109 protein-coding genes, 3 tRNA genes and 2 pseudogenes (1 of these 114 cut by a window edge) are annotated in these 104473 nt (G+C 52.7%); 44 read left to right on the forward strand and 70 right to left on the reverse strand.

Features of this window, described 5'->3' with window-relative positions:
• On the forward strand, positions 1-170 hold the 3' end of the coding sequence (locus DK872_RS21375) for a helix-turn-helix transcriptional regulator (protein ID WP_007371582.1). The gene continues 649 nt to the left of window position 1, outside the view; 170 of the gene's 819 nt are visible here — the last part of the coding sequence; its start codon lies beyond the left edge, outside the window; it ends in the stop codon at positions 168-170.
• A gap of 25 nt (positions 171-195) precedes the next feature.
• On the opposite strand, the gene ruvC is transcribed toward DK872_RS21375, so the two are convergent.
• From ruvC to aspS, 4 genes are all read right to left on the reverse strand, one after another.
• Complete coding sequence (gene ruvC / locus DK872_RS21380; RefSeq protein ID WP_007371581.1) at positions 196-717, reverse strand: crossover junction endodeoxyribonuclease RuvC; 522 nt, start codon at positions 715-717, stop codon at positions 196-198.
• 37 nt (positions 718-754) lie between these two features.
• A complete protein-coding gene (locus DK872_RS21385; protein ID WP_007371580.1) occupies positions 755-1495 on the reverse strand; it encodes a YebC/PmpR family DNA-binding transcriptional regulator in 741 nt (246 codons plus the stop codon).
• Positions 1496-1640: 145 nt separating this feature from the next.
• Complete coding sequence (nudB, locus tag DK872_RS21390) at positions 1641-2084, reverse strand: dihydroneopterin triphosphate diphosphatase (protein ID WP_007371579.1); 444 nt, start codon at positions 2082-2084, stop codon at positions 1641-1643.
• 1 nt (position 2085) lies between these two features.
• Complete coding sequence (gene aspS, locus DK872_RS21395; RefSeq protein WP_035942233.1) at positions 2086-3864, reverse strand: aspartate--tRNA ligase; 1779 nt, start codon at positions 3862-3864, stop codon at positions 2086-2088.
• A 267-nt stretch (positions 3865-4131) separates the two neighbouring features.
• Here aspS and DK872_RS21400 point away from each other — a divergent pair, with 267 nt between their 5' ends.
• Genes DK872_RS21400 through cmoB form a run of 5 tightly spaced genes read left to right on the forward strand, consistent with a single transcriptional unit; the run spans position 4132 to position 7709 of the window.
• Positions 4132-4698, forward strand: coding sequence for a hydrolase (locus DK872_RS21400; protein ID WP_007371576.1), 567 nt, complete (start codon positions 4132-4134; stop codon positions 4696-4698).
• Positions 4695-5513: a DUF72 domain-containing protein gene (locus tag DK872_RS21405; RefSeq protein WP_007371575.1), complete on the forward strand. Its 819-nt coding sequence runs from the start codon at positions 4695-4697 to the stop codon at positions 5511-5513. Before DK872_RS21400 ends, DK872_RS21405 begins: the two co-directional genes overlap by 4 nt.
• 52 nt (positions 5514-5565) lie before the next feature.
• Positions 5566-5961 carry an MAPEG family protein gene (locus DK872_RS21410; protein WP_161518802.1) on the forward strand — a complete coding sequence of 132 codons (396 nt, stop codon included), beginning with the start codon at positions 5566-5568 and terminating at the stop codon, positions 5959-5961.
• Positions 5962-6000: 39 nt separating this feature from the next.
• Positions 6001-6741, forward strand: a complete 741-nt coding sequence (gene cmoA / locus DK872_RS21415) for a carboxy-S-adenosyl-L-methionine synthase CmoA (RefSeq protein WP_007371573.1) — start codon at positions 6001-6003, stop codon at positions 6739-6741.
• On the forward strand, positions 6738-7709 hold the full coding sequence (gene cmoB, locus DK872_RS21420) for a tRNA 5-methoxyuridine(34)/uridine 5-oxyacetic acid(34) synthase CmoB (RefSeq protein ID WP_007371572.1): 972 nt from the start codon (positions 6738-6740) through the stop codon (positions 7707-7709). Before cmoA ends, cmoB begins: the two co-directional genes overlap by 4 nt.
• Before the next feature lie 82 nt (positions 7710-7791).
• On the opposite strand, the gene cutC is transcribed toward cmoB, so the two are convergent.
• A complete protein-coding gene (cutC, locus tag DK872_RS21425) occupies positions 7792-8535 on the reverse strand; it encodes a copper homeostasis protein CutC (protein ID WP_007371571.1) in 744 nt (247 codons plus the stop codon).
• A gap of 70 nt (positions 8536-8605) precedes the next feature.
• Positions 8606-9166: a VOC family protein gene (locus DK872_RS21430; protein WP_079517760.1), complete on the reverse strand. Its 561-nt coding sequence runs from the start codon at positions 9164-9166 to the stop codon at positions 8606-8608.
• 213 nt (positions 9167-9379) lie between these two features.
• On the opposite strand from DK872_RS21430, the gene argS reads away from it, so the two are divergent.
• Complete coding sequence (argS, locus tag DK872_RS21435; protein WP_007371569.1) at positions 9380-11113, forward strand: arginine--tRNA ligase; 1734 nt, start codon at positions 9380-9382, stop codon at positions 11111-11113.
• Positions 11114-11257: 144 nt separating this feature from the next.
• On the opposite strand, the gene DK872_RS21440 is transcribed toward argS, so the two are convergent.
• The 6 genes from DK872_RS21440 to flhB all read right to left on the reverse strand — a co-directional run bounded on the left by DK872_RS21440 (position 11258) and on the right by flhB (position 18470).
• On the reverse strand, positions 11258-11548 hold the full coding sequence (locus tag DK872_RS21440) for a hypothetical protein (RefSeq protein ID WP_051644015.1): 291 nt from the start codon (positions 11546-11548) through the stop codon (positions 11258-11260).
• A 253-nt stretch (positions 11549-11801) separates the two neighbouring features.
• Entirely contained in the window at positions 11802-12941 is a 1140-nt protein-coding gene (locus DK872_RS21445) for a glycoside hydrolase family 105 protein (RefSeq protein ID WP_079517759.1), read from the reverse strand.
• A gap of 10 nt (positions 12942-12951) precedes the next feature.
• Positions 12952-14526, reverse strand: coding sequence for an MFS transporter (locus DK872_RS21450; protein ID WP_007371566.1), 1575 nt, complete (start codon positions 14524-14526; stop codon positions 12952-12954).
• Between the two features lie 302 nt (positions 14527-14828).
• Complete coding sequence (locus tag DK872_RS21455) at positions 14829-15239, reverse strand: flagellar protein FlhE (protein ID WP_035887522.1); 411 nt, start codon at positions 15237-15239, stop codon at positions 14829-14831.
• Positions 15239-17317 carry a flagellar biosynthesis protein FlhA gene (gene flhA, locus DK872_RS21460; RefSeq protein WP_007371563.1) on the reverse strand — a complete coding sequence of 693 codons (2079 nt, stop codon included), beginning with the start codon at positions 17315-17317 and terminating at the stop codon, positions 15239-15241. The genes DK872_RS21455 and flhA overlap by 1 nt, the downstream gene beginning before the upstream one ends.
• Complete coding sequence (gene flhB / locus DK872_RS21465) at positions 17310-18470, reverse strand: flagellar biosynthesis protein FlhB (RefSeq protein ID WP_202626125.1); 1161 nt, start codon at positions 18468-18470, stop codon at positions 17310-17312. Before flhB ends, flhA begins: the two co-directional genes overlap by 8 nt.
• A 276-nt stretch (positions 18471-18746) precedes the next feature.
• Between flhB and DK872_RS21470 the strand changes: the two genes are divergently transcribed.
• Positions 18747-19397: a CPBP family intramembrane glutamic endopeptidase gene (locus DK872_RS21470; RefSeq protein WP_035887525.1), complete on the forward strand. Its 651-nt coding sequence runs from the start codon at positions 18747-18749 to the stop codon at positions 19395-19397.
• Between the two features lie 80 nt (positions 19398-19477).
• Here DK872_RS21470 and cheZ read toward each other — a convergent pair whose 3' ends face one another.
• The 12 genes from cheZ to flhD all read right to left on the reverse strand — a co-directional run bounded on the left by cheZ (position 19478) and on the right by flhD (position 31638).
• The gene (gene cheZ, locus DK872_RS21475) at positions 19478-20122 is read right to left on the reverse strand and encodes a protein phosphatase CheZ (protein ID WP_007371560.1); all 645 of its coding nucleotides are present in this window, start codon (positions 20120-20122) and stop codon (positions 19478-19480) included.
• 10 nt (positions 20123-20132) lie between these two features.
• Positions 20133-20522 (reverse strand): chemotaxis response regulator CheY, encoded by a 390-nt coding sequence (gene cheY, locus DK872_RS21480; RefSeq protein ID WP_007371559.1) that lies wholly within the window; start codon positions 20520-20522, stop codon positions 20133-20135.
• A gap of 17 nt (positions 20523-20539) precedes the next feature.
• Entirely contained in the window at positions 20540-21589 is a 1050-nt protein-coding gene (locus DK872_RS21485) for a chemotaxis response regulator protein-glutamate methylesterase (RefSeq protein WP_007371558.1), read from the reverse strand.
• Complete coding sequence (gene cheR, locus DK872_RS21490; RefSeq protein WP_007371557.1) at positions 21586-22455, reverse strand: protein-glutamate O-methyltransferase CheR; 870 nt, start codon at positions 22453-22455, stop codon at positions 21586-21588. The genes DK872_RS21485 and cheR overlap by 4 nt, the downstream gene beginning before the upstream one ends.
• A gap of 24 nt (positions 22456-22479) precedes the next feature.
• Positions 22480-24078: a methyl-accepting chemotaxis protein IV gene (tap, locus tag DK872_RS21495; RefSeq protein WP_161518803.1), complete on the reverse strand. Its 1599-nt coding sequence runs from the start codon at positions 24076-24078 to the stop codon at positions 22480-22482.
• Between the two features lie 42 nt (positions 24079-24120).
• Positions 24121-25785: a methyl-accepting chemotaxis protein II gene (gene tar / locus DK872_RS21500; RefSeq protein ID WP_161518804.1), complete on the reverse strand. Its 1665-nt coding sequence runs from the start codon at positions 25783-25785 to the stop codon at positions 24121-24123.
• A gap of 375 nt (positions 25786-26160) precedes the next feature.
• Positions 26161-26664 (reverse strand): chemotaxis protein CheW, encoded by a 504-nt coding sequence (gene cheW, locus DK872_RS21505; RefSeq protein ID WP_007371553.1) that lies wholly within the window; start codon positions 26662-26664, stop codon positions 26161-26163.
• Between the two features lie 20 nt (positions 26665-26684).
• Positions 26685-28733, reverse strand: coding sequence for a chemotaxis protein CheA (cheA, locus tag DK872_RS21510; protein ID WP_035887530.1), 2049 nt, complete (start codon positions 28731-28733; stop codon positions 26685-26687).
• Positions 28734-28737: 4 nt separating this feature from the next.
• Positions 28738-29697, reverse strand: coding sequence for a flagellar motor protein MotB (motB, locus tag DK872_RS21515; RefSeq protein ID WP_007371551.1), 960 nt, complete (start codon positions 29695-29697; stop codon positions 28738-28740).
• Positions 29694-30581 carry a flagellar motor stator protein MotA gene (gene motA / locus DK872_RS21520; protein WP_007371550.1) on the reverse strand — a complete coding sequence of 296 codons (888 nt, stop codon included), beginning with the start codon at positions 30579-30581 and terminating at the stop codon, positions 29694-29696. The genes motB and motA overlap by 4 nt, the downstream gene beginning before the upstream one ends.
• A 125-nt stretch (positions 30582-30706) precedes the next feature.
• On the reverse strand, positions 30707-31285 hold the full coding sequence (gene flhC, locus DK872_RS21525) for a flagellar transcriptional regulator FlhC (protein ID WP_007371549.1): 579 nt from the start codon (positions 31283-31285) through the stop codon (positions 30707-30709).
• Between the two features lie 2 nt (positions 31286-31287).
• A complete protein-coding gene (gene flhD, locus DK872_RS21530) occupies positions 31288-31638 on the reverse strand; it encodes a flagellar transcriptional regulator FlhD (protein ID WP_007371548.1) in 351 nt (116 codons plus the stop codon).
• A 778-nt stretch (positions 31639-32416) separates the two neighbouring features.
• Here flhD and uspC point away from each other — a divergent pair.
• Positions 32417-32842 carry a universal stress protein UspC gene (uspC, locus tag DK872_RS21535; protein ID WP_007371547.1) on the forward strand — a complete coding sequence of 142 codons (426 nt, stop codon included), beginning with the start codon at positions 32417-32419 and terminating at the stop codon, positions 32840-32842.
• 33 nt (positions 32843-32875) lie between these two features.
• On the opposite strand, the gene otsA is transcribed toward uspC, so the two are convergent.
• The 8 genes from otsA to azuC form a co-directional block, all read right to left on the reverse strand.
• Positions 32876-34300, reverse strand: a complete 1425-nt coding sequence (otsA, locus tag DK872_RS21540) for an alpha,alpha-trehalose-phosphate synthase (protein ID WP_107146622.1) — start codon at positions 34298-34300, stop codon at positions 32876-32878.
• Positions 34275-35081: a trehalose-phosphatase gene (gene otsB, locus DK872_RS21545; protein WP_035887531.1), complete on the reverse strand. Its 807-nt coding sequence runs from the start codon at positions 35079-35081 to the stop codon at positions 34275-34277. The genes otsA and otsB overlap by 26 nt, the downstream gene beginning before the upstream one ends.
• Positions 35082-35267: 186 nt before the next feature.
• The gene (gene araH, locus DK872_RS21550) at positions 35268-36248 is read right to left on the reverse strand and encodes an L-arabinose ABC transporter permease AraH (protein WP_007371544.1); all 981 of its coding nucleotides are present in this window, start codon (positions 36246-36248) and stop codon (positions 35268-35270) included.
• A 14-nt stretch (positions 36249-36262) separates the two neighbouring features.
• Positions 36263-37777 carry an L-arabinose ABC transporter ATP-binding protein AraG gene (gene araG / locus DK872_RS21555; RefSeq protein ID WP_107146621.1) on the reverse strand — a complete coding sequence of 505 codons (1515 nt, stop codon included), beginning with the start codon at positions 37775-37777 and terminating at the stop codon, positions 36263-36265.
• 71 nt (positions 37778-37848) lie between these two features.
• Positions 37849-38829: an arabinose ABC transporter substrate-binding protein gene (locus tag DK872_RS21560; protein WP_007371542.1), complete on the reverse strand. Its 981-nt coding sequence runs from the start codon at positions 38827-38829 to the stop codon at positions 37849-37851.
• A 316-nt stretch (positions 38830-39145) separates the two neighbouring features.
• Positions 39146-39703, reverse strand: a complete 558-nt coding sequence (locus DK872_RS21565) for a DJ-1 family glyoxalase III (RefSeq protein WP_090396612.1) — start codon at positions 39701-39703, stop codon at positions 39146-39148.
• A 105-nt stretch (positions 39704-39808) separates the two neighbouring features.
• Positions 39809-40060: a DUF2766 family protein gene (locus tag DK872_RS21570; RefSeq protein ID WP_007371540.1), complete on the reverse strand. Its 252-nt coding sequence runs from the start codon at positions 40058-40060 to the stop codon at positions 39809-39811.
• A gap of 111 nt (positions 40061-40171) precedes the next feature.
• The gene (gene azuC / locus DK872_RS21575; RefSeq protein ID WP_017458329.1) at positions 40172-40255 is read right to left on the reverse strand and encodes a stress response protein AzuC; all 84 of its coding nucleotides are present in this window, start codon (positions 40253-40255) and stop codon (positions 40172-40174) included.
• A gap of 212 nt (positions 40256-40467) precedes the next feature.
• Here azuC and DK872_RS21580 point away from each other — a divergent pair, with 212 nt between their 5' ends.
• Positions 40468-41892, forward strand: a complete 1425-nt coding sequence (locus DK872_RS21580; RefSeq protein ID WP_090396610.1) for an MFS transporter — start codon at positions 40468-40470, stop codon at positions 41890-41892.
• A 42-nt stretch (positions 41893-41934) separates the two neighbouring features.
• On the opposite strand, the gene DK872_RS21585 is transcribed toward DK872_RS21580, so the two are convergent.
• A complete protein-coding gene (locus tag DK872_RS21585; protein WP_035887538.1) occupies positions 41935-42573 on the reverse strand; it encodes an RpiB/LacA/LacB family sugar-phosphate isomerase in 639 nt (212 codons plus the stop codon).
• Between the two features lie 244 nt (positions 42574-42817).
• Between DK872_RS21585 and yecR the strand changes: the two genes are divergently transcribed.
• Both yecR and ftnA read left to right on the forward strand, forming a co-directional pair.
• The gene (gene yecR / locus DK872_RS21590) at positions 42818-43150 is read left to right on the forward strand and encodes a YecR family lipoprotein (protein WP_035887566.1); all 333 of its coding nucleotides are present in this window, start codon (positions 42818-42820) and stop codon (positions 43148-43150) included.
• Positions 43151-43353: 203 nt separating this feature from the next.
• Positions 43354-43851 (forward strand): non-heme ferritin, encoded by a 498-nt coding sequence (gene ftnA, locus DK872_RS21595; RefSeq protein ID WP_007371536.1) that lies wholly within the window; start codon positions 43354-43356, stop codon positions 43849-43851.
• Positions 43852-43891: 40 nt separating this feature from the next.
• On the opposite strand, the gene DK872_RS21600 is transcribed toward ftnA, so the two are convergent.
• Positions 43892-44131 carry a YecH family metal-binding protein gene (locus DK872_RS21600; RefSeq protein WP_035887543.1) on the reverse strand — a complete coding sequence of 80 codons (240 nt, stop codon included), beginning with the start codon at positions 44129-44131 and terminating at the stop codon, positions 43892-43894.
• Positions 44132-44509: 378 nt separating this feature from the next.
• Between DK872_RS21600 and tyrP the strand changes: the two are divergent.
• Positions 44510-45720 (forward strand): annotated as a pseudogene (tyrP, locus tag DK872_RS21605) (tyrosine transporter TyrP).
• A 371-nt stretch (positions 45721-46091) separates the two neighbouring features.
• Here tyrP and DK872_RS21610 read toward each other — a convergent pair.
• The 4 genes from DK872_RS21610 to DK872_RS21625 are packed head-to-tail and all read right to left on the reverse strand — an operon-like array spanning position 46092 to position 49063.
• Positions 46092-47129, reverse strand: coding sequence for a tyrosine-type recombinase/integrase (locus DK872_RS21610; RefSeq protein WP_161518805.1), 1038 nt, complete (start codon positions 47127-47129; stop codon positions 46092-46094).
• The gene (locus tag DK872_RS21615) at positions 47130-48005 is read right to left on the reverse strand and encodes a BRCT domain-containing protein (protein WP_090137588.1); all 876 of its coding nucleotides are present in this window, start codon (positions 48003-48005) and stop codon (positions 47130-47132) included.
• A gap of 38 nt (positions 48006-48043) precedes the next feature.
• Positions 48044-48667: a hypothetical protein gene (locus DK872_RS21620; RefSeq protein ID WP_161518806.1), complete on the reverse strand. Its 624-nt coding sequence runs from the start codon at positions 48665-48667 to the stop codon at positions 48044-48046.
• A gap of 9 nt (positions 48668-48676) precedes the next feature.
• The gene (locus tag DK872_RS21625) at positions 48677-49063 is read right to left on the reverse strand and encodes a helix-turn-helix domain-containing protein (protein WP_161518807.1); all 387 of its coding nucleotides are present in this window, start codon (positions 49061-49063) and stop codon (positions 48677-48679) included.
• Between the two features lie 311 nt (positions 49064-49374).
• Here DK872_RS21625 and DK872_RS21630 point away from each other — a divergent pair, with 311 nt between their 5' ends.
• The 9 genes from DK872_RS21630 to DK872_RS21670 all read left to right on the forward strand — a co-directional run bounded on the left by DK872_RS21630 (position 49375) and on the right by DK872_RS21670 (position 54665).
• Positions 49375-49578, forward strand: a complete 204-nt coding sequence (locus DK872_RS21630; RefSeq protein ID WP_161518808.1) for a DNA-binding protein — start codon at positions 49375-49377, stop codon at positions 49576-49578.
• Positions 49579-49588: 10 nt separating this feature from the next.
• Positions 49589-49819 carry a hypothetical protein gene (locus DK872_RS21635; protein ID WP_161518809.1) on the forward strand — a complete coding sequence of 77 codons (231 nt, stop codon included), beginning with the start codon at positions 49589-49591 and terminating at the stop codon, positions 49817-49819.
• Complete coding sequence (locus tag DK872_RS21640) at positions 49809-50039, forward strand: phage filamentation protein Fil family protein (protein WP_161518810.1); 231 nt, start codon at positions 49809-49811, stop codon at positions 50037-50039. The genes DK872_RS21635 and DK872_RS21640 overlap by 11 nt, the downstream gene beginning before the upstream one ends.
• A gap of 82 nt (positions 50040-50121) precedes the next feature.
• Positions 50122-50328 carry a hypothetical protein gene (locus DK872_RS21645; protein WP_086874021.1) on the forward strand — a complete coding sequence of 69 codons (207 nt, stop codon included), beginning with the start codon at positions 50122-50124 and terminating at the stop codon, positions 50326-50328.
• 3 nt (positions 50329-50331) lie between these two features.
• Positions 50332-50571 (forward strand): DUF2732 family protein, encoded by a 240-nt coding sequence (locus DK872_RS21650; protein WP_161518811.1) that lies wholly within the window; start codon positions 50332-50334, stop codon positions 50569-50571.
• The gene (locus DK872_RS21655; RefSeq protein WP_161518812.1) at positions 50571-50789 is read left to right on the forward strand and encodes a TraR/DksA family transcriptional regulator; all 219 of its coding nucleotides are present in this window, start codon (positions 50571-50573) and stop codon (positions 50787-50789) included. Before DK872_RS21650 ends, DK872_RS21655 begins: the two co-directional genes overlap by 1 nt.
• A gap of 6 nt (positions 50790-50795) precedes the next feature.
• Complete coding sequence (locus DK872_RS21660; RefSeq protein WP_161518843.1) at positions 50796-51659, forward strand: DNA adenine methylase; 864 nt, start codon at positions 50796-50798, stop codon at positions 51657-51659.
• 31 nt (positions 51660-51690) lie between these two features.
• Positions 51691-54141, forward strand: coding sequence for a replication endonuclease (locus tag DK872_RS21665; RefSeq protein WP_161518813.1), 2451 nt, complete (start codon positions 51691-51693; stop codon positions 54139-54141).
• 191 nt (positions 54142-54332) lie between these two features.
• A complete protein-coding gene (locus DK872_RS21670) occupies positions 54333-54665 on the forward strand; it encodes a hypothetical protein (RefSeq protein ID WP_161518814.1) in 333 nt (110 codons plus the stop codon).
• A gap of 255 nt (positions 54666-54920) precedes the next feature.
• On the opposite strand, the gene DK872_RS21675 is transcribed toward DK872_RS21670, so the two are convergent.
• The 6 genes from DK872_RS21675 to DK872_RS21695 form a co-directional block, all read right to left on the reverse strand.
• Complete coding sequence (locus DK872_RS21675; RefSeq protein WP_161518815.1) at positions 54921-55961, reverse strand: DUF5677 domain-containing protein; 1041 nt, start codon at positions 55959-55961, stop codon at positions 54921-54923.
• A 259-nt stretch (positions 55962-56220) separates the two neighbouring features.
• Positions 56221-57039, reverse strand: coding sequence for a hypothetical protein (locus DK872_RS21680; protein WP_161518816.1), 819 nt, complete (start codon positions 57037-57039; stop codon positions 56221-56223).
• A complete protein-coding gene (locus DK872_RS27375; RefSeq protein WP_202626141.1) occupies positions 57023-57367 on the reverse strand; it encodes a hypothetical protein in 345 nt (114 codons plus the stop codon). Before DK872_RS27375 ends, DK872_RS21680 begins: the two co-directional genes overlap by 17 nt.
• A gap of 11 nt (positions 57368-57378) precedes the next feature.
• Positions 57379-58755 carry a hypothetical protein gene (locus DK872_RS21685; protein WP_161518817.1) on the reverse strand — a complete coding sequence of 459 codons (1377 nt, stop codon included), beginning with the start codon at positions 58753-58755 and terminating at the stop codon, positions 57379-57381.
• Between the two features lie 484 nt (positions 58756-59239).
• On the reverse strand, positions 59240-60292 hold the full coding sequence (locus DK872_RS21690; RefSeq protein WP_161518818.1) for a phage portal protein: 1053 nt from the start codon (positions 60290-60292) through the stop codon (positions 59240-59242).
• Positions 60293-60294: 2 nt separating this feature from the next.
• Complete coding sequence (locus tag DK872_RS21695; RefSeq protein WP_161518819.1) at positions 60295-62016, reverse strand: terminase large subunit domain-containing protein; 1722 nt, start codon at positions 62014-62016, stop codon at positions 60295-60297.
• 159 nt (positions 62017-62175) lie between these two features.
• Here DK872_RS21695 and DK872_RS21700 point away from each other — a divergent pair, with 159 nt between their 5' ends.
• From DK872_RS21700 to DK872_RS21775, 16 genes are all read left to right on the forward strand, one after another.
• Entirely contained in the window at positions 62176-63009 is an 834-nt protein-coding gene (locus tag DK872_RS21700) for a GPO family capsid scaffolding protein (RefSeq protein WP_161518820.1), read from the forward strand.
• 23 nt (positions 63010-63032) lie between these two features.
• A complete protein-coding gene (locus DK872_RS21705; protein ID WP_086874012.1) occupies positions 63033-64082 on the forward strand; it encodes a phage major capsid protein, P2 family in 1050 nt (349 codons plus the stop codon).
• Positions 64083-64130: 48 nt separating this feature from the next.
• Positions 64131-65039, forward strand: coding sequence for a phage terminase small subunit (gene gpM / locus DK872_RS21710; protein ID WP_161518821.1), 909 nt, complete (start codon positions 64131-64133; stop codon positions 65037-65039).
• A gap of 102 nt (positions 65040-65141) precedes the next feature.
• Positions 65142-65639 (forward strand): head completion/stabilization protein, encoded by a 498-nt coding sequence (locus DK872_RS21715; RefSeq protein ID WP_161518822.1) that lies wholly within the window; start codon positions 65142-65144, stop codon positions 65637-65639.
• Positions 65639-65839 carry a tail protein X gene (locus DK872_RS21720; protein ID WP_161518823.1) on the forward strand — a complete coding sequence of 67 codons (201 nt, stop codon included), beginning with the start codon at positions 65639-65641 and terminating at the stop codon, positions 65837-65839. Before DK872_RS21715 ends, DK872_RS21720 begins: the two co-directional genes overlap by 1 nt.
• A 51-nt stretch (positions 65840-65890) precedes the next feature.
• A complete protein-coding gene (locus tag DK872_RS21725) occupies positions 65891-66193 on the forward strand; it encodes a hypothetical protein (protein ID WP_079518316.1) in 303 nt (100 codons plus the stop codon).
• Complete coding sequence (locus DK872_RS21730; RefSeq protein ID WP_161518824.1) at positions 66193-66678, forward strand: lysozyme; 486 nt, start codon at positions 66193-66195, stop codon at positions 66676-66678. The genes DK872_RS21725 and DK872_RS21730 overlap by 1 nt, the downstream gene beginning before the upstream one ends.
• Positions 66675-67238: a hypothetical protein gene (locus DK872_RS21735; RefSeq protein ID WP_161518825.1), complete on the forward strand. Its 564-nt coding sequence runs from the start codon at positions 66675-66677 to the stop codon at positions 67236-67238. Before DK872_RS21730 ends, DK872_RS21735 begins: the two co-directional genes overlap by 4 nt.
• Entirely contained in the window at positions 67235-67696 is a 462-nt protein-coding gene (locus tag DK872_RS21740) for a phage tail protein (RefSeq protein WP_161518826.1), read from the forward strand. Before DK872_RS21735 ends, DK872_RS21740 begins: the two co-directional genes overlap by 4 nt.
• The gene (locus tag DK872_RS21745; protein WP_161518827.1) at positions 67693-68334 is read left to right on the forward strand and encodes a phage virion morphogenesis protein; all 642 of its coding nucleotides are present in this window, start codon (positions 67693-67695) and stop codon (positions 68332-68334) included. Before DK872_RS21740 ends, DK872_RS21745 begins: the two co-directional genes overlap by 4 nt.
• Positions 68334-68918, forward strand: a complete 585-nt coding sequence (locus DK872_RS21750) for a phage baseplate assembly protein V (protein WP_161518828.1) — start codon at positions 68334-68336, stop codon at positions 68916-68918. Before DK872_RS21745 ends, DK872_RS21750 begins: the two co-directional genes overlap by 1 nt.
• Entirely contained in the window at positions 68915-69283 is a 369-nt protein-coding gene (locus tag DK872_RS21755; protein ID WP_161518829.1) for a GPW/gp25 family protein, read from the forward strand. The genes DK872_RS21750 and DK872_RS21755 overlap by 4 nt, the downstream gene beginning before the upstream one ends.
• Positions 69270-70166, forward strand: coding sequence for a baseplate J/gp47 family protein (locus DK872_RS21760; protein WP_161518830.1), 897 nt, complete (start codon positions 69270-69272; stop codon positions 70164-70166). Before DK872_RS21755 ends, DK872_RS21760 begins: the two co-directional genes overlap by 14 nt.
• Positions 70159-70767 carry a phage tail protein I gene (locus tag DK872_RS21765; RefSeq protein WP_161518831.1) on the forward strand — a complete coding sequence of 203 codons (609 nt, stop codon included), beginning with the start codon at positions 70159-70161 and terminating at the stop codon, positions 70765-70767. Before DK872_RS21760 ends, DK872_RS21765 begins: the two co-directional genes overlap by 8 nt.
• Complete coding sequence (locus DK872_RS21770) at positions 70764-72029, forward strand: phage tail protein (protein ID WP_161518832.1); 1266 nt, start codon at positions 70764-70766, stop codon at positions 72027-72029. Before DK872_RS21765 ends, DK872_RS21770 begins: the two co-directional genes overlap by 4 nt.
• A 2-nt stretch (positions 72030-72031) precedes the next feature.
• Positions 72032-72448 (forward strand): tail fiber assembly protein, encoded by a 417-nt coding sequence (locus DK872_RS21775; protein WP_370520921.1) that lies wholly within the window; start codon positions 72032-72034, stop codon positions 72446-72448.
• A gap of 62 nt (positions 72449-72510) precedes the next feature.
• Here DK872_RS21775 and DK872_RS21780 read toward each other — a convergent pair whose 3' ends face one another.
• From DK872_RS21780 to DK872_RS21805, 6 genes and pseudogenes are all read right to left on the reverse strand, one after another.
• Complete coding sequence (locus DK872_RS21780) at positions 72511-72999, reverse strand: phage tail protein (protein ID WP_161518833.1); 489 nt, start codon at positions 72997-72999, stop codon at positions 72511-72513.
• 11 nt (positions 73000-73010) lie between these two features.
• Positions 73011-75965, reverse strand: a complete 2955-nt coding sequence (locus DK872_RS21785) for a phage tail tape measure protein (RefSeq protein WP_370520922.1) — start codon at positions 75963-75965, stop codon at positions 73011-73013.
• Entirely contained in the window at positions 75955-76158 is a 204-nt protein-coding gene (locus DK872_RS21790; protein WP_341844410.1) for a GpE family phage tail protein, read from the reverse strand. The genes DK872_RS21785 and DK872_RS21790 overlap by 11 nt, the downstream gene beginning before the upstream one ends.
• Positions 76122-76421: a phage tail assembly protein gene (locus tag DK872_RS21795; protein ID WP_090137615.1), complete on the reverse strand. Its 300-nt coding sequence runs from the start codon at positions 76419-76421 to the stop codon at positions 76122-76124. The genes DK872_RS21790 and DK872_RS21795 overlap by 37 nt, the downstream gene beginning before the upstream one ends.
• Positions 76422-76477: 56 nt before the next feature.
• Positions 76478-76992: pseudogene (locus DK872_RS21800) on the reverse strand (phage major tail tube protein).
• The gene (locus tag DK872_RS21805; protein WP_161518835.1) at positions 76993-78174 is read right to left on the reverse strand and encodes a phage tail sheath subtilisin-like domain-containing protein; all 1182 of its coding nucleotides are present in this window, start codon (positions 78172-78174) and stop codon (positions 76993-76995) included. It lies immediately after the preceding pseudogene.
• A 150-nt stretch (positions 78175-78324) separates the two neighbouring features.
• Here DK872_RS21805 and DK872_RS21810 point away from each other — a divergent pair, with 150 nt between their 5' ends.
• From DK872_RS21810 to DK872_RS21825, 4 genes are all read left to right on the forward strand, one after another.
• Positions 78325-79476: a phage late control D family protein gene (locus DK872_RS21810; RefSeq protein ID WP_161518836.1), complete on the forward strand. Its 1152-nt coding sequence runs from the start codon at positions 78325-78327 to the stop codon at positions 79474-79476.
• A 48-nt stretch (positions 79477-79524) separates the two neighbouring features.
• Entirely contained in the window at positions 79525-79773 is a 249-nt protein-coding gene (locus DK872_RS21815; protein ID WP_161518837.1) for an ogr/Delta-like zinc finger family protein, read from the forward strand.
• 150 nt (positions 79774-79923) lie between these two features.
• Entirely contained in the window at positions 79924-80256 is a 333-nt protein-coding gene (locus tag DK872_RS21820) for a hypothetical protein (protein WP_161518838.1), read from the forward strand.
• Positions 80257-80261: 5 nt separating this feature from the next.
• Complete coding sequence (locus DK872_RS21825) at positions 80262-80900, forward strand: type VI secretion system-associated protein TagO (RefSeq protein ID WP_237656234.1); 639 nt, start codon at positions 80262-80264, stop codon at positions 80898-80900.
• A gap of 263 nt (positions 80901-81163) precedes the next feature.
• Here the strand turns inward: DK872_RS21825 and DK872_RS21830 are convergent.
• From DK872_RS21830 to uvrY, 6 genes are all read right to left on the reverse strand, one after another.
• Positions 81164-81250: transfer RNA gene (locus DK872_RS21830), tRNA-Leu, on the reverse strand.
• Between the two features lie 12 nt (positions 81251-81262).
• Positions 81263-81336 (reverse strand) — tRNA-Cys (locus DK872_RS21835).
• A gap of 54 nt (positions 81337-81390) precedes the next feature.
• Positions 81391-81466, reverse strand: a tRNA-Gly gene (locus tag DK872_RS21840).
• Between the two features lie 149 nt (positions 81467-81615).
• Complete coding sequence (pgsA, locus tag DK872_RS21845; protein WP_007371533.1) at positions 81616-82164, reverse strand: CDP-diacylglycerol--glycerol-3-phosphate 3-phosphatidyltransferase; 549 nt, start codon at positions 82162-82164, stop codon at positions 81616-81618.
• Positions 82165-82220: 56 nt separating this feature from the next.
• The gene (gene uvrC, locus DK872_RS21850) at positions 82221-84053 is read right to left on the reverse strand and encodes an excinuclease ABC subunit UvrC (RefSeq protein WP_007371532.1); all 1833 of its coding nucleotides are present in this window, start codon (positions 84051-84053) and stop codon (positions 82221-82223) included.
• On the reverse strand, positions 84050-84706 hold the full coding sequence (uvrY, locus tag DK872_RS21855) for a UvrY/SirA/GacA family response regulator transcription factor (protein WP_007371531.1): 657 nt from the start codon (positions 84704-84706) through the stop codon (positions 84050-84052). Before uvrY ends, uvrC begins: the two co-directional genes overlap by 4 nt.
• 464 nt (positions 84707-85170) lie before the next feature.
• Here uvrY and DK872_RS21860 point away from each other — a divergent pair, with 464 nt between their 5' ends.
• Positions 85171-85395, forward strand: a complete 225-nt coding sequence (locus DK872_RS21860) for a DUF2594 family protein (RefSeq protein ID WP_007371530.1) — start codon at positions 85171-85173, stop codon at positions 85393-85395.
• A gap of 62 nt (positions 85396-85457) precedes the next feature.
• Here DK872_RS21860 and sdiA read toward each other — a convergent pair whose 3' ends face one another.
• From sdiA to DK872_RS21915, 11 genes are all read right to left on the reverse strand, one after another.
• Positions 85458-86180, reverse strand: coding sequence for a transcriptional regulator SdiA (gene sdiA, locus DK872_RS21865; RefSeq protein WP_007371529.1), 723 nt, complete (start codon positions 86178-86180; stop codon positions 85458-85460).
• A gap of 291 nt (positions 86181-86471) precedes the next feature.
• On the reverse strand, positions 86472-87224 hold the full coding sequence (gene tcyN / locus DK872_RS21870) for an L-cystine ABC transporter ATP-binding protein TcyN (protein WP_007371528.1): 753 nt from the start codon (positions 87222-87224) through the stop codon (positions 86472-86474).
• Entirely contained in the window at positions 87221-87889 is a 669-nt protein-coding gene (gene tcyL / locus DK872_RS21875; RefSeq protein ID WP_007371527.1) for a cystine ABC transporter permease, read from the reverse strand. Before tcyL ends, tcyN begins: the two co-directional genes overlap by 4 nt.
• Before the next feature lie 18 nt (positions 87890-87907).
• Positions 87908-88894 carry a D-cysteine desulfhydrase gene (gene dcyD / locus DK872_RS21880; RefSeq protein WP_079517749.1) on the reverse strand — a complete coding sequence of 329 codons (987 nt, stop codon included), beginning with the start codon at positions 88892-88894 and terminating at the stop codon, positions 87908-87910.
• A gap of 107 nt (positions 88895-89001) precedes the next feature.
• Positions 89002-89802, reverse strand: a complete 801-nt coding sequence (gene tcyJ, locus DK872_RS21885; protein ID WP_035887547.1) for a cystine ABC transporter substrate-binding protein — start codon at positions 89800-89802, stop codon at positions 89002-89004.
• An 88-nt stretch (positions 89803-89890) separates the two neighbouring features.
• On the reverse strand, positions 89891-90442 hold the full coding sequence (gene fliZ, locus DK872_RS21890) for a flagella biosynthesis regulatory protein FliZ (RefSeq protein ID WP_007371524.1): 552 nt from the start codon (positions 90440-90442) through the stop codon (positions 89891-89893).
• A gap of 62 nt (positions 90443-90504) precedes the next feature.
• Positions 90505-91224 (reverse strand): RNA polymerase sigma factor FliA, encoded by a 720-nt coding sequence (locus DK872_RS21895; protein WP_007371523.1) that lies wholly within the window; start codon positions 91222-91224, stop codon positions 90505-90507.
• Positions 91225-91324: 100 nt separating this feature from the next.
• Complete coding sequence (locus DK872_RS21900) at positions 91325-91549, reverse strand: hypothetical protein (RefSeq protein ID WP_007371522.1); 225 nt, start codon at positions 91547-91549, stop codon at positions 91325-91327.
• 651 nt (positions 91550-92200) lie between these two features.
• Positions 92201-93310 carry a Gfo/Idh/MocA family protein gene (locus DK872_RS21905; protein ID WP_161518839.1) on the reverse strand — a complete coding sequence of 370 codons (1110 nt, stop codon included), beginning with the start codon at positions 93308-93310 and terminating at the stop codon, positions 92201-92203.
• Positions 93311-93320: 10 nt separating this feature from the next.
• Complete coding sequence (locus DK872_RS21910; RefSeq protein WP_144135955.1) at positions 93321-94487, reverse strand: acetyl-CoA carboxylase biotin carboxylase subunit family protein; 1167 nt, start codon at positions 94485-94487, stop codon at positions 93321-93323.
• Entirely contained in the window at positions 94484-95638 is a 1155-nt protein-coding gene (locus tag DK872_RS21915; RefSeq protein WP_071920989.1) for a DegT/DnrJ/EryC1/StrS aminotransferase family protein, read from the reverse strand. Before DK872_RS21915 ends, DK872_RS21910 begins: the two co-directional genes overlap by 4 nt.
• Before the next feature lie 243 nt (positions 95639-95881).
• On the opposite strand from DK872_RS21915, the gene DK872_RS21920 reads away from it, so the two are divergent.
• Entirely contained in the window at positions 95882-99442 is a 3561-nt protein-coding gene (locus DK872_RS21920) for a glycosyltransferase (protein WP_071920990.1), read from the forward strand.
• Positions 99443-99502: 60 nt separating this feature from the next.
• Here the strand turns inward: DK872_RS21920 and DK872_RS21925 are convergent, their stop codons facing one another.
• The 3 genes from DK872_RS21925 to DK872_RS27645 all read right to left on the reverse strand — a co-directional run.
• Positions 99503-103153, reverse strand: coding sequence for a glycosyltransferase (locus DK872_RS21925; RefSeq protein WP_161518840.1), 3651 nt, complete (start codon positions 103151-103153; stop codon positions 99503-99505).
• Between the two features lie 183 nt (positions 103154-103336).
• Complete coding sequence (locus DK872_RS21930) at positions 103337-104239, reverse strand: flagellin (RefSeq protein ID WP_007371515.1); 903 nt, start codon at positions 104237-104239, stop codon at positions 103337-103339.
• The coding region (locus DK872_RS27645) for a hypothetical protein (protein WP_237656235.1) at positions 104226-104473 on the reverse strand (248 nt) is incomplete at its 5' end. The genes DK872_RS27645 and DK872_RS21930, both read right to left, overlap by 14 nt.

Raw genomic sequence — 104473 nt, forward strand, 5'->3', positions numbered from 1 at the left:
ATGATATTGGAGGAATGGGAGAAGGCACCAAAATTCTGCTGCACGGGAATGTCGGCAAGTTGTCGCTGGAATATTCGAGTTTTTCTGTTGAAGGACAACCCGATTTGACGATGGTGGTTTATAACCCATCGGAGGAAGAGGATGCGCAGAAAATCCGCTCGTTATTATAAAAAAAGCGCCATTAACTGGCGCTTGTTAGCGTAATCTCCCGCGAGCAAGATTAAGCCGCGTACTACTCACCTGTAAGGCGTTCTGACTGACATGGCAATGCGTAATGGCAATCGCCAGCGCATCCGCGGCATCCGCCTGCGGATTGGCCGGAAGCTTCAGCAAGGTTCGCACCATGTGCTGCACCTGGCTTTTTTCCGCGCTGCCAATACCGACAACCGTCTGTTTAACCTGACGGGCAGCATACTCAAAAACGGGGAGATCCTGATTGACGGCGGCAACGATCGCCACGCCGCGAGCCTGTCCAAGTTTTAGCGCTGAATCGGCATTTTTCGCCATAAACACCTGTTCGATGGCGAAAAAATCCGGCTGAAACTGGGTGATGATTTCCGTCACGCCTGCGTAAATGAGCTTGAGGCGCGACGGTAAATCCTCGACCTTCGTGCGGATGCAGCCGCTACCGAGGTAGGTCAGTTGCCTTCCTGTCTGGCGGATCACACCGTAACCGGTGACGCGCGAACCCGGGTCAATACCGAGAATAATCGCCATTATGCGCCTCCGGCCAGGGGTGATTTAGTCAGCGACATTACAGCGTCGCCGCAACCTCATCGGAGATCTCACCGTTATGGTAGACTTCCTGCACGTCGTCGCAATCTTCCAGCATATCGATCAGACGCAGCAGTTTCGGCGCAGTTTCTGCATCCATATCAGCTTTGGTAGACGGGATCATCGACACTTCAGCGTTGTCCGCTTTCAGGCCAGCCGCTTCCAGCGCATCGCGCACGGCACCCATCTCTTCCCACGCGGTATAGACGTCGATAGCGCCGTCATCAAAGGTCACCACGTCTTCAGCACCGGCTTCCAGCGCCGCTTCCATGATGGTGTCTTCGTCGCCAGCTTCAAAGGAGATCACCCCTTTTTTGCTGAACAGATAAGCTACGGAACCGTCAGTCCCCAGGTTACCACCGCATTTGCTGAAAGCATGACGCACTTCGGCAACGGTACGGTTGCGGTTGTCACTCAGACATTCAACCATTACCGCGGTACCGCCAGGGCCGTAACCTTCATAAATGATGGTTTCCATATTCGCGTCGTCATCGCCGCCCACGCCGCGCGCGATAGCACGGTTTAAGGTGTCGCGGGTCATGTTGTTGGACAACGCTTTATCCACCGCCGCGCGCAGACGCGGGTTGGAACCGATATCGCCGCCGCCCAGACGGGCAGCCGTAACCAGCTCGCGAATGATTTTGGTAAAGATCTTACCGCGCTTGGCATCCTGTGCTGCTTTGCGGTGTTTGGTGTTGGCCCATTTACTGTGACCTGCCATAAAAAACTCTCCAATAAAGCCATTTCCCTTCGCCTTTCAGCCCTCAGGTGCGTTGGCAGCCCATCCGCACCAGTCACTCACCGAAGTAAGCTTCTGGCGACGTCCGGGTTTGCCGCCTTCCTGAGAACCAAAATTCCGGGGAAATTTAGTCGGCGTTAATAACAAATTCTTCAATCGCCTGCCGGTTGCTCCATGATTTGGTTAATGCCGCCGCTGCGGGGGCATCAAGCCAGCGGTACGTCAGATGTTCGGTAAAAACAATCGGACGTTCATGGGGCAGCGCAAGACAAAACCAGGATTCGGTATTGTGCGTTACGCCCGGCGCATAGCGATGACGTAAATGACTAAAGATTTCATACTCCACCGTGCGCTGACAGTCGACTAAGGTCAGTTGCTCACAGACAACATCGATTTCGACCTCTTCCTTTACTTCACGCAGAGCGGCTTGCGTTGCGCTCTCCCCCGCTTCCAGGCTGCCGGTTACCGACTGCCAGAAATCGGGATCGTCGCGTCGCTGTAACATCAGCACCCGTTTCGTGTCCTGTGCGTAAATCACCACCAGCACGGAAACGGGATGCTTGAATGGCATCTTATTTATTCTCCGGGGTCTCTTTTTTGACCACCGCAATGCCCAACTCCGCCAGCGCGGCCGGGTTAGCGAAACTCGGCGCTTCGGTCAGCAGACAGGCTGCCGCCGTGGTTTTCGGGAAGGCAATAACGTCACGGATGTTATCAGTGCCGGTCAGCAGCATGGTCAGACGATCCAGGCCGAATGCCAGGCCCGCATGCGGCGGCGTACCATATTTCAACGCATCCAGCAGGAAGCCGAACTTCTCGCGCTGTTCCTGCTCGTTAATCCCCAGAATGCTGAACACGGTCTGCTGCATTTCACCGCTGTGGATACGGACAGAACCACCGCCCACTTCGTAACCGTTGATCACCATGTCATAGGCGTTAGCCACCGCATCTTCCGGTGCCGCTTTCAGCTCAGCAGCGGTCATGTCCTTCGGCGAGGTGAACGGATGGTGCATCGCTGTCAGACCACCTTCGCCGTCATCTTCAAACATCGGGAAGTCGATAACCCACAGCGGCGCCCACTTCGCTTCGTCGGTCAGATTCAGATCTTTGCCGAGCTTCAGACGCAGCGCGCCCAGTGCATCGGCAACTACTTTCTTGTGGTCCGCGCCGAAGAAGATCATGTCGCCGTCCTGCGCGCCCGTGCGCTCAAGGATCGCGCTGACAATATCAGCATTCAGGAACTTGGCCACCGGGCTGGTGATGCCTTCCAGGCCTTTCGCCGCTTCATTGACCTTGATGTACGCCAGGCCTTTCGCGCCGTAGATTTCAATAAATTTGCCGTAGTCGTCAATTTGTTTACGGCTAAGTTGTGCGCCACCTGGCACACGTAGCGCGGCAACACGACCTTTTGCATCATTTGCCGGGCCGGAGAAGACTTTAAATTCGACTGCTTTCAGCAGGTCTGCCACGTCCACCAGTTCCATCGGGTTACGCAGATCCGGTTTATCAGAACCATAGCGGCGCTCTGCTTCAGCAAAGGTCATGATCGGGAAATCACCCAGATCAACACCTTTGATTTCCAGCCACAGCTGACGCACTAACGCTTCCATCACTTCACGCACCTGCGGCGCAGTCATGAAAGAGGTTTCGACATCAATCTGGGTAAATTCCGGCTGACGGTCAGCGCGCAGGTCTTCGTCACGGAAGCATTTGACGATTTGATAATAACGGTCAAAACCGGACATCATCAGCAGTTGTTTGAACAACTGAGGAGACTGCGGCAACGCGTAGAATTTGCCTTTATGCACGCGCGAAGGTACGAGGTAGTCGCGTGCGCCTTCCGGCGTGGCTTTCGTCAGCATCGGCGTTTCGATATCGAGGAAACCATGATCGTCCATAAAGCGACGCACGAAGCTGGTGATTTTCGCACGGGTTTTCAGGCGCTGCGCCATTTCCGGACGACGCAGATCGAGATAGCGATATTTCAGACGCGCTTCTTCGGTGTTGACGTGGTTGGAATCCAGCGGCAGCACGTCGGAACGGTTGATGATGTTCAGCTTAGTGGCGAACACTTCAACTTCGCCGGTAGCCATATCTTTGTTGACGTTTTTCGCGTCACGGGCACGAACGGTACCGGTAATCTGAATACAGAACTCATTACGCAGTTCAGAGGCGAGCTGGAACGCATCCTGACGGTCCGGGTCGAAAAACACCTGCACGATGCCTTCACGATCGCGCATATCAATAAAGATAAGGCTACCGAGGTCACGACGACGATTGACCCACCCACAAAGCGTTACTTGCTGTCCCACATGGGACTGATTGAGCTGCCCGCAATATACTGTACGCATGAGATATCCCTTAAATTAGCTGCGCGCGACCTGGCACCTGCGCGGCAGGCATTCTGGTGGCAGCTATTTTCGTATGTCACTACTGGATGAAAAAAGGGGGCTATTATACTGGAAATTCTGACCAACGATAAGCCCGCTACTGACTGTACGCACGTTTGCTGCGCGCTTATTGCGCATTCTCACAAAATTTAACAAAATTTCCACACCGCGCTGGCGTACATAACGCGTAAGGTATCCACCGACGTCATCCATTTTTCAGGAGTTATGATGCTGAAGCTCAATGCTGAGAAAACCGCTCTGGTAGTGATCGATTTACAGGAAGGGATCCTGCCTTTCGCCGGTGGTCCTCACACGGCACAGGACGTGGTAAAACGCGCTGCTGCCCTGGCGGAAAAATTTCGTGCCAACGGTGCGCCTGTTGTACTGGTGCGCGTAGGCTGGTCAGCTGATTTCGCCGAAGCGCTGAAACAACCGGTTGATGCCGCGACAGGCGGGCATGCGTTGCCGGATAACTGGTGGACTTACCCGCAGGCGTTAGGGAAAAAAGAGAGCGACATCGAAGTAACCAAACGTCAATGGGGTGCCTTTTACGGCACCGATCTGGAACTGCAACTGCGCCGTCGCGGGATTGACACCATTGTGCTGTGCGGCATTTCCACCAATATCGGGGTGGAATCCACCGCCCGTAATGCCTGGGAACTGGGCTTCTCGCTGGTGCTTGCTGAAGATGCGTGCAGCGCGGCGAATGCCGAACAGCATCAGGGCAGCATGAAAAATATCTTCCCGCGGATCAGCCGCGTGCGCAGCACGGACGAGATCCTCAGCGCGTTATGATGTATGTCGGCCTGCCGCAATGGGCGCACCCGAAATGGGTGCGCCTTGGCATTGACAGTCTTGAGGCGTATGCCCGCCACTTCAACTGTGTCGAAGGCAACACCACGCTGTATGCCCTTCCCAAAGCGGAGGTCGTCGCGCGCTGGTACGCGCAGACCAACGATGATTTTCGCTTCTGTTTTAAATTTCCGGCCACCATTTCGCACCAGGCGGCGCTGCGAAATTGCGACGATCTGACAGCAGAGTTTTTCAGCCGCATGTCGCCGTTAGCAGGGAGAATAGGCCAGTACTGGTTACAGCTTCCGGCCGTTTTCTCACCGCGCGATTTGCCTGCGCTGTGGGCATTTCTTGATGCGCTTCCCGGGGAATTTACCTACGGTGTTGAAGTGCGCCACCCGCTCTTTTTCGCCAAAGGCGAAGAAGAAAAAGCCCTTAATCAGGGTTTGCATGCCCGCGGCGTCAACCGCGTGATCCTTGACAGCCGTCCGGTGCACAGCGCAATTGCGCACAGTGAAGCTGTGATTGAAGCCCAGCGCAAAAAACCGAAAGTGCCGGTACATGCGCTGGTCACCGCCCGTCATCCCATGGTGCGCTTCATTGGTAGCGACAATATGGCGCAGAATCGGCAGCTTTTCGCCGCCTGGCTGGAAAAGCTGCCGCTATGGGAGCAAACCACCACACCGTATCTTTTCCTGCATACCCCGGATATCGCCCAGGCGCCCGAACTGGTTGAAACGCTGTGGCAGGATCTTTACGCCGCCATCCCCGCTATTGGCGCGGCACCTTCCCTGCCGCTGCAATCTTCTCTTTTTTGAGTGAAGCACCTATCATTGAGAAGCCATCGCCATCATCGTAAAGGGAGTTAGTATGGTTAGCGCGCTCTACGCCGTGCTGGGTGCATTATTACTGCTGAAGTTTTCCCTTGATGTTATCCGCCTGCGTTCACAGTATCGCGTCAGTTATGGCGACGGCGGGTTCAGTGAACTGCAAAGCGCGATACGCATCCATGGTAATGCCGTGGAATATATTCCTGTCGCGCTGCTGCTATTGCTGTTCATGGAGATGGACGGCGCAGAAACCTGGATGGTGCATATCTGCGGGCTGATGTTGATTGTCGGCCGCCTGATGCATTATTACGGATACCACCACCGGCTGGTTCGCTGGCGTCGTTCTGGTATGGGCGCAACGTTTTGTTCGCTGTTGCTGATGGTGCTGGCCAATCTGTGGTATATGCCCTGGGAGTTGGTTTTCTCCCTGCATTAGCGCACAATACGCCCCTTTGTTTTCCCGGATATTTACACTATGTCTCACCGCGACACGCTTTTTTCTGCGCCTATCGCCAGCCTGGGCGACTGGACTTTCGATGAACGGGTAGCCGAAGTCTTCCCGGATATGATCCAGCGTTCCGTACCGGGTTACTCCAATATTATTTCGATGATCGGCATGCTGGCGGAGCGCTTTGTGCAGCCCGCCACGCAGGTTTACGATCTCGGTTGTTCACTCGGTGCCGCCACGCTGTCGGTACGCCGCAACATTCATCAGGATGGCTGCAAAATTATCGCCGTGGATAACTCGCCGGCGATGGTCGAACGCTGCCGTCGCCATATCGATGCCTACAAAGCGCCGACGCCCGTTGAGGTGATCGAAGGCGATATTCGCGATATTCAGATCGAAAATGCCTCGATGGTGGTGCTCAACTTTACGCTGCAATTTCTCGAGCCGGACGATCGCCTGAAGCTGCTGCAAAAGGTCTATCAGGGGCTGAATCCGGGCGGTGCGCTGGTGTTGTCGGAAAAATTCAGTTTTGAAGACAGCACTGTCGGCGAACTGCTGTTCAATATGCATCACGACTTTAAACGCGCCAACGGTTACAGCGAGCTGGAGATCAGCCAGAAACGCAGCATGCTGGAAAACGTCATGCTGACAGACTCCGTCGAGGCGCATAAAGCGCGCCTGCATACCGCCGGGTTTGAACACAGTGAATTGTGGTTCCAGTGCTTTAACTTCGGTTCGCTGGTCGCACTGAAAGCGGAGAAGGCATGATCGAGTTTGGCCGTTTTTATCAGCAAATTGCCGTTGGCCCATTAGCTCACTGGCTCGACACGCTGCCGCCGCAGATTTCCGCCTGGCAGCGCGAGGCTCTGCACGGGCAGTTTAAACAGTGGAACAATGCGGTCGAATTTCTGCCGCAGCTTACGCCAGCAAAGCTGGACCTGCTCAATGGCGTGACGGCGCAAAGTGATGAGCCGCTGAGCGCCGGTCAGCTCAAGGGCATGGAAACGCTGCTGCGTAACCTGATGCCGTGGCGCAAAGGGCCGTTTTCTCTGTATGGCATTGATATTGATACTGAATGGCGCTCCGACTGGAAGTGGGATCGCGTGCTGCCGCACCTGTCGGACTTACGCGGACGTACCATCCTCGATGTCGGTTGCGGCAGCGGTTATCACCTGTGGCGCATGATTGGCGCCGGAGCGTCGCTGGCAGTCGGGATCGATCCGACGCAACTCTTTTTGTGCCAGTTCGAAGCGGTACGTAAGCTGCTGGGCGACGATCGCCGCGCACACCTGTTGCCGCTGGGGATTGAGCAACTTCCGGCGCTGAACGCGTTCGACACGGTATTCTCGATGGGCGTACTTTATCACCGCCGTTCGCCGCTGGAGCATCTGTGGCAACTGAAAGATCAACTGGTGAAAGAGGGTGAGCTGGTTCTGGAAACACTGGTGGTTGAAGGTGATGAACACACGGTTCTGGTTCCGGGCGATCGCTATGCGCAAATGCGCAACGTCTACTTTATTCCTTCAGCGCTGGCGCTGAAAAACTGGCTTGAGAAGTGTGGTTTTGTCGATGTGCGTATCGCCGATATGTGCGTTACCAGCACCGAGGAGCAGCGTCGGACACCGTGGATGGTGACCGAATCGCTGGCAGATTTCCTCGATCCACATGACAGCACGAAAACCGTCGAAGGCTATCCGGCGCCGCTGCGCGCCGTACTGATTGCCCGTAAACCATAAGATAAAAAAAGGCCCCTGTTAATGGCAGGGGCCTGGTACGAGCAAGCATCATATTGGGCGACATGATGCGCGGTAAAAACTGTTACGGGCGGTGAAGCGCAATAATCTGCTTCATCTCCGCCACTGCCGGGCCGTCAACACCGTAGCGGGCATATTCATCCGCCTGGGCATCCGACGACATCGATAATCCACTATTGCGATAACGCATCGGCGACGCGAACCAGCGTCCTGCTGAGCTGTGCACCTCTTTGACTCCCGCCGCCAGGAATATTTCCAGGTTTTGCGGACGCACACCAGCACCGGCCATAATGATTGGAGCGCCAGAGCGGGCATTAAGTTCCCTAATTAATGAAAGTCCTTTTTCCGCTGACGCCTGCTGGCCGGAAGTGAGAATACGAACAACGCCTAATTCTGCCAGCGCATCGCAGGCCTGCTGCGGGTTGGCGCACATATCGAAGGCGCGATGAAAGGTCACCGCCATCCCCTGCGCCGCCGACATAATTTCCCGCATGCGCGGCATATCGACCTGACCGTCTTCGTTTAGTACACCCGTTACCAGACCGGGGAAACCGAGTTCGCGCAGCAGCCGGATATCTTCCAGCATGGCGGCAAATTCATCGGCGCGGTAGCAAAAATCGCCGCCGCGTGGGCGAACAATCGGATGCACCGGAATCGTCACTCGCTGACGGACGCTTTTCAGCGCACCGGTGGAAGGCGTTAACCCGCCCTCTTTCGGTGCCGCACAAAACTCGATGCGATCTGCCCCCTGCTGCTGAGCGATCACCGCGTCATCAACGCCGTAACAACAGATTTCCAGTAAGGCCATAGCTCCTCCCTTTGTTCATCATGGCACGCTTATATAATTGCGAATCTGCGCGCCCTCACACCTGCAAGCGTCACTGCTCGCTGGCAACAATCTCTTCAATGGTCCACGGGTGAAATTTCACCGTCACTTTGCCGTCGGTTACCGCAAGCGTTGGATTTGGCAAACGCTCGCGTTCTCCTTTTGGCGAACTGGTTTTCACGGCGATGCCCGGCTGGCTTAACCCTTCATCAGCCAGTAGCGCCAGCGCGCGGGCATTCAGGGTTTCCGGCGCGCCTGGCAGGACAATTTCGATATGCTCCCAGCCTTCGTGCGGATAGCGTTTCTCGCCCGGCCACGGCAGTTCAATCACCGTAAATGCCCAGTGCTCCACATGCAGTGGCTGATGCAATTTAAACAAACAGATCGGGCGCCCGTTAATGATATTTTCCGACAGCAATTCACCGCACTGTTCAAATCCGCGTCGCCAGCGATCCGCCGTGGCGTTCTGGTGGCAGCGCAGGGAAATATGGTCGGCATGAAGTGGCGCAATCGCCAGCCCTAATCGCGTGGTTAGCGCCTGCAAATCGTCGCGAAAACGCGGCAGATCCGTGACAATATCCTGCAACTCTTCAATTTCTTGCCAGTTGTTCATAAGCCGTACCCGTATGTCGTCGCAAAGCGCATAATCTACCTTGTTATGCGCCGCTCACCAACTCCCAGGCTTTCTGCGCGCCGGTGGATGATTTTCTGCACAGACCACGCGCGACGCGGTGCTGACGCCAACGGGCAATTGCAGTATACTCCCGCCTTTAATGAACACCCGGACGCGCCCGCATGTGTCGCGTCCTAAACGTAAGGTATCCCGGTGAATATTCAGGCTCTTCTCTCAGAAAAAGTCAGTCAGGCTATGATCGCGGCAGGCGCGCCCGCCGATTGCGAACCACAGGTTCGTCAGTCAGCAAAAGTCCAGTTTGGCGACTATCAGGCTAACGGTGTAATGGCAGTGGCTAAAAAACTGGGCATGGCGCCGCGACAACTGGCTGAGCAGGTTCTGTCTCATCTCTCACTCGACGGGATTGCCAACAAAGTTGAAATCGCCGGGCCGGGTTTTATCAATATCTTCCTCGCGCCGGAATTTCTCGCCGCGGAAGTTAACCAGGCACTGAAATCTGAACGCCTGGGCGTAACGCAGCCGCAGCCGCAGACCATTGTGATTGACTACTCTGCGCCAAACGTGGCGAAAGAGATGCACGTTGGCCATCTGCGCTCAACCATTATTGGCGATGCCTCCGTACGAACGCTGGAATTCCTCGGCCACAACGTTATTCGCGCGAACCACGTTGGTGACTGGGGCACGCAGTTCGGCATGCTGATTGCGTATCTTGAGCTGAAGCAGCAGGAAAACGCCGGAGAAATGGCGCTGGCTGATCTGGAAGGTTTCTACCGCGAAGCGAAAAAACATTACGACGAAGATGCCGCCTTCGCTGAACGTGCGCGCGGCTATGTCGTAAAACTGCAGGGCGGCGATGAATACTGCCGTGAAATGTGGCGCAAGCTGGTTGACATCACCATGAGTCAGAACCAGCAAACCTATGAGCGCTTAAACGTTACCTTGACGCGCAAAGATGTGATGGGTGAAAGCCTCTACAACCCGATGCTGCCTGGCATCGTAGCCGACCTGAAGGCTAAAGGCCTGGCGGTAGAAAGTGAAGGCGCTACCGTGGTGTTCCTTGATGAGTACAAAAACAAGGAAGGCGAACCGATGGGGGTTATCATCCAGAAGAAGGATGGCGGTTATCTCTACACCACCACCGATATTGCCTGCGCCAAATACCGTTATGAAACACTGCATGCCGATCGCGTGCTCTACTACATTGATTCCCGTCAGCACCAGCATCTGATGCAGGCGTGGACTATCGTGCGCAAAGCCGGTTATGTGCCGGATTCCGTGCCGCTGGAACACCATATGTTCGGCATGATGCTGGGCAAAGATGGCAAACCATTTAAAACACGTGCCGGCGGTACGGTGAAACTCGCCGATCTGCTGGACGAAGCGCTGGAGCGCGCCCGTCGCCTGGTTGCCGAGAAAAACCCGGAAATGCCGGCAGATGAGCTGGAAAAACTGGCCAACGCGGTAGGCATCGGCGCGGTGAAATACGCGGATCTGTCAAAGAACCGTACCACCGATTACGTTTTCGACTGGGATAACATGCTGGCGTTTGAAGGCAATACCGCACCGTATATGCAGTATGCCTACACGCGCGTACTCTCCGTGTTCCGCAAAGCGGGTCTTGAAGAGAGCGTGCTGGAGAATGCACCGGTTACCATCGGCGAAGAGCGCGAATCACAACTGGCAGCCCGCCTGCTGCAATTTGAAGAGACGCTGAATGTTGTGGCTCGTGAAGGGACACCGCACGTGATGTGCGCCTACCTGTACGATCTGGCCGGTCTGTTTTCCGGTTTCTATGAGCACTGCCCGATTCTCTCCGCCGGGGATGAAGAGGTGCGCAACAGCCGTCTGAAACTGGCGCTGCTGACGGCGAAAACGCTGAAGCTGGGGCTGGATACGCTGGGTATTGAAACCGTCGACAGAATGTAAAAAAATCGTCCGCCTCAGCGGAGGCGGACTGTTTGTTACAATCTGGCTAAGATTGAACAGACGCGCATATACAATAAATGACAGAGTTAACAATAACAGGATGTTTATTTCAAAGAGCAATCACTATCATGACGATAATATGGTTCAGATCTCACTAATCGAGTGGATAGCTAATTCATTGTCAAATGACTCATATATAACGACCTTGACCAGGGTAACCTCTACTGACTGGGAGTGAATAAAAGTGCGTTGAGCAATATAAGCGTACAAATGGCCAGCAACCAGTTGACTGCCAATATACATTAGCGGCAAATATTTCGCTCCGACGATCCCTTCAAACGCCGTTATAAACCGGGATACCTGATCTTTCGTCATTCCCTTTTCATTGATGTTCACCGCAGGGTCAATAATATAGCCACCCACTATTTCACCCATTTCCACCTCCTTGTTTTACGTATTAGATAAATCTCAAACACAAATTAAAAGTAGACGATACAGAATCCATACAGTGTGTGCTTAATCACATTTTTATTAATAACGAATAAATAATGTCATTATTCACACAGTGAATGTTTTTATTAATTGCATTCAGATTAATTATTCGCAATATGAAAAAATGATCGGATTATTCCAGATAGAAAACCGCTCACCATAAGCAGGAGCGGTTTTTATTTTACGCATAACGAACTCAGAAATATTTACGCAAATATTCCGTCAGGCAGAGCATGGCCATCGCCTGACCATAGGGCATAGAGGTGAGTGGGATCTGGCGGTAGAACTCCAGATTACTGCCCATGCCGGTACCGAACGAAACCTGCAACAGCTCCCCTTCCGGCGAAATATTGCCAACGATCGCTTTGACCGCGTTTTCTGCCACCTCAGAATAATCAGCACTGATATAGCGTTTACGCAGCGCTTTCAGAATACCGTAGGCAAACCCCGCGGTAGCCGACGCCTCCAGATAGGAATCAGCATCGTCCAGCAGTGTATGCCACAGCCCGCTCTCATGCTGACACTGCGCCAGTGCGGCGATTTGCGCATTCAGCACCTGCACCAGATAGCGGCGCACCGCGTTATTTTCCGGCAGATCCACCAGCTCAAGAAAATCCGGGATCACGATGGTCAGCCAGCTATTGCCGCGCGCCCAGCGCGCTTTGGCAAAGTTATGTAGCCCCGCGTAGTTCCAGCCGTGGAACCACAACCCGGTTTCCCGATCCATCAAATTTTGCACATGCAGCAGAAATTGATAGACCGCCTCTTCCACATAGTCCGGACGATTGAGCAGTTTACCGATCTTCGCCAATGGCAGTACCGTCATCATCAGGGTGTCATCCCACATCTGCTGGTGATTCTCTTCCGCCAGCGTAATATGCTGCATACCGCCGTGATCGGTGCGTGGCATCTCGTTCATCGCCCACTCCGCCCAACTCTCCAGCCATGGCAAGTACGTTGGATTGCGCGTCTCTTCATAGCGGTACGCCAGTGTCAGGAACGGCGCCATGGTGTTGACGTTTTTGGTGGTTGCGCCTTCTGCAAAACGGTCGGCGAACCAGCTATCAATCACCTCGCGAACGCTCTCATCTCCGGTCTGGCGGTAATACTGATACATTCCGTACAGCCCGACGCCGTGCGTCCACTCCCAGCCAGCCCAGCCTTTGGTGTCAATCACGCGGCCATCATCCAGCCGGAGTAAAAATTCGCCACTGGTATCGTGAATGTTGACCAGATTGTGGGTAACCTTGCGAATCAACGCCTTCAGTTCATCACGGGCGATAAAACGCTCCGGCTGCCGCAGTAACGGGCTGTGTTTGACAGGCCAAACCTTCATATTCTTAACCTCAGTTGTAAGTCGATTTCAGTGACGCGTCTTTCAGGGAGGGCGCGGCAGGTTTATTACGATTCAGATAGCCGATATTGTTATTGCCCCACAGGGATTCGTATGGCATTCCCGCCAGCATCTCGACCGTTTCCCGCGCCTGCGGGGTAATGCATTCCGGCATCGCACGGCCGCTCTGGCGCATTTTTGCCGTCTCTTCACGCAGCACGCTGTGCGTTTTCAGATTCAGCCTGAAGTGCAAGGAAACGAGGAAACCGCAGCACAGCACGGCGATAGTGCCAAAGCACATGATCAGCAGAATGGTATGGCTCACTTCCGCCGCCTGGGTTTTCTGCCCGGAGACAAAGCCGGATGCCTGCATCACGATCCCCACCAGCATCACCGCACCGGCCTGCGAGGCTTTGCGCGTCAGCGTCATGATGCCAGCGAAAATCCCTTCACGACGCTGGCCGGTGACCACTTCGTCAATGTCAGCGATATAGGTGTAGGTATTCCACGGCACATAGTTGATACCGCCGCGCCCCAGTCCTGCAACGGCAGAAACCAGCAGCAACAGCGAATACACATCGCTCAAACCGGTGTAATAAAGCACGGCGTAAGACGCGGCACTCAGACCGAACAGCACCACCACCATGCGGTAAGACGGTGCAGGCCCAAAACGAATACACAGCGGGATCATGGCGATAACCGCAATGAACTGGAATATCGCCATGGTGCCCATCAGGCTGGATGCCACCGAGGCTTCCTGCATCAACACGAACACCACGTAGTAAGTGAATACGGCGTTGAACACATCCTGAGCGATATAGCCGCCGAGATACATGCCCAGGTGCTGGCGGAAGATTTTGATACGCAGCGTTGAGCTCAGTTCGACAAACAGGCGGCTCAGACTCTGGCCGAGAGTAAGATGTTTCTTCTCCGCTTCCGCGCGCAGCGCCGCTTCTGTCCACTCTTCACGCGGGCGCTCCCAGGTGAAGCACCAGACAAACGTCAGCATCATCGCGCACATTACCGAGAACACCAGGCTGGCATAGAAGAAAGAGATCGGGTTGTCCTTGCCGAAATGCGTCAACAGGATCCCCGGCAGGAATGACGCCAGAATCGCTGACATTTGCGCCATTGAGATGCGCGCGCCGGAGAATTTGGTTTTCTGTTTGAAGTCATCGGTCATTTCTGGCACCAGCGTTTCATAGGGCACCAGAATCATGGTGTAGACCACATCAAACAGCAGATAGGTCAGCAGGTAATACCAAAAACTCATGTCCCCTACCCACATGATTGAGTAGCTGAACACACAAGGAATACCCAGCAGGATAAAGAATTTGCGGCGACCAAAGCGCTTACCCAGCCAGGTCGTACCGAAGTTATCGGTCAAAAAGCCCATCAGCGGACTCACAACTGCATCCAGCACCCTTGCGGCTGCAAAGATAAATGTCGCTTCGATCGGTGTCAGACCACAAAAGGTTGTGTAGAAATAGAGTAACCATGCTGCGGTCAACGCGGTCGTGCCCGCTCCCAGAAAATCGCCAGAACCGTAGGCGAGGTAATTAACCAGTCCAATTTTACGTGTTTTCATTGCCGTCAACCCTGTTCATTATTGGGGACCTTTGACAATCCGGCTTAGCCAAAGGAATTTCTTACACGGCTAAAGTAAGAGGATGTGCAACAGGAAACCTTTCTGTTTCTGCCAGCAAAAAGGCGTAACTGGCAAAAATGCAAAGAGTGTCGATACGCGCATCACTGATTTATAAAACAGCGTTTCTAATGCTTCAAAAGGCGTGGTCAAAAATGAGTGGCAGATAGCAAAATCCCGCTCTGATGGCGGGATCGAAGGCTAAAAAAACAGCTAAGCGATTGAGTTTATTGCCAGCGAAGCGGCTAGCTTTTGGCAGGCTGACGGTAATTCACAATGACCTGGTTACTGCGGACGTTCAGCGGCGGCCACAAACGCCCGCCGCCCGGTACTTCCCAGACAAAACGCAATTGTTCAGCAGCGGGTACATCCGCCAAACCACGCGTTGAACCGCTCTGGCCATCGAGCGCCACGCAGCGCGTCTGCGAACAGAGACGCACCAGCAATCCCGCTGGCGTCGGGCCGTTCAGCTCATAGCGCCAGGAGACTTCCGTTATCAGACCATCGACCGGCTGCGTTGGCCCTAATGGCCGTGACGACGCCGCTACGCCCCGGTTATCCAGCCGGATGCCAATGCTGCTGGCTTGCCAGGCACCTTCACCCGCCGCGCTGGCGAACAACGGCAGCGCGACGATCAGCAGGATGAGATAACGCATTATTTACCCCCGATGGTTGCGGTCATGCGGATATGGCGATTGTCGGACATCTCCATATTCGACATCACCACCAGCTGCGGCAGGCTACGACGCAGGAAACGCGCCAGCAACGGACGCAGGGCATGGTTGACCAGTAGCACCGGAGGCGCGCCGAGCATCTCCTGACGCGCCAGCGCTTCCTGAGTCTGCTCCAGTAAACGGTCGGCCAGCCCCGGCTCCAGGCCACCACCGCCCTGCAGTGCTTGCAGCAGCAGACGTTCCAGCGGCGTATCAAGGCCAATCACCTGCACTTCATCATTACCCGGGAACCACTGCTGCGTAATCGCACGGCCGAGCGCTACGCGCACCACCGCGGTGAGTTCGTGCGGGTCGGTTTGCAGCGGCGCGTGCTCCGCCAGCGTTTCGAGAATGGTGCGCATATCGCGAATCGGCACTCTCTCCGCCAACAGGTTTTGCAACACTTTGTGCAGCGTGGTCAGCGTCACCACGCCCGGCACTAAATCTTCGGTCAGCTTCGGCATCTCCTGGCTTACGCGATCAAGCAGTTGCTGCGCTTCCTGTCGGCCAAACAGTTCCGCCGAGAACTGACCAATCAGGTGGTTGAGGTGCGTGGCTACCACGGTACTCGCTTCCACCACGGTAAAGCCCTGGATTTGCGCCTGCTCTTTCAACGCACTTTCGATCCAGATTGCTGCCAGACCAAAAGCCGGATCGACAGTCTGCTCGCCCGGCAGCGAACCGGCTGCCGTACCTGGGTTAATCGCCAGCCAGCGGCCCGGATAGGCTTCGCCGCTGCCAATTTCCACCCCTTTCATCAGAATACGGTAACGCGCGGGCGGCAGATCCATGTTGTCGCGAATATGTACCACCGGCGGCAGGAAGCCCATGTCCTGAGCAAATTTCTTACGAATACTGCGGATACGTCCCAGCAACTCGCCGTCCTGCTGGAAATCCACCATCGGGATCAAGCGGTAACCCACTTCCATACCGAGGGAATCTTCCAGTTGCACATCATTCCATGTCGCTTCTACGGCCTGCGTGTTTTCCGGGGCTTTCACTGGTACCGCGTCGACAGGTGCCTCCTGTTGACGTCCGCGCAACCACCAGGCAAGCCCGAGCAGCGCGGCGGTAAACAGCAGGAAGACAAAGTTCGGCATGCCAGGCACCATCCCCAACAGACCGAGGACACCGGCGCTCAGCAACATGACGCGCGGGTTAGAGAAGAGTTGCCCAACCATCTGCTGGCCGACATCTTCGTCGGTGCTGACACGCGTAACGATAACGCCCGCGGCGGTTGAAATAACCAACGCCGGGATCTGCGCGACAAGGCCATCACCGATAGTCAACAGCGTATAGCTCTCCGCTGCATCGCCCATCGACAGGCCATGTTGCAGCACCCCCACCAGCAGACCACCGATGACGTTGATCACCATGATCAGAATACCGGCGATGGCATCACCACGAACGAACTTACTCGCACCGTCCATGGAACCGTAGAAATCGGCTTCCTGCGTCACTTCCGAACGACGGCGTTTCGCCTCATCTTCACCGATGATCCCGGCGTTAAGGTCGGCATCGATCGCCATCTGCTTACCGGGCATCCCGTCGAGCACGAAGCGCGCGCCCACTTCCGCGATACGTCCTGCACCTTTGGTGATAACCATAAAGTTGATGATCACGAGGATGACGAACACCACGATACCAATGGCAAAGTTACCGCCGACCAGGAAGTGGCCGAAGGCTTCAACCACGCGCCCTGCGGCGGCGGCACCGGTGTGCCCGTCCATCAAAATGATACGCGTGGAGGCGACGTTGAGTGCCAGGCGCAGCAAAGTGGTAAACAGCAGAATGGTCGGGAAAGCAGCGAATTCGAGCGTACGCTGGGTGAACATCGCCACCAGCAGCACCATGATCGACAGCGCGATATTAAAGGTAAACAGCAGGTCGAGGACAAACGCCGGCAGCGGCAGCACCATCATCGACAAAATAAGCAAAATGAGCACAGGCCCGGCAAGCACTTGCCATTGGGTCGATTTCAGATTGCTGGGCAGACGCAGCATTGCTACCAGATTAGCCATCAGTGTCCTTCTCGTTCATAAAATCCAGCGCTTCAGGCACCGGAAGATTCTCAGGTTTAACAGGTCGTTGTCCGCCTGACAGTCGCCAGCGTTTCAACTGCCATACCCACGCCAGCACTTCGGCTACCGCCGCATAAAGCTGACCTGGGATCTGCTGTCCAATTTCCGCATGACGGAAAAGCGCACGCGCCAGTGGCGGTGCTTCCAGAATCGGTACGCGATTTTCCGTACCCAACTCGCGAATACGCAGCGCCACCAGACCGGAGCCTTTTGCCACCACTTTCGGCGCGCTCATTTTATTTTCGTCATATTGCAGCGCGACGGCATAGTGCGTCGGGTTGGTGACAATCACATCGGCTTTCGGTACATCGGCCATCATGCGGCGGCGAGCGGCGGCTCGCTGCATCTGGCGGATGCGACTTTTGATATGCGGGTCGCCTTCGCTCTGTTTAAATTCGTCACGAATGTCCTGGCGTGACATGCGCAATTTTTTCATATGGCTGTAGATCTGCCAGAAAACGTCAAAACCGACCATCGGGATGATGCTCAGCGACACCAGCAGCGCACACAACCCGGCCAGATTAAGGGCGCTGGCCATGGCGGTTAACGGCGATTCGCTCATCAGGCGCATCATATCCGGCCAGTGATGCCAGACGAATATCCCGGCGACGCTGCCCATCAGCAGGGCTTTCATTAACGCTTTAAACAGTTCAGCGCCAACCTGGGAGGAAAACAGACGTCCAAGACCGCTCAGCGGATTGAGCTTGGAAAAATTAAACGCCAGCGACTTGGTGCTGAAAACCAGCCCACCCAACATTACCGGCGCAATCAGCGCGATAATCACCACGCCAGTCAACAGCGGCAGCATCCCCATCAGCGCCGTTTTCAGCATCATGATCACCTGCCCGACAAACAGCCCCGGATCGTTGATGATTTTATGATCGAAGCGCAGCCCGGAAGAGAGCGCCATCGATAACCGTCGGCCAAACATCTCGCCGCCAAACCACAGAATGCAGACACCCACCAGCATCACCAGCAGTGATGTCAGCTCTTTTGATCGGGGGATTTGCCCTTCTTCACGCGCCTTTTCTAGTCGGTGCGCTGTGGGGGCTTCTGTTTTGTCTTCGTTGTCTTCAGAGGCCACGGCCTGCATCCACGGATTACGGGTTTGACAACATATTGCCAGAGTCAAGGGTATCTAATGGGCAGAGTAAGGCATAAAAACAAGGGGTTTTCACCATTTGAATTGCCCTTCAGGGGTCATCCACGCGCCCGAAACGAGGACAAAACAGCAATACCCTGTGAAAAATCCTGCCTAAACACCGTTTTTTGTCGGCCTGTCCTGATTGTTAACGACTGAACAGAATTGCAGGTAATCTCCTTTATAATGGTCGGCTTCGCGTATAACCCTGCACGGACGTGACTTTTTATGTCAGCACAATCGGACCGAACATCGCATACTGCGGTGTGCATCGCGGCGTTTGTTATCTATTACAGCCTGTTCTATTTCGCTATTTTCATTCCGGGTTTTATGCGTCTTTACCAAAATGGCCTTGACGGCCCGTTTCTGCATGGCGCCCTGTTGCTCCCCTGCTCGTTGCTGCTGTGGCGTTATTACGGAAGGCACTATGACGGGCTGCTGCCTTTCGGCACGCTGGCGTGGCAAAACCTTGCCGCGCCGCTGCTGGCGCTGCTGGCGATGCTGGTAATGGAAAAGCTGTTCCAGCAGCCTGAGCCGTGGCTGGACTCCCTGGAAGGGTATACGGGGTTAACCCGTTGGGCGTGGGTATTCACCGCCTGTCTGATAGCCCCGGTGAGTGAAGAGATTATTTTTCGCGGCTTTTTGCTCAATGCCAGCCTGGGATGGGGAAAAGTGCCGCAACAAGTCGGTATTGTGCTGACATCTTTATTGTTTGCCGCCATTCATATGCAATATCAGGCGCCGCTCACTTTTATTCAGTTGTTTATTTTTTCTGCGCTATTGTGTGTTGTCCGGCTCGGGACAGGCGGGCTGCTAATACCAATAGTGCTGCATGCGCTGTCGAATCTCTTCGCAGTGGGCGATATCTTCCTGCAATAAAAAAGGAAGGTTTCCCTTCCCTTTTTCGTGGGTTCGCTGACTTCACCTTCAGGACGTCTGAAGGTGAATGTGCCGACAAATCAGAAGCCGAGGCTGTCCAGCAGGTCGTCCACCTGGTCCTGGCTTGCCACCACGCCTGCTTTGGTGGCGTCGAGCTGAGGGCCATTGAGCAGGCTGTCGTTTTCGCGTTTCGGGCGCGCAGACTGCTCTGGGATATTTTCCAGCAGCACCATTAGCAACTGGCGTTCGATCTCCTGGATTACGTCCATCATGCGCTTGATCACCTGACCGGTAAGATCCTGGAAATCCTGCGCCATCATGATGTCCAGCAACTGGGCGTTGGTGAAGCTGGTATGACCCGGAATTTCACCGAGGAACTTGCGGGTATCAGTCACCAGTTCACGGGCGTCTGCCAGTTCAATTGGGTTCTCGAACCACTCGTCCCAGCGCTTGCTCAGCGCTTTTGAATTTTTTTCCATCTCATCCTGGTGAGGCTGAGAGGCTTCCACGCTGTTCAGCGCGCGCTCGGCGGCCTGCGCCGTCATCTGGACCACATAATCCAGGCGATCGCGCGCATCCGGAATCGCTTCCGCTGCTTCGGCAATCGCTTGATCCAGGCCCAACTCGCGCAGACTATCGCGCAGCATGCGCGTCAGGCTACCGATGCGGGCAATAATGTCGCTGGGAGAATGCTCTTCAGAAGGTTTTATTGAAGGTTGCAACATAGTCCGGTCCTCACATGCCAAGTTTCTCGAAGATCTTACCGAGCTTCTCTTCCAGGGTGGCTGCGGTGAACGGTTTCACCACGTAGCCACTTGCACCAGCCTGCGCCGCCGCAATGATGTTCTCTTTTTTCGCTTCAGCCGTCACCATCAGCACCGGCATGGAAGCCATGTTGCTATCGGCACGGATGGTCTTCAGCAGTTCCAGACCATCCATATTTGGCATGTTCCAGTCGGAGATGACAAAACCAAAACCACCGGTCTGCAATTTGTTCAGCGCATCAACACCGTCTTCCGCCTCTTCGACGTTGTTGAATCCCAGCTCTTTCAGCAGGTTGCGCACAATGCGACGCATGGTGGAAAAGTCATCCACAACCAAAAACTTAAGCTCTTTATCCGCCATAAAAAATTACTCCTGGTTCAAATACGTATTGCCTGTCCGGCACTGATTTTCGCCAGCATCTGCTGGCTTACCTGGCTAAGATCGACCACTTCGCTGACGCCACCCATATTGATGGCCTCACGCGGCATGCCGAACACCACACAACTTGCTTCGTTTTGCGCGATGGTCCAGGCTCCCGCCTGGTACATTGCTAACATTCCCGCCGCGCCATCGTTGCCCATCCCCGTAAGGATCACGCCTACGGCGTTGCGCCCCGCATGTTTCGCGACCGAATGAAACAGCACGTCCACCGACGGACGGTGCCGGTTAACTGGCGGTCCATCGTGGATCTTAATCTGATAGTTTGCCCCGCTACGCGCGAGCTCCATATGCTTATCGCCCGGAGCAATATACGCGTGTCCCGGCAGAACGCGCTCACCATCTTCCGCTTCCTTGACGCTGATCTGGCAGAGCTTGTTCAAACGCTCAGCAAATGAGCGGGTAAAGCCCGGCGGCATATGCTGAGTGATTAGAATACCCGGACTTGAGAGCGGCAATGGCTGGAGTACATGACGAATTGCCTCTGTTCCTCCGGTTGACGCCCCAATGACCAGCAATTTTTCCGAGCTGAGCAACGGGCCAGCCTTCAGCAGCGCCGGCGCTTCCATCGTTTTATGCGCAGCAATACGCGCACGCGAAGCGGTGCGCACTTTCTCAGCAATCATTTCGCTGTAGGCCAGCATGCCTTCACGAATGCCGATTTGCGGTTTGGTGACGAAATCAATCGCCCCCAGCTCCAGCGCACGCAGCGTCACTTCCGAGCCTTTACCGGTCAGCGAGGAAACCATCACCACCGGCATTGGCCGCAGACGCATTAATTTCTCAAGAAAATCCAACCCATCCATGCGCGGCATTTCTACATCCAGCGTTAAGACATCCGGGTTGAATTTTTTGATTAGATCCCGGGCGACCAACGGGTCTGGCGCCGTCGCCACCATCTCCATATCGCTGTGGCTATTGATAATTTCTGTCATGATCTGGCGCATCAATGCGGAATCATCGACGGACAACACCCTGATTTTACTCATGCTTTATCCTTACTCAGCGCATAAACAGTCTGCCCACGGAGGCTGAACTCGCGCACGAGGTTGCTGAAGTTCTCCGAATGCCCGGCAAACAATAATCCGTCCGGCTTAAGCAGCGGAGCAAAACGATGCAGAATGTCCTGTTGCGTCGTTTTATCAAAATAAATCATTACGTTACGGCAAAAAATTGCGTCAAAAGGCCCCGGCACGTTGTACTGCTTATCCAGCAGGTTCACCGTGGTGAATTCGACGTAATTCGCCAGTTCTTGCCGTACACGTACCAGCCCGGCATGCGGGCCGGTTCCACGCATAAAATAGCGTTGCATCTGCTGTGGCGAGAGGGTCTTCAATTCGTCCTGGCGATAAATACCGCTGCGTGCTTTTTCCAGCACTTCGGTGTCGATATCGCTGGCAAAGACTTTCCAGCGACCCGGCGCCATGCCCAGCGCATCGGCAAGAGTAATCGCCAGCGAGTAAGGTTCTTCGCCGGTAGAGGCCGCGGCACTCCATACGCGGTATTCACCCGTGCGCTTACGCGCATGCTCAGCCAGTACCGGAAAGTGATGCGCTTCCCGGAAAAATGCGGTGAGATTGGTGGTCAGCGAGTTGATAAACGCTTGCCACTCGGCGCTGTTCTGGTTCGCTTCGAGCATGCTCAGATAGCGACCAAAATCATCCAACCCCAGCGTGCGTAAACGACGAACAAGGCGGTTGTACACCATGTCGCGTTTATGGTCCGCAAGAACGATCCCCGCACGCTGGTAGATCAATTGACATATCCGACGGAAATGCGCATCGGACAGCGCCAGGCGCTGTGTCATCTGTTGCAGTATTGATGACGTTTGCCCTGTGGGCAGTGATGATGTCATAGCGCCTTCTCAACCAGGTTAATTTCAGGATGCAGCAGGCACGGCTTTGGGCGGTGCCACTACGGGTAATGCAACGTGCTCTTCAATCTTAAATACAGCCACTAACGAGGTCAGATTATCCGCCTGGTTTGCCAGTTGATCGGTCGCGGAAGCGGCCTCTTCTACCAGCGCCGCGTTCTGCTGCGTGACCTGATCCATCTGGCTGACCGCCAGCGCAACCTGCTCAATGCCACGACGCTGTTCATCCGACGCAGAGGCAATTTCGCCCATAATGTCGTTGACCTGCGTCACCGAGCGGACGATTTCCGTCATCGTCTGCGCGGCGGTATCCACCAGCGCTGAACCCTGCTGAACGCGGGATACTGACTCTTCAATCAGACCTTTAATCTCTTTTGCCGCCTGGGCGCTGCGGCTGGCCAGGTTACGCACTTCCCCTGCCACCACGGCAAATCCCCGGCCCTGCTCGCCCGCACGCGCCGCTTCCACTGCGGCGTTCAGCGCGAGGATATTGGTCTGAAACGCGATGCCATCAATCACGCTGATGATATCGCCGATTTTTTGCGAGCTGCCGGCAATCTCCTGCATGGTACTCGCCACGCTGGTGGTTTGCTGCCCGCCTTTTCTCGCGGTTTCCGCCGCGCTCTGCGCCAGACCGGAAGCCTGACGCGCGTTGTCGGCGTTCTGCCCGACCGTCGCGGTCAACTGCTCCATGCTGGCTGCGGTTTGCGCCAGCGAAGCGGCCTGCTGTTCAGTGCGCGCCGATAAATCATTGTTGCCTGAAGCAATCTCCGAAATACCGGTATGCATAGCATAACTGCCCTGCCGAACATCGCTGACCGTAGTACGCAGCGCTGCCTGCATTTTTTTCAGGCTGGCGAAGATCGCCGAAATTTCATTACGCCCATAAACGGCAATCGGCTGCGCCAAATTGCCTGCTGCGATGCTGTCAAAGTGGCTGCTGATAATCGCCAGCGGCTGAACAATCATCTTGCGCGACCAGAACAGCGCGATGCTGGTAATCAGCGCCGCAAGGATCACCACCGCAATAAAAATGGCCGCCGAACGGTGATAATTACTTTCGCTGTCCTGCCGTGCCTGCTCGGCAAACTCGTTAATGTGCTTTTCCCACGCGTTAAAATTCGCGTCAAACTGGTCCTGCGACTCCTTAACCGGCGCGGTCATAAAATCTGATAGCTGGTTATTTTCAAGCCAGGTGGCCTGATGCTCCAGATCGCTGCGCCATGTGGCATACGTCGCTTTCGTCCCGTCCTGCAATTTCTGCCCCACAGGCGTTATTGCGGCAATGCCCAGAAACTCTTTCTCTTTCTCATCTGCCAGCTTCAGGCTGGCTTTTGCCCGTGTCATCAGAGCTTTAATATCATCCGGCGGATAACTTAATGCCGTGAGCGTACCCGCTTTATTCAGCAATGTGCTCGCTTCAAGCAGCGTGGCCCGAATTTGCATCAGCGCGCTGCGTTGATGGTTGCTGTTCGCTACTTCCTGTAAATGCGATGTGCTTTGTTTAAAAGCCCAGAAGGACAATCCGTTACTGCCGACCTGCAAAATGCCACACACAATCAAAATCAAAAAAAGTGTTGTCGAGATACGAATACGATTAAACATTAACGCCCCATCTGGCGGAAAAATGTCCGCGGTTAAGAACTGCTAAAATGTTTCCCAGTTATCTTCTTGTCCGGTTGCAAGTTGGCGACTCCGCGCCGGGGTCTTAGCGCTGCCTGCTGCCGGAGTTAAGGCACGCTGCGCCGATTTGCCGGATACAGAAGAAAGGCGGAAAGCAGATACCGCCATCGTCAATCGACTGGCTTGTTCTTCTAAGGCAGCGGCTGCGGCTGCCGATTGTTGTACCAGTGACGCATTCTGTTGCGTGACGCGATCCATCTCGGATACCGCCAGCGCAACCTGATCGATGCCACGGCTCTGTTCGTCCGATGCCGAGGCGATCTCACCCATGATGTCGTTAACACGCGTGACGGCGTTAACAATGTCCGACATGGTTTCACCGGCACTCTCTACAAGCACTGAGCCGGTATCCACGCGGGAAACAGAATCTTCAATTAAGGTTTTAATCTCTTTCGCCGCCTGGGCACTGCGGCTGGCCAGATTACGAACTTCACCGGCAACAACGGCAAAGCCGCGCCCCTGCTCGCCCGCGCGCGCCGCTTCTACTGCCGCGTTCAGCGCCAGGATATTGGTCTGGAAGGCAATACCGTCAATCACACCAATAATGTCAGCGATCTTCTGCGAACTGGTGGCGATATCGTGCATGGTTTTCACCACGCCATCGACGACTTTACCGCCGCGCTCGGCGGTCTCCGACGCACTTTGCGCCAGCAGCGAAGCCTGACGGGCGTTGTCAGCGTTCTGCTTAACCGTCGCCGTCAACTCTTCCATGCTGGCAGCGGTCTGCTCCAGCGCCGAGGCTTGTTCTTCAGTACGCGAGGAGAGATCGTTATTTCCGGCAGCAATTTCGCTGGTGCCGGAGTAAATGGCATCCGAACCCTGGCGCACATTGGTAACGGTATCGATTAACGCGTTCTGCATATGATCGACGCTTTGCGCCAGTTCGGTCATTTCGCTGCGACCGGCAATCGTCAGTGTATGCGTCAGGTTACCGCCCGCAATTTCGCGGATATGAGCGATGACCGATGACAATGGCGACAGCAGAATACGGCGGATCCCATACCAGACGCCGGTCAGTACAATCAGCAAGGCCAGCGCCAGAACCGCCATCTGCCATTTCGCAAAGGTGTAATCGCTGACGCTCTGCTCCCAGGCATTACGGTAGAGGCTGTCGCTCAGTGCAGCATATTTTGCCATCGCGTCACCGAGGGCGTTTTGCATCCCTTGAGTCGGCTGCGCCATAAAGGCGTTGATATTGCCGCTCTCCAGAAACTGAACCAGCTCCGTCAACGCAGCATTATAGGTACGATATTTCTCATCCAGCGCCTGCCGCGCCGCATCCATTTCCGGCAGCGATGGCATGTTGTGAAAGGCGTCGTAATGTTTTGCTGCTTCCGCCAGCGAGGCTTTCGCGCTGTTCAACAGGTCGGTTTTGGCGCTGCTCTGCTGGTTGCCTGGGTCGAGCAACATACGCGCCGACGAGCGGCTCAGGTTGATGCGCGTTTGCAGCATTAATTCCCAGGCTTTTCCCAGTTCAGTTTGTTGCATACGCAGGTCATTAGAAGCAGCAAAACTCTGCTGGTTTTGCTTAAGGGAAGAGAAAAAAAGTCCCCCGGATACGAGCTGCAACAGGGCAAACACTGCCAGCACACTCATCAGCAGAGTAACGACGCGGATACGGTTCAACATGCAACACCTTTTCGATATGTTCTTAATGGTGTTATCGGCATGCGGCCAGGGAACTTTACATTTGCGAAAGGGAATTAAATAGTAACTTGAAATGCAATGTTCGCGGTCAGGGTATCACTCGATCTTTCCTGCAGCGGCGTGGTCTGCGTTGTAAGGTGCAGTCAGTTAACGTTAATGTCGCACCGATAGCGGTTTAATGACTGAGAAATCGCAAAACAAACGACTATGTAAAAGAGGTATTTTTTGTCAGTAAAAATAACGAATTAGAAGAATTGGACGCGTTGTCCAGTGGTAATGAAGGATAAACAAAATAACCGACAAAAAAGTGTATAAAAAAAGCGGATGACCGGTGAGTCATCCGCTCTTGTATGGCGGTTACGCGACGTGCGTTGCCGCGATGTCCAGCAGCGCCATCTCTTCGCTGTTGAGCAGTTTTTCAATGTTCACCAGAATCAGCATCCGGTCGCCAAGCGCACCGAGGCCGGTCAGGTATTCGGTGGACAGGGTGACGGCGAATTCCGGTGCCGGGCGGATCTGGTCCGATGCCAGGGAAAGCACATCAGAGACACCATCCACTACGATGCCAACCACACGCTGTCCCAGATTCAGGACGATAACCACGGTGTTGTCATCATACTCGACGTCGCCCTGGCTGAACTTCACGCGCAGGTCAACAATCGGCACGATCACGCCACGCAGGTTGGTCACGCCTTTGATAAAGTCCGGGGTATTGGCGATACGGGTCACCTGATCGTAGCCACGAATTTCCTGCACTTTGAGAATATCGATGCCGTACTCTTCATCGCCCAGAGTGAATACCAGGAATTCCTGTCCTGACGGCTCGCCAGCCAGTTTTGCTACATTACTCATACCGGTCATGTTTTATACCTTCTACTTAATCAGGCGGCTGTGTGCGCCATACGATGTTCACGATTCAACCCCTGCAACGCTGACACATCCACGATCAGCGCAACACTACCATCGCCCAGGATGGTGGCGGCAGAAATACCCGGCACTTTGCGATAGTTGCTTTCCAGGTTTTTCACCACAACCTGGTGCTGACCGATCAACTGATCAACCAGCAGCGCATAGCGACGACCTGCGCTCTGCAGAATAACGACAATCCCCTGCGTGGCCTCAGTTTTCGCCCCCATCACGTCAAACACTTTCCACAACTCAACCAGCGGCAGGTATTCACCACGTACTTCCAGTACGCGCTCACCACCAGCCAGCGGATGCAGATCTTCTTCACGCGGTTGCAGCGACTCCATCACCGCGTTCAGCGGCAGAATGAAGACTTCGTTGTTCACTTTTACTGACATCCCGTCGAGGATTGCCAGCGTCAGCGGCAGCAGGATACGAATCGTCGTGCCAGAGCCTTGTTTGGATTTTATTTCAACGTGGCCACCCATTTCCTGGATGTTACGTTTTACCACGTCCATGCCCACGCCGCGGCCGGAAACGTCGGTAACCTGCTCTGCGGTTGAGAAACCCGGGGCAAAAATCAGCATGCCGACTTCTTCATCGGTCATGTTTTCGTTGACCGCCATTCCCTGCGAAATCGCTTTCGCCAGGATACGCTCGCGGTTAAGACCAGCACCGTCGTCAGTCACTTCGATGCAGATATTTCCGCCCTGGTGTTCCGCCGAAAGAATCAGGTTACCGATAGGCGATTTACCGGCTTCGACACGTTTTTGTGGGGTTTCAATACCGTGGTCGAGGCTGTTACGCACCAGGTGCGTTAACGGGTCAATGATGCGCTCGATCAGGCTCTTATCCAGTTCCGTCGAGCTACCTTGCAGAGTCAGTTCAACCTGTTTATCCAGCTTGCTCGCCAGATCGCGCACCAGACGCGGGAAGCGGCTAAAGACATATTCCATCGGCATCATACGGATGGACATCACCGATTCCTGCAGGTCACGAGCGTTGCGCTGCAACTGGCTCATGCTGGTGATCAGATCGCCGTGTGTGACCGGATCCAGCTCATTGGAGCGCTGAGCCAGCATCGACTGGGTGATCACCAGTTCTCCGACCAGGTTAATTAGCTGGTCAACTTTTTCAACCGCCACACGGATACTGGTTGATTCGCTGGCACGCGCCGGTTTTTCACGAGCTGCCGGTTGTTCTTTCGCGACCGCTTTCAGCGCCGGAGCCGCTGGTTTCTCCGCCGGAACCGCAACAGGCGCTGGCGTTTCAACCACTTGTGCAACCGCTTCAACTGCTGCAGGCGCGGGGGCTGTCTCTGCGGTGGGTTTTTCGAACGCAATTTGATCGGCTTCGATGACGAAGCACAATACCGCGATAATATCGTCTTCGCTGACGCCGCCATCAAGCGTCACGCTCAGGGTATCAGCCCCCTTCACTACGTCGCTCAACGTTCCGAGGTTACCCAACTCTTCTTCCAGCAGTGCAACTTCGCTCTCTTTCAGGCGAGACAGGACGATGCGCAGTTTGCCGTCGCTTTCGGCAGCTGGCGCAGCAGCGGTTTCGGACTCCAGCGCAGTATCCACAACGGAGAGTTTTGCACCATTTGCAGGGGCAGCGACGACCTCTCCTTTTGCTTCCAGCGCCAGTTGGCGCAGGGCATTGCAGATATATTCAAAGCTGGCGGCGTCTGGCTCTTGCGAGCTTTTATAAGCGTCGAGCTGTTCCTGCATAATATCTTTGGTTTCCAAAAACAGGTTGATAATGTCGGTGTTAAGCTGCATTTCGCCACGCCGGGCCTCATCAAGCAGGTTCTCCATCAGGTGTGTGGTTTCCTGCAGGATGGTAAAACCAAATGTACCTGCGCCTCCTTTAATAGAGTGCGCCGCACGAAAGATGGCGTTGAGCTGTTCCGAATCCGGCGCTTCAGGCACCAGATCCAGCAAATGTTGTTCCATATCAGCCAACAACTCGTCGGCCTCATCGAAGAATGTCTGATAAAAATCACTAATATCCATGCTCACGCTATCACCTCGGATTGGCTTGTGGCGATGTGGGAACTGTTGCCGGAGCCGCCGGTGTGGATGCAGGTGCTGCTCCGACCGCAGGTTCTGGCTGTGTAATCGCGCTTATTGGCGCACTCTCGCTTTCGGCATTCTCATGCAGAATGGCTTCTTCAGTCTGTTTGTTGAGTACCAAAAGACTGATTCGGCGGTTGATTGCTTCATTCGGACCTCTGTCCGCAAGGCGCATTGTTGCCGCCATACCTACAACCCGAAGAATTTTGCCATTATCCAGCCCACCGGCAACCAGCTCACGGCGCGATGCATTTGCACGATCGGCGGAAAGTTCCCAGTTGCTGTACCCTCTTTCGCCATTGGCGTAAGGGAAATCATCGGTGTGGCCCGAAAGGCTCACTTTGTTAGGGATGCCATTCAGTACTGGCGCAATAGCACGCAAAATATCGCGCATATAAGGTTCGACTTCCGCGCTGCCGGTTTTAAACATCGGCCGGTTCTGGCTGTCGATAATCTGAATACGCAACCCTTCCTGCACCAGATCGATTTTCAGGTGCGGACGTAGCGCGCGCAGTTTGGGATCGGCTTCGATTAACTGATCCAGATCGCCACGCAACTTACTCAGCCGCGACTGCTCCATGCGTTTTTTCAAATCGTCAATATTGGGCTGTTTTTGCACTTCGCCCTGTTGCTGTGTGTAGTCATCGCCACCGCCCGGAATCGGGCTTTCGCTGTTTGAAATTCGCTGCCCACCCGTAATTGCGGTTGCTAACGGCGTACGGAAATACTCCGCAATCTGAATAAGTTCTTTCGGGCTGGAGATGGAGATCAACCACATCACCAGGAAGAACGCCATCATCGCCGTCATAAAGTCGGCGTAGGCAATCTTCCAGGAGCCGTGCGCTCCACCGCCATGACCTTTATGTTTTTTTCGTCTGACTACGACGATCGGATGGGACTGGTTTTTCATGCGTCCTCGGTCGTGGTCTGTTGGTTAGGATTTCTGACCGCACGGACGTGTTCATCCAGTTCGATAAACGACGGACGTTCGCTGGAGTACAGCGTTTTACGACCAAACTCGACCGCAATTGGCGGTGCATAACCGTTAAGATTCGACAGCAAGGTGATCTTGACGCACTGCATCATTTTGGCGGTTTCCGCACTCTTCTGGCGTAAAACGCTGGCCAGCGGGGAGATAAAACCGTACGCCAACAGGATGCCGAGGAAGGTTCCCACCATCGCATGTGCAATCAGCGCACCGAGTTCAGCCGCCGGACGATCGGCGGAGGCCAGCGCGTGCACCACCCCCATCACCGCCGCAACGATACCGAACGCGGGCAGCGAATCGCCCACCATCGCCAGCGCATTTGCCGGCACTTCGGCTTCGCTTTCGTGCGTTTCGATCTCTTCGTCCATCAGCGCTTCAATTTCAAAGGTGTTCATGTTGCCGCTGATGATCAGGCGCAGATAATCGACAATAAATTCAAGCATCGTCGCATCCGCAAGAATACGTGGATAGCTGGCGAAAATTTCGCTCTCTTTCGGATTCTCAATATCTCTTTCGAGCGAGAACATCCCTTGCTGACGCGATTTCGCCATCAGGCGGTAAAGCAGAGCCAGCAAATCCATATACATGCTTTTGGTGTATTTCGAACGACGAAACAGCAAAGGCATGGCTTTCATCGTACCTTTGATCGCTTTGCCATTGTTACCAACGATGAATGCACCTACCCCCGCGCCACCGATGATGATCAGTTCAGACGGTTGATAAAGTGCCCCAAGTTCCCCGCCGGTCATCATATAACCGCCAAAGACTGCACCAAGAACAACCAGGTAACCTAATACGATAAGCACGACATCATCCTTCTGCTAATGACTAAGGCTCGGGATAAACATTTCAGAGGGTTAAACCGAATTTCAGGCAAAAAAAAGCAGCGGCATTACTGCACCGCTGCTGGAGTGTTTTCCACCTGTTTCGGTCAAACAGCCTGTTCGATCTGTTCATCCAGCAGTTGTGGAATAATATCGGCAGCATCCCGGGAAAGTTTACGTCTTTTTACCGCGCGGGACGGCGGCTGGCATAAACTACAGGCAAAGCTACCAACAGGCTGGTGTGCGTGCGTAATAAAATTACCGTCACAGCAATTACAGCGAGACAACTCCAGCATTCCGCTTTCCACGAAACGAACCAGTGTCCAGGCGCGAGTCAGCGCCAGCAGCGGCCCATCATCGTTATGAGGGCATTGTTCCAGATAGAGTTTGTACGCTTTGATGACTGCATCAACGCCGCTGCACAGGCCTGTTTTTAACAAAAACTGCCAGGCGTTACAGAACATGGACGCATGAATATTCTGCTCCCAGGTCATAAACCAGTCAGTGGAGAATGGCAGCATGCCTTTAGGCGGCGGGCTACCACGTAACTCTTTGTAGAGTTTAATAAGACGACCACGACTAAGCTGTGTCTCACTCTCCAGCATCTGTAAACGTGCACCCAGCGAAATCAGTTCCATTGCTAACTGAATATCGCGGGCTTCCTGAACAATGCTTTTCTCGCCCATGGTTAAGCCCTTTTCTTTCTTGCCGCATCGCCGGTCTGTGAAGACTCATTCAGCAGGCGGGTTGAAAGTAAAATCCCGGTGTGGACTTGCTGTAAATCATCCACGCGTGATTCCTGGGTCAGACGAGTAATAGTCTGGTGATTGTCAAAACGGAACTGGCAGATAAGCTGATTGGTTTCAGCCAGTTTCACCATTTGTGGAAGGGTTAATTCACCCAGTGTGTTCGCCATCTCTTCGTTAATGCCAAGACGGAACATTGCGGACGCTTTGTCCTGGCTAATCAAACGCTGAGCAAGAAGCAAATACGACAAGTTAATGTCATACACATGTTTCAGCAACTCGGATGTATGCATTTTTCCCATCCCGAATAACCAACTTGTATCTTATGCGGCTGAGCCGCACCCCGTGATGTCGCCGGAAAAAACCGGTATAAAAAAGAAAGGCTAAATGCATAACTGACTTAGGATCTCGCACTCGCGGCACTTCGCTCAAATGTAATGGCCTTGATACGCGCTTAATCATTTCTTACAAAGAACTAAGATTTTTCCTAATTCGACGCAACTGTACTCGTAGGTGCTGACACATACAATCTGACCCGGACAAAAATTTGAAATTTTTGTGATCTGCGTCACAAAATTTAACGGATTATGGGTAATAAATCTATCAGTCCCGCTTGTGATTTGATGCTTTTTTGTTCTGTCAGTCGCTTTTTTTATTCCATTTGGCCGAATACTCATGCAAAACTGCGGCTCCAGGTCATCAACTGGTCTGAGGAGTGACGTTTTGCAACATTCATCGTTACCAAAACGTTTCTATTGCAGATATACAATCAAAAAAGCATATAAAACAACAAATTAAGCTTTCAGGGTCGCTAATTAATTACTATGGGTAATCATTTCAAAATTGTTAGTCATTATGATTGATAGTTTAACAATTTGATCTTAAATTCTTTAAATTTTAGATAAGATTTTAAAATCGGTTAAATGCAGGAATATGCATTAAAGTCTTAGCATAAGAATAATTAATGAATATTTATGATAACCTTCACATCCCCGCAATAATCCTGGGTTGCACTGAGTTCAGAAACAGAGTAATGGTGAGAAAAAATTGATTTGTCGTGGAGAGTGAGAAATGCAATATGCTCATCTTCTGGTCGCTGTTGCGGTGACGCCCGAAAGCCGGCGTTTACTGGCCAAAGCCATTGATATTGCCCGCCCTTTCAATGCCCGCATCTCCCTTATTACCTTAGCTTCCGATCCTGAACTCTATAACCAGCTTGCCGCTCCGATGATGGAAAATGTCCGTGAAGTGTTGCAGGAAGAGACGCAACAATTTCTGGATCAACTCATTAGCGAGGCCGGATACCCTATCGAGCAGGCGCTCATCGCATCAGGCGCATTAAGCGAACATATTCTGCATACCTGCCGTACACAGGGCATCGATTTAGTGGTCTGCGGCAATCACAATCAAACGTTCCTCGCCCGCGCAGCGTGTGCGGCAAAGAGCATCGTTCATGCCAGTGAAGTGGATGTTTTATTGGTGCCTTTAGGAGCGTGAAGCGCTCCTGCTGTCGCAGGAGCGCCGCTGACGTTAAGCCAGCTTCGGAAAGGTCGCCACTTTATGCTGTAGCTGGCTTTGTGCGCTACGTGGCGTGATGCGCTTTAAATCGCGAAGGAACCTCTGCTGCCAGTGGTTGATATCATTCTCCTTAATGATTTCAAGCATTTCTGCATGGCGTGATATGCGCTCTGCCAGCGGCATTCTCAGCGCCCTGTCCATCGCCGCAGCAACATCATCCCGGTCGTAAGGATTCACAATCAGCGCCGATGTCAGCTCATTCGCCGCCCCGGCAAATTGCGACAGTATCAACACACCCGGATCGGCCGGATCCTGCGCCGCAACATACTCTTTCGCGACGAGATTCATGCCGTCACGCAGCGGCGTCACTAAGCCCACTTCGGCGTAACGGAAGACTTTCATCAATACTTTACGGTCAAAGTGCTGGTTCAGATAGTAAAGCGGCGTCCAGCCAAGCTGACCATATTTGCCGTTGATTCGCCCGGCTTCGGTTTCCAGTTGGTGCCGAATATCCTGGTAAGCCTGTACTTCGCCACGGGAGGTTGGCGCAATCTGCGTATAGCGAATTTTTCCGTGATGCTGGGGGAATTTCTCCAGCAGCGTTTCGTAGGCAAGGAAGCGCTCTGGCAAGCCTTTGGAGTAGTCAAGCCGCTCCACAGAGAAAATGTTCTTAACGTTCTTAAGTTCATTTTTCAACTGTGCCAGTTTAGGCGGTAGCGGCCCGGCAGCCTGTTTGGCAATCTCGTCTGGTTCAATCCCTATCGGGTAAACCTCAGTGCGGAAATTTTTCCCCCATGCGACATGTTCTTTACCGCTGCGAGTGGTCAGACGAGTCTTCATTGACAGGCTATCCAGGAACGCCAGTCTGTCGCTTTCGGTCTGAAAACCCATCAGGTCATAATCACAGAGCGCTTCCAGCAGTTCCGCATGCGGCGGCAAGGCATTAAAGATTTCCGGCGTCGGGAAAGGGATATGCAGGAAGAAACCAATCTGATTATTCACGCCGCGCTTGCGCAGTTCGCTGGCAAACGGTAGCAGGTGATAATCGTGGATCCACAGAATGTCATCCTCTTTCAGTAACGGCAGCAGCTTATCCGCCAGCAGCGCATTGACCTGCTGATAACCCTCCCAGGCTTCACGCTGGTAATTGACCAGATCGAGTCGATAGTGGAAAGCAGGCCATAAAACGGCGTTGGAGAATTGCGAATAATACTGTTCGTAATGCTCATCACTGAGGGTAAACGATGCCCAGGTGATATTCCCTTTTGTCACCTTTTTTAGCGGCTGGTCCTCGTCCCCCAGCTCACCGCTCCAGCCGAACCACAGCCCGCCGGTGGCTTTTAATGCTCCCAGAATCCCTACAGCCAGCCCGCCAGCGCTGGCCTTTTTGTTGTCAGGCGGAGCAATACGATTAGATACTACGACTAAGCGACTCATAGCCATCTCTCCTGTTTGTTAGCGCCTGTTGTTTTTCTTGTTGATGGTCAGTGATACGTTCAAGCCACCGATAAACTTCATTTACGCTGTCCAGACGCCATTTTGCCTGCGTCTCGCCAGCACCAACTTTGATTGATTCGCCCCCCAGCGCGTTCACGGTTTTAAACCCATGCTCATCTGTCAAATCATCGCCGACAAAAACCGGTATGCGGCCAGCAAAAGGCGGTGTCTCTAAAAATGCCGCAATGGCCGCTCCCTTATGAATGCCGGACGGTTTAAGCTCCACCACGCATTTCCCTGGCTGCATTGCCAGCTGCGGGTAGCGCGCGACCATGTGCTTTGCCAGTGCAAAAACCGCGTCTTCATGCTGCGGCGCCTGACGGTAGTGCAAAGCAAATGCCATGCCTTTCGCTTCCAGCTCCACGCCGTGAAGCGATGCCACTTCGTGCCGGAGCGAACGCTCCAGCGGTTGTACGATATTTTCCGGTAATGTCACCCGTTCGGTATGACCCTTGATGTCGCGGCGTTCTGCCCCGTGCACGCCAGCCAGCGGAAAACGCCAGGGTTTGGCGAGTTGCTCGAGCTCAGCGATTGAGCGCCCTGAAATCAATGCCAGTGCCCCGTTGTTCATCTCAGCAAGCAATGAAAGTCTGGCCAGCACAGCGTCCGGAACAGAGACATCATCCGGGTGCGGTTTAATGTCAGCGAGGGTGCCATCCAAATCGAAAAAAAAGGCAAAATTACCGGAAAAGAGAGGCGGTACAGATAATGCGTCTTCCACCCTGGTTTCCTCCTTACAGTCTTTGATGAGAGCCGTTCTTCACTAACATCTCATTATCATTAGCCATGTAAGTATAGACAGTGTGACGCTGCTCGCCATTTTAAGCATGACTTACCAGCCGGATTAGCGGCTGGTAAGGTGGAGGGATAAACTATAAGGCTATGTCTAAAAATTACGCGTTAAGGCTTAAACTGTGCGTTTGGACTTTTGTTTGTAGCGGTCGAAAATTACCGCCGCCAGCAGGATCAAACCACGCACCACATACTGTGAGAATGGCGAGATGTTCAGCAGGTTCATGGCGTTTTCGACGGTGCCCAGAATCAGGATCCCGGCAACAACATACGATATTTTGCCAATCCCGCCTTTCAGCGATACACCACCCAATACACAGGCTGAGATAACAATCAACTCATAGCCAATCGACGTCATCGGCTGGCCACTGGTCATACGCGAAGCAAGAATAATCCCCGCTGCCGCTGAGACCAGACCGGAGAGCACAAAGATGATGATTTTCGTGCGTACCACCGGAACGCCCGCCAGGCGGGCCGCTTCTTCATTACCGCCAATCGCCAGCGTATTGCGGCCAAACGTGGTTCTATTGAGCAGGAAGCCAAAAATAATCAGGCAGGCAACCGTCAACCAAATCGGCGCGGGCAGCCCCAGCCAGTTGGCGTAACCGAGGGTGAAGAAACGTTCATCCTCGATGCCGACCGCTTTACCGTCGGAAATAATATACGCCAGCCCGCGGACGATCTGCATCGTGGCAAGCGTGGTGATCAAGGCATTGATCTTCAAACGCGCAATCACGAAGCCGTTAATAAAACCGCTGACCACGCCGAGCAGCAAACCGGCAAATACGCCAATCCACAAACTCTCCGAGATATTAATCACCACTGCTGTGGTTACCCCGGCGCAGGCGATGACCGACGCGACCGACAGGTCAAAATCCCCGGACGCAAGGCAGAACAGCATGCCGCAGGCCACCATGCCGGACATTGAGATCGCCAGCCCCAGCCCTTTCATATTGACGAAAGAGGCGAAGTTCGGCACAAACAGCGCGCAGCCGATAAACAGCACGGCAAACACCACCAGCATGCCGAACTGATCCCAGATTCGCCCAAAGCTGAGCGAGGATTTCGGTGCGCGGGACGTAGTTAAAGATGACATCATTTTCTCCTCACTCAGGCGACAGCCTGGCTAACTTTCGGCATCGCGAGGCTCAGCGCCCGCTGTTCATCACACTGACCGTGAAGCAGTTCACCGGCGATTTCCCCTTCACGCATCACCACGATGCGATCGGCAACGCCGAGCACTTCCGGCAAATCACTGGAGGCAAACAGCACCGCAACACCGCGGGAAGCCAGCGCGTAAATTACGTTGTAGATCTCATGCTTCGCCCCGACATCAATGCCGCGCGTCGGCTCGTCGAGCAAAATGACTTTCATCTCTTCCGATAACCAGCGACCAAGAATTGCCTTTTGCTGGTTGCCACCGGAGAGATTCATAATCAGTTGTTCCGCACCAGGCGTTTTGATATTGAGCGAACGAATATGGTGTTCGGCGTTTTCACTTTCCCAGCCATCATTGATCAGACAACCTGCGCGAATGTATTTGCGCCGGGCGCTGATATTGATGTTCTCCTGCACCGAGTGAACCGGAATAATGCCTTCCGCTTTACGATCTTCCGGGCACAACATCATGCCCGCCTGGATGGCATGCGCCGGTTTAGTAATATTGACTTGCTCGCCGTCGATAAAGACCTGCCCTTCGGTAATTTTCGTCCCGCCGAATAAGCCTTTCATTAATTCACTGCGCCCGGCGCCCACCAGCCCGAACAGGCCGACAATTTCACCGCTGCGCACGTTTAAAGAGATGGGCGTTCGTACGCCTGGCGCTTTAACCTGCTCCAGCCGCAGGCGTTCTGCCCCGTATTCCCGGGGTTTCCAGCCATAAATATCCCCCAGTTCGCGTCCGACCATCGCCTGCACCAACTGGTCATGATTGACCTGCCGCATGTCCGTAAAGGTGCGCACGTAGCGACCATCTTTAAAGACGGTAATGGCATCGCTGAGCGCAAAAATCTCTTCCATGCGGTGGGAGACATAAAGGATCACCCGGCCCTCTTTACGTAGCTCGCGGATCACACGGAACAGGTTGTCGATCTCACGCGCCGAGAGAGAACTGGTGGGTTCATCAAAGGCGATGATTTTGGCGTTGCGCGCCAGCGCCTTGGCAATTTCGACCATTTGCCACTGACCAATGGAGAGATATTTCAGCGGCGTTTGCGGATCGATATCCAGCCCAAGATGCTGAAGCTGCAAACCGGCTTCGTAATTCAGCAACGAACGGTTCACAATGCCGCTCTTGTGCGGGATCTGGCCAAGGTAGATATTCTCCGCGACGGTCATCTCCGGCACCAGATGCAGCTCCTGGTAGATGATCGCCACCCCGGCATTCAGCGCTGCAGTAGTATCCGCGAAGGTGACTTCCTCACCTTTTATTACCAGCGAACCGGTGGTTGGCGCGTAATTGCCGCTGAGGATTTTTAACAGTGTCGATTTACCTGCGCCGTTTTCACCCATCAGGGCGTGGATTTGCCCGGCGTAACAATCAAAACTGATCTCACTGAGCGCTTTCACACCGGGAAACGTCTTGCCGATGCCGCGAAAAGAGAGATAAGGAGTAGACTGTTGCATAACGTCTCCGTAAAGCAGTTCATTGTACGTCTGGCCCCCCGCCTGAAGCGGGGAGCACAATCAACAGAGAATTACAGTCCTTTTTTCGCCAGCTCTTCTTTGAAGTTCTCGCGCGTGATCAGCACCACGTCCGTTACTGCTGTAAATTTCGGTGGTTCAACGCCTTTGGTAACCCAGTTGTAGAGCAGTTGGCTGGTTTTATAGCCATGCACGTCCGGGCTTGGCAGCAGAGAACCGAAGAAGCCGGTTGCCTGCGCTTTCGACAGCTCACTTACCGCATCGACGCCGTTAATACCAATACCGATGACATCCGGCGCTTTAAAGCCCTGGCCTTCTGTTGCACGCACGCCACCCAGCACAGTGTTGTCATTCATGCCCAGCACCAGCCAGTGTTTCACTTCCGGATGCTGTACCAGCAGGGAGTTACCGGCATCAAATGCACCGGGGATATCGTTAGATTTGGTCGGCACCTGGTAGATCTGTTTTTCCGGGAAACCGGCTTTTTTCAGCGCGTCCATAGAACCGGTCGTGCGGCGGCGAGCGGTATCCAGCTCGTTCGCGGTAATCGCCATGACGCCGGTCTCTTTCACATTCCAGCCACGTTTTTGCATCTCTTTATAGAGCTCTTCACCCTGACGCGCGCCGATTTCGCTCGCTGCCATCATCACCAGCGGCACCGAGGTCATCGGTTCGCCTTTGGCGTTGACGAACTGGTCGTCCACCGCAATGACTTTCATGTCATAACCCCGCGCTTTGGCGACAATCGCTGAGCCCAGTTTGGGATCCGGAGTACAAATAACAAATCCTTTTGCGCCGCTGGCCGCCAGGCTATCAATGGCGTTCAGCGTTTTTTCACCATCAGGGACGGCGATTTTAATCACTTCAAAACCTAAATCTTTGCCCGCCTTGTCGGCAAACTTCCATTCAGTCTGGAACCAGGGTTCTTCTGGCTGTTTAACCAGGAACCCGAGCTTCATCGTTTCAGCGATAGCGGATTGTGACATAACGGCAGCCAGACCGATGGCCGCCAACGCTTTAGTGAATTTGTGCATGGTAAACTCCAGCTTTAGCTTTCTTTTATGTAGGGAAAAATAATTACCGGTTCATTTAAAAGTTAATAAAACAAGGCATTAGAGTCCGCACATCCCTGGACACCTGTGCTGGAAGTAGTTTTAGCGGGAAATTGATTCTCCATAGGAGAGCGGCATCACACCGCAGAATTACAGTAATTCTGTACATAAATTCAGCGATATAGCACATAAAAACAGCCGATTTTGTCAGACAAATAGAAAGGATAAAAGCAGGATAATCCATAACATCAGCCAGCTTATCCTTGTCCCGGATGCAGGGCGCATCCGGGCAGAAAAATCACCAGCTATAGTAGATATGATCGGCGTGATCTCGCGCTGCAGTTTCGTCCCCCTGCAAACGCGCAGCAATCGTCAACGCAAAATTGAAAGCCAGCCCGAGGCCTTTACCGCTGATCAGGTTGCCATCTTCCACCACTGGCGCGTCCACATACTCACCATCATTGACAGTTTCGTACAGATCGCCGGAGCAGACATAGCGGCGGCCCTTCAGCAAGCCGTTGCCGCCCAGCACGCGCGCAGCAGCGGAACAGATAGGGCAAATTAACTTGCCGGCTGTGTCGTGCTGTTCAATAAATTGCACCACCGCTTTGCTGGCAGCCAGATTCACGCTGCCCTGCGGCCCGCCGGGTAAGACGACGGCGTCATACAGCTTTGCCTGACGCTCTGTCAGCGTGCTGTCTGCAACCATCGGGATAGCGTGATAACTGACCACCGCGCGGGACTCCGCGCAGGCCAGTGTTTCGACTTCAATATTTAAGCGACGCAGGATATCAATGGTGATAATCGCTTCTGCTTCTTCGAAACCGGGCGCCAACAACACCGCCACTTTTTTCATGTCCGACTCCTTACGTTGAAGGTGGGTTGATTAAAGTGGGGTTATTGTTGATCAAAACAGCGTTTCATAATTCCCGCTGCGTCACATCCCTGCCAGGCAGAGTCCTTAGTGAGCTTCCCCCTGAGGGGTAAATTTCAGTTCAATTAAGGCGATAGCTTTCTGGATTGCACGGCGGGTAACCGGGTCGGCCGCTGCCGGGTGGGTAGCAAAATCGATGCTCTTAAGCTGGTGAGACATTTTCTCACGCACTTCAACCGGCGCGATGACGTCGATAACGTCGAGGATCTGTTTGATGACGAGTTGACAGGCAACGATATCGGATACCAGTTCCTGGTCGGTGGAGAGATTCTGTGACATAGGCGCTCCTTAAATAAAGTGCGCCATAGTAGCGGGAATTCATGTGTATGAGTAGGCCTGGCAGGCGGACGACAGGCATAAAAAAACCTGCTTCAGCAGGTTTTTTTATCATCAGAACATAGCGCCTGGCGGTACGTCTTTGAATGTTTTGCAATAGGTTTCAAACATATGCTTCAGAATTTTACGCAGTTTCATTTTTGCTCCGGCGATTTGTTATGCAGGTGTTACGTCTCAATGCGTACATAATATGACCTCCATCACAAAAATCAACCATCATGTGATAGAAATCACGTTTCAAAAAATGAAAATGCAGTAGCTTTGTTAAAAATTCAGTTATAAATCCTGCAGTTAGCACACTAAAATTTTCTTTAGTATTCTCAATTATTTTTGCAAATGGCAGACCCACAATGAGTGAAAGCACCCTTTTGCGGAAGACTGGAGGTCTTTCTCCCGCTGCGCTACTGGTAGCCGGCGCTTTCTTTATGGAGTTTATCGACGGCACGGTAATCGCGACCGCCCTGCCGGATATGGCAAAAACGTTTGGCGTCGAAGCTGTTGCGCTGAACATCGGTATCAGCGCTTATTTAATTACCCTTGCTGTGCTGATCCCGGCCAGCGGCTGGATCGCCGATCGCTTTGGCGCGCGCAATGTCTTTTCCATGGCGCTGGCTATCTTCACCATGGCATCGATATTGTGTGGGCTGTCGACCAGCGTAGAGATGTTTGTCAGCATGCGTATTTTACAGGGTGTTGGCGGCGCATTGATGGTGCCGGTTGGGCGCCTCGCCGTACTGCGCACCACGCCAAAACATCAGCTTATTACCGCCATCGCCACGCTCACCTGGCCCGCGCTGGTCGCGCCGATCATCGGCCCGCCGCTGGGGGGATTTATTACGCATTACGCTGACTGGCGTTGGATCTTCTTTATTAATGTGCCGCTGGGAATTATGGCGATTTTGCTGGCGCTGCGCATCATTCCCAATATTCGTGAAGAGGAGCGGCGCCCGTTCGATTTACCGGGGTTTATCGCCACGTCGGTGGCGATGGTCAGCCTGGTTTATGCCATGGAGGATTTAGGCGCAGAGCAGCCGCAAGGCGTGCTGACCAGCGGGTTGCTGATACTGGGCGGTTTAACGCTGGCCTTTACCTTGCGCCATTTCCGGCGTGCGCAATGGCCGATGATCCGGCTGGATGCGCTGCAGGTGCCGACCTTTCGTGTGACGATGTACGGCGGCTCGCTGTTTCGTGCATCAATAAGCGCCGTCCCTTTTCTGCTGCCGCTACTGTTCCAGGTCGGTTTTGGTATGGATCCTTTCCACGCAGGGCTGCTGGTGCTGGCGGTATTTGCCGGTAACCTGACGATCAAACCCGCCACGACGCCGCTGATTCGCTGGCTGGGCTTTAAAAAATTGCTGTTGATTAACGGCGCGCTGAATGTGCTGGCGCTGCTGGCCTGCGCTTTTCTCACCTCGGCAACGCCTGTCTGGCTTACCTTTGTGGTGCTGTTCCTGGGCGGCGTCTTCCGTTCGGTACAGTTTACCGGCGTCAGCACCCTCGCCTTTGCCGATGTTCCGTCACCACAAATGAGTTATGCCAATACGCTGTTCAGTACCGCCACACAACTGGCTGTCGGCCTGGGTATCACCCTTGGTGCAATTGGTATTCGTATTGGTGAACATGTCAGTAAGTGGCTGCATCTCACTGGCGTTGAAGGGATCAGTTTCCGGCTGGCATTTGTGTTTATCGCGCTGATCTGCCTGGTTGGCATGTTTGATACGTTGCGCCTGACCAGAGATGCCGGAAGCGCCGTATCGCAGAAGAAAAAAGTGTAAAGAGACCGCCGCAGCCGGGCCAGCTGCGGCGGCGGTTGTTTATCAGGCCAGCACTTCGCGAACGAACGCCTCAATCTCTTTGTTCTGGCAGTGTTCAAAGAAGCACTGCTGGAAGCGCTCGCCGGAGACGGCCGTTTTCACCAGTTCACGGTCAATGGCGCGCAGGGAATCGAGGTAATTGTCTTTAACCACTGCGGCTTTCACCTGGTTCAGGATCCCGGCATTACGCACCTGCGGCTCTTTACGCTCCGGCGGATAACCTTCCCCTTTACGACCGGTAAAGGCTTTCTCAAAAATAAAGCGCACGTTCAGTTCTGCGCCCCAGCCAAAACCTTTCGCAAACGGCAGCGATAACGCATTACCGTTGTTGATCTGGGCAAACAGAAACGCATCCGCTGGATCAATACAGTAGCCGCACACCACGCCCGGATGAATGTTCAGCGACATCAGCGCACCCTGCCCGGTACCGCAGCCGGTGACGACAAAATCCACGGCTTTCGCGTTCAGCAGAATACTCGCCATAATACCCAGGTGGATGTAGGTCAGATGATGGTCATTCTCGTCGCTCATGCCGACGTTAAACACCGGAAAATCTTTTTCATCGGCAACGGCTTTCAGCTCTTTCAGAATGATGGCGTTTTTAGCCGCCTGACTGTTTTCCATCATCAGTGCAATTTTCATTTTTGATCTCCTGTGAACATGCTTCAGATAGCAAAGGTTGGATAAACCATACTATCTGCCAAACATACTTTCAAATTTAATGAAATTTGGTTTTAAAAATCAAAAGCGGGTTCACAGTTTTACATCACTCCCCCGTCGTTTCACCGTCGCGATTAGTAGCACCAGTTCCACGGGTTATTCTGCCGATTGCCCTCCGATCCGCACGTTAAGATGAGAACATGCCAAAATGAATCAGAGTGATTTCATGAAGAAAATTTTTGTTGCCGCCTCGCTGCTCCTGCTTGCTGGCTGTACCCTCACCAAAGAGGCGGAAGTCAGCAGTGTCGATACCACCAGTGGACTGGTGCGTCTGAGCTATAACCAGTCGATGATGCAAACCGCGAATTACGACCAATACACCGCTCAAGGAACGGCTAACAAACAGTGCCAGCAGATGGGTTATGCTACAGCAGTGCCTTTCGGCCAACCGATCGAAACGTGTAGCCTGATCAGCGGTTCGGTTTGCATGAATACAAAAGTCACTATTCAATATCAGTGCCGCGGCATGGCCTTTTCCCATACCACGGGCAGTTGGTAATTGCCGGGCCAGCAATCATGCTGGCCTGCACATTTATTAATAATCAAAACAATTCTCATTTATTTAATTAACCGCTGCAATGCGTGTTATTCTCATTCACTTCGTGAATAAATGTTTTTTCATTTAACCTTTTGCAAATAATTAAATAACAAATTATAGTGGCCGCTCCACTATTCTATTTTTATATTTTCCGGAGCCGCGCCATGTTAAAAGCAGAGATGATTGAAAAACTAAATGAGCAAATGAATCTGGAACTGTTTTCTTCCCTGCTTTATCAGCAGATGAGCGCATGGTGCAGCTACCACAGCTTTGAAGGCGCCGCTGCTTTCCTGCGCCGCCACGCGCAGGAAGAGATGACGCATATGCAGCGTCTGTTTGATTACCTTACGGATACCGGCAGCCTGCCGCGCATCAATACTATCGAGTCGCCGGTTGCTGATTATGCCTCGCTGGATGTGCTGTTTCGCGCCACTTACGAACATGAACAACTGATCACGCAGAAAATTAATGAACTGGCGCACGTTGCTATGACCTCTCAGGATTATCCAACCTTTAATTTCCTGCAATGGTATGTTGCCGAACAGCACGAAGAAGAGAAATTGTTTAAATCTGTTATCGATAAATTAACGCTGGCGGGTAAAAGCGGCGAAGGTTTGTATTTCATCGATAAAGAACTGGCGACGCTGGATACGCAGAACTAATTACGCAGGCGGTAAATAATACTCTTTACCGCCGTTTTTATTAATGTTTGCAGATTTTACTTTCGTGAGTGGAAAACCCCTCTTCAGCCGGAATGAATTTTCCGCGCGCCGCTAAAAAGGTCACTAATTCCGCCGCCGTCATTCCCTCTGCTGAGCAAGTATGAAAACGCGCCGTTTCCCCAAAGCGGACCGTAATGGCCGCAGCGAGACTCTCTGTGGTGTAATGTTCGCCTGATGCAATCATCATATTCAGTACTTCATGACCATGTATTGATGCCATAAATCCTCCTCACAAAAGGTGCATCATAAACACAACATTATCTGTAGATGTTGCGTTAAGACAGGTTTACATGCATCTGGTCCAGCACCAGTCCTGCTTATTTACAGCCTGACAGCAGTAGCGATAGTTTTCCGTTTCCAGCACGATGCCATGATCGAAAAGAGATCGGTTAACTACTCACCGTTTTCGATGCTCCACTCATCTTCCTTTAACCCCTTGGGCAAAGTTTCACCATCAGAATTCGTTTGTACAGATGGCTCAAAAAACACCGTAAATGTATCGTTACACTCTATGTAACGGTCGTTTGACGAAACTACTGAATTATCTTAATCTGCGCCGCAGTTTAGGCTGGTAGTGTGTTTTATTGCAGAGGAAAGCGTGAAGAATCGAACACTTGGGAGTGTTTTATCGTCGCCGGTACCACGATCGGCGCAGGGATGTTGGCAATGCCGCTGGCAGCAGCTGGCGTTGGGTTTGCCACCACTTTCGGGTTACTTATCGCGCTATGGGCGGTGATGTGTTACACCGCCCTGCTCTTGCTGGAGGTTTATCAGCATGTTCCTGCCGATACCGGTCTGGGCTCGCTGGCGAGGCGTTATCTTGGGCGCTATGGGCAGTGGATAACAGGTTTCAGTATGATGTTCTTAATGTACGCGCTGACCGCAGCGTACATCAGCGGCGCAGGAGAGTTGCTGGCGTCCAGCATCAGCCAGTGGTTTAACGTTGCGCTTTCGCCAGTCGCCGGTGTGCTGCTGTTCACTCTTGTTGCCGGTGGTGTCGTATGCGCTGGTACTTCGCTTGTCGATCTGTTTAACCGCTTTCTTTTCAGCGCCAAACTCCTGTTCCTCGTGGTGATGCTGGCGCTGTTAATGCCGCACGTCCACCAGGCGAATTTGCTGACCATGCCGCTGGAAAAAGGACTGGCGCTATCGGCAATTCCGGTGATCTTCACCTCGTTTGGTTTTCACGGTAGCGTACCGAGCATTGTCAGTTATATGGGCGGCGATATCCGCAAATTGCGCAAGATATTTATCATCGGCAGCGCCATTCCGCTGGTGGCCTATATTTTCTGGCAGCTCGCAACGCTTGGCAGTATTGATTCGTCAACGTTTATGGGGCTGCTGGCCAGCCAGGCAGGATTAAACGGGTTGCTGCAAGCATTGCGCGAAGTGGTGGCCTCACCGCATGTGGAACTGGCAGTTCATCTGTTTGCCGATCTGGCGCTGGCGACCTCTTTCCTCGGCGTGTCGCTGGGATTATTTGATTATCTCGCGGATCTTTTTCAGCGGCGTAACAATGCTGCCGGACGCCTGCAAAGCGGAATGATCACCTTCCTGCCGCCGCTGGCCTTTGCGTTATTTTATCCGCGCGGGTTTGTGATGGCGCTCGGCTATGCCGGTGTCGCGCTTTCCGTGCTGGCACTTCTGTTACCGTCAATGCTGGCCTGGCAAAGCCGGAAGCATAATTCGCAAAACAGTTATCGTGTTCCCGGCGGTAAACCCATGCTGTGCCTGATTTTCGCCTGTGGCATTGCGGTTATCGTCATTCAGTTTTTTAACGTCACCGGTCTGCTACCTGAAGTGGGATAAGCCTGAAAAAAAACCGCGCGATAAGATTCGTGCGGTTTTTTGTGCAGTGGATGATATCGAAACGGCCAGCAAACTTTATTTCAGAATCCCTGAAGCAATAACGCTGCGAATATTTTCGCAGGCGATGTAAATCGCTTCGCTTGAATTCGGTAATAGTATCGGCGCTGAAAAACAGACACAAAAAAACCACCTTTCGGTGGTTTCACGACACTGCTTATCATTGATTTTATTCTTTTTTTCCCATGGTACCCGGAGCGGGACTTGAACCCGCACAGCGCGAACGCCGAGGGATTTTAAAAACTATCGAGCCGCTTTGAAAATCATAACCTTATGATTCTAATCATAAAATAAAACGGCTAAGAACGGCTGATTTAGGCTGCTGCTCCATTTTCATCGCCATCGTTTACCCTCTCCCGGTTATCAAATGGATTAAGCGCGACAGCAGCGTCCAGATGGCTCGGCGCGAAATGAGAGTACCGCATTGTCATCTTAATGTCGGTGTGTCCGAGTATGCGCTGAAGCACCAGAATATTACCGCCACGCATCATAAAATGGCTGGCGAAGGTATGCCGTAGCACATGGGTAAGTTGACCGTCCGGCAGCTCAATCCCCGCCCTTTTCACTGCCGCCTTAAATGCTTCATAACAGGGAGTGAATAACGCCCCTCGCTTCTTCGGTAGCAGTTGGCTAAGGGCTGGCGAAATGGGAACTGTACGATTCTTTTTGCCTTTAGTCCGGGTATAGGTGATTCGCCCTGGTAGGATCTGAGACTGTTTTAGCCCTTCTGCCTCTCCCCATCGGGCACCGGTTGCCAAGCAGATGCGCGCAACAATACCTAAATCAGGGTTACGGGACTCATCACATGCGGCAAGCAGGCGATCGATCTCACCCTGATAAAGGAACGCCAGTTCCTGCTCTTCCTCTTTAAACTTCCGGATACCTGATAGCGGGTTTTCTCCATGCCATTCGCCCAAGCGTTTTAGTTCAGCAAATACAGCATGCAGATACGACTGCTCACGATTCACAGTTGCTTCGCTGAGCTTCTTCTTGCCCTTCTGATTCCATTCACCACTTAATCGGCGCTCACGATAAATGGCGAATACGTTCTTATTAAAATCGGAGGCAAATGGGTCATTCAGTCTTTCGCAGATCGCCAGCAGTTTGTTTTTACGCTCTTCACCAGAGGTAAGCGCCTTACCATACATTTCATACCAGCGATCAATAAGTTCCGACAGCCGAGGGCCGGAACCACTACCAATCCCATCGGTGGAAATCCGATTCATTAACCGGCGCTCAAAAGAGAGCGCCTCACCTTTCGTGGCGAACTGTTTACGTGTACGGCTTCCGGTTGCACCATGCGGGTAGCATTCGCAGAGCCATTTGCCGGAAGGAAGTTTACGAACGGTCATTTAGGCAAAGCTCTTCCATTGCTCTTCGCTAATAATTTTTAACTTAGTACCTTTCTCATCGCGATAAGATACTGCCTTCTCAATCTTTCTTCCGTAGGACTGGAACCGCCAGTCCCTCGCGCAAAGCGTGCCAATGACCAGATAATCAATTTTTTGTGTAACGGAGGAGCTAATTTTTGCACCTGACGCACGAAACTCATCTTCGCAAACGCTTCGCTTACCATGCAAAAATTCTCCCGTAAGACACACTGTAGCACCATCAAGCTCAAGCGAATCAATAGCATCAAGAGGTAAGGATGTTGAAAGGCCATCAACGACGCCTTCTTCAATATTACTGCCAGTAAAATCTATTAATGCAGATTTTAGGGTGTTGCGCTCTTCCTCAGTGATAACCCCATCATCCAGGATCTGCTTAACCACTGCGTAAAGTTCTTTGCCGGGATAGTTGTTTTTCAATGCCGCATTTTTTGAGAGGAACCAATTAAGATAGCGAATTTCACTATCATTGAGTTCCTGATTGGCAATCATTCCCTTGCATAAACCCTCCAGTAAGTGCTTATCTGCGTCTTCAGAGAAGAGATCTATATTAGGAATGTCTAACAAGTCTTTTTGAATAGTAATTAAATCCGCTTTCAGAAATTCCAATTCAACTTTTTCTATCACCCCATCAGCAAGGATATCGGAAAGCCTGCGCTTAATTGTTTTCACGCAGTAGTTATTACTGATAGCTTCAGCCTCAAGCAACCAGGTATCAAGGTAGAGCACTTCCTTACTATCAAGAGCACCATCACTTAGTAGACCATCAATGATGCTTATCAGATTGGCAAATAACTTACTTCTGTTTCTGACGTAATTAAATGTGCTGAGTTCCGTCATAACTAATCACCTCTTGTTGAGTGATATATTATTACTCTCTAAAAAAAGAGAGCACCCACGACCACACCTACAATAAAAACAACGATAATTTCTTTGGGATAATCTTTTAGCCAGCTTGCGATATCTGAATGATTTTTTGTTGATTCATTCGCTGGTTTCGTTTGATTTTCTTCGTCAAGCCAGGACAGCGCCATCTGTAGCTGCGGGCGCGTAAGATCATTAAATCTTCCGGTACCAAAATTGATATGGCAAAAACGAATAAGACGCTGCCGGGAGTCCCCTTCCTCGCTATTTCGCAGCAACAAATGGACAAGTGCTTTCCTTGCGTCACCATCTTTACAGCGATCCAGTATTGCCAGAAGGAAACTAACGGCTGTCTGGTACTGATTAACTGTCATTTCATCAATGCTTGAGACGCCGATTTCTGCATGCATTCTTTGCCAGATTTCGTAGGCCTCACCTTCCCCAGCTTCAGCTATAGACATGACTAGCTTATTAAGTTCTTTACGCTGTGCTTTTACGAGTGGGCGATCGTCCTCCCTCGTAGAAGGTATCGCTATGTTGATTGTTCGCTGTGCATCAACTCGTTCTATCTGGATATTATTTTCGTTAAAGTCTCGACCCGCGTTGCGGTTTTGACTTCCAGTAGAATTTACTGTCATAAAGCATCCTTACTTTTTGTTTTCGTTGTAATCCCTACCAGCAACACGGTTTCCACTTCCAGAAATATTTACCGAACCAACTGCTGCATTTGTACCTGCTGTAATAGCGGCCAAAGTTGCGGCTTTCACTGCAAGTGGGGCTGCGCGGAAAAGTTTTACTAACTCAATTTCGTCATCCGTAAAATCGCCAGCATCCGGTGTCTTTCTGCCAGTCAAAACATAAAGTACATCCACTCCAAAGCTGCTTAACTCGGCCAATGTCGAAGCTTTAGGTTCGGATTTCCCAGCTTCATAGTCGCAGTACGTCCTAAAAGCCACACCAGCAGCCTTTGACATAGCAGTTTGAGTAAGCCCAAGGCGCTCCCTTTCTGCTCGAAGAAAGTCTCCAATTTGCATATTTCTGCAATTCCAATGTTTACTATTTGCAGATTTCTGCAAATAATGATGTTCACGAACACTTAGCAGATCACAATATACCACTATGACGCAAGCTAACTACACCAGCAGGTCTCGCACCCCTAAAAATTCAGTGGCCGGTCGGCCTCTGCCGCTGCGACTCAATCCTGAAGAACGACACATCATTGAAGAAATGGCCGAGAAGGAAAGCCGCTCAGCCAGCAATATGGTGCGTGTTATTTTCCTTCGTGGACTTGAGTCACTTCTTCACGTCTCAACGGCCAACAAGGCCGAGTAATAAGGAGTGAAAAATGTCCGGGATCACAATCAACATTAATGTGAGCACGCCCTACGTTTCTCTTAAGCGCTATTCAGAAATGACAGGCATACCATTCGAGACATGCCGGGGCATGATGGAAGATGGTCGTATTATCATTCGCCCCAAAACACGAAAGATGGAAAAACCAGAGGTCAATTTAATAGCAATGCTCAAAGATGCCATTGCAAATAGTTAAAGGACGTGAAATGAAAAACAAATATCCTTTGATTGAGGCCGGTAAAAATCTTTTCCTTTACCGCGGTTTTACTATAAGAAAGGCACCGCGTAATAACATTATTAAATGCGCAACGTATTTAATTAATAAACGCGATGACTCTAACTCTTATGATAATTATCTGGGCCGTGATTTTGCGCTTGCTGAAGCCATGCGTACCGTTGACCATATGTTAAAAGCCGGGGGCAGCCATGCACGATGAAAGCCCAACACTGGCAAGCCTGCTGCGCAATGGCTGTCAGGTCACGCACTTTAAGAACTCGCGCGGATGGCTCGAAACTCCGGACGGGAGATTTTTTAAGCCCGAACCGGCCAAAGTTCAATTTATCAAAGGACTGAATAAACCTTTTATGTATGTCCGAAAGGTTAATAAAGGATTTGCTACCACACTAACCGAATTAATTAAAAAACTGATTAACTAATTCGGTCTTAAAAAATCGTTCCTGCTCTCACCACTGTTTAAAACAGTGGCGGATTAACTCATCCCTGAAAAGAGGAAACATCATGACGAGACGAGATCAGTTTAATTTCATTCTGCATATTATTTTGCCAGCCATAGAAAACGAGGGGTTAACAATCAAGACCCAACGCGACGGTGAAATTACATTATCCGCTCAAGGTTCTATTGCTGAAGATTTCGTTAAGAACTTGCGTCAGCACTGCATTGAAGAATTGCAGCGCCCTTCTACATCGTCGGTATATGGAGCTTAAGAAATGCAACGTCGAAATATCGAAACCCGTACAACAAAAATCGGCCCTGATTATGCCCGGCTTAACGATCTACTGACTGCTGCCCGTATGGATGAACGCCGCGCACGAATGGAGGCCATGGCAGCCCGGCTGGATTCCCTGGCCGGGAGAATTATCAGCCACCAGCTCAACTACAAAGAGGCAGGTGAGCTTTTGCAACAAGAGGCGATCAACGTAGCCAATGCCATCGGGGAGATCCTCTGATGGCGGACGAAATCGATATTGCACAGCAGCACGAATATGAGGAGCGGGAACGTCACATCCTGAACGCCCGCAGCAAATCACCATCTGTTTCCCGCCTGACCTGTGGTTGTTGCGGCGCACCAATCCCTGAAGCGCGCCGCATTGCCGTGCCTGGGGTGGAACTGTGCGTGACGTGCCAGACCATCAGCGAATCAAAAAACAAACATCTCCGGGGGTAAGAAATGATCAGCACTATTCTCAAATGGGCGGGCAATAAGGCCGCCATTATGCCTGACCTGTTGAAACATCTTCCCGCAGGCGGTCAGCGTCTGGTTGAACCTTTCGCGGGTTCCTGTGCTGTGATGATGGCCACTGACTATCCGGCCTATCTCGTCGCTGATATCAACCCCGACCTGATTAATCTCTATCGCACCATTGCCAGCGATTGTGAAGGGTTTATTGAACTGGCCCAGATCGTTTTCGAAAGCTATCCCACCTCTGACGACTATTACCACATCAGGCACGCATTTAATCAGGATGCTGCTTTGCCGCTCAGCACAAGAGCGGCTTATTTTCTGTACCTGAATCGCCATTGTTATCGTGGTCTTTGCCGTTATAACGGTAGCGGCGGTTTCAATGTGCCATATGGCAACTACCGCGCCCCCTATTTCCCAGAAGCCGAGATACGTGCATTTGCTGATAAAGCCACACGCGCAACCTTTATCTGTGCAGGGTTTGAAGAAACACTGAGCATGGTGCAGACCGGCGATGTTGTGTACTGCGATCCACCGTATGACGGTGTGTTTTCTGCGTATCACACTAAAGGATTCAGTGAGGACGATCAGTATTGCCTGGCATCCGTGCTAACACGACTGGCGGCGGAAGGTTTCCCGGTTATCGCCTCCAACGCCAACACAATGCTGGTTTCCTCTCTTTATCGCGCTTTCACCCTTCACCGCATCAGCGCATCGCGGGGAATCGGAATTGCTGCTGGCGACGGGAAAAAAGCCACTGAAGTGATCGCCGTTTCGAACAGCAAACCATATGCCTCGTGGATTGGTTTCGATCCTGCTAATGGCTGTGAAAAGTGCGTTGAACTCCATCCATGAGTAAAGCGTTCTGCTGCATAGGGGCAACAAAATGACTACGGAAAACCGTGGCCGTCGCGCCCCTTCTCCACCGCCTCCCTTTCCGGGTAGTTCTGATGATGCTACCCGATACGCCTATGAGTGGAACAAACCAAGAAAAGCCATTTACGTCGATAAGACGCCTGCTGTTGATCTCGTTGAGCTGGGCCAAGAGCAGGAGTTTTTAGACTGGGTTAAACGTACCCTTCAACCTCTCCCGCTGTTCATTCGCCGCCGTCTGGCGGTGCGCATTGACAGCATCCACTCCATGAAAGGCCGCCATATTGCCAGGCTGGTCGTGCGGGATATCGTCAGGCGAGATCTGCCACATATTCAGGCTGTAACTGAACAATATGCCATTCCGGTTGACAGCGATGGCGAGGCATACAGTGAACTCAACACGCTCTACCACACGTTTAAGAACCTGGGGGAATTAACCCGCCGGTTCAATAATCTGCCGGATTACTCAGCCGAAGATGTGGAATTGATGGCGCAGGATATCGCCATCTATATGACAGGCGTTCTCAGCGAAGTAAACGACGATATAGCGGCGCTGGATGACCGCCAGTCAGCGGTGTGGCTGTATAACGAAGCCGCGCGCCTGACTCTCTATTTTCGCCAAACTCCACCCGGCTCGGGCAAACGTAAGTTGCGCCTCGACGAACTCGCCACAGCGATCAGTAAAATGCTGGATTCTCGTTGGTGGCATCGCGCATTAAGAAAATACGCAGTTCGCTGGCGCGAGCATCTGCATATCGCGTTTGGTGACGTGAAACGCGACATATCGCCCTATTGCAGCAAACATCATGTCGGCGAGTGGGATGCACGGCGTAAACGTAGCCGCGCGATCATGAGCAAGCTGGAACTGGAAGATCAGGATACAAAAGAGCGCATATCACTGATTGAGCAGATAGATAAAAGCATCTCCAACCCGGAAAAACGGCGCATTGAGCTGATGACGCGCATTGGAGGCTTTGAAAAAATCGCCAATGAAAATGGATTTGCCGGAAGCTTTTTTACCCTGACCACACCATCACGCTATCACGCGTGGAGTATGTTCGGGCATCGCAATGCCAAATGGAGCGGCACAAGCCCACGCGCGGCACAGCGCTATCTTAACCGCATCTGGCAGCAGATACGCGCAGAGCTGGCCCGCCGAGAAATCCCCGTATTCGGGCTTCGCGTGGCCGAGTCCCATCACGATGGCACGCCACACTGGCACGGGTTGTTGTTCACTGCCCCGGAGCATGTCAGTGAGTTGCGCGAGGTGATGCAGGATTACGCCACCCGCGAAGATGCCGAAGAACTACGCGGCAGAAATGGCAAGTTGCCACGCTTTGAAATAAAGGATATCGATCCGGAGAAAGGCAGCGCGACAGGCTATGTCGTTAAATACATCTCTAAAAATATTGATGGCTACGCGCTCGATGGCGAAACTGACGACGAAAGCGGCAGACCGTTAAAAGAGACAGCAAAACACGCTACCGCCTGGGCCTCCTGCTGGGGTATTCGTCAATTTCAGTTTTTAGGCGGCGCGCCGGTTTCCGTGTGGCGCGAACTGCGCCGGATGCATGATCAGGCACTGGCAGACAGCATAAATCCGCTGTTTGGCGAGCTTCATCGCGCTGCCGATTCCGGCGACTGGCAGCAGTATGTTCAGTTGCAGGGCGGCGCATTTGTCGCACGCAAAAACCTGGTCGTTCGCATCTGGTATCAGATGAAGGATGAATCCAACTCCTATGGCGAATATCAGAGTTTGATCAAAGGCCTTGTAATGCCAGCGGTCAACATTGAACCGGTAATCACCCGCCTTAAAACCTACTGCATCGTGAAGATGAAGCCCCCTGTTTCAGACGGCACGGGTTTGGCCGTTGACCTTCAGGGCGCGCCTGCGCCCTCTTGGACTCGTGTCAATAACTGTACTGAGGCGAAAAAACAAACAACTCCGCCACCATCAGCACCGTCAGAAATAGCCGTATCAGCTGACGCTGATGGGCCAGAGCAAATCGTGGTCGGGCAATTAACGCGCGAACAGAAAAAACGCATCGCTGAGAGCATCCGAAACCACAAACCGGAACGGAAAAAATCACTCGCCGATGAGTTTGAGGCGCTGGCGCATGCCATTACATCAGGTGAGTACACGGAATATGATCAGAAACGTGCCGAAAGTTACCTGCGTGCCGCATGTGAACTACGGAAGCTAGAGCAAGCCCTTACGCCAGAAGTGGAAACGCTTGCGAGGCAGATTCAGGTATGGGCGCAAATCAAAAAAATACAGATCAGCCGGATTCAGGCCATACAGCTGGCGCGCGGAGAGGAAGTCACCGCGCTGGATACCGTGTATCGTGCGAACCAGCGCACAGGCGAATTGATTATTATCAGTGCAGACAAGCACTGGCGTAAAACGCTAGCGAAACATATAACCAAAGACCTTATCGATCGTTGGAAGTCAGTACTGAAATAATGTGCTATTCAGTGCGGTCAGCTTGACCGTGTAGTACCAGCTTCCGGTAAACATCGTTAACGATCGGTACAGAGTCAAGCGCAAAACCCAACGAAGTTGATGGTAGTTTGAGCTGAGTGAATGTAATTTTCCGATTTTGGGTTTTATATCGTAACTGCTCGTTGATTACACACAAAAATGGAGAAGAATTGATGGCTGATATAACAAAAGATGATCTCCTGTTCGACGATTACAACTGGAAAGCTAAACAACAGGGGGATGATCCGAAGAAAAAGAAATCCGATAGTGACCGTTTTAGCCGCTATGAAGGGTATGAAATGCTTTACCTCCTAAATGAAGGGCTTCCTGATAGCAACAAACTTTCAATTGCCACCAAACAACGTATTGAATGGTCAATTCGCACGCGACTTCCTTCTGGTTCCCAATCACGGAAAGATGTTGTGAAGTGGATTATTGAAAATGAGGAAATACACAAAAAGGCATACCAGGAATATCGTGAAAAACAGTCTAAGCAATCGAAATAACATTTACACAGAATGTAAATAGAACCACGCATCTTAAAGCACCTCATAAGAGGTGCTTTTTATTCCAGATCATCAGCACAATCATAAATAGAAGTGTCAGCCAGATACTTTACTTCTTATCGTACAAGGCTCTGCGGACCGGGGAGGGACTGCCTACAGCGTGTGTAGCGCTATTATAGCCAAGCTATTTAGTAACGTTGTAAAATATGTAATTATTGATAAAAAACGAAGATAACACAACCAAATTTCTATTTTTTAATTGCTCTTATCTATATTATTCTTTTCTATTTTAAGAAAAGCATTTCCAACCTGATCCGAATAATCTCGAATTATTTCTGACACTACGATGTGGTCAATAGTGGGCTGTAAAAATAAAAGTGTTGTAGTAATTTGCATCAAAGTAATAGCAGTAGCATGGGCTGGATCAGTCATTCCTGAATTACTTTGACCAACCAGCAATATATCCTCCTTAGATTCGGAGAGACCAAGCCTGTTTCTCATTGCCTTCGAACCAGCATGTATGTTCTGGCTCGCCCATTTGTAATAGGGGCGCATATGTTCTAGCTGAACATCCTTCTCAATAGCACCAAATCCTACTCTATTGTGATTAGGGAAAAGATAGGATGCCCAACCATAATTATCTGCAAACTTATTACCATATTTTTTTATTAGTAAATCAAATTGAACCTTGCACTCAGCTACTTCTTCAGAAGTTGGACCTTTTGCTTGTAATCGGTGCTCGTACTTTTTGTGTTCCGCCATTCCATGGTATGAGTCAACCACTTCGTGGAAGTAAAAGCGTTCAGCACATTCCTTTCCATGTTTTGCGATAAACATAGCTGTAGCTGCTACCTCATGAAGTGCTCGCCATCTCGCATGAGCAGCATCTGCGAATCCATTTTTTAATAGACACAATATTTCGTTGGCGATATGGCAAGCTCGGGCATGATGTCGAACGACTAAATCGAAAACCAAATCATTTTCAGAGGTAGCCTGTGGTCTATAAGATTCATTAAATTCTGCACCGGATTCAGTACATATCACTATGAGTGTTTCGAACAAGTCAAAAGCTTCTGACCATCTTGAAATATTTCCCGCAACAAACTGATCTGAAAGAAAACGATGTTCTTTAAGCATTTTATTAGTAGAATCAACAAGATTTTTTTTAAGAATGGCTGTCAATTCGGGAATTAGATTAGAAATTATCTCCTCGATGTCATAGTCACCAGCCAAATCAGGATTCTCACTAATAAGGCTCTCTATTTGCTCAAATAAAATATTCTGAAAAATTTTCATTTCATTCCTCAGTTAAATTTTAATGTCATTATTTATTTGATGTTTTCAGTATAAATAGAACCCCATCTAACACCGCCTTTTGTTACATTGTACAACCTAAAACAACCGCTAATATAATCCACAAATATATTATCAACACCCGCCAAACCTACATAGTTATCTATCAGATTAGGTTAAGCATTTTGTCGTAAGGGTGACTGCGCATATTTGAGTTAATATAATTAATTTTACCTTCAGAAAACCATCTCAAAATACCCTCCTAGTTGATTTTCTTATGTAATTTAATTAATGCTTTTATGAATGCAGCATGAAATAGAAACACATCGTTAACTCTTACAGCAAGGCTCGCATCAAGATGCAAAGAGACATCCAGTTCTAATTTATCACATATGGTTTGTAACTCCTCAATTTTTTCATCCATAGAAGAAAATGTATTAAGGAGATATAAAGACTCAGACAATTCACCAAGTTTAGGTAACAGAGCCACATCCATTTCATTAATAAATGTAGCCTCATCTAGTTTCATTGCGCCTTTGAAAGAATCATAAACTTCAAATGCTAACCCATTAATTTTTGGAAGAATGACTTCCCTGAACCAATAACCATCATTAATCTCTTCGCTCCGTTCAACCCTGTGTTGAAAAAAAGGAATTAATCCCGATGCAATTAATGCGAGGATGGATATAAATATTGAAATCCATTCTGGTTCGCTTTCTGGTACATTTACTACGTTAAGTATATCTCCAGGATTGTTAAAATCCCTAACATACTCGAGGCTCTTAAAATTTCCATCTTCTTTTCTTAGAAAGTCTGACTTAAAAGAGCTTTCAAGATTTGAGCATACTTTTATTTTCTGCTGTGTGTTATCCAAGCATAAAAATGGCGCATTTAAGCCACCTGATTTCTCTGGTAATTTACTGTCATTTTTTTTATTAATCTCAGGCGGTTGTAAGTAAGCCGCGGGTATCAAAGCCTCTTTTACTAGAAAGTCTTTATCATTGCATGAGGTTAAAGAAAAAACAAAAATGGCAGACAACGCTGCCATTTTCAGAAATGGGAATTTAGAAAAAAGGTACATTCTTATGCAGTCCCCTGCGCACAGCCCTGTCCAATTCGGTTAACATACCTTCCTGGTACTCTTTCCCTTCAAAAATAGTCTTTTTGTAAAATTCTTTGGGAGATGAGAATTTAGGTAACAGCTTCTCAAGCATCCCCAAATAGTAAGAACTGGAAACAACGATATCCTTAGGTATCGATAATTCCAAGAAATCATCACTGTCAGGTTCGAAGTCACTGATCTTAAAGTATTCATAAGCCTGCTTTCCGTTTTCACGTCCAGCGAAAAGCTTTTTGTTTGTACCTTTAAGCAATCTATTGAAATCTATAACTATTTTGGCCATATTCATATACCTAATCCTCAAGCCCGTTGAACCGCGTTTTCAGGTAAAGGAAAACGTATGTTTATCATCACACCTGGGAAGTTAGCATCTTTCATTTTCTTAAGATGATTCTTGTCTGGTGCTTTTTCAAGACCTAAATCATCATTGTTGAAAGGATAAGTGAAGATATCGCTTTCTTCCCCGTTCACAAAGCGTTTCCTAAGTTTATAAGATCCATCAAAATTTATGTGTACCGCCCCAGAAATCAGAGACATCTGGATTCTGCCCTTAACATCTCCAGACATGTTTTTGATGTTATCATGCATATCTTGAAACAATTTCAATAATTCGATTGTGCCAGTCCCTGAACTATCGCTTTCTTCCTGATTTTTGCAACTCACTCGCCCTTGCAATGCAGCCACTGTTGTTAGTCCTTCCTCAAACATACCTGCTTTGTCAATGTGTTTTTCAACATAGGGGAGAACTTGCTGCGAGTATGAGAAATGGTCTTCAGGCAAGCCTTGAAAAGTTTCGCTGATAGTTTTACCAAAATTAAACACGACAATTTCACAATTTGGAGATCTCAGACTATTATTCACAAACCCTCTTAGATACCACCAAGAGCGTTGCTCGATTCCGCAATGTCGTTCGGCATTATCAAGCAACTCGGCCATACAGGATTTTAGGTGTTTAGCTGCTGACTCAACAAGTTTGAGATTATGATCCTTAAGGCAGTCATTAATATAAGAGGTAAATCTTTCAGCAGTAATATTTTTCTTATCATGAGCATATGCTGAAGCATTTTCTTTCCCTATACTCTCGGCTTTAAATATCCTCTTTTTAGGATTATCATTAGCATTTACCGCCGTGCTATCTCGTACAGAGCCGGGTGTGGAAACACTGATTTCATTCACCAATCCAATATCCCTGATGATTTCAAGGTGTTGGCTATCTTTTGGATACGTACCATTTATTTGCACTATAGTATTATTAAGATAAATATTATGTTGTCTTGCTTCGGTTAGGGCTACACCAAGCAAACATTCGGCTCCCAAACAGTGTGTTCTATTTTTCTTATAGTCCAATGTTATCGACTTTCTCTTTCCTCTTAGCACAAGTCTTGTTATCGCATGGACAAATAATAGCGTTTTTTCAGGGTTGCTAAACATATCAAAACCGCGAGGTATATAAACTTTATCATTACTTCTATTTAATACAGATGAATCATATTTTCTGATCTTGGCAATTTTTTCAATAAAAACTCCCACCTGGCTTTTAATAGGAGTCTGAATATCCCCAATATAAAGACCTTGCTTGGATTTATTTTTATTTTTCTTTCTTTGGATAGATTTTAAAAAACGCAACAAACCTCTAATAAATATCCTTTTAGATTCTGTTGGAGTAACCCGTTTCATGACCCACTTCTCAAGTAATTGACTTAGTTTTAAATAGTATACTGGCGATGATCTGGGCTAGACAAGAAGCTTAATCAAAAGTGCATATTAGCACACAATTTTGCACAATTTTTTTGATGTAATTAATCCTCTTCTTCTCCAGTCCTAGCGAGGCACCTGTCGTGTATCAAAAGTGCACAAAAACAAGCACATTCAGTGCGCAGGCGAGGCGGGGGAGCAAGCGCGCGCTTTGGGGGGCAGGCAGGGGGTCGTATGCCTCCGGAATCGAGGCCTGAGCCGCGCTGTATTGCCCCGCGCTCGCTCCGGCCTTGCGCAGGGATGGGTGAGAAAATGCCGCCTCAGAGCGGTTTACAGCGCGTCTGGTGAGGGGTACGGAAAATGATGCCCGACAGGCGGCGGACGGCGGCGGAAGGTGAAAAAATTAGAAGGATTTTCGGGAGTGCAGCAGCGACACCACCACTCCTGATGGTGTCTGCCGGAATGTTCAGGCGCTGTCGGAGAGGAGTGCATAAGGGTTGAAGCGGATCACCTCCTCACCCAGCCAGTCGTTGACGTGTTTCATGGCTTCCATCACGGGTGTCAGCTCATTGATGGCAAACACCCTGGCGGCTTTTTCCACATCGCCAAATGAGCCATTACCCTCCGGGATGGCGCCCATCAGTTGTGGTGGTACGCGATGCGCGGCCAGAATGTCGTCGCGTGTTGCCGACTTCACGCCGATAAACTCATCCTTTGCCGATATCTGACTGAACGGCAGGATCTGAACCGAGTCTTTCCCGCCGCCTGGCGCATGCAGCAGGATGTTCTTGAATGCCCCACCCCGCCGCGTATCCGTCAGCGTTTTCTTGAGCTTGTCGAGGCTTTCCTGATCGGCAATGGCGCTGTTCACGTAAACAATGCAACCTGCATGGCTGCCGTTGTCATAGTAAAGCTTGCGGAACTTGTCAGCCGAGTGCGACAGGTTAGCTGACAGCAGCCCTGCAAAATACTCCGGCATACCGTAGATATCCTGGTGAATATCCGGGTTGATGACGTGGCACACTGAGCCAGTCCTGAACTGGTGATCATCCAGGCCCGCCTGGATAAACCAGTAGGTATCGAGATCGGAACCCCTCCGGGTGTACTTGCCGAGTGAATGGCGCAGCCCCAGAGGGCCGCCAAGCATATTTGATCGCAGTTCAAGATAGGCGTTACCGAACACAAACCAGTCAAGCGCAAAGGCAGAGAACACCTGGCGGGACAGCAACCGGTGCGGGATAAAACACCCGGCCAGCACGTTGCGTTTGAACATCAGCGCAGACTGGTGCCAGCTCGCATAACCAAACTGCCGCGCCAGTCCATACCAGCTGATCGGCGTTTCGTAATAGCGGCCATTGTTGGCGCAATACATGCTGTCCAGCAGGTCATAAGATGACGTGACCGGCCATGGCCCGTCAAAGGTGAAAGAACTCAGTCCCGGCTGGGTTTTTAGTGCAGAAACCAGGTCTGTCTGTTCCCCGGAATGCTGCCGCGCGCGGGTATACTTTTTTCTGCTCAAAGTCAGTACTCCATAACGGTCATGGTATTGCCGCCGTCAGCGCCCAGCGGTTCATTGATAGTGGCAAGCATGGTCGCCCAGGCTAAGTCACCGTGACTGACGCCACGGGCGCGGTCAGTGTCATACGTGATCACGCCGCCCGGTGTGACCACTTTTCGCACCGCACTAAATGCGGTGATCAGGTCATACTCTCCCCGGTCATACTCCCAGCGACCGGCGCGGATCATTTGCAGCATTTTCAGTACCAGCATGCGCTTGCTGGCGGGCGAAAACTGGTAGCACACTGCCGCCGGAAACTTCTTCTTCACGAGCTGATAAACCGCCTCGCCGATGCCGCTGCCATCAATACCAATGTGCTGGACGTTGTAGCGGGTCAGCATGTTGATGATCAGTTGCGCCTGCGCTTCGAATTCCATGCCGCGTATGCGCTGGGTTTCGATGGTACGAAACTTGGCGCCGGGAACCAGCGGCGCCGCATTAACCGATATTGCCCCGCTGTCACCTTTACCGCTGGCACCGTTGGGGTCATAGCCAATCCACACCGCGCGATCTGCCATCGGGCGCATGGCGTACGGTTTCCAGTCGGGCCAGTCGTCAAACCCGTCAACACCACAACTCAGCAACTGGTTGTAATCGAAAGCGGTTTCGCCGTTTTTGATGAACACGCAGCCATACAGGTTGTCGTATTCCTCCGGGCTGTTCTCCTGCTGAATTTCCTCAATGTCAGTGAGATCCCACCCGTGATCGATGGCGTCCTGAAGGGTGACAATCTGGCGCCAGATGTTATCCGGACACATCAGGCCGCTGTTGAGTGTTTTCCAGCTGGTGTCAAACTCAATCCGTTTGCTATGGCTGCGGCCTTTGTTAAACGCTTCACCACTCCAGAACGGATAGGCTTCGTGGCTTTCCGCTGACGGTGTGGAAAAATAGGTGCGTGTCAGCCCTTTCAGGGTTGCCATTGCCCCGGCTACTTTCTTCAGGTTGGCAAACTGCCCCACCCAGAAAAACTCATCAAAATAGAGGTTGCCGGTGTATGACTGCGCTGTTGCGGCTGAAGTGCCAAGAAAATGCAGCTCTGCGCCGTTCGCAAGCTGGATCATGTCGCCGCCCTTCAGTTCAACGTCCACTTCTTCAGCAGCAGAACGAATAAAACTGCGGAACTGATACGCCTGACGGCGACTGGCGGAAAGGAAGATCTGGTTGCGCTGATGTTTGTATTTCACATCGTCAGACAGCGCACGCAACAACGCCTCGCGCGCAAAATACCATGTAGCGCCCACCTGGCGGGATTTCAGTATGGCGCGGTTGCGGTGGTGGTGATTATCGAACCAGCCGCGCTGGTGCCAGTGCAGCGAGCCAAGGATGTTTTCCCGCAGTGCCGCAATCTGCGATTCCGAGAAGGTATTTTGTTTCTTGCGCAGCTTCTTTTTCGGCTGCGTGGCCGGGGTGCCGTTATCCAGCTTTTTAAGCTGTCGTGTCAGCAGGTCGATTTCCCTGAAGTCACCGCCGGTCTTTTTATCCTTGCCGGTCAGTTGAATCAGACGCGCATCAATGGATGTGGTGACACGCTGGATGGGCGGCGTATCGTCCCACTCGTCGCGCTTTTTCCAGGCATAAACAGTGTTCTGATTGATCCCCATCAGGCGTGAGATTTCTGCTGGCGGGTAACCCTGCCAGTAGAGTTGTCTTGCCCGCTGCCTGATAAATGCTTCCCCGACCGACATTCGCTTCTCCTCGCTGTATGCCGGGGAGATTAACCCGCGCGCGCGGATGCTTTCCCGCGCCTCTGGTTGTTGTGTTTCCCCTACAACAACAACGCGTTGAGGCAACAATGCCGCCCCTGCCATCATTTCGCTGAACTCACTCACAACGAGCAAACGAACATGGCTGGCACAACGAAAACCCGCAAAAAATTCCGTGTTGCTGTCTCCGGGGCCACCGTCGATGGCCGCGAAATTAAGCCGGAACATCTCCACGACGCAGCAGCGAATTACAACCCGGAAGTGTACGGGGCGCGCGTCAACATTGAGCATTACCTCTCGCCTTATCCGGGCAGTGATTTCGGGGCGATGGGCGATGTGACCGCATTAAGCGCCGAGGATATTACCACCGGGCCGCTGGCCGGGCGCACCGCGCTCTATGCGGAGATTGAAGCTTCCGACCGTATGAAGCAAATGACCGACAAAGGGCAAAAGGTTTACTCCAGCATTGAACTGCACCCGCAGTTTGCGCTCAACGGCAAAGCCTATGTGATGGGTCTGGCGATGACAGACACACCCGCCAGCCTTGGCACTGAACGCCTGAAATTTGCCGCTCAGCAACGTGCGCAGGTGATGGTATTCAACAACCAGCAGGCGGAACCGCCGATGTTCACCGAAGCCATTGAGGCGGAAATGATCGAGCTTTCCGGTCAGCGCAGCGATGAGAGCAAACAGTGGTTTTCCCGCGTCATGGGCATCCTTGGCAAAGGCCAGAAGACCGACGATGAGCGATTCAGCCAGGTGCACCAGGCTGTTGAGGCCGTGGCGCAGTCACAGGTTGAACTCAGCGATCAGTTCAGCAGCGTTGAGCAGAGCCGCGCCCAGGACAAAGCCGCCATTCAGCAGCTGACAAACGATCTGGCTGCACTGCGCCAGAAACTTGAAACCACGGACGGCAACTTCAGCCGCCGCCCGCCTGCCAGCGGTGGTGATAACGCGCAGCTGGCTGACTACTGATATCAGCAACGAGAGAGAAAGAGATGAGAAATAATACCCGTCAACTGTTCGATCAGTATGTGGCACGGCAGGCACAGCTTAACGGCGTGACAGCCGCCGCTGTCGCGGCACAGTTCAGCGTTGATCCGACTGCGCAACAGCGCCTTGAGGCCGCAGCTCAGGAAAGCGACGCCTTTCTGAAACAAATTAACGTCTTCGGCGTTGATGAGCAGATCGGCCAGAAAATCCTGATCGGCAGCAAAGGGCCGCTGGCCGGAGTGAACAACAGCACCACCACGCGCCGCAATCCGGCATCCAATGACAACATGGATCCTTACGGCTACCTCTGCCGCAAGACCAACTACGACTACGGTATCTCGTACGCGCAGCTTGATGCCTGGGCGCATCAGCCAAACTTTCAGCCGCTGATCAGCAGCGCAATGGCCCGTCAGATGTCGCTTGACCGCATCATGATCGGTTTCAACGGGGCAAGCTATTCCGATCCTTCTGATCGCGCGGCGAACCCGCTGTTGCAGGATTGCGGCATTGGCTGGTTGCAGAAAATCCGCAATGAAGCCCCGCATCGTCGTATCACAGGCGTGACAGTCACTTCCCGCGATCAGGACAACAAAATTGTCGCCGCCGGGACATACGGCAACCTGACGGCAGCGGTATACGACGCCAAAAACAGCCTTATGGATGAGTGGCACAAGCGCAACCCTGACAACGTGGTGATCCTGGCTGGCGACCTGCTGACGACCAGTAATTTCCCGACCATCAATGCCATGAGCCAGACCAATCCCAATACGGAAATGCTGGCGGGGCAGCTCATTGTGTCGCAGGAGCGCGTGGGGAATATGCCGACCTTCATCGCGCCCTACTTCCCCGGCAACGGCATCCTCATCACGCCGTTCAAAAACCTGTCGCTCTACTTCCAGCGCGGCTCCCTGCGCCGGACTATCAAGGAAGAGCCGGAGTACAACCGCGTCGCAACTTACCAGTCATCCAATGACGATTTCATTGTTGAAGACTATGGCGCAGTGGCGTTTATCGACGGGATCACCTTCGCCGAAGCGGCTGAGGGCGGCGCGTAACACCGGGCGGGCTGTACTTTGCGGCCCGCTTCACTCGGGGACAGAACCATGCTGACACCGGCACAAAAACATTTTCAGAAGGTCATGGCTGAACGCCATGGCAAAACCGACGAGCAGACCGACACCGCGCGCACCGCGCATGAGCAAATCCTGCACCGGCTGCGCATGGATCAGAGTGCATTGCGCAAAGTGCAGTCCGACCAGGCAAAAGCCGCCATGAAGCGCCAGTTACTTCCCAATTATGAGGGCTGGATCGAGGGAACACTGACAGGCGGCAGCGGACGGCAGGATGAAGTGATCACCACGCTGATGGTATGGGCGGTGGACGCAGGCGATTACGCGCTGGCCGTGCGTATCGGGCGCTATGTCGTCTCCCACAACCTGCTGATGCCAGACCGCTTTAACCGCACGCCCGCCACCGTACTGGTTGACGAAATTTGCGATCCCATTCTGGTACAGGTCAAGGCCGATGACAGCACCGATATTACGCCCTATCTGGCGGTGCTCGATGACGTCGAAGAGATCACCGCAAACAGCGATATGCCGGATGTGGTTCGCGCCAAGCTCTGCAAAGCCAGGGCGTTTGCACTGCGAAACGGCACAGCCGAAGAGCAGGAAACTGCCCTTTCCCTGCTGCGTAAGGCGCTGACGCTTGATGCCGGGGCCGGGGTGAAAAAAGAGATCGAACGCCTGGCGCGTGTGGTTAAAAAAGCCAGCGCAACAGCCGGTTCCACCGACGGTGCGACAAATGATTCAGGTAGCACAACGGGCGACGCTGGCTCAGGTGGCGCGGAGCCAGCTTCCGCAGCAGCGGACGGCATCGCAGAACAACCGGCCACTGTCGCCGAAAAAACGACAACCCGAACCCGGCGCAACACAAGTGCAAAAGCGCGTACCGGGGCGAAGTCAGGCGGACAAACCCGAAAACGAAAAGCGCCGACAGAGAAGACGAAATAACCGACTTGCGCCCCGTGCGCTGGCGGCGCGGGCGGAAATCTGTAGCGACTGGCGTTTACTTTTTTCCGTCCGCTCACCGCCACCTTTTCAGGAGACTACACGATGAGCTTTGTAGCGGGTCGCGCCGTCACACCTTCGGCGGAAGATGTGCCGGACGTCAATGATGGTGGCGAAAAAGTCACTGCCGGTTCGTTCTGGCCGGAAATCGCCCTGAGCGATGTGCGCCTTGAAATGCGTATCAATGGTGCCGTGACCACCACCCGTCTCAAACATGTGGTGACGGAAGCGGTGATCCACGTATCAGAGCAGCTGGCGTCATGGCAGGCAGAACAGATTGCTGCGGGTTATGCCTCGCTGGTCGCCGTCCCGGCCATGCAGATTGACGGGCAGAGCGTGAAGATCCACCGCTACCGCCGCGCGGTATTCAGCTGCGCCCGCGCCCTTCTGCTTGAGACTTTTCGCGATGTTGATACCACCGGCGATGCCGGTGAAAAACGCGCCGTTGCCCTCTCCACTCAGGCGCAGGATCTCTGGCGCGATGTGCGCTGGGCTATTGCGGATATTCGCGGCGCAACGCGCAATTTCACGGAGGCTTTCTGATGAAGGTCAGGGCATTACAGGGGGATACCGTGGATTTGCTGTGTCAGCGGCATTACGGCCTGACACGCGGCGTGACTGAGGCAGTGGTGTCGGCCAATAAGGGCATTTCCGGCCAGCTTTTTCTGACCGCCGGTCAGGAGGTGGAATTACCCGAAGTCAGCGAACCGGCAGCCACGGAGACCGTACAGCTATGGAGTTAATTAACCGGGTATGGGACGGGTCGGCTTACGCACGTAGCGAGGCAGGAGCGCATGAAAATGAATGATTCCGGGAATATCTTCACGCAGATCTTTGCGTGGCTTGCCGCGCTGGCGGCAGCGATAGGATTTACCACACAGGATCTGGTGTACATGTTCTTTGGTGCAGCAGGGCTGATTATTTCCCTGGCCTCTTATGTCAGCGGGAGGCTGGATGCGCGTCGTCGGCGTAAGGAAGATGAAAAGCGTACGCAGATGCTGAGTGGCTACCTCAACGAGGTGAAAGATAAGCCCTCACATGAGCGCCCGGCGGCAGTGCAGGTGGCGGTCAGGGCACTGGAAAAGGTAGGTGAATAATGGCGATATCACCCGCACTGCGAAATAAGCTGGCAGGGATGACCGGCGCTGGCGCGCTGGCTATTGCCGGGACGATGCTCCCTGAGCTGGAGGGCGTCCGGTACGCACCTTACCACGATGTTGCTGGCGTGCTTACTGTCTGTTACGGGCACACAGGCAGGGACATTATTCCGGGTAAAAAATACACCGAAACCGAATGCCGTGCACTTCTGCAAAATGACCTTGTGCCTTTCGCGCAGTCTGTTGATCGCTCCGTTAAGGTGCCCGCCAGCGAGTACCAGAGAGCAGCACTAATAACGTTCAGTTACAACGTCGGTGTTACAGCGTTTGAGCGCTCCGCGTTGTTGCGTCAGCTTAATGCCGGTAATTACAGGGCCGCCTGTGACGGGCTGCGTCAGTGGATTTACGCTGGCGGCAAAAAGTGGAAAGGGCTGATTAATCGTCGCGAAGTTGAGCGCGAGGTGTGTCTGTGGGGCCAGAAATGAACCGCATTACGATCATTGCAGGCGCAACAGCGCTGGTAATTATCGCCACGCTCGCAGTGTGGCTGGTTTCCACCAGAGCAGACCTGAGCGCAGCGGAAAGCGATAAGCGTGTGCTGGCGTCTGATAACGCACTACAGCGCGAGGCGATTGCGACTCAGGTTTTCAATATCAATCGCTTCAATCAGACCGCAGCGAATGCCGCACATGCCAGTGCGCTCACCAGTGCCAGCTCGGATGAAGCCGTAATCGAATACCGGGAGATCCTCCGCCATGAAAAAACCTGTGATTTTGCTGTGCCTGTCGGTGTTGCTCGCGGGTTGCTCGGGTACGCAAACCGTTTACGTGCCAGCGCCCTCGGTGCCGATCCCTCCGGGCCTGACACAGCCAGTGATCGCACCGCTGCCCCCGGCACGCTGACCTATTGCCAGGCCGTGTTATGGATACAGCCACTGCTGGCGGCTGTCGAAACGGCAAATAATCAGCTGGCGGGCATTCGCGAGATAGAACAGCAGCGGGCGCAGCAGAGTACGCAAACCGGGCTTACAGGAGCAAGGCCATGAAAAAAACAGAACTGCTGCGCGGGGCGCTGATTGCCAGTAATGAGTGGTGCAGAGCCAGGCCAGAACAAATCACGGTCTGGACGGAGAAAGGCGCTATTGAAATTCAGGCAACCGGTGAAAGCTCGTTTATGTACCGCTACGAAATCAAAGTACTGGCGATGGAGTATCCCGGCCATGTCGATGATCTCATGCTCCCCCTGCTGGCCTGGGTCTGGAAACATCAACCCGATTTGCTGCTGAACCCTGACAGCAACAGAAAAATTGAATTTGAGGCCGACATACTGAGCGATGACGCAGCCGATATCCTGTTTACGCTCCCGGTATGGGAGCGCGTCATGGTCAGTAATGAGAGTGGTGTTGCCGTGGCGACACATCTGCCGGAAGACCGACCGCGATTTTGCCATGGTGAGTGGGATGCCGTTTTCCTCGATCCGGATGCCGGTGAGGTCGTGCCATGAGTGATGATATCGCGCTGTTTCAGCAGCTTGATGATGTGTTTGCCGCCATCCTGGCCGGGATGGCTCCGGCGGGCCGGTTGCGCACAGCCAGAAATATTGCCACCACCCTTCGCCGCAGTCAGAGCCAGCGCATCGGACGGCAGGAAGCCCCGGACGGCAGCAAGTTTGAGAAGCGACGCCGACGCGTTCTGCGCTCACAGGCTGGCATCAGTTTTATCTGGAACGGTGAAACCCGGCGCCTGAAAAACTGGCAGGCCAGCCGGGGCAGTCGTGGCCGTATGCTGACGGGGTTTGATGAAGAGCGTGGTGCGGTGCGTACTTTCTATCGGGAAGACATTGAGCGCTATCTCGATGTCAGTTTTACGGAGGTTCGCCGTGATACCACGAAGCCCGATCCGATGTTCCGCCGTCTTCGAACGGCACGGTTTCTGAAAGCGCGTGCTGACACTGACGGTGCGACTGTTGGCTTTTCCGGAGTGGCAGCGAGGATCGCCCGCGTGCACCAGTATGGCCTGCGCGACAAAGTGAACAACAGCGGTGCGGTGGCAACCTATCCACGCCGCCAGTTGCTCGGGCTGAGCAAAGCTGACCGTATGGCAATCGCCCGCCAGGTCATTGATTCGCTGGGGGTGCAATAGTGGATGCCGCTGAATTGATCCGTCTGCTGGAAAACGTTGTCCGCACCGGCACGGTAACTGAGATCGATGTGAGCCGGTGGCGCGTGCGCGTGGAAAGCGGCGGACTTACCACCACCTGGCTTCGCTGGAATGCGCAGCGCGCGGGCGCATTCAGTGTATGGCTTCCCCCTTCTGTGGGTGAACAGGTCTGGCTGTTGTGCATGGGCGGAAACTCCGAAACCGCCATTATTGGCGGGAGCCTGTACAGCAACGACAACCCGGCTCCGGGTGCATCGGCAACCGAGATGGTCATGACCGCACCGGACGGCGCACGGTTTCATTACGACGCCAGCGCCGGGGCGCTGACCGTCTCCGGAATCAAAACCGCCAGGCTGGAAGCGGCTGTCAGCGTCACTCTGGATACGCCGGTTGTTGAATGTACCAGCCTGCTGAAAACCCGGACGTTCACTGTTTCTGAAGGGGGGAATCTGGAGGGGAATTTTACTCACGGCAAAGGGACGTTTACATCAAACGGTGTGCAGGTGGACAACCATCAGCACGGCAGTGTGCAGCGGGGCGGGAGCTGGACGGAGGGCACGCAATGACAGCGCGCTATACGGGCATGAACCCGGACGGGACAGGAACGCTTACGGATGCCGATCATGTCTGGCAGTCGGTGAGCGATATCCTCCGCACCCCGATTGGCTCCAGGCTGATGCGCCGTAACTATGGCTCGCTGGTTCAGGATCTTATCGATAACCCACAGAACAACGTTACCCGCATGCAGCTGATGAGCGCGATCGTCATCGCGCTGGCAACGTGGGAGCCACGAATAGCGCTGAGCATCGTGGACGTGGCTTTCTCTGCGGGCGGCGCGGTAACAGCGAATATGTCAGGCATGCTGACGGAAACCATGGAACAGCAGGCCACCACCATAACACTCAGGGGCGACAGTCATGGCAACGGTTGATTTATCGCAGTTGCCTCAGCCGCAAATTATCGAAACGCTGGATTTTGAGGGGATTTTACTGGATGTAAAAGCCGTCATTATCGCCGCGTTCCCGGCAGATCAGCAGTCTGCAATAACCGCTGCGCTGGGATTCGAATCTGAGCCACTGAATGTCATTGCGCAGGTCGTGGCATACCGGGAGATGATGCTACGCCAGCAGATAAACGAGGGGGCAGCCGCCTGCATGCTGAGTCACGCCGCGTCCACCGATCTGGATAATCTGGCCGCCAACCTCAACACCGCCAGGCTTGAAATCACGCCGGAGACAGACACGAGCGATGCCGTAATGGAAAGTGATACGGCCCTGCGCCTGCGCGCGCAAACCGCGTTTGAAGGTCTGAGCGTGGCCGGGCCAACGGGGGCTTACGAGTACTACGCCCGAAGCGCCAGCGGCAAAGTGGCAGACGCAAAAGCAGTCAGCCCCTCTCCTGCCGTGGTGGTGGTGTCGGTGTTATCAACCGAAGGTGATGGCACGGCTTCACCGGAGTTGCTGGCTGTCGTGAATGCGGCACTGTCCGCAGAAGACCGGCGCCCGGTGGGTGATCGTCTTACGGTGCAAAGTGCAGAGATCGTCACCTATGAGATTGATGCCACGCTTTATCTCTATCCGGGGCCGGAATCCGAACCCATTCTGACAGCTGCGCAGGACTCACTGACGGCATGGCTGGCAGCCCAGGGGAAAATCGGGCGGGATGTTGCCCGCAGCGCAGTGATGGCTGCGTTACATGTTCAGGGTGTACAGCGCGTTGAGCTGACAACCCCTGCCACAGATATCGTGATCGATGACACGCAATCTGCGGTGTGCGTTAACGTCACTGTCAGCCAGGGAGGCACCAATGAGTAACAGCCTGTTGCCACCCACCGCCAGTCAGTTTTTGCGCCGCACCGAAACCGCCACGGCAAGGATTAACGCGATCCCCGTCGAGCTTCACAAGCTCTGGGATCCGGATGAGTGCCCTGTGATATTCCTGCCCTACCTCGCCTGGGCGTTGTCAGTTGATCGCTGGGACAAAAACTGGTCGGAACAGACAAAGCGCGCCGTCATCAGAGCCGCCTTTATGGTTCATCGCCAGAAAGGAACCATTCACGCGCTGCGCCGCGTTGTGGAGCCGTTCGGCTTTCTGATTCGGGTAAGTGAATGGTGGCAGACCGGCGAAGAGCCAGGCACTTTCCGGCTGGATATCGGCGTCCAGGAACAGGGCATCACTGAGGAAACGTATCAGGAGCTTGAGCGGCTGATTCAGGATGCGAAGCCGCTGAGCAGGCACCTGATCGGGCTGTCGATCCAGCTTCAGAGCGCCGGTGAATTATATGTTGGTGCAGCCACGTTTGATGGCGCAGCGGTGACGGTTTACCCCTACCTGCCGGAAGAGATCGCCGTTGGTGCTGATTACTACCCGGCTTCGGCCATACATTTGATAGAGAACACGAGAGTGAACGCATGACAGCAAAATATTTTGCCATTCTGACCAATCAGGGCGCCGCGCGGCTGGCGAATGCGGCGGCGCTCGGTACGACACTCAATATCACGCAGATGGCGGTTGGCGACGCCAATGGGGTACTACCCACCCCTGACCCGGCGCAGACTGCGCTGATTAACCAGAAACGCATCGCGGCACTGAATATGCTGTCGATTGACCCCAACAACAGCAGCCAGATTATTGCTGAGCAGGTGATACCGGAAAACGAGGGCGGATACTGGATCCGTGAAATCGGCCTTTATGATGACAGCGGCGTGCTGGTTGCCGTGGCAAACTGCCCGGAAACCTATAAGCCGCTCTTGCAGGAGGGTAGCGGACGCACGCAAACCATTCGCATGGTACTGATCGTATCATCCACAGCAGCAGTCACGCTGAAGATTGATCCTGCCGTGGTGCTGGCAACTCGACAATACGTCGATAATAAAGTGATCGAGGTAAAGGCCTATGCAGATGATTTGCTGAGCCAGCATATTGCGGCCAGCAACCCGCACACGCAGTATGCGCCGATTGCCAGCCCGACCTTTACCGGAACCCCGGCAGCGCCAACGCCAGTCAAAGCGGATAACAGCACAAAGCTGGCAACCACAGCACATGTCAAATCAGTTGTTGCCGATTACGCGCCACTGGCAAGCCCGGCAATGACAGGTGTTCCGACAGCGCCCACAGCAGCGCAATCAGTCAATAACACGCAGCTTGCCACCACGGCTTTTGTTAAAGCTGCAATTGCCGCACTGGTAGCTTCATCTCCGGCAACACTTGACACCCTCAATGAGCTGGCCGCCGCTCTTGGTAACGATCCAAACTTTGCCACCACCATGACAAATGCGCTGGCGGGGAAGCAACCACTTGATAACACCCTCACGGCGTTATCCGGAAAATCTGTCGCGGCTCTTCTCGAATACCTTGGTTTATCAGATATCGCGACTGCCGGGGTAGCAACGGGTTCTCTGGGGGGGCAGTCCAGTAATGGATACTGGAAGTTTCCGGGGGTGATTAATGGCGTACGGCAGACGCTAATTGTGCAGTGGTATACAGCCTCAGCAACACAGGCTGGTGCTATTACTGTGAATTTTCCGATTCCATTTCCAAACGCATTTCTGGCTGATGCAAATATGGCTGGCGGTAGCGGAACGGCGCTGGTGAATGGTGGAACTGTTTCTAAAACGAGCCGCCAGCTCTACTGCAATGTTGCAATGAGCGTGGCCGTTATTACCGTAGGGTACTGATTATGTATTTATTCTCAAAAACAACATTGGGTTTTTATCCGGAGTGGGAGAAACAATCCTATATTAATGCTGGATCTCTGCCGGATGACGTCATTGAAGTTGAAGACGAGGTAAGGGACATATACAACGCTCAACCGCCAGCAGGGAAGGTTCTTTCTGCTGACGATAAAGGTATGCCGGTTTGGGCTGATAAGCCTCAGGCTGAGCTTGTATCTGATGCTGAGTGGCTGCGCTCCATAAAAACAGATGAAGCAAATGCATACATAAACAGTAAGCAATGGCCGGGAAAGGCAGCACTCGGACGCCTGAAAGGTGACGACCTCACACAATACGGACTGTGGCTGGACTATCTTGATGCGCTTGAAGCCGTCGATATTTCGACGGCTCCGGAAGTGAACTGGCCGGTTAATCCGGAGTAACGGGCCATGTAATATTAGGTGCCGTTGATGTATCAACCCGTATCAACAGCACAGGACGATTACTAAAACAGGCTCTTGAGTGAATTGCTGACCTGATTTATCGCGTTATTTGCGCTGGTTTTTAACTCGGCCAGCGCACCACTGACAGATGCACTCTGCAATTTCTCCCTGAAATCGGTATCGACACGGCTAAGACTGAGGGTAAATTCGATTTTTCTGGGATTGCCGTACTGGTCAAACTCAGATTTACCCCGCTCCAGGCGCGTCAGTACATACATCCCGTAAATTCTCCCCTCCCCCTCGATCAGCGGCCATGGCCGACCAGCAAAGCCAATCGTTTCAAGTGCTGAAAGGGACAGATTACCGCCGGTTATTTCCGGGTAAAGCACGCCCTCCAGCGTCACGGTATCGTCGCCCGCGCCGATGTATTGCCAGCTGGCAGACTGATTGACCCTTTCATTTTTAACGTGCCGCCACTCCTGCGAGTGGCGCAACTGCTGATAGGGCGTGGTGCGCAGCATAAAAACGAACATCCCAAAAACCATCATCATAAAAACGCTCCTTAATCGCGGTCGCGGAACGAACCGCGGTTAACTCTGTTGGTGGTGGCCAGCGCATCCCGGACGGCATCGCGCACCATTTTTTCAAGCTCCGGCACGGACTTACTACCCACATCGTTGAAATTGATCTGAAACACCGGCGCAGCGGAAGGTGCAGAAACCGGCGCCGTAACTGCCCCTTGTGTGGCAGCCGGAACGGAGAGGACTCCGCCAGCCGCCGATGCAGCAACACCCGGCACAGGCTGAGTGATCACCCGCGCCTCCTGGTATGCGCCACGTAATGCCAGCGCCTGCGGCAAATTTTTGAAAACGATATCGCCAGGGCCGATCTTCTTCGTGTTATCCGCCGTGGTTTTGGTGTTATCTGATATTTCCTTGAGGCGCCGCGCCGTTCCGGATTCGGGAATGACAGGCGGAGTGGTCACCGGCGGGGGCGTTTTCGCCGGTGCATCGGGAGACCAGTTCCAGCTTTTGGGAACCATCTTTTTCTGCTGGGGATCCCACTCGTACATAACCGGCGCTTTCGGTGTCAGGCTTTCCGCTTTTCGCTTCGCTTCATCAAGCCCAGCAGGAATCAGCCCCAGCTTTTGCAGAACCCACCCTATCCCCTCCATCAAAAGGGTCAGCGGCGTCAGAAGCGCCTGCAACGCGAAACCAAAAACCTTACCAAACGTCTCACCGGCACTGGTGCACTGATCCAGGGTTTCCTTACTGGTCTGCATCGGCGACAGCAGTTTTTGAAACCATCCCCACACGGTCTGAATGCCGTCTGCAATCAGGGTAAAGACTGGCGACAGAGCGGAAAAAGCATCGCGCAGCGGTGTCAGCGCCTGCCAGACGCCGCTAAAAAAGCCGAGAAAATAAGCTTTAATCGGCTCCCAGAACCGCCAGATAAGTAACCCGGCAGCCACAAACGCCGCACCAATCAACCCTATCGGGCTGAGCAAAAATGAAAGCACACCGCCGAGGGCCGATACCGCCGTGGTGATCAGCCCCCAGATGGCAGGCAGCCCGGTCAGGCGTAATGCCAGACCGCCGATACCTTTCACCAGTGAGCCGACTGCCGCGCCAGGCGAAAGGAATGCTGTGAGCAGACCGCCGCGCAATGCGGGTAAAAGACCGGTTATGCCACCGATATTTTTAGAAAATGAACCGAGTAGCGCGCCCCAGCCGCTCATTCTTCCAAGCACCGGGCCGCCAACGGTTCCCAGCGTGCGAAGCGCGGCAACTGTGCCTGATATCCCCTTCCCTCCGGTCAGGAGGGTAAAGCCCAGCCGCAACTTTGCCAGCGGGCCAATCAGTATACCTGTGACAATCGATACCGTACCCAGCGCCGCAGTTAATGCCAGCGCGCCAGCTCCAACGATTAACAGCGTCTTTGCCAGCTCGGGGTTTGCCTTGACCAGCCCGGCCACACGCGTGATTGTCTCATCCAGCCACTGAATAAGACTGCGCAACGGGCCATTCACCGTATCGGATATTTCGGTCTGTAGCCCCTCCCATGCGCTGCTGAGGTTGGACAAATCGCCGCCAAGGTTATCCGACATTTTTTTAGCCACGCCAGCCGATTCGCCCTGCGCCTTTTTCAGTTCTGCGATGAGCTTCTGAAGATCACCACTGCCGGCGGAGTTAACCAGCGACTGCAATCCGACAAAGGCTTCCTCTCCGGCGATATCCTTAAAGAAACTCACCTGGTCAGTGGAGCCATATTTTTTGGTCGCCTTGTACAAATCGGCGAGGATACTTTCAACGGGCCGCATCTTGCCGGTGCTGTCAGCGACAGATACACCCAGCTCTTTCAGCGCCTTGGATGCTGCGCCAGTCGGTGCTGCAAGCCGACTCAATGACGCGCGCATTGCAGTGCCCGCGTCGCTGCCACGTAGACCGCCTTTCGCCAGCATACCCGCCATTCCGGCCGCTTCTTCCAGACTGATACCAAGGCTGGCGGCCACCGGGCCGGTATACTTCATTGTTTCGCCGAGATCGCGCAGGTTGGTACTCGTTCGGGTGAATGTTCCGGCCAGCACATCACCCACTCGCCCCATATCACCGGCCTGCAGACGGAACTGGTTGAGGATACTGGCACCAATATCCGCTGTTTCCCCAAGGGAAATATCGCCACTCAGTGCCCCGCCTGCGATGGCGGTATCAAGCACGCCGGGAAGCGCTGCCTTGATCGCCTCCGGCGTGAATCCGGCCATGGCGAGAAAGGCCTGGCCCTGCGCGGCGTCACTGCTGGAAAATGCAGTGTCTGCACCAAGCTGTTTGGCCTGATCGCGCAACCCCTTAAACCGGGGATCGGTTTTATCCATCCGTGTCAGCGCCATTACGCGCGACATATCGGTATCAAAACCAATCGGCGTTGATAAAAAGCGCCCTGCACCATAGCCCGCAGCGGCAGCACCGAGGGCCATGCCCGTCCCTGCGCCCCGTAATTTGTCGCCGGTTTCTTTTGCCCGTGCATATTGAGCCTGGGCTTTTGTAATCGCGGCCAGTTGCTGGCGTTCCCGCTCCAGCGCCTGCGTGTATTGCTCAGTTCTGCGCAGGGCGCTTTGCACCGCGCCGCTTCCGGCAGTCAGGTTAACGCCGTGCTGACGGATAGCCTGTGATGCTTCGCGTAGCCGGGTGGTTTGCAGACTGTAGGTCTGGTTAAGGCGTGAGATCTTTCCGCGCAGCGTTTCAAGGTGTGCCGCCTGGGCCTCAGTAAGCTGTCCCCCTTCCCGCTGTTTCTGGTTGAGGCCATCGAAAGCCCGTTGCGTGCGGCTGAGTTTTTGCGCGGTGTCGTTGGCCTGGGCGCGCAGCTTGTCAAACGCTGACGTTTGTTTGTCGAGCTGTTTAGCCGCGTCCTGTGTTTTTTTAAGTGATTCGGCAAGGCCGCCAACAGCTTTGCTGGCGGCACTGGTCGGGCGGGTGAGTTTATCGATCGCACTGAACGCGACGCGGATATTAAGATCCATCGGCTTCATCCTCATGGTTGCCGCTACGGATGGCGGCCTGCTGCCGCCATGCCATCAGTTCGCGCGGCTCCATGTCATACATGACAGAGGGCGGCCAGTGGAAAATGACAGCGATATCGGCAATCAGATCCTCTACGCTGTTGAAGAGAGCTTCCCTTATTCGTTCGCCGTCACCGCCGCGCCCGGTACTGATGGCGCCGCTTTCGTCAAAAAAGGCGTGATTTCTTCGGCGAGTGCCACGTAATCCTGCGTATCCATTGCGGCAATATCCGCCGTGGTCAGCGCTGGCGAGGTAACGCGGGAAAGCAGTGTTGAGGTGGATTCAAAATCGAAATTGAGCACGTCAACGAGGCGCAGGCCACGAAGTGAGCCAGCCTGTTTGATCGTCTCAGTGATGGTCACAACGGTGATTTCATCGTTACCGCGTTTGATGGGTTTCGTCAGTGTTACAGCCATGGGTCAATCTCCTGGGTGGCAACCTGTGCCACCGTTAAAGGGTTAAGTGAAAGCAGTCAGCTATTCAGGCCAAGCGCGGAAGAAATACGATCCGGGTAGAGATTTTCCCCGTTGCGCTTGTAGATAAAGTTCAGCAGGTCAATTTCCAGCAGCGGCTTATCATCAACTGACAGCTTGTAATAAGTGTTTTTGATGGCGTAGGTGTGGTTAGTGTCATCCCCCTGCTTTGCATCACCGGGATCAATCTCAGTAATACGCCCGCGCATTTCCACTTCCACAGGGAACTGGTTCCGCCACTGTAAATCTCGCCAGCAAAACGCAGGCGCAGTTCGTCAATGTCACCACCGTATTTCAGGAGCAACTCTTCAACCACGCCGCCAACAACCATTGAGGCATCCAGCGCGCCGGAATCGATACCCAGATCCACGGCAACCGCCCCGAGCATACCGGCCCCCTGAAAATCTTCAGTTTTGCGGGTAAGCTTCGGTAACGTCACGCTGGGAATTTTCCCGATGTAGTTCACGCCATTGACGAACAGCGTGAACAAGCGAATTTTTTTAGGGATCGCCATTTACGCACCTCCGAGGGAAGAAAATGCCGCTTCGTAATACTGATCGGTGAACGTCTGAATCATCGTCAGATCTTCCAGCGGTGGCACCGGGCTGTAGTTGTAGCGCACGACAGCTTTACCCTGCCGGATGCCGGTCGTCGGGTTATCAACGATATCGAACCAGCAGGATGCACCAATCAGCTTGCCCTCAGTGACCAGCGCCTGAAGCTTGCTGTTAATCCCACTCACCACGTCTTTGACGTTTGCAGGCGTCAGTGGCGTGTCAACGGTCGTGAATTGCGCTTCAGCGATGCTGTCCGCCAGAATCTGGGCTGTGCGGGTATAGACCTCAAAAATGTATTCATCCGTATCCGTGGTGCGGTTGCCCCAGAAACGGAATCCGTCACGCTTGATAAGCGTGGTGATCTCATTGGCATTCAGCTCGTTGGCGTCCGAGTCTTCCGCCTGAAGCGCCCAGAAAACATCTTTGGCAATCCCGAGCACATTCCTGACAGCAACGTTGGATAACGACTTGTGCCAGCCCTGTTCATTATCGATCAGCGCGCGAAGTCCTAACGCGTAGGCGACGGCGGGAAACTCTTCATTCACGCCGGTCTGTGAGTTGTAGGCGATGAAGTTGGGCCAGATAAGCATGCCCTCGCGCTCAGCGAACTGTTCGCGGTAGGCTTTCGCTTCGGCGATAGTCTCGCAGCCATCGCAATAGCTGTAAGAGAATGCACGTAACTGTTTCGCGATCACGCGCAACTGCGCCGTGACTTCCTGGGTGTCATAGCCAGGCACACCGAGAATACGCGGACGATAGCCGGTTTTCTGTTCGGCAGTCAGAAGGGCAAACATCCCGGTATAACTGCCGTCAGCCTGCGTACCACCGATGATGAGCTGGGATTGCGTTGGCTCATTCTCCCCTGCTTTCGCCTCTGCGACGCGCACCACAATCACGCGGGTGCTCACCTGGTCGGAAATGGCTTTCAGGGATTTGTAGAGGGAGCCTGTTTTACCTGCACTCCCCAGGGCTGTGATAACACGCGTCAGCAGCACTGGCGTGTCGAGCGGAAAGGTTTCGGGGTCGGCGTCATCCGCAACAGCGACAAGCCCAATGACCGTGGAATCAATGTCATTGATCGCTGTCTGGAGGTCGGTTTCCTCCTTAACACGCGCCCCGTGGAAAAAGTTGTCGGTCATGCTGTACCGCCATCATGTTGTGAGTTCGGGGCTATATTCCACAAAATGAGCATGCCCGACACGCACTGCCGGGTGTCTGATGTTTGCGACAACAAACGACAGTTTTCTGCTTCGCGCGCGCATGAAACTATCAGCGCCGGAGGAGTTCATATGGCACTGTCAGCAGACGCAATCAGTAAAACCAAAGCACAACTGGATAAGAGCACACAGACATTTCAGGATTTTCAGGATGAGCTGTCACCGGTTCCGGCGTTCCGGATCATGCTTGGCGGCAAAGCACTGACCATACTGGATGACCGGCTTATTTCACTGGAACTGACCGACAACCGGGGATTTGAAGCCGACGAACTGACGATTACTATTGCTGACAGTGACGGCCAGTTACAGTTGCCGCCGCGCGGGGCTGAGCTGTCGGTGTCCATCGGCTGGCGGGGTGAACCGCTGGTCTATAAAGGGATTTATACCCTGGATGAAGTGGCGCATTCCGGGCCGCCTGACCGCCTGGAGCTGACGGCACGCAGCGCTGATTTCAGGGATGAATTCAACACCAAGCGCGAAGTGTCCTGGCATGATGTTAAGGTTGAACGCGTTATATCAGCCATCGCCCACCGGTATAAATTGACGCCGGTTATTTCTGAGCAGCTCATCAACATTGAGATCGATCACGCCGACCAGACACAGGAAAGTGATATGTCTTTCCTGACGAGAATGGCGGAAATGCTGGGCGCCATTGCCACAATCAAAAATGGCAGTCTGTTGTTTATTCTTCCCGGCGGAGGCGTCAGCGCCAGCGGTAAACCGCTGCCGGAATTCTCAATCACCCGTTCAAGTGGTGATCGCCATTCATTTCGTATTGCCGATCGTGATGCCTATACCGGCGTAAGGGCGTACTGGCTGGATCTGGAATTCGGCAAAAAGAAAAAAGTAACGGTCAAAAGCCGCAAGCCGAAAAAGAAAAAGCCACCACGCAGCAGCGCCAGAGACGGGGATTATCTGGAGGGTGAAGACGGTAACGTTTATGTATTACGCAAAACATACATCAGTGAAACAGCGGCAAAGCGCGCTGCTGCTGCCAAATGGCAACAGCTCAAACGAGGTGCTGCGGAATTTACGTTAACACTGGCGCGGGGCCGCGCCGATCTCTACCCGGAAATGCACGGAACCGTTACGGGGTTTAAATCCGATATTGATTCTCAGGACTGGATTATCGCCCGTGCTGCACATTCAATTGATGACGGTGGATTTAAAACCCGCCTGGAGCTGGAAGCCAAAATACCGGAATGGATTGCAGAGACTGAATAAACGAAGCCATAATAACAGCGAGTTCAACTCCCGCCATGGGAGGCCATCATGTTTGTTTGCCCCATTTGTGGTGCTGTCGCTCGGACACGCACCAGTCGCCGTCTCAGTGAGATGACGATCCGTCAGTACCATCAGTGCCAGAATTTTGAATGCAGCATCACATTTACCACGCTTAACAGCGTGGAAAAACTGGTGACTAAACGAGGTTCACGAGAGAAATTACCAGAGGGATTTATTCCGGAAGATGCTTTCCCAGCTTCACATTACGGACGTGATCAGTTGGATTTATATCTTTAGTTTAAAGAGGGCATGTGAGGCTGATCACTCCCTTATATCTCTATTTATTAATATTATCCCGTCTAAGTGGCGGGTTAATTTTTATTTATTCATTTAGTACCAACTGATAGGATTTTCCCTGGGTATGTGACCATATATGGAGTATTGAAAATGGCATTAATAAATTGTCCGGAATGCAGTAAAGAAATAAGTGACTCTGCTTTTAAGTGCCCATCCTGTGGACATCAAGTAAGAAAGCCAACACGTTCGTTTTTCGGCAAACTTGTAAAATGGATTTTCATCTTATTCAACATCTTCATGATCTACAGCTTCTTTGTGGGTATGGGCAGTAGCAGCGATGTGATAAATAATGCCACCTCTGATGCTGAGCGTGCTGGGGCAGCATTGGGCACTGGTCTGGGAGTGATGATGCTGGGAAGCCTCTGGGTTATTGGTGACATCATTATTGGGACGATTGTTTTTTTGACCCGACCAAAAGCCTGAGACAGATGACTATGAACAGAATAACAACCATTGCAACGGTCATGTTTGTGGCTGGATTTTCAATGCACGCAGCGGCTGAGACTAAAACCGATTTCGATAAAGATGCCTTGCTAAAGTGTCAGCTAGAGACAAAGAGTGATGTTCGTTTGGCTTGCTATGATGCGGTATTACCTCCAAGCGCAGCGGTAAATGACGAAACCACAGCAGGTACAGGAAAATGGCAGGTAAGTTCGAAAACTTCACCTGTCGATGATACAAAGAATGTTTATCTTATCCTCGCAGCGAATGAGTCCATTCGATCTCAATTTGGTGAATCTATTACCCCTAATCTTTTTATTACTTGCAGAGAGAAGAAAACGGAGCTGTACCTAAATTGGGATGTCTTCATTGGCACTGATGAAGCCTCGATGTTATATCGCCTTGACAAACAAAAGGCAAAAACGCAAACGTGGGATATTTCTAGCGATAATAAGGCCGTCTTTTATCGCGGTAATGTCGTCGAATTCGTTAAGACTTTGGCTAAAGCTAACGGCATGTACACCCAAATTACGCCTTATGGCGAAAGCCCTGTGAGCGTGTCTTTTGATTTGAGTGGGTTGTCGGAAGCGTTAAAGCCACTGCAAAAGGCATGTAGCTGGAAATAGACAACTATCCGTAGCTGCTCTGGAGACGATACGAAAGCCTCGTGTGTTTGAGGCTTTTACTTTTAAACGGTCGCGATGGACAGAATGCGGCGCTGATTTAAAAGTCTCGCTCAGTCAGCTAAAAAAAGTCTGCGTCCCTTTGAAGGATTACCGCCACGCCATCGCCATTTCATCGCCACTCGGCAAATTTCAGGTATAAAAAAACCGCCTTACGAGGCGGTCACACGACACTGCTTATCATTGATTTTATTCTTTTTTTCCCATGGTACCCGGAGCGGGACTTGAACCCGCACAGCGCGAACGCCGAGGGATTTTAAATCCCTTGTGTCTACCGATTCCACCATCCGGGCTCGGGAAGAAATTGGAGGCGCGTTCCGGAGTCGAACCGGACTAGACGGATTTGCAATCCGCTACATAACCGCTTTGCTAACGCGCCGTGAATCTTGATGCTTTTCAGCCAGCACCCGCTGTTTTAGCCGATGCTTTAATTTGGAGCGGGAAACGAGACTCGAACTCGCGACCCCGACCTTGGCAAGGTCGTGCTCTACCAACTGAGCTATTCCCGCATTATCAAGTTTTGTTCTAATCACTTGATTTTGCTATCTTCTGGCGAGCTACGCTGCCTTCCGATGCGTTGCATTCTACTTACCTGACGCACTGAGTCAACGATATTTTTCAAAACCCGGATCGTTTGCTGAAAATTACGACGATACGATCAAGGTTCAAGCAGATCGCCACGTGCTGCATTCAGATATTGCAGCATTGACCACAGTGTCAGCCCGGCAGCAACGAAGAACAACGCAATACCAGCATATTCAACCCAGATATTTGGACGCCACAGCAGCCCTACCAGCGCCATCATTTGTGCGGTGGTTTTCACTTTACCGATCCAGGATACCGCCACGCGGCTGCGTTTCCCCATCTCCGCCATCCACTCACGCAGAGCGGAAATAATGATCTCACGGGCAATCATGGTAGCCGCAGGCAGCGTTACCCACCAGGTATGATAATGTTCAGCCACCAGCACCATCGCGATAGCGACCAGCACTTTATCGGCAACCGGATCGAGGAAGGCACCAAAACGGGTGCTCTGATTCCAGCGGCGCGCCAGATAACCGTCAAACCAGTCGGTTATCGCCGCGATACAAAAAATGAGCGCGCAAACGAATGGTGACCAGTAAAAAGGAAGATAAAACGCCAGCACGAAAAAAGGGATCAGGATGACGCGAAAAAGGGTAAGCAACGTAGGAATATTCAATCGCATAGTGGCGTTAACTGTCTGTTGTCCGTAAATTTTCGCTCTATGTTGCTACAGAGCCCCTAATGTTTCAACGAGTAGAAGATCTTTTCTGCCAGTCCTTGCGAGATACCCGGCACTTTTGAGATTTCATCAACACTGGCATTGAGCAACCCTTGCAATCCACCCATATATTTCAGCAGCATTTGGCGACGCTTCGGGCCTACGCCTTCGATCGTTTCCAGCGAGCTGGTGCTCTTCACCTTGGCACGTTTTTTCCGGTGACCGCTGATCGCATGATCGTGCGACTCATCGCGGATATGCTGGATAACATGCAGCGCCGGAGAGTCCGGCGGCAGGCTAAACCCCTCGCCTTCCGGCTCAAAGAACAGCGTTTCAAGCCCGGCTTTGCGATCGGCGCCTTTCGCGACACCCAGCAGCAACGGCTTGTGCTTATCCCACGGAACATCCAGCTCGGCAAAAACCGCCTTCGCCTGCCCCAGTTGCCCTTTGCCACCGTCAATAAGGATCACGTCAGGGATTTTGCTTTCTTCAATCGCTTTGCCGTAACGGCGACGGAGGACCTGGTTCATTGCCGCATAGTCATCACCGGGCGTAATACCGGTGATATTATAGCGGCGGTACTCCGCGCGTAATGGCCCATTGGTATCAAAAACCACACATGACGCAACTGTTTGTTCGCCCATCGTATGGCTGATATCAAAGCACTCCATCCGTTTCACTTCCGGCAGTTGTAACACGCTGGCCAGCGCGGCCAGACGCTGGTGAACGGTCGACTGCTGTGAAAGCCTGGTGCTCAACGCCGTGGCAGCGTTTGTGCGCGCCAGCTTCAGATAGCGTGCGCGATCTCCGCGCGGTTTAGTCTGTACATTAACCCGGCGGCCAGCCAGCTCAGAGAGTGAATCGGCCAACAGCGTTCTGTCACTGAGATTGAAATCCAGCAGGATTTCGCCAGGCAGTGTTCGCATCTGGCTGCCCTGCAAATAAAACTGACCAACAAACGTTTCCACCACTTCGCCCAGCTCCGTACCACCAGGCACTTTGGGAAAGTAACTGCGGCTGCCGAGTACTTTCCCCTGGCGAATAAACAGCACGTGTACACAGGCCATGCCGGCATCAAACGCCACGCCGATAACATCAAGATCGTCGCCGGTGTTAGAGACAAACTGTTTTTCCGTGACCCGCCGTACCGCCTGAATCTGGTCGCGCACGCGCGCGGCTTCTTCAAATTCCAGCGCCTGGCTGGCCTTCTCCATGCGGGTGATAAGTTGCGTCAGCACCTGATCGTCTTTTCCGGCAAGGAACAAGCGAACATACTCAACCTGCTGTGCATACTCTTCTTCACTGACCAGCCCTGCGACACACGGCCCCAGGCAGCGGCCAATCTGGTATTGCAGGCACGGGCGGGAGCGGTTGCGATAAACGCTATTCTCACACTGCCGAACGGGGAATATTTTCTGCAACAGCGCCAGCGTTTCACGCACAGCATAGCCGTTCGGAAACGGGCCGAAATACTCCCCTTTCGCATGTTTCGCACCGCGGTGCATCGACAGACGGGGATGCGTATCGCCGCTGAGGAAAATAAACGGGTAAGATTTATCATCCCGCAACAAAACGTTATAGCGGGGCTGATAAAGCTTGATGTAGTTATGCTCCAGCAGCAGCGCCTCAGTTTCGGTATGCGTTACCGTCACATCAATCTGTTGGATTTGAGCGACCAGCGCTTCGGTTTTTCGTGAGGCAAGATTGCTGCGGAAATAGCTGGAAAGGCGCTTTTTAAGATCTTTCGCTTTACCAACATAGATAACGGTACCACCGGCGTCATACATACGATAAACGCCGGGTTTGCTGGTCACCGTTTTGAGGAAGGCTTTTGAATCGAAAACTTCAGTCACTGACTTAACAACGTCTCCGCATTACACAGACCATGGCGAATGGCGAGGTGTGTCAATTCGACATCACCGTGAATGTTCAATTTACTGAACATTCGGTAGCGATAGCTGTTCACCGTTTTGGGGCTCAGATGGAGTTGTTCAGAAATCTCATTCACTTTCTGCCCCTTCGTGATCATCAGCATAATCTGCAATTCTCGTTCAGACAAACTGGCAAACGGCGAGTCCGTTTTTTCAGGTTCAATCTGGCTGAGTGCCATTTGCTGAGCGATATCAGAGGCGATGTAGCGCTGTCCGGAATGCACAGAGCGAATGGCATTCACCACTTCCTGTGGTGCGGCGCCTTTGCTCAGATAACCGGCTGCACCCGCCTGCATGACTTTCGCTGGCAGAGGGTTTTCCGTGTGAACGGTAAGCATAATGACTTTGGTGTCGACGTTAGCACGCGCAATTTTACGCGTGGCTTCAAGGCCGCCGATTCCGGGCATGCTCATATCCATCAGGACGACATCAACGGAATTGGCCCGACACCATTTGATGGCATCTTCACCGCAGTTGACTTCACCCGTGACTTTTATGCCTTTAACATCTTCAAGAATGCGTCGTATCCCTGCGCGCACCAGTTCATGATCATCAACAAGTAGTACGTTGATCAATGGAGTATCTCCGAAAAGAGGGATAACGCTGCTGAAAGCTAATTAAACGTATATTAACGGTTTTTCACCCAATAATGAAAGGTAAAATAACCCGCACTTTTCGATTTTGTTCTCGTTTCTGGAAATTAAGCTGTACAAGATGTGGAAAGTGTTTCCATGTTCTCAAGGCGTTGCGTAAGAAAGTCTAAACAGCATTTTTCATAAAGTTGCCAAAAAGGCTTTTACTTTCACAAGAATTATCTGAGCAACATGTAACAACAATTAACTACGCTTAAACGCGGTTTAAACATATATTCCTGGCTAATAGAAAATTCTGATATTTATTGCAAAAAGTTTAATCTAATAAACCAGACAATAACGATCAAAAAACAACCACTGCATTCTTTTGGCCGGGTTGTGGTATACTCCGCCGCTTTGACAGTGACCGTCGCGCAACGGCGCGGCTACATAACGAGGAAAATAAATTGAGCACACCTGATTTTTCCACTGCTGAAAATGCAAAGGATCTGGCGCAGGAAGTCGCTTGCCTGAAATCATTGTTGACGCTGATGTTGCAGGCAATGGGCCAGGCGGATGCGGGCCGCGTCATCATTAAAATGGAAAAGCAAATTGAACAAATGGAAAATGAAGCTCAGGCAGCGGTATTTTCCAGCACTGTTAAGCAAATTAAACAAGCTTACCGCCAGTAATAAAAAACCGGCTGGCAGGTAACCTGACAGCCGGCTGCTTTCTGATTCGTCGCAGTGAATAATCAAATCATTCCGGTCGCCGCAGCATAACAGGCAATCTGCGTTTTATTCGGCGCATTGAATTTCTTCTGCATATTCTTCTGGTGAAAATTGACGGTATTCTCAGAGATCGACAAAATCATGGCGATTTCCGCAGAGGTCTTGCCTTCCGCCGTCCATTTCAGTATCTCGCGTTCACGCTTACTGAAGCGCATCTCCGGCGTCAACACCATCTGATCTTCCAGTCGAGTCAGCGCCAGCAGACTGAGCTGCACCAGCGTCTGCAACCGCAGTTCAATCTCATCCTCAGGCATCATTTTACCAAGCAGGCTGCTACGCGAAACCGAGAGAAAACCCAGCGCATGATTAGGCAGCATCAGACACTGCGAGATCCCCTTTCGCAGGCCATGATCCCGCGCAGCATCCCACAATACCATCGCATCCTGGAAGAGCTTGTCATTCCAGGGCAAATGTCCCTGAATGAAATTTTCGGCTTTAAGCACCGGATCAATGGCAAAGTAATTCTCCGCCTGATACTGCTGCATCCAGGCCTGCGGATACGTCGTTTCAACGCTAATCCTCGGCCGGGTAAAGGGCACTGGGTGGCGAACGCACAGTGAGAAATAATCAAACTCCAGCAGCTGTGTCTGCCGCTGTAACTCTGTATAAACGTCCTTAGCCGCTGTCATCTCCTGGAAGCGCGACATCATTTCGCGTCGCCAGGTAAAAAATTCTTTATCCTGCATACCGACCGGTAATACCCCTGGTTTTAATAATCATTATTATGTATACATTAAGCTAACACATAAAACTTAATTATAAATATAAAATATCGGCTAATGTGGAAATAAGTTGCAGAGGCTGCCGGATTTAACGCTGGCAACCTACAGGAAAAACTGCGCGGCTATTGGATAATTGCAGGGATATACGCGAAAAATAGCCGCAGCATCGGCACGCCATTAATTCCGCCCAAAAAAAATTTAGGTTAAGGTCAATTAACGCAATTCAGAAAACAGGCAGGCGGAATCGCGCCGTGTTTATTGCATCAGGAATTTTTCCAGAAACTGCCTGGTGCGTGGATGTTGCGGCTGGGAAAACAGCAGTTTCGCCGGCCCCTGCTCCACAATGCGCCCCTGATCCATAAAAATCGCCCTGTCCGCGACATCGCGGGCAAAACTCATCTCGTGGGTCACTATCACCATGGTGCGTTTTTCCTGCGCCAGTTGGCGAATGGTGTTCAGCACTTCGCCAACCAGTTCAGGATCGAGCGCAGAGGTAGGCTCGTCAAAAAGGATAACATCAGGACGCATCGCTAACGCGCGGGCAATCGCAACGCGCTGCTGCTGGCCGCCGGACAAACGACGCGGAAAACTCTCTTCTTTCCCCTTCAGCCCCACTTTTTCCAGTAACTGACGCGCCCGCGCACAAGCCTCTTCTTTCGCTTCGCCCTTCACGATCACCGGCCCTTCAATAATGTTCTCCAGCACCGTACGGTGTGGAAACAGGTTGAAGTTCTGGAACACGAACCCGACATGCTGGCGCAACTGGCGGATAGCCTTTTTCTGTTCGCCTGGAGATCGAGAGGTATCAATGGTGATTGCCCCCACGCGGATCGTCCCGCTTTCCGGCTGTTCCAGCAGATTAATACTGCGCAACAAGGTGGTTTTACCGGACCCACTAGGGCCGATAATCGCCACCACTTCCCCCTCCTGTACCTCCAGATCGATACCGTGCAGGACGGTTTGTCCGTGGAATTTTTTCACCAGATTTTTAACGTCGATAGCACTCATTTTGCATCACGCTCCTGACGGTTAAGCTGGTTTTCAAAATAGTTCTGCAACGTGGAAAGCACGGTCGCCATGACCCAGTAGATCAGCGATGCCGCCAGATACATGGTGAACACCTCCAGCGTGCGTGAGGTGATCAGTTGCGCCTGACGAAACAGCTCCGGCACCTGAATAGTTGCCGCCAGCGAAGTATCTTTGACCAGGCTGATAAAACTGTTACTCAACGGCGGTAGCGCCACGCGAGCAGCCTGCGGAAGGATCGCGCGGCGCAGCGTTTGCCAGGACGTCATGCCGATACTGGCGGCCGCTTCCCATTGCCCCTTATCGATAGACGAGATGGCGGCTCGCAAGGTTTCCGCGGCATACGCTGCCGTGTTAAGCGAAAGCCCAATCATTGCCGACGGGATGGGATCCAGCTCTATGCCAAACTGCGGCAGACCGTAATAGATCATAAAAAGCTGTGCAATCAATGGGGTACCGCGAAAAATCGAGATATAAAAGCGTGCCAGCCAGCGTACCGGCAGCAGCGGCGACATTCGCATCAGCGCCAGCACAAAACCGAGCAGCAAACCAAAAAACATGCCGCCAATACTCAATTGCAGCGTGAACACAGCCCCCTTGAGCAGATAAGGGGCTGAATCGATAACTAGCTGTAAGCTCTCTTGCATCTGTATGCTGCCTGCGGATCAGATATGCGGATGGTAGGCGAAGAGCGCTGGCGCGCCGCCGGTATGAACGAAAAGGATCGGGCCATCGTCTTTAAAACGCTTCTGCTCAATGCCATCGAGCAAACCCGCCATCGCCTTACCGGTATAGACCGGATCGAGCAAAATCCCTTCCAGACGCGCCAGCAGTTTCACGGCTTCCATCCCTTCTTCATTCGGCATGCCATAACCCGGCGCAAAGTATTCATCCCACAGCACAATATCGGCATTCGCGCTGATCTCCAGATCGTGGGCGATCGCCTGCTGCAAGGTTACAACTTTGGGTTTTTGATCCGCCACGCTGCGCGAAACGGTAACGCCAATTAACTCGACCTCCGGCAGCAACTGCTCCAGCCCGACAGCAAGCCCGGCATGCGTTCCGGCACTCCCGGAAGCCACCACCACCGACGACAGCGCGACCGCGCCTTCGCATTGCTGGGCAATTTCCAGTGCGCTTTCGACGTAACCCATGGCACCCAACGCATTAGAACCGCCGACCGGAATCACATACGGGCGAAAGCCCTGCGCCTCGACCCGCGTCGCGAGCGCCTCCAGTTGCGCAGCCGGATCGGTCAACGCATCGCACATTTCAATTTGCGCATTGAACAGATCCAGCAGCAAACGGTTGCCATTGCTGAGATAGTTTTCTGCCTTCGTACCAATAGGATTTTCCAGCAGCGCGACACAGTGCAAACCCAGTTTCGCCGCCACTGCGGCGGTCTGGCGCACATGGTTAGACTGAATCGCGCCTGCGGTGATCAGCGTATCCGCGCCTTCACGTAGCGCATCAGCAGCAAGAAACTCCAGTTTGCGCAGTTTGTTGCCGCCCATCGCAATCGGCGTCACATCATCACGTTTGATGAAAATCTCGCGCCCAAGGTAATCGGACAGGCGCGGCAGGTACTCCAGCGGCGTCGGTGCGCCAATAAATTCAAGACGCGGAAAGCGGGTCAGGTTGTGCAAAGACATAAAACCTCCGAAGACCGGATAACGTTGTGTATTGTTTTTATTATGCACATTTACAGAGATGAAATAAAAAAGGCGCTTTTTTAAGCGCCTTTTTTAACGAGGAACGATCACTTCGTCACATCTGTTCCAAACCATTTTTCCGACAGCGCTTTCATCGTGCCATCTTTTTGCATATCGGCGATTGCCGCATCAATTGCCTGCAACAGATCTTCATTACCCTTGCGAAGCGCCACACCGGCCTCCTGACGCGAGAACGCATCACCAGCCACTGCCAGAGTATCTTTAGTTTTTTTCACCAGATCCAGCGCTGCAAGGCGATCCACCAGAATCGCATCGATACGGCCAACGCGCAGATCCTGGTATTTCGTCGGGTCATCATCATAGGTACGAATATCGACGCCCTGAACGTTCTTGCGCAGCCACTCTTCATAGTTGGTGCCCAGGCCAACGCCGACTTTTTTCCCTTTCAGATCGGCTGCGGTTTTAATGCCCGCTTCATTGCCTTTTTTGACCAGCGCCTGGATACCAGAGACGGTATAGGGCGTGGAGAAATCATATTTTTTCTTGCGTTCATCGGAGATGGTCACCTGATTGATCACCACGTCGATGCGCTTCGAGTCCAGCGAGGCCAGCATACCGTCCCATTTCGTCGGTTTCAGAGAGGCCTTCACGCCCAAATGCTTCGCCAGCGCATCGGCAAATTCCACTTCAAAACCAGTCAGCTTGCCATCATCGCCCTGGAAACTGAACGGCGGATACGTGCCTTCCAGACCGACTAACAACGTGCCGCGCTCTTTGACTTTATTCAGCAGGTTTTCTGCGGCGAATGTTTTCGCGCTTACCCCCGCCACCAGCGTGACGGCCATAACGGCCATCAGCGCCCGACGTCCCAGAAGTGCTAGTTTCATAGTTACCCCGATAAAAGAATTGGCTGCAGCAGTGCATTGCCTGGAAAAACGTAATCACAAGCAATGACTCGCCACATGTTATTCTTTTTTAATATATATCAGATCTCGCGCCGACAGCCATTTTTTGCATCGGCGTAAAACGCATCTGCGTCTTAAACTGAGCATATTTGCGCAAAGCGATCCGATAGTTATTGGTGCTGGTCGCGGGTAACCATGGCTCCAGGTTTTCGTCGAGGAACCCTTCATTGAGCAAATCACGGGAGATGTTTAACTCGCTCAGATGATTGCCAAGCCGGCGCAGACGCACGACATACTCGCGCACCGTACCGTGGCTCATCTCAGTCTGTTCGAAGAGATATTGTTTGAACCCGATGATATCGAAGAAATCGCTCTGCTCTTTGCAGTGCAAATCCCCGCAGAAACGACAGAGTGCAACCCACTCTTTTTGCTCTTGTTGCCAGGCCGCTTCATCCAACAGCATATCCAGCCGGGAAATCGCAATTTTGTTTACGATTTCGCCCCGGCGGACCAGTGTGATGCGGTCGAGCAACTTATGGCAATGAGCGCAATGCGTCTGGCTGTGTTTAAAGTCTTTAAGGTAGCGGCTTAGAGGCCGTCTTTTAGGTTGCTGCACCGTCATGATAACTCCTGGTTGTCAATGCGTTGTTCGGCATTTACCAGGGGCGATGCAGGATCACCAACCTATAACTTACCCAGCTTGGTGCGTAAGCGCTTAATAGCCTGACTATGGAGCTGGCTTACCCGCGATTCCCCTACTTCAAGAACAGCGCCAATCTCTTTGAGATTGAGCTCTTCCTGGTAGTACAGCGTCAGGACAAGTTGTTCACGCTCCGGGAGAGATTCAATAGCTTCCATCACCCGGTGACGCAAATTACTTTCCATTAGCTGGAATAACGGGTTTTCCTGTTGATGATCGTCAGTCACCAGCTCGATACTATCGCCGTGCTCTTCCCGCCATTCGTCATAGGAGAAAAGCTGGCTATTGTTAGTATCGAGCAGCATCTGACGGTATTCCTCGACAGGAATCCCAAGGCGCTGCGACACTTCTGTTTCCGTCGCGTTACGCCCCAGTTCTTGCTCTAGTTGCCCCATGGCCTGCGCCACTTCGCGGGCATTACGCCGGACGCTGCGCGGCACCCAATCGCGGCTGCGCAATTCGTCCAGCATCGCCCCACGAATACGCTGCACTGCGTAAGTGGTAAATGCCGTTCCTTGCAGAGCGTCGTATCGGTCTACAGCATTCAGTAGACCGATACCGCCCGCCTGTAGCAGGTCGTCCAGTTCCACACTCGCCGGCAATCGCACCTGTAGGCGCAATGCTTCGTGACGCACAAGAGGTACATAACGCTGCCACAGCGAGTGTTTATCCATTACACCTTCAGCGGTATAGAGTGAATTCACGATAAACAGCCCTGCGTTAATTGAGTTATCGGCATGATTATCCGATTCTGGAGTGGTTTTAATCGGATGAATAGTGGGTGAAATGGGGGGTTATTTGCCTTTATAACGCCCCACGTTTCGACGGCAATGCATATAATACTCGCTCAAAAGCCAGCGCCGGATGGTGTCCGCGCAGGAAAAATCGATAATCATCTGAAATATTGTAGATAAATTGAAACATCGCGATCGTTTTTTTACTTTTGTGATTTACGCCGGTGTTTTGCTCGTCCGACAAAATTCTCTGCTTGCGCCTCAATGACCACAATTTTCGCTGCGTTTTTAACATATTGCTTTCCGGTATCATCAGAAACGTCTCACCAGCATCAACACAATAATAAACGTACGCTTCATCACCTTGTAGGAATGCTAAACCTTCTGACAAACAAGGGCTTGTAGAAAAAGATCTACCAGAAATCTCCCTTAGCGCATCCACACCCTGAAGCGTAAAAAAACAATCTGGTTGTCATGGCTTTTATGCCATCGGGAAAATGACAAAATTCACACAGCAGCAGTTTGTTTTTCTGGCAAAATTCCGCGGCGTAAAGCGTAACGATATTTCTATCAATCAATGAGTATTCACCCTGCAAAATACTTTCTCCATTCTTACTACTCGCGCATCTAATTCGATGCGGGCATAGCAGACAGTCAGAATGTAATTCCCAGGCAAATCTCTTTGCATCGCACGGTCTAACTCGATGATATTATGACCATAAAGCGTATAACCATCAGGACACGGTTTCGCCTTTATTGCTTCATAATCGACCGTCTCGCTTTTACGGAACAAAAATGTCTCCGCTTTTTTGCGCTAAATAACCCGCAGGTCATCATCCGGCACGCGGACATTCACTCTATTTCATCGATAATATCTATAAATCGCTTTTGCCTTTGCCAATTATGCATACACAAAAGCGATTTCAGGGCGACGTTAAAAGGCCAATCACAGCACTTTTTTTTGCTGCGCAATCGCACTTCTGTTCGCGCTTTCCAGGAATGACAATCCCTGCAATGCGGTGGCAGAGCCAATCGCATAGCCGTTTGCTTCGCCACGCAAAGCGGCGGCTATATCGCAGTAGTAGTTGGCAAAAGCTTCAATAAAACCGGCCGGGTGACCGGCTTTAAAGCGGCAGTAACGATCCAGATTGGCAATGGTGTTATCACCCGCCGTGCGATCGACAATACGCACATTGCCGTGAATATCAGCGAGTCGCAGATACTCCGGCTCCATCTGCAACCATTCGGCGCTGCCTTCCGTACCATAAATGCGGATCCGCAAACCGTTGCGAAAACCGAGCGCGGCTTTACCGTACCAGTAGTTACACACCATATCGTCGGTATAACGTGAGATGATATTGACGGTGTCCACCACGTTCGGCACACGCGCAAACGTACTGTTGACGGCGTAAACATCCAGCGCCTGTTTGTCGGTGAGAAACTCCACCAACTGGTGCACATGAACCCCGAGATCCAGCGATACCGTCGGGATTTCGCCGTCCACTTGACGCCAGAGTTGCGGTAACGCCACGCTGCCATCATTGCGACAACGGCTAAAACCTTCCTGCGGCATTTCGACCATCACCTGCTGAATTCGCCCAAGCCCGCCGCTCAGCAGGCGCTGGCGCAGTTCTCGCACCATCGGATAGCCGGTATAGTTGAACGTCACATACAACGGGCTATTAACCTCATCAACCCGCTGCTGAATCTCTTGCGCATCACCTACCGTTGCCACCATCGCCTTTTCGCAGATGATCGGCAACGGATACTCCAGACACGCCAGCAAAATGTCGCGGTGCGCAGGCGTCGGCGTCAGCACCACCACCGCATCAAGGCGCTGATGCTCTTTTTCCAGCATCAATAGAGCATCCTGATAAATCGCGTGATTCTCCAGCCCCCAGGCGGCTCCTGTTTGCTGATTGATGCTTTCATCACGGCTGAAACATCCCGCCGTCAACTGGAAGTGCCCGTCCATCTGGCTGGCGATTTTATGTGTCATGCCGATAGCGGAATTGATACCGCCACCGATGAATGCAAGGCGCAAAGGCTTGGCCATAATCCAGTCCTTAAATCGTTTTAAAAGAAAAATAGTTTTTGAGCTGTGGCGTCAGCCGCGCCAGTTCGGCGAAATCCTCAAACTCGGCAAAAACCAGCCCCGCCCTGTCGCGCGGCGCGGGCAGCAGAGGATCGCCGGGTAACTTCAGCGGGATAGTCTCAATAATTCGCGCCGCCAGCGGAGCAAAGCAATAGCCAACAAAGTGACTTTCAGCATCGCCGGAAATGGTATGCCGGGCGATGGCTCGTTGATGCTCGGGCCGACGCACACTGAATGCGGATTCGCGGCCAATAAAGGGAGCGACAAATCCGGCGGAATAGGCTTCACCGGTGGATAATTCAATCAGACGCGAATAGAGATCGCCCGGGCAACGGCGGGTTAACTCAATCAGCCAAAAATCGTGTTCATTGGCAATGAACTGGGTATGCAGTAAGCCATCAACGAGTTGCAGTTCCCGCACCAGCGTCTGCATGCATTCGCTGACGCGATCGCGCATCGTTTCAGCGAGCGTCAGACTCAGGCTACTGCTGTTCACCTGCCAGGGATAAACGGTGCAATATTCGTCGACGAAAAATTCACAGACAATCTCACCGCCGCGAATAAATGCCGAGTGGCTGTATAACGCGCCTTCGCAGAAGGTTTCGATGACGCAGTGGCCATTACGGGAAGCGCCGCGTGCCAGGTCAACCGCCTGCGGCAAGGCGCCCGCCTCGCGCACCAGCGTAATACCGATCCCGCTATAGGCATCAATCGGCTTAACCAGTAGCGGGAAAGGCAAATCACGCGCCGCTTCCGGTTCGTTAACCGCGCGCGGAATCGGATAGCCTTTCAGCTCTGCCCAGACGCGAAAACGATCTTTAAGAAACAGCGTGTCGCTGACGTCCGGCGTATCAAAACCGGCCAGCCCGAGTTCGGCAGCCACGCGGCTACCGGTCAGATAAGAGACATCGGTTACGCCGGGCAAAATCGCCGTAATCTTCTGTTCGCGCGCCACCGCCAGCACTGCGTCTGCGTCTGCGTAATTCTGCACATGCGCAATATCAGCGAACTTCATCCCCGCATCCTGCGCTTTGCCGCTGCACACCAGTGTGGTAAAGCCCGCAGCTTTGACCACCTGCTGCAAAGGTAGCGACGCAAATCCGGCATCGAGGATCATCGCCGTTGCTGGCTGGCTCATATGCCCCCCGCAGAAATCATAGCGACATTGTTTGCAACAGGGAGCGCCATACGGCGGATAACATCCACAATACGTTGCTGATCGTCCCGCGTAAGCCCAGGGTAGATCGGCAGGCAGAGTACTTTCTCAGCGATATCGTTCGCGCAGGGTAAATGCTCTTTCTGTGAGGTCGCAAAACCGCGATACATGCTGAAGGAGCTAATTAAAGGGTAGAAGTAGCGACGGGTTAAGATGCCTTCGTTTTTCATCGCTTCATATAATGCATTGCGGCTGATGCCAAACTCAGGTTCAATCAGCACCGGACAATAGGCGTGGTTCCAGATCACATCATCGGGGACGTTAAGCAGGCTAAGCCCTGCAACACCATCGAGCAGCTCAAGATAGTACTGATACAGCGCCTGGCGTTCGGCCAGCGCCTGATCAATATGTTTTAACTGCAACAGACCGAATGCCGCTTCCACTTCATTCATTTTGGCGTTGATGCCGGGCGCAACCACGCGGGTTTCACCGGCAAAACCAAAGTTTTTCAGGTAGTCGATGCGTTGCTTCGTCCGCGCGTCATGGCAGATAATCGCGCCGCCTTCGAAGGTGTTAAACACTTTCGTGGCATGGAAGCTGAGTACCGAAAGATCGCCGTGATTCAGGATGCTGACGCCGTTTTTCTTCACGCCGAATGCATGCGCGGCGTCATAAAGCACTTTTAAGCCGTAAACATCCGCCACCTGCTGGATCTTCTCCACGTCACAGGGTACGCCATAACAATGCACCGGCATGATCGCCGTCGTCTGCGGCGTAATCAGCTCTTCAACGCGTTCCGGGTTGATGTTGTAGGTCAGCGGGTCGATATCCGCAAAAACGGGCGTCAGGCCATTCCACAGCAAGGTATGTGAGGTAGCGACAAACGAGTAAGGGGTGGTAATCACCTCACCCGTGATACGCAGCGCCTGGAGTGCCGTCAACAACGCCAGCGTTCCATTGGCGAACAGACAGACATATTTCACACCCAGATATTCCGCCAGCGCTTCTTCAAGTTGCTGGTGGAATGTCCCGCCATTGGTGAGGATGCGGTTCTGCCAAATCTTTTCCAGATAGGGAATAAACTCTTCCAGAGGCGGCAACAGAGGGCTGGTGACGAAGATGTTATTGTCCATAAAATGAACCTGAACAAGCCAGAGATGACTTTGATGTTACAGGCACCAAAGTGAATCTATTGGGTAAACAAGGGGCATTTCCCATGCCAATTAAGCCCGCAAGACACCAGCCTCCCTTTGCTATTATTGGCCGAGATAAAGAAAATCCGTGAAATTTCACGCCTGAGAAACCAGGCCGTCATCACCTCGTTGCCGCATCGCGCGTTGATGCGCTCAAACTGCTGCCCGCATAACGGAAAAAAAATGAACGAATACGCTTTGGTGAGTATCGTTATCCCGACTTACAAGCCCGAATTCTTCGCGACAACGCTCGCCAGCGCGCTCAATCAGAGTTGGCCAAATTGCGAAGTCATTATTTATGACGACAGTAACGACGACACCATTCGTCTCACCTGCGAGCGTTATGCATTAACGACCAAAACGCCTATCTACTACACCAAAAATAGCGTCCGTTTATGGGAAGAAGGCAACGTGCTGGCTGGCGTGCGTCAGGCCAGCGGTAAGTACATTAAGTTTCTCTACGATGATGACATTCTGTTCGAACACGCTATCACCCGGCTCGTTGCAGCGCTGGAATCCTCCCCGGGCAACAGCATGGCTTCCGCGCGTCGTGTTCGCGTTGATGAAGATGGCACCCCGCTGGTCGATATTACGGCGACCGCCTTCCCTTTTACCGCCGATGTGATTCTCGATGGTCCGGACGTGGTGAAGTTTTTCGCCGACCATCCGGTGAACTTTATCGGTGAGCCCAGTTCCGTGCTGTGCTATCGCGAGGATCTGATCTCTTTCGGTGATGACCTCTTTACCCTGCTCGGCGAGAATCTCTACTTCCTGACCGATATGACGCTGTATCTGAAGTTACTGCGCCTCGGCAACCTGGCCTTTGTCGCCGAAACGCTCTCGGCTTTCCGCGTCTCAGAGAACCAGAGTAGCCAGCTCGTGCATACCGGGAAATATGGCGATGTCATTAACAGAACCTATACCCGAATGCCGCAAATTGTCAGAGAACTGGGCTGGTACAGCGGTAATAAAGAAGAGAATGAAAAGGTCAAAGTCGCGCTGATGCACGGCGAGCAGCGTTTCCAGACGGAAAACCTGCTGCATGCACTGCATAACTCTCTACAAGTCTCCGTGCGCCGGTTCTACAGCAACAAAATCAACAAATGGCTCGACGAACGCCGCCTGCAACCGCAGTTCCGGCCGCTGGTGGAAGCTTTCCAACAGGCGCGCAACACGCAGCAAACGTTAACCGTTTTTATCTCGCAGTACGGACATCATCCTGATGCTGTCACGTCAACACTGCAAAGCCTGCAACGCTACGCCGGGTTTGGGCTGACGCTAAATCCGGTGGTCATCACGGAGCAGAGCGCCGCTCTTCCTGCGCCGACGCTCATCGTGCGACAAGATAATCAGATTGGTATCATCAATCAGTACATCGCCAGCCAGCCGTCTGACTGGGTGATGTTCATGGATGCTGGTGAAGTGCTGCTTGAGAGCGGCATGCTGATGTTCGATCTGGCGCTGGATGGCGCCTCCGCCTGCGATGCGATTTATGGCGATGAGTTCTACATGCAGAACGGCGAAATTGTCACCACGGCGATGCGCCCGGATTTCAACCTCGATTTACTGCTCAGCTACCCGGCAGAGATGGCTCGCCACTGGATTTTCCGCAGTGAAGCGATTCTGGCAGCGGGTGGGTTTAACCCGACGTATCCGCAGGCCTGGCAGTTCGAGTTTATTGTTCGTCTGATTGAACAAAAAGGGATGGGCTTTGCTGGTCATCTGCCGGAACCGTTTGTGGTTGGCCATCCGCCAGTGCAGGTCAGCCAACCGGAAGAACAGGCGATTTTAACCCAGCATCTGCACAATCGCGGCTATGCACAGGGTACGGTAGTGGCTACGCATCCGGGGCTGTATGCCCTGCGTTATAACCATCAGCAACAACCGCTGGTCTCGATTATTATCCCGACCAAAGATCAGCTTACTATTCTGAGTACCTGCGTCACCAGCCTGCTGGAGAAGACGCGTTACCGGAATTACGAACTGCTGATTGTTGATAACAACAGCGAGACCCCGGAAGCATTGCAGTGGCTGGAGGGGATCTCAACTATCGATCCTGAACGCATTCGCGTATTGCGCTATCCGCATCCGTTTAACTATTCCGCTATCAACAATATGGCCGCACGGGAAGCGCGTGGTGAATATCTGGTATTGCTGAATAACGATACGGCAGTGATCAGCGAAAACTGGCTGGATCATATGCTGAATCATGGGTTACGCCCGGAAGTGGGGATCACCGGCGCGAAACTGCTCTACCCGGACGGTAAAGTCCAGCATGCGGGCGTGGTGCTGGGGCTGCGTGGCCCGGCGGATCATCCCTTTATCGGCAGCGAAAACAACCGCGCCGGTTATATGAATCGTCTGCTGGTTGACCAGAATTACAACGTGGTCACTGCCGCGTGTCTGTTAATCCGCAAATCAGTCTATGAACAGGTCGGCGGGCTCGATGAAGAGAACTTCACTGTCTCCTATAACGATGTCGATCTGTGCCTGAAGGTGCGTGAAGCGGGCTATCTGACAGTGTGGACACCGCATGCACTGGTAATGCACGAAGGCAGCGTTAGCCAGAAGAAGGTCGATAAGACCGTGCAGGAGAAAAAACGTCAGCGCTTTATGGCCGAGCAGGACGCCATGTACGCCAAATGGATGCCGCTTATCGCTAACGATCCGGCCTATAACCCTAATCTGTCGCTGGATGGCGCGGGATTCCAGTTTGAAGCCAGCAGTAATAAAAGCTGGCAGCCGTTGCACTGGAAGCCGCTGCCACGTTTGATCGCCTTTCCATTGCAAAGCCAGCCCGGCAGCCGGTTGCGCCTCGATGCGCCGTTAGCATTACTGAATAGCGCGGGCGTCGTCGAAGGGCAAATTAATTATCATCCCAGCACCTATACCGATATCAGTCGTTTTGCGCCGGATGCCCTGATCGTCCATCGACAAATCAGTGATGGCGCGCAGGAGTGGTTGCGCCGTCTGCCGCAGGCAGCATCGATGTTTAAAATCTTCGATCTGGATTGCTGGTTGCCTGGCTTACCGGTCAATGCCGAGGAACGTAACGATCTGCCACAGGATATTTTCGCCGCGCTGCGCGGTACGCTGGCGCATGTGGATCGCCTGATCGTCGCCAGTAACGAGCTGGCCGAACAGTGCGCAGGGCTGCACAGCGACATCCGCGTGATGCCAACGCTACTTTCGCCACAGCAATGGTCGGGGTTATCCAGCCAGCGTGGCATGGGTAAGAAACCGCGCATCGGCTGGTGCGGAACCGCGGCGAATACCGGCGATCTGGAGCTAATTCATAAACTGGTCAGCCAGTTAGCCGATCGGGTTGAATGGGTGTTCTATGGCTACTGTCCGCCTTCCCTTCAGGAGTGGGTCAGCGAATTCCATGCCCCGGTTCGCCCGCAGCATTTTGCGAAAAAGCTGGCCAGCCTGAATCTCGATCTCGCCGTGGAACCGTTGGCCGATACGCCGTGGAACCGGGCGCTTAGCCCGGTACGTCTGCTTGAATATGGCGCCTGCGGTGTGCCGGTGATTTGCAGCGATATCATCAGCACACAGAGCATTGCTGGCGTTACGCGCGTCGAAAATCGCGCAAGAAGCTGGCGCGAAGCCATTGAAAACCATCTGCTTGATGCGGCGATGGCGGCACAACTTGGCGATAATTTGCGTCTGTACGTGCTGGAAAACGGTATGTGGAACGGCGAAAGCCTGCTGCGCCAGGCGCAACTCTGGTTACCGGATTAATGTTTCTCCGGGCATAACAGCCGATGGCAACAAAAAAGGCGCTTCGCAGCGCCTTTTCTTTTACTTGTCGGCCGGTAACCAGCCCTGACGCCAGTCATCGAGCCCGGCATCCCGCAGATACCAGTCGCTGCGCACGGCGGCACGCAGCGCATCACCCTGCCGCTCGCGTAACGCCGGATCGTGAATGTACGCCTGAATCGCGTTCATCCAGTCTTTAAAGCGGTTCGCCACCAGCGTCACCGGCAGATTGCAGCGATAAGGCTCAATGTCGGTAGCGATGATCGGCACACCGCAGGTGCCAATCTCCAGCAAACGCAGGTTGCTCTTGCATTCGTTGAACTGGTTGATTTCCAGCGGCACCAGCGCCAGGTCGAGATTCAGGCTGGCCAGTTTCTCCGGGTACATTTCAAACGGTACACCGGGGTGGAATTCGCAAAGCACGTTGCGCGGCTTCATGCCCATAAACACCCACTCCACCTGCCCTTCCAGCTCTTTGATCAGCGGCAACAGGATCTCCAGATCGCCAGTATGCGAGCTGCCTCCGGCCCAACCGACGCGCACTTTTTTCCCGGTTCCACGGGCGCTGAGCAGGTGATCCCACTGATTCGGTGCCAGGCGGTTTTGCGCAATGCGAATATCACTGTGGAATCGGCTGTAGGCTTCAGCCAGCGGCGCAGTAGAAACGACAACCCAGTCGGCGGTGTCCATCACTTTGCGGAAGTTTTTCAGCATTTGCGGCGGGAAGTGCTGACGGTTACCGTTTTTCATTGGCACGTTCAGCAGGTAATCATCATATTCCAGCACGATTTTCGCGCCGCTGACATCGCGTAACTGCTTCATGATATCCGGGAAGCGGCTGCCGGTGATCAGCTCAAGCAGAATCACATCCGGCCGCATTTGCGCCGCTTCCATCAGGCCGGGAATGGTGTTCGTCAGCCCGCCTTCGATCATCAAATGGCGTTCCAGCGCTTTGAACGGTTGCATCACCCGGTGATGGCCGCCACCGACCCAGTTGATGTGATGGGCTAACACCACCGGCAATGGGCGGCCAGGCAGCGGCTGGTGCAACCGCGCAATACTTGCGCTCAGCGTGAAGGCTTTGCCCATCTTCTGCATCAGCGGATGGTACGAGGGTTCATTCAGCAACCCCTGCTGCCACTCACCGCGCAGCGTCGTATAGTCCTGCAACAACGGACGCTCCTGCACGCCAATTTTGTTGCCGAATAAACGTGTCGCGCCGCCCATATGTTTCACGCGGGCGTAAGGCGTCCAGACATTGAGATATCCCTGCTGCTGCGCGCGCAACCCCAGATCCACATCGGCGAAATAGAGGGGATAACGCTCCTGGGTAAAGCCGTTTAAGGAGAAGAAAACCTCTTTACGCACCATCATGCAGGAGGCGCTCACCGCAGCCAGGTTACGCGGCGTTTTCAGAAAGTGCTGAAAACCATTGCTCTGCCCGTCAGCGCCATCGAAGGCGACATCAACACCGTGCTGCACGCCGACTAAATAGCCGCCATGTTGAATACGGCCGTCCTGATACTCCAGACGTGCGCCCACCAGCCCTACTTCCGGGCGCAGCGTATGTTCAAGCAGCGCATCCAGCCAGTTACCGTCGATAATTTCGCAGTCATTATTGAGAAACACCAGCACATCGCCACGCGCTTGTTGCGCGGCGGCATTATTGATTTCAGCGAAATTAAAGGGCGCGTCGTAACGCAGAATGCGCACCTGATCGAGCCCCAGCGCCGCCAGATCGTTGAGGAAACGGCAGGCATCCTCCTCCACCGACTGGTTATCAACGATCAGCAGCTCATAGCGCTGATAGCGGGTCTTTTCCATCAGACTTTCAATGCAGCGCTTCAGCAGCGCAAAGCGATCGCGGGTCGGAATAATGATCGACACCAGCGGCATCGCCTGCCACTGATAGCGCAGGCGTTTAATGTTCTCCGCTAATCCCTCTTCCAGCGTGGCGTTAATTCCCAGCCGTTGCAGATGCGCCAGCAACGCCTGCTCGCATTCAGCGACCACCTCTGCCGCCTCGCTCCAGTGGGTTACCGGATGCGGGTTTTCCACCAGCACTTCCGCCACACGGCCCACGGCGCCTGCGCCCTGTCCTTCGACAAAGCGCCACAGCAAATCGATATGCGCCGCGTGGGGATAATGACCGCTGAATCCTCCCACCTGCAAGGCAATTTCCCGCGAAAAAAGTACCGTCTGACCGATATAAGGTACACCGCGCAACAGATCGATATTGACGCCTGGACGCAGGGTGAATACCGGTTCGCCGTTTTCCGCCCGCGTCATTTCATCACAGTAAAACAGCCCGGCATTTTGCTGGTTCATACGTTGCTCAGCAAAACGCAGCAGCGCGTCGTCACGCAGTGTAAAACCTGCGGGGATCAGCAACATCGCTTCGGCGCTACGCGCTTGCAGCAGCGCATTGGCCGCAGCAGGCCATGCGGTATCATCGGCAATCACATCAAGACTGACGGCCGTCAGCGACTGGCTTTCCACCGACGCCCGCGTGCGTGCGCTGGCCTGATTGTCGCCAAGGATAATGACGCCAATGCTGGCTTTATCCGGGTACGCCCGGGCAAAAGTGAGCAGCGCTTCCCGCCGCGCTTCGCTGATCTGGCGATCGTCCAGCCAACGGGTAAAGGAGTAATCGGAGGTTTGCTGCTGTGCCAGCACCGCTTTACTGTGAAAATTAAGCGCATAGCGGGATTTTTCATCAAGCTGGCGTGTCTTCGCTACCAGCGGCGCATTTACGATGGCATCCAGCGCGGTCTCCAGCGACCATTTCGCCGCCAGATCCGCGCGCTGCGCCTGAGTCCACGCCAGTGCGCTGGCGTAGCCGCTTTGCAGCATCTCAACCCACTCATCGGCATCCGGGCAGTTGCGCAGCGACAGCGCACAGAAATGCTCGGCTTCATGGCGGGCGACGTTCGCGTCGTTCAGATAGCCTTCGACATAGCCCTCGTTCACCAGAAACAGCGGGATCCCCAGTGTCAACGCTTTCGCCACGCTATCATCATTGCCGATCACGACGTCATAGTGCTCCAGCCAGGCCGGATCGATGCGCTGCGCTTGCTGGTTAAGATCCAGCCAGTCTATCTGAACGCCAGCTTCGCGGGCACGCTGCTGCACTTCGTACATCTCCGCCGACATTTTCGGCGCAATGTAGACTGCGCGCGCCAGCGTCGACGATTCGCGGGTGCGCACATACTGGCTGAAACGCGCCGGAACCGTCCACGGCAAGTTTTTCAGTTGAGTGCTTTCCACACCGGTTTGCAGCAGCAGCGCGGAAGTGCGCGGCGAGAGATCGAGCGTCAGTGCTGCGAACTGGTTTTCCAGCGCCACGCCCCAGGGAATATAGAGATCGTTATAGTCGTTGAAATGGCGGAAAATCATCGCGCCGCGGAGACGTTCAGTAGCGATCGCATCGAGCAGTTTATCGCTGAAGAAACCGCGATAGATCCAGATAACATCATATTGCGTGTCTGGCTCACCCTGCTGGTCGGTCACCAACCCAAAGCGCCCTGTCGCCTTCAGGCGATCGATCTCCGCGTTCAGTGCCTTTCCTGCACTACTGGTGATGAGATCTACCCGCCAGTTCTGTGCCAGCAGCACATCGGCAATATCGAGTAATTCGTTGGTATGGGGCGTAAAGGCGTCAAATTTATCAACGCTAATTAATAGGCTTCGCATCTCTCATCCTCAGCACGCCGGGCCTGTTGGCCGGGGCTATCAAAGGGCGTTTCTGTCGTTATGCAATATTGTGGGGGAGTAAGGAAAGATCGAGAGGAAAAACAGCCAGTAGAAAAGGCGCTATATCTGACGATTGGACATAAAAAAAGGCATCCGAAGATGCCTTTTTTAATCCGTTGCGAATTAACGCAGCAGGGACAGCATGGTCTGCGGAACCTGGTTGGCCTGAGCCAGTACGGAAGAACCGGCCTGCTGCAGGATCTGCGCGCGGGACATGTTCGATACTTCGGTCGCGTAATCGGAGTCCTGAATACGGCTACGAGCAGACGTCAGGTTGCTCACGGTGTTGTTCAGGTTGGTGATGGTGGATTCGAAACGGTTCTGGGACGCACCCAGCAGGCTGCGCTGGGAGTCAACCGCTTTGATTGCCGCATCGATATCTGCCAGCGGGCCGCCGTTGGTGCCGCCAGTGGCATCAACAGTACCGCTCAGTACGTCGAAACCTTCAGCCGCAGTCGCACGTGCGTTGCCGTTAACCACGCCACCGGTAGACGCTGTTGCGCCTGTCGCGTTGAACAGGTTGTAGGAATCTGAAGAATCCAGGCTGATGGAGATAGTTTCGCCGTCTTTTGCGCCAACCTGGAAGTTGTAGCTGCTGGTACCGGAACCGGTGTTCAGCACTTTGATGCCGTTGAAGTCGGTCTGGGTGGTAACACGGTTAACTTCTTCCATACGCTGGTTAACTTCAGCCTGGATGGAGTCGATGTCAGAAGCAGAGTTGGAGCTGTTCTGCGCCTGAACGGTCAGGTCACGGATACGCTGTAAGTTGTTGTTGATTTCGCTCAACGCGCCTTCAGCCGTCTGCGACAGGGAGATACCGTCGTTGGCGTTACGGGCAGCAACGGTCAGGCCGTTGATGTTGGAAGTAAAGCGGTTAGCAATCGCCTGGCCAGCAGCATCGTCTTTCGCGCTGTTGATACGCAAGCCGGAAGAGAGACGCTCGATCGCAGTACCCAGAGAAGCCTGAGATTTGGTCAGGTTATTCTGAGTAGTCAGCGACAGGGTGTTAGTATTAATAACAGCCATGATAGTTATCCTTCATTGAGAAATTTATATTCCGGCATGGGCCAGCGGCTTCATCACCGTCTAAATTGTTATCGACGCTGTCGCCGAACTCTTTAATGCTTTTTATCTTTTTTATGTAATTTTCGTCGGCAAAAAAAACGATATATAAAATAAAAAAGCGCCGACAAGCGGCGCCCTTCTTTATTACTAATTTTGCGATTAACGCAGCAGGGACAGCATGGTCTGCGGAACCTG

Source organism: Kosakonia sp. MH5 (genome assembly GCF_009935945.1).
GTDB classification, from domain to species: domain Bacteria; phylum Pseudomonadota; class Gammaproteobacteria; order Enterobacterales; family Enterobacteriaceae; genus Kosakonia; species Kosakonia radicincitans.

Excerpts from the sequence above, each read along its gene's own strand:
- DK872_RS21740 (WP_161518826.1), top strand. The coding sequence starts at position 67,235 with ATGAAAAAAACAGAACTGCTGCGCGGGGCGCTGATTGCCAGTAATGAG.
- DK872_RS21440 (WP_051644015.1), bottom strand. The coding sequence starts at position 11,548 with ATGGGTGAAATAGTGGGTGGCTATATTATTGACCCTGCGGTGAACATC.
- DK872_RS21910 (WP_144135955.1), bottom strand. The coding sequence starts at position 94,487 with ATGAGCCAGCCAGCAACGGCGATGATCCTCGATGCCGGATTTGCGTCG.
- DK872_RS21920 (WP_071920990.1), top strand. The coding sequence starts at position 95,882 with ATGAACGAATACGCTTTGGTGAGTATCGTTATCCCGACTTACAAGCCC.
- aspS (WP_035942233.1), bottom strand. The coding sequence starts at position 3,864 with ATGCGTACAGTATATTGCGGGCAGCTCAATCAGTCCCATGTGGGACAG.
- DK872_RS21385 (WP_007371580.1), bottom strand. The coding sequence starts at position 1,495 with ATGGCAGGTCACAGTAAATGGGCCAACACCAAACACCGCAAAGCAGCA.
- DK872_RS21445 (WP_079517759.1), bottom strand. The coding sequence starts at position 12,941 with ATGAAGGTTTGGCCTGTCAAACACAGCCCGTTACTGCGGCAGCCGGAG.
- DK872_RS21640 (WP_161518810.1), top strand. The coding sequence starts at position 49,809 with ATGCACGATGAAAGCCCAACACTGGCAAGCCTGCTGCGCAATGGCTGT.
- cmoA (WP_007371573.1), top strand. The coding sequence starts at position 6,001 with ATGTCTCACCGCGACACGCTTTTTTCTGCGCCTATCGCCAGCCTGGGC.
- DK872_RS21570 (WP_007371540.1), bottom strand. The coding sequence starts at position 40,060 with ATGTCACAGAATCTCTCCACCGACCAGGAACTGGTATCCGATATCGTT.
- DK872_RS21745 (WP_161518827.1), top strand. The coding sequence starts at position 67,693 with ATGAGTGATGATATCGCGCTGTTTCAGCAGCTTGATGATGTGTTTGCC.
- flhA (WP_007371563.1), bottom strand. The coding sequence starts at position 17,317 with ATGGCTAATCTGGTAGCAATGCTGCGTCTGCCCAGCAATCTGAAATCG.
- DK872_RS21650 (WP_161518811.1), top strand. The coding sequence starts at position 50,332 with ATGCAACGTCGAAATATCGAAACCCGTACAACAAAAATCGGCCCTGAT.
- DK872_RS27375 (WP_202626141.1), bottom strand. The coding sequence starts at position 57,367 with ATGAATATGGCCAAAATAGTTATAGATTTCAATAGATTGCTTAAAGGT.
- tcyL (WP_007371527.1), bottom strand. The coding sequence starts at position 87,889 with ATGCAAGAGAGCTTACAGCTAGTTATCGATTCAGCCCCTTATCTGCTC.
- tcyN (WP_007371528.1), bottom strand. The coding sequence starts at position 87,224 with ATGAGTGCTATCGACGTTAAAAATCTGGTGAAAAAATTCCACGGACAA.
- DK872_RS21825 (WP_237656234.1), top strand. The coding sequence starts at position 80,262 with ATGACTATGAACAGAATAACAACCATTGCAACGGTCATGTTTGTGGCT.
- ruvC (WP_007371581.1), bottom strand. The coding sequence starts at position 717 with ATGGCGATTATTCTCGGTATTGACCCGGGTTCGCGCGTCACCGGTTAC.
- cheR (WP_007371557.1), bottom strand. The coding sequence starts at position 22,455 with ATGACATCATCACTGCCCACAGGGCAAACGTCATCAATACTGCAACAG.
- DK872_RS21810 (WP_161518836.1), top strand. The coding sequence starts at position 78,325 with ATGGCACTGTCAGCAGACGCAATCAGTAAAACCAAAGCACAACTGGAT.
- DK872_RS21700 (WP_161518820.1), top strand. The coding sequence starts at position 62,176 with ATGGCTGGCACAACGAAAACCCGCAAAAAATTCCGTGTTGCTGTCTCC.
- DK872_RS21670 (WP_161518814.1), top strand. The coding sequence starts at position 54,333 with ATGGCTGATATAACAAAAGATGATCTCCTGTTCGACGATTACAACTGG.
- cheW (WP_007371553.1), bottom strand. The coding sequence starts at position 26,664 with ATGACCGGTATGAGTAATGTAGCAAAACTGGCTGGCGAGCCGTCAGGA.
- DK872_RS21620 (WP_161518806.1), bottom strand. The coding sequence starts at position 48,667 with ATGACAGTAAATTCTACTGGAAGTCAAAACCGCAACGCGGGTCGAGAC.
- DK872_RS21655 (WP_161518812.1), top strand. The coding sequence starts at position 50,571 with ATGGCGGACGAAATCGATATTGCACAGCAGCACGAATATGAGGAGCGG.
- DK872_RS21775 (WP_370520921.1), top strand. The coding sequence starts at position 72,032 with ATGTATTTATTCTCAAAAACAACATTGGGTTTTTATCCGGAGTGGGAG.
- uspC (WP_007371547.1), top strand. The coding sequence starts at position 32,417 with ATGCAATATGCTCATCTTCTGGTCGCTGTTGCGGTGACGCCCGAAAGC.
- DK872_RS21925 (WP_161518840.1), bottom strand. The coding sequence starts at position 103,153 with ATGCGAAGCCTATTAATTAGCGTTGATAAATTTGACGCCTTTACGCCC.
- DK872_RS21455 (WP_035887522.1), bottom strand. The coding sequence starts at position 15,239 with ATGCGTTATCTCATCCTGCTGATCGTCGCGCTGCCGTTGTTCGCCAGC.
- DK872_RS21780 (WP_161518833.1), bottom strand. The coding sequence starts at position 72,999 with ATGATGATGGTTTTTGGGATGTTCGTTTTTATGCTGCGCACCACGCCC.
- DK872_RS21735 (WP_161518825.1), top strand. The coding sequence starts at position 66,675 with ATGAACCGCATTACGATCATTGCAGGCGCAACAGCGCTGGTAATTATC.
- araH (WP_007371544.1), bottom strand. The coding sequence starts at position 36,248 with ATGTCATCTTTAACTACGTCCCGCGCACCGAAATCCTCGCTCAGCTTT.
- DK872_RS21610 (WP_161518805.1), bottom strand. The coding sequence starts at position 47,129 with ATGACCGTTCGTAAACTTCCTTCCGGCAAATGGCTCTGCGAATGCTAC.
- DK872_RS21685 (WP_161518817.1), bottom strand. The coding sequence starts at position 58,755 with ATGAAACGGGTTACTCCAACAGAATCTAAAAGGATATTTATTAGAGGT.
- DK872_RS21665 (WP_161518813.1), top strand. The coding sequence starts at position 51,691 with ATGACTACGGAAAACCGTGGCCGTCGCGCCCCTTCTCCACCGCCTCCC.
- DK872_RS21715 (WP_161518822.1), top strand. The coding sequence starts at position 65,142 with ATGAGCTTTGTAGCGGGTCGCGCCGTCACACCTTCGGCGGAAGATGTG.
- DK872_RS21795 (WP_090137615.1), bottom strand. The coding sequence starts at position 76,421 with ATGGCTGTAACACTGACGAAACCCATCAAACGCGGTAACGATGAAATC.
- motB (WP_007371551.1), bottom strand. The coding sequence starts at position 29,697 with ATGAAAAACCAGTCCCATCCGATCGTCGTAGTCAGACGAAAAAAACAT.
- cmoB (WP_007371572.1), top strand. The coding sequence starts at position 6,738 with ATGATCGAGTTTGGCCGTTTTTATCAGCAAATTGCCGTTGGCCCATTA.
- DK872_RS21805 (WP_161518835.1), bottom strand. The coding sequence starts at position 78,174 with ATGACCGACAACTTTTTCCACGGGGCGCGTGTTAAGGAGGAAACCGAC.
- dcyD (WP_079517749.1), bottom strand. The coding sequence starts at position 88,894 with ATGTCTTTGCACAACCTGACCCGCTTTCCGCGTCTTGAATTTATTGGC.
- DK872_RS21410 (WP_161518802.1), top strand. The coding sequence starts at position 5,566 with ATGGTTAGCGCGCTCTACGCCGTGCTGGGTGCATTATTACTGCTGAAG.
- DK872_RS21450 (WP_007371566.1), bottom strand. The coding sequence starts at position 14,526 with ATGAAAACACGTAAAATTGGACTGGTTAATTACCTCGCCTACGGTTCT.
- DK872_RS21485 (WP_007371558.1), bottom strand. The coding sequence starts at position 21,589 with ATGAGTAAAATCAGGGTGTTGTCCGTCGATGATTCCGCATTGATGCGC.
- nudB (WP_007371579.1), bottom strand. The coding sequence starts at position 2,084 with ATGCCATTCAAGCATCCCGTTTCCGTGCTGGTGGTGATTTACGCACAG.
- DK872_RS21680 (WP_161518816.1), bottom strand. The coding sequence starts at position 57,039 with ATGTACCTTTTTTCTAAATTCCCATTTCTGAAAATGGCAGCGTTGTCT.
- yecR (WP_035887566.1), top strand. The coding sequence starts at position 42,818 with ATGAAGAAAATTTTTGTTGCCGCCTCGCTGCTCCTGCTTGCTGGCTGT.
- DK872_RS21725 (WP_079518316.1), top strand. The coding sequence starts at position 65,891 with ATGAAAATGAATGATTCCGGGAATATCTTCACGCAGATCTTTGCGTGG.
- DK872_RS21400 (WP_007371576.1), top strand. The coding sequence starts at position 4,132 with ATGCTGAAGCTCAATGCTGAGAAAACCGCTCTGGTAGTGATCGATTTA.
- DK872_RS21580 (WP_090396610.1), top strand. The coding sequence starts at position 40,468 with ATGAGTGAAAGCACCCTTTTGCGGAAGACTGGAGGTCTTTCTCCCGCT.
- DK872_RS21565 (WP_090396612.1), bottom strand. The coding sequence starts at position 39,703 with ATGAAAAAAGTGGCGGTGTTGTTGGCGCCCGGTTTCGAAGAAGCAGAA.
- DK872_RS21615 (WP_090137588.1), bottom strand. The coding sequence starts at position 48,005 with ATGACGGAACTCAGCACATTTAATTACGTCAGAAACAGAAGTAAGTTA.
- cheZ (WP_007371560.1), bottom strand. The coding sequence starts at position 20,122 with ATGTTGCAACCTTCAATAAAACCTTCTGAAGAGCATTCTCCCAGCGAC.
- tap (WP_161518803.1), bottom strand. The coding sequence starts at position 24,078 with ATGTTTAATCGTATTCGTATCTCGACAACACTTTTTTTGATTTTGATT.
- DK872_RS21770 (WP_161518832.1), top strand. The coding sequence starts at position 70,764 with ATGACAGCAAAATATTTTGCCATTCTGACCAATCAGGGCGCCGCGCGG.
- DK872_RS21785 (WP_370520922.1), bottom strand. The coding sequence starts at position 75,965 with ATGGATCTTAATATCCGCGTCGCGTTCAGTGCGATCGATAAACTCACC.
- DK872_RS21900 (WP_007371522.1), bottom strand. The coding sequence starts at position 91,549 with ATGTTAAAAACGCAGCGAAAATTGTGGTCATTGAGGCGCAAGCAGAGA.
- DK872_RS21720 (WP_161518823.1), top strand. The coding sequence starts at position 65,639 with ATGAAGGTCAGGGCATTACAGGGGGATACCGTGGATTTGCTGTGTCAG.
- DK872_RS21585 (WP_035887538.1), bottom strand. The coding sequence starts at position 42,573 with ATGAAAATTGCACTGATGATGGAAAACAGTCAGGCGGCTAAAAACGCC.
- DK872_RS21635 (WP_161518809.1), top strand. The coding sequence starts at position 49,589 with ATGAAAAACAAATATCCTTTGATTGAGGCCGGTAAAAATCTTTTCCTT.
- flhB (WP_202626125.1), bottom strand. The coding sequence starts at position 18,470 with ATGCAGGCCGTGGCCTCTGAAGACAACGAAGACAAAACAGAAGCCCCC.
- pgsA (WP_007371533.1), bottom strand. The coding sequence starts at position 82,164 with ATGCGATTGAATATTCCTACGTTGCTTACCCTTTTTCGCGTCATCCTG.
- DK872_RS21760 (WP_161518830.1), top strand. The coding sequence starts at position 69,270 with ATGGCAACGGTTGATTTATCGCAGTTGCCTCAGCCGCAAATTATCGAA.
- flhC (WP_007371549.1), bottom strand. The coding sequence starts at position 31,285 with ATGGGCGAGAAAAGCATTGTTCAGGAAGCCCGCGATATTCAGTTAGCA.
- ftnA (WP_007371536.1), top strand. The coding sequence starts at position 43,354 with ATGTTAAAAGCAGAGATGATTGAAAAACTAAATGAGCAAATGAATCTG.
- DK872_RS21405 (WP_007371575.1), top strand. The coding sequence starts at position 4,695 with ATGATGTATGTCGGCCTGCCGCAATGGGCGCACCCGAAATGGGTGCGC.
- cutC (WP_007371571.1), bottom strand. The coding sequence starts at position 8,535 with ATGGCCTTACTGGAAATCTGTTGTTACGGCGTTGATGACGCGGTGATC.
- tcyJ (WP_035887547.1), bottom strand. The coding sequence starts at position 89,802 with ATGAAACTAGCACTTCTGGGACGTCGGGCGCTGATGGCCGTTATGGCC.
- DK872_RS21820 (WP_161518838.1), top strand. The coding sequence starts at position 79,924 with ATGGCATTAATAAATTGTCCGGAATGCAGTAAAGAAATAAGTGACTCT.
- DK872_RS21645 (WP_086874021.1), top strand. The coding sequence starts at position 50,122 with ATGACGAGACGAGATCAGTTTAATTTCATTCTGCATATTATTTTGCCA.
- DK872_RS21560 (WP_007371542.1), bottom strand. The coding sequence starts at position 38,829 with ATGCACAAATTCACTAAAGCGTTGGCGGCCATCGGTCTGGCTGCCGTT.
- DK872_RS21470 (WP_035887525.1), top strand. The coding sequence starts at position 18,747 with ATGTCAGCACAATCGGACCGAACATCGCATACTGCGGTGTGCATCGCG.
- fliZ (WP_007371524.1), bottom strand. The coding sequence starts at position 90,442 with ATGACGGTGCAGCAACCTAAAAGACGGCCTCTAAGCCGCTACCTTAAA.
- DK872_RS21630 (WP_161518808.1), top strand. The coding sequence starts at position 49,375 with ATGTCCGGGATCACAATCAACATTAATGTGAGCACGCCCTACGTTTCT.
- sdiA (WP_007371529.1), bottom strand. The coding sequence starts at position 86,180 with ATGCAGGATAAAGAATTTTTTACCTGGCGACGCGAAATGATGTCGCGC.
- gpM (WP_161518821.1), top strand. The coding sequence starts at position 64,131 with ATGCTGACACCGGCACAAAAACATTTTCAGAAGGTCATGGCTGAACGC.
- azuC (WP_017458329.1), bottom strand. The coding sequence starts at position 40,255 with ATGAAACTGCGTAAAATTCTGAAGCATATGTTTGAAACCTATTGCAAA.
- DK872_RS21675 (WP_161518815.1), bottom strand. The coding sequence starts at position 55,961 with ATGAAAATTTTTCAGAATATTTTATTTGAGCAAATAGAGAGCCTTATT.
- DK872_RS21915 (WP_071920989.1), bottom strand. The coding sequence starts at position 95,638 with ATGGACAATAACATCTTCGTCACCAGCCCTCTGTTGCCGCCTCTGGAA.
- DK872_RS21600 (WP_035887543.1), bottom strand. The coding sequence starts at position 44,131 with ATGGCATCAATACATGGTCATGAAGTACTGAATATGATGATTGCATCA.
- DK872_RS21905 (WP_161518839.1), bottom strand. The coding sequence starts at position 93,310 with ATGGCCAAGCCTTTGCGCCTTGCATTCATCGGTGGCGGTATCAATTCC.
- DK872_RS21765 (WP_161518831.1), top strand. The coding sequence starts at position 70,159 with ATGAGTAACAGCCTGTTGCCACCCACCGCCAGTCAGTTTTTGCGCCGC.
- DK872_RS21815 (WP_161518837.1), top strand. The coding sequence starts at position 79,525 with ATGTTTGTTTGCCCCATTTGTGGTGCTGTCGCTCGGACACGCACCAGT.
- DK872_RS21755 (WP_161518829.1), top strand. The coding sequence starts at position 68,915 with ATGACAGCGCGCTATACGGGCATGAACCCGGACGGGACAGGAACGCTT.
- DK872_RS21695 (WP_161518819.1), bottom strand. The coding sequence starts at position 62,016 with ATGTCGGTCGGGGAAGCATTTATCAGGCAGCGGGCAAGACAACTCTAC.
- cheY (WP_007371559.1), bottom strand. The coding sequence starts at position 20,522 with ATGGCGGATAAAGAGCTTAAGTTTTTGGTTGTGGATGACTTTTCCACC.
- araG (WP_107146621.1), bottom strand. The coding sequence starts at position 37,777 with ATGCAACAGTCTACTCCTTATCTCTCTTTTCGCGGCATCGGCAAGACG.
- DK872_RS21430 (WP_079517760.1), bottom strand. The coding sequence starts at position 9,166 with ATGAACAACTGGCAAGAAATTGAAGAGTTGCAGGATATTGTCACGGAT.
- tar (WP_161518804.1), bottom strand. The coding sequence starts at position 25,785 with ATGTTGAACCGTATCCGCGTCGTTACTCTGCTGATGAGTGTGCTGGCA.
- DK872_RS21625 (WP_161518807.1), bottom strand. The coding sequence starts at position 49,063 with ATGCAAATTGGAGACTTTCTTCGAGCAGAAAGGGAGCGCCTTGGGCTT.
- DK872_RS21705 (WP_086874012.1), top strand. The coding sequence starts at position 63,033 with ATGAGAAATAATACCCGTCAACTGTTCGATCAGTATGTGGCACGGCAG.
- otsA (WP_107146622.1), bottom strand. The coding sequence starts at position 34,300 with ATGAGTCGCTTAGTCGTAGTATCTAATCGTATTGCTCCGCCTGACAAC.
- DK872_RS21730 (WP_161518824.1), top strand. The coding sequence starts at position 66,193 with ATGGCGATATCACCCGCACTGCGAAATAAGCTGGCAGGGATGACCGGC.
- flhD (WP_007371548.1), bottom strand. The coding sequence starts at position 31,638 with ATGCATACATCCGAGTTGCTGAAACATGTGTATGACATTAACTTGTCG.
- DK872_RS21930 (WP_007371515.1), bottom strand. The coding sequence starts at position 104,239 with ATGGCTGTTATTAATACTAACACCCTGTCGCTGACTACTCAGAATAAC.